This window comes from Gammaproteobacteria bacterium (assembly GCA_029882975.1).
GTDB lineage: Bacteria > Pseudomonadota > Gammaproteobacteria > SZUA-152 > SZUA-152 > JAJDNG01.
The window spans coordinates 1-115,343 of record JAOUJW010000008.1 but is presented as its reverse complement, the minus strand read 5'-3'; the positions used below and the strand labels follow the sequence as shown (position 1 = coordinate 115,343).

Below are 115,343 nucleotides of genomic sequence, written 5' to 3'. Positions count from 1 at the left end.
TGCAGAAACACCCACGGTTGCTTTGGAAATCACCGAAGAACAAAGCCGGCAACTTCAGATGGCACCAAGTACGCCCGTGGTGGAAGATGACATTGATGAAGAAATTCTGGAAATTTTCATCGAGGAAGCCGACGAAGTCGTGGTTGTTATGCGCATTAACCTGGATAACTGGCGCCAAAACAATGACAGTGACGCCTTGGCCACCTTACGTCGCTCCTACCACACAATCAAAGGTAGCGGCAGGCTCGCCGGCGCTATGGAAATTGGCGAATTCGCCTGGGCTATTGAAAGCATGCTCAATCAGGTCATTGAGGGACAATTGGAACCCAGTCCCGTTATGTTTGAACTATTGGATAACAGCCAAATCGCACTGGACTGTTTGATCTCTAAATTGAAAGGTGAGGTCAACAGTGTTCCCAGCGTTCAAGGTCTGGTGGATACGGCCAATGCCTTAGCAGTAGGTAAACCGGTAGCCGATGTACCACCGTACAGCGCAGACGGCACATCAAAAATTACCGACTCTACGGCAGCGCAAATTGCAGAATTGGAACAGGTCAGTCAGGAAATCGAGTCCGAGCTGAGTGAGGCTGAGCCAGATGAAACTCAGGACAATGTACTACAGGAAATCTTCCGCAAAGAAACCGAGACTCACCTGAAAGCCATCGGCAATTATCTGGATAATTTCAAACCCAGTAAAAAGTCTTTTCAAGACGGAAATTTAATGCGCGCCTTGCACACCCTGCACGGCAGTGCCCGCATGGCGGATGCCAAATACATTGCCAGTTTGGCTGAACGGCTGGACCGTCACTACAATACCCTGTCTGAATCCGGCCAGCCTGCTACCGCACATATGACGGATGTTCTGGAACAGGCGCATGCCATGCTAAGCGACATGGCCGAGCACACGGACGATCCCGAATACAAACCGGAAGGTTACAGTGACCTGATTCACCAGGCCGAAAACATGGCCTTGGATCACGGCGTAAAACCGGATTTTGAAACTGAGAATTTTCTCCAGGAGGAAGATTCCTTTCAAGGGCTTACTCCCCTGGATATCAATGACATACAACCGGAGACAGAAGAAATTCAATTGTCCGACCCCCTTGGTGACTTTGCCATGGAGTCCATTGAACTGCAGGAACCTACCCTGCAGCTGGATTTGGATGACGGTGATCTTTCTCTAAACGATCTTATCGAGTCTTCAACGAATGAAGAGCTGCGAGACAACACCCTGGAGTTGTCCATCGAAACGGTTGCACCCGACGCAACTCAACAATTAGCACGCCCAGGCGAGGACCAGCTATTCAGCATGGATGACCATGTGGATGAAGAGCTGTTGGAGATTTTCCTGGAGGAAGCACAGGACATTTTGGCCAATATTGAGGACAGTTTGTCACGCTGGAGTTCCGACCTCAACAGTGAAGATATTATTGCTGAGTTACAACGCTCCCTGCACACCCTGAAAGGGGGCGCACGGATGGCGGACATCAACCCCTTGGCAGATATTGCCCATGGTATAGAAAGCCTGCTTGAACAAATCATCGAAGGCAACCGTGTTGCCGATGCCGCCTTGGAATCTTTGGTTAGAGATTGTATGGACTGGCTGGCTCAAACTGTCGACAAAATAAAACAACGAGGTTCTTTTTCCACATCCGGTGCACTATTGGCGCGGATCGAAGCGTTTACCCATGGCACAGCCTCAGATGAGGCAATTGGAGTCGATCCCATAGTCGAAGAAAGCGACTCGGGCACCATGGATATCGTCATCGAGGAAGCCAAAACCATTGAGATGAAAGCACCTCAATTTCCCGAAGACGATTTCGGTCCCATCGCACCGGAAAATGAACTACTGAATTTGTTCCTGGAAGAAGCCAACGAAATTCAACAACAGAATGCAGATATTCTGTCGCAACTTCAGGAGAACCCGCAAGAACGGAACCATTTAAGTAAGTTGCACCAGTCCTATGTCCGTCTTGAAGACGGAGCTCACTCTGCCCATTTGCACACCGTGGTTAATTTAGCACAAGCTATTGAGCACGCTTTGATCAGCCTGGATCACAACGGCACCGATTTGCGCTCCATTGATGTACAACTTTTCCGCCGTTGCCACGAGTGGTTGAATTCAGCCTTGGTGCGTTTACGCAATTTTCAGGAGTTGCAACAGCCACAAGCTCTCTTGGATGAATTACAGCAGCTGAGTTCACCACAGGAAGCTATGGATGATTATGGCATAGACTCCGAAGCGATTTCCCTGACGGCGGATGAGGACGAACCCGAAGAAATTACGCTGCAATCCCTTGATGGTTTGGACGACATGGACTTTTCCATATCCGAACCGGTAGCAACACTGGATTTGAGTGACGATGTTTACAGCGATGACGAAATAGACGAGGAATTGGTAGACATCTTCATTGAAGAGGCTGAAGAAATTCAGGAAACCAATGACCGCATTTTGTCGGAATGGGAACAAAACATTGGAAATCGTGAGCTCATATTAGAGTTGCAACGGTCTCTACACACCCTGAAAGGCGGTGCGCGCATGGCCGGCTTGTCTTCCATTGGTGATTTAAGTCACGCCATTGAGTCTTTGCTGGAAGGGGTCACCGAGTCCGGACTTACGCCTACCGCGGATTTTCCCAAGATCATCCATGCCTGCCAGGACTGGTTGAGTAAAGCGATTGAGCAGGTTAAAAAAGGACAAACAACAGGACATGCGGCGCACCTTATCCACCAGTTGGAGAACCTGTTAGCTCAAAAACCCTTAGAGCCGCTAACACAGGAAATAGCCATTGACATCGCTGCGGCTGAACCAGAACCAGAATTGATAATGGAGTCGGAATTGGAACCGATCCCGGATCCTGAGCCGGTGACAGCAAAAACAATGACCTTACCGGCCGTTGACGCGCCTATGGGTGAGCTGATCCAATTACCCGGCCTGGAAAAAGGCCAGTTCGATCCCAATGATCGGCGCCAGGGCTCTCGAAATGTAGAAGAACAAATTCGTGTTCGTGCCGACCTCATCGACAATTTGGTGAACTACGCCGGTGAAGCCAATATCTTTAACTCTCGTATCGGACAACAATTAAACGCTTGGCGCTTCAACCTGGCAGAGCTCAATCAAACGGTCAATCGTCTGGAAGGGCAGTTGCGTAAGTTTGAAATAGAAACCGAAGCTCAAATTATGTATCGCCATGCTGACATTACCACCGAAACGGAAGAGGACGACGAAGATTTCGATCCGCTGGAACTGGACCGTTTCTCATACATGCAACAGCTCTCCCGCGGTATGGTGGAGAGTTTGGGCGATTTGACCAGTATCCAAAATTTACTTGAGAATATTTCCGGTGATACGGACGTATTATTGCTGCAACAATCTCGCATTCACACCGACTTGCAGGAAGGTTTAATGCGAACCCGGTTGACCCCGTTCTCCAGCGTCCTGGCCCGCTTGCGCCGTATTGTTCGGCAAACCTGTCAGGAGACCAATAGAGAAGCCGGTTTAACCGTCACCGGTGCCGAAGGGGAAATGGACCGCACGCAACTCAACCGCATTGTGCCGGCATTGGAACATATATTACGTAACGCCATCGCCCACGGTATTGAAAGCGAAACCGAACGCAAAAAGGCCGGCAAACCGGCTGCGGGTACTATAGAAATTCAATTTTCCCGAGAAGGCTCAGAGGTTGTACTAAAAATCGTTGATGATGGTGCCGGTATGAATATCCAGGCCCTGCGCAATAAAGCAATTGAGCGCGGCCTGATTACGAAAAAGGCCAAACTCAGCGACCAGGAAATTATGGAGTTTATTCTCCAATCCGGGTTCAGTACTGCCACGGAAATCACTCAGATTTCCGGTCGTGGTGTGGGGATGGACGTCGTTAATACGGAAATCAAACAGCTTAACGGCTCCTTACACATTGACTCCAATTACGGCAGCGGCACTACTTTCACCGTTCGGCTGCCACTGACCGTATTGATCAACCAAGCACTGATGGTGACTGCCAACGAATGCAACTACGCCATTCAAATGTCCAATGTGGAACACGTGGTGCGAATTCGAGGCGACGAGCTAAACCGCCTGTTGTCCGGTCAACAGGAGCATTACGACTACGCGGGACAACAATATGAACCCCTGAGCTTGAATCAGATTTTACACAATCTCAAAGCCGATATTTTAGAAAACAAAACCACGTATCCGGTGCTATTGGCACGCAGTGGTGACCATCGTATCGCGATCCATGTGGATCAATTGATCGGTCGCCAGGAAATCGTAATCAAGTCCTTAGGGCCCCAACTTAGTTCGGTTGACAATATCTCCGGCGCTACTATACTGCCCAACGGTGAGATTGCTCTGATTTTGGACATCAGCACCTTGATTCGAAGCAATCTCGCCTTGCAACAAGCTGACGAGCCGGTGGAATTCCTCGAAGCTCCTCAAAAAGTTACCAAACCGGTGGTTATGGTGGTGGACGACTCCATTACCGTGCGCAAAGTCACGCAACGATTGCTGACTCGAAACGATATGGACTCAATCACTGCCAAAGATGGCGTGGACGCGCTGACGGTTCTTATGGAACAAATACCCGATGTTATGTTGTTGGACATTGAAATGCCTAGAATGGACGGTTATGAATTGGCGACTGCGATCCGAAATGACCCACGCCTGAAACATATACCCATTATCATGATTACCTCACGAGCAGGTGATAAACACCGTGATCGTGCCATGTCAATTGGGGTAAACATGTATATGAGTAAACCGTTCCAGGAAACCGACTTGTTAAACAATATTCGAACTCTAATTGATCAGTAATGTTGGATCTCATGCAATCGACGAAAGTGGCCGTATTTGCTTCATCCAACCGGCAAAGACAGCACTTACAAACCCTGCTGGAGAAGTCGGACAAACATATACAAGTCGTACTTAGCGAAGCGGAAAGCGGTACCTTTTTAGAAAAAATCGCCGATACCGATGCCGATGTGGTGTTGATTGACTTCGGTGACGACGATGAGCAAGTGGATGACGTCCTGGATGTGATGATGGACCAATCCGATATACCGGTTTTGTTCAATGACAGCGGCACTGAAGGGGCTACCGGCAGCGATGCTTGGGCTCGGAAACTAGCGGCCAAGTTAGTCGCCATGGCCCATGGTCAAACTATAAGCAATCCTTCAGAGACCCAAGAAACCCCGGTCAATCAGAACCAAGATCTTACTCCCGCCAGTGAGTTGAATGTTTGGGTGCTGGGAGCATCGCTGGGAGGGCCTCAGGCAGTAAGACAATTCTTATCCAGTATTGACGATGATTTACCCGTGGTTTTTATTTTGGCGCAACACATTGGTGCCAACCACATCAACTTACTGGCAGAGCAACTGAACCGTGTCACCGGATTTACCGTCCTACCTGGAAAAAACGGCCACAAATTAAGCCATGGACAGGTTATTCTCACACCGGCGGATAAATTAATCAGTTTTACGTCGGACGGGTATATTGCTTTAAAACCGGCACCCCCTGCCGCCGTTTATTCACCCAGCATTGATTTGGTAATGGCGGAAGTGGCTCGTTGTTTCAAACAAAACGCCGGCACCATCGTCTTTAGCGGCATGGGAGATGATGGCTCCAAAGGCTGTGAAGCAGTGGCCGAACATGGGGGAATCGTATGGGCTCAGGATGTTGCCAGTTGTGTCGTGAGCAGTATGCCGGATAAAGCACGAAAAACCGGTAAAGTGAGCTTAAGTGCCAGACCCGACCAATTGGCTGAAAAATTGTACGAACATTTTAGTATGATTCATTAACCGAGAAGCGCGATGCCTGAAGAGAAAAAACTGGTTGTACGCAGTCAGCTCATCCCCCTGAACAATATGCGACTGGTATTGCCCAACACCGCTATCGCCGAGGTTATTTCCTTGTTGAAACCCCAGCCGGTGGACTCCAGTGTTCCCTGGTTATTAGGTATGGCTTCCTGGCGCGGCCTGCTTATCCCCATCATTTCATTTGAAACGGCCAGCAAAGGCGAGCCGGCTAAAATGGACAAACGCTGCCGTGTCATTGTGCTCAATTCCCTAGGTGCACGAGACACTCTGCCGTTTTACGGGCTTATCGCCCAGGGGATACCACGCTTAATGTCTTTGGATTCCAGCAGCGTGGTGGATTCCCCTGCAGAAGATGTGTTGCCGTTTGCATTGCGCCATGTCAGTTTGGATGGCAATCCAGCTATCATCCCTAACCAAACCGAGCTGGAAACTCAGCTGCTCCAATCCGGCGTACGGGTCACCGAAGAAGTTTGATCTCAGTTTTTGGTAGCGAGATTTATACCCTCCCAGGCTACTTCTACCATTTTCACTAATTGTTTCGGTGTGGCTATGTAAGGTGGCATAAAGTACACCACGTTACCCAAGGGCCTGAGTAACACACCGTGTTCCAAAGCGTAACGATAAACCTGCAAGCCCCGGCGCTCCTGCCAATCATAGGGTTGGCGGCTGCTTTTCTCCGCTACCATTTCCACCGCCGCTATCATTCCGGTCTGACGCACATCGCCAATATGGGGATGGTCAACAAAATCCGCACAAGCCTCTTCCAACACATTGGCGAGCACTCGGTTATTTTCCAAAACATTATCGGATTCAAATATATCCAGGGTTGCCAACGCCGCCGCACAGGCCAGTGCATTTCCCGTGTAGCTATGCGAATGTAAGAAAGCTCGTAAACTGGTGTAATCTGCGTAAAAGGCGTCATACATCTTGTCCGTGGTCAACACCACCGAAAGGGGCAAATAGCCGCCGGTGAGTCCTTTGGATAGACACATAAAATCCGGACTGATATTCGCCTGTTCGCAAGCGAATAGGGTCCCGGTGCGACCAAACCCGACAGCGATTTCGTCGGCGATTAAATGGACATCGTAACGATCACACGCTTGCCTCAATAGGCTTAAATAGATGGAATCATACATGCGCATACTGCCTGCGCACTGGACCAATGGCTCCACTATAACAGCACACACTTCGCCGGCGTGCTGTTGTAGCATGTGCTCCATGTCCTGGAACTTACGTCGACTGTAATCTTCCCAGGACTCACCCGGTTCACAGTAATAACAATCGGGTGATTCCACGGTATAAGTATCAAATAGCAAAGCATCATAGGTTTGCTTATATAAAGCCACATCACCGACGGATAGTGCTCCCAAAGTTTCACCGTGGTAGCTATTGCTCAGTGTGATAAACTTTCGCCGCTGAGTTTGACCCTGGTTTTGCCAATAGTGGAAACTCATTTTCAAAGCCACTTCCACAGCAGAAGAACCATTGTCGGCATAAAAACATCGAGTCAATCCTTCAGGAGTGAGTGCGACCAACCGTTCTGACAGACTGACCACGGATTCATGGGTAAATCCGGCCAGGATGACATGCTCCAACTGATCCATTTGCTGTTTCACAGCGTTATTGATCCGAGGATTGGAATGACCAAACAAGTTAACCCACCAGGAACTGATGGCATCCATATAGCGATTGCCGTCAAAATCACTGAGCCATATACCTTCTCCGTGTTTAATGGGGATTAAAGGTAATGTTTCATGGTCTTTCATTTGAGTACAAGGATGCCATAAGACAGACAAATCCCTACATACAATATCTTTATTACCCATGAGCTTTATGGTAAAGTCCGTTCATACAGCGTTAAAGTATCATATATTCATATAGTTATAGAATGGCCGCGTTCTAGTATAGTTGAGATAAGTGGTTTTTGCTGTAAATATAAAAACTATTGAACCACAAACACTTAAAGGAATGTAAGTAAAACAACAAGGGATGAAAAGGAAATCGACAAGCAGGGAGGAGGTTGTCATGGGCGTACGAGCCTTCAGCGGAAGCTTAAACGGGGAGTTCAAAGCTTTGGTGGGACAAAAAAGCCTCAATAACGCTAAATTTTGAGAATAAAAAAGCGGTCTTGGGGAAAGACCGCTAATAAGCCGCCACTGTATGAGGGAGGAGTACAATGGCGGCCTTCTTACATTTTTAGACCTGCGCTGATTAATAGTCAAGTGACTCAGTAGGAAATAGTACAGTATTCAGCATTAGGGATACATAGACTACACTCCATGTAGGGAATAGCTTACACGCCTGCATCTCAACGATGCTTAAACATTCCCATATTGCAACTGCTCTCCCAGCCAACGTTTGATTAGTTTTTCTACAATTTCCGGTCGCTGCCGATAAATCTCCGCAGCCAGTTGGCTCACTTGGGGCAATAACGCCTGGTCTCTTTGCAAGTCCACAATGCGATATTGCATTATACCGGTTTGGCGGGTTCCCAATACTTCTCCGGGACCCCGCAATTTCAAGTCCACTTGTGCTATTTCAAATCCGTCGTTGCAATCCCGCATGGTCGATAATCGTTTACGTGCATTATTGGACAAGGGCGCTTGGTACATCAACACACAAACACTATGCTGTTGGCCACGGCCGACCCGGCCCCGAAGCTGATGCAATTGGGATAAGCCCAATCGCTCGGCATTCTCAATGACCATCAAAGTAGCGTTAGGAACGTCCACACCCACTTCAATCACCGTGGTGGCAACGAGTAAATCGATCTCACCCTGTTTAAAACCAGCCATCACTTGGGTTTTGTCTTGTTCACTCATGCGCCCATGAATCAATCCAATTCGCAAACCGGAACATTCCTGACTTAACTGGGCAGCCGTGTCCTGGGCCGCCTGACATTGCAGTACGTCCGATTCCTCGATCAAGGTGCATACCCAATAGGTTTGTCGACCACCGGCACAGGCTTTGTACACACGCTCAATCACCTGCTCTCGGCGCTGGTTGGAAATGACCACCGTCTCCACCGCCTGGCGCCCGGGGGGTAGTTCATCAATAACCGAACAATCCAAATCCGCATAGGCGGTCATTGCCAAAGTACGCGGAATAGGGGTAGCCGTCATAATAATCTGGTGTGGGTAGGTATTGTTCCCGGAAGCACCTTTGTTACGTAATGCTAAGCGTTGATGTACTCCGAAACGGTGTTGCTCATCAATAATCACCAGACCAAGAGAATGGAATTGAACGTCTTCCTGAAACAGGGCATGAGTCCCCACAATTACCTGGGCCGTACCCTCTTGGAGATGGGTCAGGGTAAGCGTGCGGGATTTACCTTTGACTTTACCCGAGAGCCAAGCCATGGAGACATTCAGCGGTTGCAACCACTGCTCAAAATTGTCCCAATGCTGACCGGCCAAAATTTCGGTTGGTGCCATAATAACCACTTGATATCCACATTCCACGGCGCGTAATAAAGCCATGGCCGCAACTATCGTTTTGCCACAACCCACATCCCCTTGCACCAGGCGCTGCGCGGGATGATCCTGTTCCAGATCCTGGTTCAATTGAGCAACAACACGCTGCTGTGCTCCAGTCAATTGGAAGGGTAGGTTTTGCAACAGCTGTTTTGCCAAACGATCTTCCGCTCTCAAGGATGGTGCTTTCAGTGTGGTTTGTTTTAAACGCAAATTGCGTAAACTTAGATAGTGCGCTAATAACTCTTCAAAAGCCAAACGCTGTTGGCACGGATGTAGGCCTTGTTCCAACAAGGCGGTATCCGCATCCGGCGGCGGCTTGTGCACATAGGCCAAAGCTTGAGCCAAGGGTGGAAATTTAAACTCGGCCAACCACTGTTGTGGCAGGTAGTCTGAAATAGCAAACCGTAGATGGTCACTGTCGATAATGCACTGGTCCATCAACCCCCGTATTGTGGCCTGACCCAAGCCTTCGGTTACCGGGTATACCGCCGTCATGTATTCCTCGACGCTACTGAGATCCGTCACTTGACGATACTCCGGATGGACCATTTCCAGCCCTTGTTGATAGCGGCGTACTTCGCCGAAACAACGTAAGGACAATCCGTTCGACAGGGCGGCCTGTTGCGATGCTGAAAAGTGAAAAAAGCGCAAGTCGATCTGGCCCGAAGCATCGCGAAGGCGCACCAACCAACTTCGACGACGACCATAGTGGATTTTACTGTGTACCACCTCGCCCTGAACCACGGCTTCCATACCCACGCGTAAAGAGCTGATCGGGACAACCCGGGTGCGGTCTTGATAACGTGATGGCAAATGAAACAGCAGATCCTGAACGCGCACTATACCCAGCTTGGCCAAATTCTGAGCTACGCGGGGTCCCACCCGTTTTAAGGCGGTGACCAAACTGGTTTCGGTAAAACGCTTGGCTTTTAAACTCTTTCCGAAATCCTTTTTTCCTAAATCAGTCTTTGACCCCATTTCAATTGCCACAGGAATTATTCCAGGTGGAGCACGCCATCCATTTCAACCGCTACGCCTTTGGGTAATGCCGCAACACCAATAGCCGCTCGGGCCGGGTAGGGTTGTTGGAAGTATTGCGCCATGATTTCATTTACCAGGGCAAAATGCGCCAGGTCAGTAAGAAAAATATTCAGTTTCACCATATGGTTCAATGAACCCCCGGCTGCTTGGGCTACGGCGGCTAAGTTATCGAACACCCGCTTGATTTGCTCGCTCATATCCCCTTGTACCACTTCCATGGTGTGCGGGTCTAAAGGTATTTGCCCGGATAAATATACGGTAGCCCCCACTTTCACTGCTTGGGAATAAGTCCCAATAGCTTGGGGTGCTTTATCGGTCTGGATAATTTCTTTTTCGGCCATACGGTCTCCTTACATAGCTGAGCAGGTCAAGATTCGACTTAGATCGGTTTATTTGTTTCTGTTTATTTTTAAGACATTATCAATAACGCGCACGTTGCGAATTATATCCGCCAAGTGTTTTCTGCCTTTGACACTGATAGTAAAGTTCATGGAAGAATAGCGCCCGTCCCGCTCTTCAATCGTTACATTTTCGATGTTGGCGGAATGCTCGGCGATAACCGCGGCGATTGTCGCCAGCACCCCCTTGCGATTGGCGGTGTCCACGCGCACATCCACTGGGAATACCCCTTCGACGTCAGGCTCCCATAACACATCCACCCACTTATCCGGTCGATTCTTGTAGTCTTTGATATTCTTACAGCCTTGGACGTGAATAACGATGCCGCGACCGGCACTGATGAAACCTAAAATAGGATCTCCCGGTATGGGTTTGCAGCATTTGGCATAGGTGACCACGGTTCCTTCCGTACCCCTTATTGCCAGCGGTTTTTCATCACCACGACGACGCCAAGGAGTATAGCGATCAAGCACGTTGCGCAGGGTAGATCGGGAACCGTCTTCCTCGGCCAATTGCCGTGCAACCAACATAGCCACGCGGTTCCCCAGGCTGATTTGCTCCAGCAAGTCGTTAAGACTTTTAAGTTTATACTTCTCCAGCATGGTTTGAATCCGTATTTGGGGAATCGTCTCCAAAGAGCTGGAATAGGAAACCAGTGCTTTTTCCAGCATACGGCGCCCCAATTCCACCGCTTCTTCACGTTTAAGCTGTTTTAAAAAGCTGCGAATGTTGGATCTGGCCTTGGCTGAGACCACAAAATCCAGCCATAAGGGGTTCGGGCGTGCACCGGGAGCGGAAATTATTTCCACGGTTTGTCCGTTCAATAATTCTGTACGCAAAGGCGCTAACCGCCGATCGATTTTTCCGGCCACGCAGGAGTTACCCAAATCACTGTGGACCGCATAGGCGAAATCCACAATGGTGGAACCCCGAGGCAGAGTCATGATGTCTCCCTGTGGCGTGAATACATAAACCTCATCCGGGAACAGATCAATTTTTACATTTTCCAGAAATTCCTGAGAGTTACCCGCATTTTGCTGCATTTCCAGTAAGGTTCGCACCCATTTTTGCGCCGGGCTGTGACCCGTGGCTTGCGATTCACCGGATTTATAGAGCCAATGAGCCGCCACACCCACATTAGCCACTTTATCCATGTCTTCGGTACGAATCTGCACCTCGATGTGAACACCGTAGGGTCCAAACAAAACCGTATGTATGGATTGGTAACCATTGGTTTTGGGAATAGCAATATAGTCTTTAAACTTACCCGGTACCGGTTTGTACAGGTTGTGTACCATGCCCAAAACCCGATAACAGGTGTCGGGACGATCAACAATAATCCGAAAGGCGTAAACATCAAACACTTCTGCGAAGGTTAAATGTTTGCTGCGCATTTTCTCGTAAATACTGTATAAGTGCTTTTCACGACCGTACACCGGTACATCAATATTCTCATGATGCAGGCGCTCTTTGATGGTATTGCGAATTTTTTCCAGAACCTCCTTACGATGCCCCCGGGCTTTTTTCACCGCATTATCCAAAATACGATAGCGTAAAGGATATAAGGATTTAAATCCCAGATCTTCCAACTCCAGACGGAGCGTATTCATACCCAAGCGATGCGCTATGGGCACATATATTTCCAAGGTTTCGTGGGAAATGCGGCGGCGTTTATCGGCTCGCATAACCCCCAGGGTACGCATATTGTGCAAGCGATCCGCCAGCTTTATTAGAATGACGCGGATATCCTGCGCCATAGCCAGCATCATTTTTCGGAAATTCTCCGCCTGTGCTTCTGCCTTACTTTCGAACTTAACCTGGGTCAGCTTGCTGACGCCATCCACCAAATCGGCCACTTCCTGGTTAAACTCGTTGGCCAGTTGGTCTTTGGCGGTGGGAGTATCCTCGATAACGTCATGGAGCAGGGCAGCGATAATGCTATTCGTATCCATGCGCATTTCCGCAAGAATACGTGCCACTGCGAGAGGGTGGTAGATGTAGGGTTCGCCACTGAGACGCTTTTGACCCTCGTGAGCCTCAGCACTGAAAACATAGGCCCGATAGACCTCTTTTACCTGATCAGCCTCTATGTATGTATCTAATAAACTACATAAATCACTGATTAGAAACACGGGACCTCGTCAAGCTTGCAGCGCCGTGGAATGTGTCACGCCACATTCCGCAGCAAAGATTATTCCATGGCTGCCGGTAAATCGTCCTCAGAATCGGTGTTTTGCGCATTCACTTTATTAATGAATTCATAAGTGATCCGACCTTCCGCTATTTCGCGCAAAGCCACTACTGTGGGTTTGTCATTTTCAATGGGAACCAGCGCATCCTTACCGCGGGAAATCTGGCGCGCTCGCTTGCTGGCCAGCAATACCAGCTCAAAACGGTTATCTACAAAATCCAAACAATCTTCTACGGTAATTCGTGCCATATAAAGAACCTCAAGGTGAATGCAAACCGGCGGGTTATTCTACCCAAAACACGGGTTTATTACTATAAACTGCTTTGATTAGTTTAACAGGTTTTGGATTAATTGCCCCTGTTTCAAACGCTGCTTTTCGGTCAACAGACGATGTGACAAAACGATGGACCGCAGCTCTTCCAAAGCCTGGTTAAAATGATCATTGATTACCACATAGTCAAATTCACCAAAATGAGACATTTCGCTCACCGCCTCGTCCATTCGTTGTTGTATGACCTCAGCACTGTCCTGGCCTCGCTCCTGCAACCGGGAACGTAGCGCATCTTGGCTGGGTGGTAAAATAAAAACACCCACGGTATCGGGGAAAATTTGGCTGACTTGACGCGCCCCTTGCCAATCAATCTCTAAAATCACGTCCGTTCCCTGTTGCAGCATGTCCTCCACAACCCGGCGGGAGGTACCGTAATAATTGCTGAAAACTTTGGCGTGTTCCAGAAATTCATCATTTTGCTGCATTTGAAGGAAGGCCATTTCATTTACAAAATGATAGTGCACACCGTTTTGTTCTCCGGGGCGCTGGGAACGCGTGGTATGGGATACGGAAACTTTTATCCCCGCTGTTGTTTCTAACAAAGATTTCACCAAACTGGTTTTACCGGCGCCGGACGGCGCTGAAAATACATAGAGCGATCCTGCCACTGTTTGCTGCATTCCTAACCCTCTTTATTCTATATTTTGAATTTGTTCCCGCATTTGCTCAATTAAAACTTTAAGTTCTATGGATGCCTTGGTTAATTCCGTATCAATAGATTTGGACCCCAAAGTATTGGCTTCCCGGTTCATCTCCTGCATAAGAAAATCCAGACGCCTGCCTGCCGGAGACCCCTGCTGTATCACCCGGCGCACTTCTGAGATATGGGCAGTGAGTCTGTCCATCTCCTCGGACACATCCGCCTTATTGGCCAGCAAGACCATTTCTTGCTCCAGGCGACTGTCATCCAACTGGCTGCGCAATTCCTCCAATTTTTCCGTAAGTCGCTGGCGCATGGACTGTAATGCCACTGGCATTCTTTGTACCACAGCAGCAGTATGTTGCTCCATTGCCTGGCAACGCTCCAGAATCATGGCTTTTAGTTTTTCCCCTTCGCGGGCACGACTTTCCAATAATTCAGATAAGGCGGTTTCCAGCATTGCCAATACCCAGGATTGGGTTTTCTCCATATCCTGTTGCGGTGTTTCAATCACTCCCGGCCATTTGAGATAATCAAAGCCTTTCGCCGGCCGGGTTTCCGTCAAAGTATCGATTTCCGCATTGGCTCGGCTTAAAGCAAGGATTAAACTCTTATTTAAATTCAATGAGTTACCCTGAATCAGAGGAGCTTGATACTTAAAATTACAGTCCACCTTGCCGCGTTTGACACTGGCACCTATGGCATCACGGATTTTCTGCTCCAGAAAACGCAAATCCTCAGGGATTCGTAAACTTACTTCAGAAAATCTATGGTTGACCGATTTTATTTCTATAGTGAGTTGTCCCAATTCGCCATCGGCGGATTGGCGAGCAAATGCCGTCATGCTGTAAATCATACTACCCTCTGTGGAAGTAACGGTATTCCGGTGCTTTAAGCCAAAAACCAAGTGCATAAAGCAAGTATTTTATATTGATTGGCGTCGATTATCCGCAAAATGAGCGAAAAACCTCACAGTCTGCCCCCAGGTACCACACTAGCGCCATTTGTAGTGGAAAAAACCCTTAGCGCAGGTGGTTTCAGTATAGTGTATTTGGCTATCAATCAGGACAATAAAGAGCGCGTGGTCATTAAGGAGTATTTACCGCAAAAAATGGCCCGTCGTGACACCGATGGTAGTGTTATTCTTAACGGGGCTGAATTTACCGATGCCTACGCCGAGGGACGCAAGCTGTTCCACCATGAGGCCAATGCTTTACGCAAACTCCATCATCCCAATATCGTTCATGTCACGCATTTTTTCGAAGCTAACGGCACTTTATATATGGTCATGGACTACAAGCCGGGGACCAATCTACAAAATTTTATCAAAAAAGGCGGCGGCGGTTTAAGCCAAAAAGTGATTTTAACCTTATTCCCACCCTTGCTGGATGGTTTACGAGTGGTCCATGAGGCCCACATGCTGCACCTGGATATCAAACCCGGTAACATCCACGTGCAACCGGGAGGCGCCCCTTTGCTACTGGATTTCGGCGCAGTGCATCGCACCCAAATGAGTCGACAGTTTCAACCTCGTTCCGTCATCACCGATGGTTTCTCGCCCCCGGAACAATACAAAAAGAACGGCTACATTGGTCCGTGGACGGATATTTATGCCGTGGGCGCCACCATTCGCGCCTGCATGGATGGTTGTCCGCCACCCAGCGCCAATCTGCGCAAGGAAAAAGACACTTTGAAACCGGCCGCTCAAGCCTATGCGAAGAAGTACTCAGCTTCGCTCTTGCAGGCGGTGGACTGGGCCATGGAGTTGGATGCCTTGTTGCGACCTCAATCCATAGACGAATATATGGAATTGTTTGAAAAAGCGGCAATTGAAACCACGCCGGAACCCAAAAAAGGAATGCTCAACCGTTTATTTGGCCGGAAAACCGGGTGAGGCTATGGACTATATTATCGGCACCACTTCATTATTAGGAAACCGCAAAGCAAACCAAGATCGGGTTGGTATTGCCGAAAAACCCGAAGCCGTTTTACTGGTATTGGCCGATGGCATGAGCGGTCATGCCGGGGGTAAACTGGCTGCGGACACATTTGTGGACAGCGTGATTCAATCCTTTCACAACTGTAAGTTCCCAGTTGGTAACCCGCGAAAATTTATGCGCGATGTGATTACCATCGCCAACCAGGATGTTATAGAAGCCGGTGCCCGTCACAACCCACCACAACAGCCGCGTACCACCTGTGTAATGGCTTTAATCCAAAACGGGCAGGCCTGTTGGGCCCATGTGGGCGACAGTCGTTTTTACATATTTCGCCACGGCTACACCCATGTGCGCACGGTGGATCACTCCAAAGTGGCCGAATTACGGCAACAAGGCAAAATCACCGAAGCACAAATGTTGAAACATCCGGAACGGCACATCATTACTCGTTGTATTGGCACCCCAAAATTGCGCATTTTACCCAGTGTTTCCGAAACCGAAGAATTGGAACATGATGATGTTTTACTGTTATGTACAGACGGGCTCTGGGGTGCAGTCAGTGAGGAAACTGTGAGGCAGTACATGGAAGAACCCCATTTGGAGGAGTCTTTGGAACAGTTGGCCACCCAAGCGGAGACGGCCTCCTATCCCAATGCCGACAACGTCAGCGCAGTCGCTCTCAAGTGGAATTCTAAAAAAGGCAAAAAATTCATTCGCGAAGAAGCTTCCGAGCAGGAGTTTGACGATTTATCCGAAGGGCTGGACGCCATCGACCTGGTATTAAAGCAATTGGAGCAGAATAAATAGTAACGGCTTCCTGGGACAAAAACTATAAAAAGCCCCGTTCCGCGAAAGAAACCGCTTCCCCATCTCCAATCACAAAATGGTCCAGCACGCGAATGTCCACCAGCTCCAGCGCCTGCACCAAACGCGTAGTAATGCGATGATCCGCTTCGCTGGGTTCGGCAACGCCGGAAGGATGATTGTGGGCGAAAATCACCGAAGCACTATTCAAACTCAAGGCTCGTTTAACCACTTCTCGGGGATGTACCGAGGCGCCATTAATGGTTCCACGAAACATCTCTTCAAATTGAATCACCCGATGTCGATTGTCCAGAAACAAACAGGCGAACACTTCATGAGGATAATCCCGTAAGTGCGCGACTAAATATTCGCGTGTATCCAAGGGACTGCTGAGTGCCTGGCCCCGCTGCAAGGTTTCTTGCAAATGACGCCGGGACATTTCCAATACGGCCTGAAGCTGCACATACTTGGCCTGCCCCAATCCGGGATGACGACAAAACGCGTTTTGGTCAGCCGTCAACAAGGCTCGCAAGCTGCCAAATCGCTGCAGCAATTCCCGGGATAAATCCACAGCACTTTTTCCTTTTACGCCAGTGCGTAAAAATATGGCCAGCAACTCCGCGTCAGACAAAGCGGCAGCTCCACGCTGCAACATTTTCTCCCGCGGACGCTCCTGCAAGGGCCAGTCCGAAATCGCCATATCCCCCCCTTATTCGTAAAGTTTTTAAATAGGGAACCTCTGATTAACTCCGCGAAGGGCATTTATGAGGACTCAATTGGTTTGTTGAAAAACTTGAAAATATTCCCGATATTCCCTGCGTTTTTCGCCTCGCACATGCCGATTTAGTCCTCATCTCTGCTCATCAAGGAATTAATCAGAGGTTCCTTAGTTATCGTTTGTATTGGTAATGGTTTGTTTTTGCTAATATTTACTGTTTTGTTTGTAGAACAAATTCGGTTTTTATTTGTGGCCCGCCCAACCCGGACGTACAATGAGCGAGTTTTCTGAGCAAAATACCAATGTAATGAGCACATTATCCAACAAAAACATTATCCTGGGCGTCACCGGCAGCATTGCCGCTTATAAAGCCGCGGAACTGCTGCGTCTGTTACAGGCGGCAGGTGCCACAGTTCGTGTGGTTATGACTCCGGCGGCTACCGAGTTTGTAGCCCCGTTGACGTTTCAAGCCTTAAGCGGTTTTCCCGTACATCAACATTTGTTGGATGAAGAGGCGGAAGCCGGCATGGGACATATTGAGCTGGCGCGCTGGGGCGACGCATTGGTAATCGCCCCGGCTAGCGCAAACAGCATTGCCGGGTTGGCACAGGGTTCTGCGGATACTCTATTATCCGCGCTCAGCCTGGCAACAACAGCCCCGGTTGCCGTAGCTCCCGCCATGAATCAGCATATGTGGATCAACTCAGTAACTCAAGATAATATTGCCACGCTGAAAAAGCGACAAATTACCATTTTGGGACCGGATGAAGGTGAGCAAGCCTGCGGCGATATAGGCCCTGGAAGGATGCTGCAACCTCAGGCCATCTGCCAAGCCATTGAACAACTGTTTCGACCTGGCTCACTCAACGGTGTGCGGGTATTGGTATCAGCCGGCCCCACTCGCGAAGCGTTGGACCCGGTCCGTTATCTCAGCAATCGCAGTTCAGGGAAAATGGGGTTTGCATTGGCGCGTGCCGCCGTGGAAGCCGGTGCTCACTGCACCCTGGTAAGCGGCCCGGTGTTTTTGCAAACCCCCGAACCCAACAAAGTGAAGCGCATTGATGTGGTGTCTGCCGCACAAATGCATGAGGCCGTGTTGCAACAGGCGCCGCAACACCATATTTTTATCAGCGCGGCTGCGGTGGCGGACTATCGACCAGTGTCGACTCAAACACAGAAAATGAAAAAGTCCTCTGAGACGCTTACCCTGGAACTGCAACGCAATCCGGACATTCTTAGCGACGTGGCACAACAATTTCCCCAGGTGTTCACCGTGGGTTTTGCTGCCGAGACCCAGGATCTGGAACAATATGCCCAAGACAAATTACACCGGAAAAACCTGAATATGATCGCCGCCAATCTGGTCGGTGAGAAACAGGGTTTTGATGCCGAAGACAATGCCCTGAACGTATACTGGATCCAGGGTGAGGAGAAGCGTTATGAGGCCATTGCACCTGCCAACAAATCCCTGGTAGCTCGGCAGTTAATCGCCTTGATTGCCGCGATTTACAAACCTTAAGATTTATCCCATTGCGTGGCTAACTCTGCAACACAGGCTTTGAGCCCTTGTTCAAAGTTAGGATACCGCAGTTCTATGTCCAGTTCCTGCAACAACTTGGTATTGTTGAGCCGTCGCGATTCCTGCAAATAAGATAGCATACCGGCACTCATGACCTCTCGGGCTGTATCCATGTTCACTTCCGGTGGTGGCGCTAAATCCATAGCTCTAGCAATATCTTTAAAATAGCGTGACATGGTACCGGGATGTCCATCGCTCACATTAAAGTACCCGGAGACATTTTGCTGTGCTGCTGCCAGGCAGATAGCAGCCAGATCGTCTTCGTGAATTCGGTTGGTATAGGGTGACTGAGATTCCAACAAAATGGGCAACCCTTGGCGCAAGCGATCCAGAGGCAGTCGCTTGGGACCGTAAATTCCCCCAACACGCAGAATTACCAGGGGTATGGCATATTGTTGGGTCCAGCGCAGCATTTGTTGTTCCGCATCCAGGCGCCGTTGGCCTCGAGCCGTTTGCGGCTGTACTATTGCTGTTTCGTCTATCCACTGGCCGCCGCAATCACCGTATACTGCGGTGGTGCTGATGAGTACAACTTTTTTGGGTTGTTGGTCGGGTTGTCGGTTCAGTGCCGCAACCAAGTTAGTCATACGGGAATCACTGCAGCCTGATACCGGTGGTGGTGCGAAATAAAACAGGACTTTCTCCTGTAACGGCAGATCCCGCAAACTGTCGGGGTCATCCAAATCCGCCGTGACTGCTGTCACTTCTTGGGAACATTTCCCGGGCTGCCGGCTGATAGCACCGACATCATAGCCCTGCTGTCGGCACAAACGGGCTACCCGGCAACCTATATCGCCGAAGCCTATAATAAACACATTCATGCCGGGTTGTTTCTCCTGCTCGAATTGGCTCATAATTGCGCACCTGGTGCCATTCTATTAACGAATATCAGTGGTTAGAGGACGAAGCTAACATATACTGTCCGTTAAATCAGCATTGGGCACAATACCTTCAAAAGTACGATTAAGAGTTTTGACATGAGTTTCCAAATACAACTGCAACCCGGCGAGCACCAATTTTCAATTAGCGAGCAAGAAAGTGTGCTGGATGCAGCCTTGCGACAGGGTCTGAATTTCCCCTACGGTTGCCGCAGCGGTTATTGTGGTGCCTGTAAATGCCGTCTGCTCAATGGCCGGGTGGATTATGCTACCCCCCCAGAAGCTTTATCTGTGGAAGAAATGGACCAGAATATTGTATTAAGCTGCCAGGCCCGCGCCCAAACCGATTTGGAGCTGCAGGTGAATCTGTTGGATGCCAATTCCAAACTGCAGGTGAAGAAACTGCCTTGCCGAGTGGCCGGCAAACAAAAACTGACTCACGATGTGATGGAACTGGGATTGAAGTTACCTGCGACCGAGCGTCTGCAATTTTTTGCCGGACAGTACATTGATTTTCTACTGGCCGACGGCCGTCGCCGCAGTTTCTCTATTGCCAATGCTCCCCACGATGATGAGCTCATCATGTTACATATTCGCCATGTGGAAGGTGGAGATTTTACCGGCCATGTATTTAACCATATCAAGGAAAAAGACATCTTACGGATAGAGGGACCATTGGGAGGGTTTGTATTGCAGGAATCGGATCGACCCCTACTGTTCATGGCCGGGGGTACCGGCTTCGCGCCCGTCAAGAGTATGATCGAACACTTGATTGCGGAGCAAGCCGGCCGGTCGATCCATTTGTATTGGGGCGCCAGAGCGAAACACGACTTATATATGCATGATCTGGCCATTCACTGGGCCACGCAGCATGATCACATATTGTATACACCGGTTCTGTCTGCTCCGGCTGTCACCGACGATTGGACCGGTCACAAAGGTCTGGTCCATGAAGCTATCGCGGCGGAATATCCGGATCTCAGCGGGTTTGACATCTATGCCAGCGGCCCACCCGCCATGGTGCAAGCAGGACAATCGGCATTTTTAAAACAGGGAATGCTACGGGAACGCTATTTCTCTGACGCCTTTGAGTTCCAGACTCCTAAGGAATCCTGATTTTCCCGTCGATTGTTAACCGGATGACCGGTTAGTTTCCGGGTGGCGACAAGCGCGGCTTATGTTCCACCTCGTGCGCCGACAGGTTTTGGGCAATACCATAATGACAGCCCGGTGAATATTCTAACCCTTTGCGATAGCATTTGATGGCCTTGTCCATTTCTCCCAGTTTCTCCAGCAAATGCCCCAGTTCGTGGTAAGCCTCAGCCAAAGAGCCGGCGCCTATGCTGGCTTCAAAATAATCTCGCGCCTTACCCCACAAGCGATTGCGTAAACTTAAGCGCCCCAGGGTGAGTAAAACCGTGGCATTGTTTTCATGGCTGGATAACCAGGACTCGGCGGTTTGTAACTGCCGCTTGGGCTCCGGCGCATCCACAATGCCATACAAGCGTACCAATGATTCACTCCAATTTTTTTTCAGCGCATTACGCAACAAAGGTTCTGCAACATTGCTGTTGCCGGTCTCCAGCAAAAAATTCACGTACTGGCACAAAATAGCTTCTTTCTCCTGCAGTGGCTGGGGAATGCGATACCACACATCCTGCAGACTGAGGCGCTCATCGGTAACGGCCATATCCAATAACCGCATAAAAGCCTGTTCTTCCATTTCGCTGATACGCTCGGGACTGAAGACCTTGCGTTTCCGCAAGATAGGAATCAATTCCACCAGATGGTTCCAATCGCCCAGATCCCTATACAATTTTGCCAAATTCTTCAGTACACGCTTATGCTTGGGGGCCAGTTGCTGCAGCCTTCGCAGCGTGGCCAGAGCCTGTTCCAATTGATTTTGGTCCAGTTGCAGTTCTGCCTGAGTCAACCCAACCGCAATGTCCGCTGATGGCGTGCTCTGATGTGCACTGCGTAAATAAGTATCACGGCGTTCATACGCGCCCTGTTCCTGAGCTGCACGCGCCGCAGCCAGATAGTTGAGTAAGGAGGCAGGTTGTTGATTCGCGTATTTCACCACATTTTTTTCCGCATCGGACCAATTGCCCTCACTGAGTTCAATCAATCCTTTAATAAGAGTTTCATTGGCCTTGCTGGAATTCTGGCGACTGCGCCATAGTTTATAACCCCGCGGTACATATTTTATATTGGCGTAAAAACGCAGGGTAAAGTATAGCGCCGTAAACAGCAGTGCCATCAACACCACTAAAAAAAGCAAGGAGGTTTCCGCCGTGTAGCCGTAGGCATTGATCAGCACATAACCGGAATCGTCTTTTACTGCCAAGCCTAAGAGTACGGATAGGGCCAGCGTGATAATAACCAATAACAGCAGTTTCATGGTCTATTCCTTTGGCCCCTCGGTGGCAACCTCAGGTTCGGTGGTTTTGGATTCTGCTCGAGCATTCCTTTTGGCGTCAGTCTTGGCTGCAGGAGCGCCACTACGGCGTTTGTGGTGCTGATCTACCCAAGCCTTCAGTTTGCGTAGTGAACCACTAATATCGGGCAACTCGGGTTTCAACTCCGTGGACTGAAACTCAGCCATGGTTTTCAATACATCAACCACCGCAGGTGACTCCTTGTCAAAATAGCGCCCCACCCATTGCTCCGTATCCTTTAAGTGGGTCTGAAATACGGCCGTATCCCGGCGTAGCAATGCCATGCGTGATTCTTCCAGTTTTAAACCCAGATTCTGTGCCAGATAGTGTTGCTCTTCGGGGGGAAGCAAAGGCTCTATTACTTCATCGTTGCGACGCAAGGACACCACCCCTTTTAAATCGCCTAGAATTTTTTGCATCAGGCCATCCCAACCGGAAAGGGTTTCCTCCGTTACCGCCTTAGCTGTCTGCGGCCGCAGCCGACTTTGTAAAGGCAGTTTCTCAATGCCTTCGGCCAAAACACTCAAGCGCACAGCCATACCGCTCACGTCGGGAATGGAAACCGATCTTAGTGCCAGCAGCTCTGCGGCAATTTGTTTGCGAATGGGAATTAAAGCCGGATCACCAATGCTATCCAGAAGTTTATCCGCATCTTGTAAGGCGACAATAGCTGTGCCCACATCCCGTTCCAGTAATATGCGATGATTGGCAATAGCCAATAAATATTCGATTTCGGCAAACTGCCACAAAATGGGATCCCGACCCTTGTCCCTTACTTCTTCGGTCAGGCGTTTAAGGGAATCTTTAATGAGAGTTTGCTCCGTACCCTGATCTTGTGCAGTTCTATCCAGTGTTTGGGTGGTATCGGTTAAGCGGCTTAGGGATTGCTCCAAAACACTGAATTGCTGTTTCAATTGATCGTTCTGCTGTTGCAAACTTTCGTTGTTGCTATGGGCGGTAACAATGGATTGAAAGTTCATATAAGTGGCAACGGCAAGTGCCCCTAATGGCAACAGTACAAAGGCGGTCACCATAATTTTGATGCTATTGCTTTTGATGGCGCCGCTTTTAACGCGACCGCCGGCTGTTTCTTTTGTTGCGGCGGGTTTACCCTCGGGCATGTCGGGTTTTACCGTAGCTTCATTATCTTTCGCCGGCGTTTTTGAATCTGGGATAGATGCCTCTGGTTTCGCTGGTTCTGGTTTCGCTGGTTCTGGTTTCGATGATTCTGCAGTTGAAGGTTCTGGAATCGAAGGTTCTCGTTTGGGATTATTGTCGTTCGTACTCATGATTCATCCAACGATTGTGTTGTAGCCCAATTAATCAAGGTAGAGTGTATGGCGGTATCATCCGCTTTATCCGCCACCAACAAGGGACCCTGGCAACCCAGCTGTTGCGCCAAGGTTCGAGCACGCTCACTCACCAGCAGCAACGTGGTTTGCCGCAGAAAAGGCCGTCCTGTTTCACCCACCATGTCATATAAGTTCTGCAAGCCCTCGTTACTGGTAATGACTATGGCATCCAATTGCTTTTTTTTCCATAAATCCAACAATGCCGTAGCAGGCGTTTGAGGCTTGTCGCGCCGATACACTTCTGCATAGACCACGTTTGCACCGCGTTGTTGCAGTGTTTGCGCTAATAATTCTCTACCGCCTTGGCCCCGGAATATGACGATATTTTTACCGCTCACATTTTGTAATGGTGCCAATTGCAGCAGCGCCTCACTGTTGTAGACATCCTTGGGAAAAATGTCCACATTCACTCCCTGTTCCTGCAATGCCCGAGCACTGGCTTGGCCTACGGCTGCCACTTTTAGTGAAGCGGGGAAGCGGGGAATATGTTTGCAGGCATACCGCACCGCATTTGCACTGATGAATATGGCCAGATCAAAACCCGTCAGTTGCTCCAACGTATGTTGAAAACCGGTAACCTCTGTGGCCACGATGGTCATGACGGGAAACTCCAGCACTGACGCGCCGGATCGTCGTAATCGATCGCATAAAGCTTGAGACTGGCCTGCCGGCCGGGTGACCACTATGGTGTGCTGATCAAGAACCGCCACGATACACTTCATCCAGAATTTTGCGTGCTCCCCTGGATAGTAAATCATCTGCCAAATCCCGGCCCAATTGTTCCGCCTGTTCTGCGGTTCCCTGCACTTGTCCTTTAATCATAACACTGCCATCCGGTTGTCCCACCAGACCACGTAAACGCAACTCACCCTGGTTCAATTCCGCAAAACCACCAATGGGAACCTGGCAACCTCCTTCCAAACGTTCATTCAAGGCCCGCTCCGCGGAAACACAAATCCGGGTGAGTTCATGATTCAGGGGTTCAATATAAGCCAGTACCCGCTCGTCGTTATTGCGGCACTCAATTCCCACAGCCCCCTGTCCAATGGCGGGTAAGCTGGTGTCAGTGTCAATAAAAGCCTTAATGCGATCTTCAAATCCCAAGCGAATCAAACCGGCACTGGCCAGGATAATAGCGTCATATTCCCCTGCATCCAATTTGGCCAAGCGGGTGTTCACATTGCCGCGCAAATCTTTGATCACCAAATCCGGTCTAACATGCCGCAACTGGCATTGGCGTCGTAAGCTGGAGGTTCCAACCACCGAACCTTGGGGTAACTCATCCAAACTGGCGATACGATTGGACACAAATGCATCACGCGGATCTTCGCGCTCGCAAATCACCGCCAGATGCAAACCTTCGGGGAAGGCCACCGGCACATCTTTCATCGAATGAACCGCAATGTCCGCTTCACCTCGCAACATGCCCTGTTCCAGCTCTTTGACAAACAATCCCTTCCCACCCACTTTGGCCAAAGGCGTATCCAGGATTTTGTCCCCTTGAGTCACCAGTTTAACCAGTTCTACTTGGAGATTGGGGTGTAATTCCAACAAACGGCTTTTAACGTATTCGGCTTGCCATAAAGCCAAGGGACTTTTGCGTGTTGCAATGCGAAGGGTGTCTGTCATGAGTCGGTCCAAAAAATAAAAAGCCTAATGCTACGGACAGAACCTGCCCGTGGCAACTCTAAATCCCTATTTAAACAGGTTTCATGCTTACTAAATGAACAACAGTCTGCTAAAATCGGGCGCCTTTGACGATTGAATAAAAGCGTAATTAATGTAAGGAAATAGGCATGCATACAGGTGAAACCATTACACAATTTATCAGCGAAGAACAACGTCGAGTGGGAGGCCGGGCCACCGGTGAATTTACCGCCCTGCTTAACGATGTGGTCACCGCTTGTAAATATATCTCAAATGCTGTGAACCAAGGAGCCCTGGTTGGGGTGCTGGGTACCGCCAGCAGTGAGAACATCCAAGGGGAAACGCAGAAAAAGTTGGATATTATTTCCAATGATATTTTTCTCAAATCCAACGAATGGGCCGGACACTTGGCTGGTATGGCATCCGAAGAAATGGACGACATTTACCCCATTCCCAGCCAGTACCCCAAAGGCAAATATTTAATGCTGTTCGATCCACTGGATGGATCATCCAATATTGACGTCAATCTTTCCGTGGGTAGTATATTCTCCATACTCCGTTGTCCGGAAGGTGTGACCGATCCCACAGCCGAGGACTTTTTACAAGCGGGTACTCAGCAAGTCTGCGGTGGATTTGCCTTATACGGTCCTTCCACCATGCTGGTACTGACCACCGGTAACGGTGTTAGCGGCTTTACCTTGGATCAAAACGTTGGAGAATTCATTCTAACCCATCCCAATATGACTATTCCGGAAGATACCAGTGAATTTGCTATCAATATGTCCAATATGCGTTACTGGGAAGAACCTGTAAAACGTTATGTGGACGAATGTCTGGCTGGAAAAACCGGAACCCGTGATAAGAACTTTAACATGCGTTGGGTAGCATCCATGGTTGCCGAGGTTTATCGCATTCTTACTCGCGGCGGAATTTTCATGTATCCAAAAGATAATAAGGATCCCGGTAAAGCGGGTAAGCTGCGTCTCATGTATGAAGCCAATCCTATGGGTTTTATTGTGGAACAAGCCGGTGGCGTTTGCTCAACCGGGCGTGAACGCATTATGGAAATTCAACCTTCGGATTTACATCAAAGAGTACCGGTCATTTTGGGCTCTAAAAATGAAGTAGAACGCGTGGTGTCATATCATATCGAATGATATTAATATCATGTATATAGAATAAGGGAACCTTTTCGTTCCCTTTATTTCTTCTTTTGAAACCAAAAAGGGGCTAAATGCCCCCTTTTGTTCTGAATTACTTTCTTTTTAAATATCCAGATTGGCAACATCCAATGCGTTACTTTCAATGAACTCTCTGCGTGGTTCAACTTGATCGCCCATTAACGTTGTGAAGATTTCATCCGCTGCCACGGCATCTTCAATTTGCACTTGCAGCAAGCGGCGATTATTCATATCCAAAGTTGTTTCCCAAAGTTGTTCCGGGTTCATTTCTCCGAGACCTTTATACCGTTGAATATTGAGTCCGCGTCGGGCTTCATCCATTAGCCAATTCAATGCCTCTTTAAAACTGCTCACAGGGGTCTTGCGTTCGCCACGTTGAACGTAAGCACCGGTGTTGATAAAACCATCCAACTGCTTACCCAATTCGACGAAACTGCGGTACTCAGCCGATTGGAAAAAATCCGCTGCAATAGGTCGTGAGTTCCCCACACCGTGTTGTATTGCCCCAACTGTCGCCAGCAATTGGTTCGTATCGTCCTTACCTACCTTAACGTCATATTTAATAGTCCCGCTTTCATTGAGCCGGTTAACCAAGTCTTCAAACCAGGGTTGCATAACTTCCTGCTTACCACTATCACTCGGGTCCACTGCCGGCATGTAAATCATCTTTTCCAGCAGTTCCCCATGGTAGCGTTTGGAAAGCCGATTGATGGTTGCTATGACAGCCAAGTATTGTTTGGCTAATGTTTCCAACGCAATGTCTTTTATGGCGGGTGTGCCTTCTTCCGTAAACAAAAGAGCGTTCTCAATGGCCAGTTGTAATATGTAAGCATTGAGTTGTGCATCGTCTTTGACATAACGTTCTTGCTTGCCTTTTTTAACTTTATACAATGGAGGCTGCGCAATATAGATGTGTCCTTCTTCAATGAGTTCTGGCATTTGTCGATAGAAGAAAGTGAGTAGCAAAGTACGTATGTGAGAACCGTCCACATCTGCATCAGTCATTATGATGATGCGATGATAACGGAGTTTTCCCAGATTAAATTCTTCCCGACCAATACCGCAACCCAAGGCGGTGATCAAAGTTCCCACTTCAGCGGAAGACAACATTTTATCGAAGCGGGCCTTTTCCACATTGAGAATTTTGCCTTTGAGCGGCAGGATAGCCTGAAACTTGCGATCTCTTCCCTGCTTGGCTGAACCCCCTGCGGAATCTCCCTCCACCAGGAACAATTCAGATAAGGCAGGATCCTTCTCCTGGCAATCCGCCAACTTCCCAGGCAATCCGGCAATATCCAATACGCCTTTACGTCGAGTCATTTCCCTGGCTTTACGAGCTGCTTCCCGAGCTCTGGCAGCATCAATGATTTTGCTCACTACCGCTTTTGCGTCCGAAGGGTTTTCCAATAAAAACTCCGTGCACTTTTCTACCATAGCCGATTCCACCACCCCTTTGACTTCTGATGAAACCAGCTTATCTTTTGTTTGAGAGGAAAACTTAGGATCAGGCACTTTCACCGACAGTACCGCTGTAAGACCTTCGCGACAGTCATCCCCGGAGGTTTGTATCTTGGCTTTTTTAGCAGAGCCCTCGTTATCAATGTATTGATTTAGGGTGCGCGTTAGTGCGCTTCGAAAACCGGCCAGATGCGTACCGCCATCCCGTTGTGGAATATTATTGGTGAAGCAAAAAATGTTCTCTTGATAGGAATCGTTCCACTGCATAGCGATTTCCACTTCCGTACCGTCTTTTGTAGAAATAAAATGAAACACAGTGGGGTGCAGTGGTGTTTTGTTTCGATTTAAATGTTCCACAAAGGCTCTTATTCCACCTTTGTATTCGAAGGTGTCATTCTTTCCTGTTCTTTCGTCAATCAAACTGATTCGAACACCGGAATTGAGAAAGGACAATTCTCTTAAACGTTTGGCCAATATATCGTAGTGAAATTCCGTATCTGAAAAAATTTCGGTGGAAGGTTTAAACCGAATTTTGGTGCCGGTTTTGTCTGTATCCCCAACTTCTTTCAATGGTTCTTGAGGATCACCCATTTTGTATTCTTGGGAATGGACTCTACCATCACGATATATTGTGAGCGTGAGCCATTCGGACAGCGCATTAACCACGGATACGCCCACGCCATGTAAACCGCCGGCCACTTTATAAGTATTGTCATCAAACTTTCCACCGGCATGGAGTACCGTCATAATCACTTCAGCGGCAGATCGACCTTCATCCTTGTGAATATCGACAGGAATCCCCCTACCGTTGTCACTGATGGAAACAGACCCATCACTATGAATAATTACTTTCGATTCGGTGCAATACCCTGCCAAAGCTTCATCAATAGCATTATCCACTGCTTCAAACACCATGTGATGTAAACCTGTGCCATCATCCGTATCGCCTATGTACATACCTGGACGTTTGCGAACAGCATCCAAACCTTTCAGTACTTTTATACGACTGGAATCGTAATCATCACTCATATTTTTCTCCGATCAGATGGGATTGGGTATTATACCACTTCTTTTACTAAGCCGTGTTCCACGTGGAACATCGTGGAACCGGGTAAACAAAGTAAGGGTTCTAGTTTGTCAGTTTCGGTAGCTGTTACGAATAACTGGCAATGGGTAGTTTGCAATAGCTCTATAATGGCGTGTGTAAAAGTCTGATCCAGTTCTGAGGCCAGATCATCCATCAACAAGACAATAGGTCGGTTTTCACTTTGGACGAACAATTTCACCTGGGCTAATTTCAACAGAATGGCAATAACTTTTTGCTGTCCCCGAGAAACCACATCTTTGGCTCTATAGGAACCCAGCTTAAGAATAAGGTCAGAGCGGTGTGGACCCAAGCGCGTAAATCCGGAATCCAAATCCTGATCCCACGACTGGTGCAACGATTCCTCATACGTTTGATCCTTCGGCCATCCGGAATAATAAGCCATATTAGGAACGGGTACGTGGAACAATTGCGCATATTGCTTAAATATTTCCTCCAAACGTATAGAGTAGGCTTTTTTAATGTCATCAATCTGACTGACCACTTGGATCAACTCCGCATCCCAATGCTTAACCAAAGAATAGTCCCAACGTTTTTTTAGAGCCGCATTACGTTGTTTGAGTAAAGCGTGGAACCGCTTCCACAATGTTCCATAGGAATGTTCCACGTGGAACACTCCCCAATCCAAAAACTTTCTACGATAACGCGGCGTGTCCTCCAACAAGCGATGGACATCAGGGTTAATGACTTGAATGGGTAAAAGGCGAGCCAGTACAGAAGAGTTTCTTACTGACTCTCCATCGTATTTAATTTTGTGCTCTTGTTTTGATTTTTCCACGCCCAATGGACAACTGCGTTCATGGTCTTGTATTTGAGCCCACAAATTAAATCGATCGTGTTGATGGTTAATCAAGTGATGTCCGTAAACGGTTCGAAAGGATCGCCCATGTCCCAGGTAATAAATGGCTTCCAACACACTGGTTTTTCCACTGCCATTTTTTCCTGCTAGAACATTTACAGAGCTGGGGGATAATTGTGTATCCACTAAATTGCGAAATTGGGAAATCTTAATGTGATTTAAAATCACCGCAGTTTCCAAACCATCACGCTGTGGGTTCGAAAGATTACAGCACACCCTTCGCCTATCCTTCGGCTAAGGGTGTGGGAGTAAGAGAGTTGCTTAGTGAGCGGAGTTAGCTCAGTAGTAGAAAGTGGGCAAGAATTCATAAGAACCGAACTACGGCAAAACACCACTTATAAACGCATAGGCATCACAACGTATTTACAGTTGAAATCGTCCTCGTCCAAAGTGATTAAACAACTGCTGTTGGCATCGCTAAATCCCAAGCGTACTTTTTCCGAAGGTAGGATCGATACCGCGTCCAATAAGTATCCTACATTGAAACCGATGGACAGTTCAGCACCGTCATACTCAACATCCAATTCCTCTTCAGCCTCTTCCATTTCCGGGTTGTGAGCTTGTACCTGAATGAGATTGGGCTGAATACTCATGCGAATCCCTTTGAACTTTTCGTTGCTAAGGATGGACGCCCTGGCCAAGGCGTCTCTCAACTCTTCTTTGTCCGCAGTTAATAGTTTGTCACATTGGCTCGGTATGACCCTTTCATAATCAGGAAACTTTCCGTCGATAAGCTTGGTAGTGAAACGCCAATTTTCATTACTAATTCTGGCGTGATTTTCACTGATGTCGACGTTCAGCTTTTTATCTGACTCTTCCAGCATTTTAGCCAATTCACTAATACCTTTGCGTGGCAGAATCACTTGGATTTTTTTATCCGGGTTTACATCAGCGTCATATTCACAAAAAGCCAACCGATGTCCGTCGGTGGCAACACAACGAACTTGACCCGCATCCACTTCAAGCAACAATCCGTTGAGATAATAACGAACATCCTGTTGCGCCATAGCAAACTGAGTTTTGTCGATGAGGTTCTTCAAACTTTTCTGACTGATGCTGAAAGACTGGAGCGAATCGATTTTCTCTACTGCAGGAAACCCTTCAGCTGACAAAGTGGCAAGATTAAAACGACTCTTACCGGATCGAATCAGCGCTCTTTCTTTTTCTGGTGAAACACTCAGTTCGATTTGAGCTTGCTCGGGTAAGGCTCTACAAATTTCATAGAGCTTTCTCGCCGGTAACGTGGTTTTGCCCGGTTCGCTTACATCCAGGTCAGTTTGAACCACCATTTCGATTTCCAAATCTGTGGCCGTAATAACTAACTGCTGGTTTTTTGCTTCCAATAGAAAATTGGAAAGAATAGCCATAGTCTGCCTTCTTTCCACAACGCCAACGATGTATTGCAATGGTTTGAATAAATTTTCTCTTGAAATGGTAAATCGCATGATGTGGTCCGTTTTGTCTGCTCTTATTTAATATATTATATAAAAACCTATTACTATAATTACTATAGTGCATGATATCTGTTAGTAACTACATATTTACTTTTTAAATCAATAACTTACAAAGATGATACTTTATGTACAACCGGTCTTTTATCCGGTGAGTAGCTTGTGGATAAAATGGTGATAAAGTTTGTTCGTCGATTTATCCACAGGTTACGACAAGCTTGTTAAGTGGTTAGAGTCCGTAATAAATTGGAATAGTCCTCTTTCACTCTTACTTCACTAATTCTAAGGTCAGCGATTTTTCGGCAAGCATGTAATACGGTGGTGTGATCGCGACCGCCAAAGGCATCACCAATTTCCGGTAGGCTGTGATTGGTTAATTCTTTGGATAAAGTCATTGCCAGTTGTCTTGGTCTGGCAACGGAGCGATTACGCTTTTTGGATAGCAATTCCGAAACTCGGATTTTGTAATACTCGGCTACCGTCTTTTGAATATTTTCAATCGTGACCAGTTTGTCCTGTAAAGCCAACAAATCTTTCAATGCTTCTTTGGCAAATTCCAAGGTAATCGGGTGACCCGTAAATTTGGCATTGGCGGCCACTCGTCGCAGGGCACCTTCCAGTTCTCGAATATTGGATTGAATGCGTTTGGCGATGAAGAAAGCCACTTCCTGAGGTATACCCACACCCATTTGATTGGCTTTGCTCATGAGAATGGCTACCCGGGTTTCCAGTTCAGGGGGTTCGATGGCAACGGTTAATCCCCATCCAAACCGCGACTTGAGACGTTCTTCCAAACCCGTCACTTCTTTTGGATAGCGGTCACAAGTCAGAACGATGTGATGCTGTCCTTCCAACAGGGCATTGAAGGTATGGAAAAATTCTTCCTGAGAACGCTCCTTACCGGCAAAAAACTGGATGTCATCAATCAACAAAGCATCGACAGAGCGATAATAACGTTTAAATTCATTGATGGCGTTGTGTTGCAGGGCCTTGACCATATCTTGTACAAAACGCTCGGAATGCAAGTAAACCACATGAGCGTTATGGTTTTGAGCCAGAATCGCATTTCCAATGGCATGCATTAAATGGGTTTTTCCCAAACCCACTCCACCTTGAATAAATAGCGGATTGTAAGATTGGCCTGCATTGACAGCAACCTGGTGAGCTGCTGCGCGAGCCAGTTGATTGGATTTGCCTTCTACAAAATTTTCAAAGGTGCTTTCCGGGTTCAAATTGCTGTTGTGTTTCACATCAGCGGTGCGACGGGGAGTGGCTACCGCCGGACTGACTCTGGGTGCAATAGGTTCCGCCGGAGCGGTTCCACCAATTTCCAAAATAACATCCAAGCTATCATGGTTATTGCATTCCTTTACGGTCTGCTGAATTAATTCCATAAAACGACTATTGACCCAATCCAATACAAAACGGTTAGGAGCCATTAATTTGAGAGATTGCTCGGTTTCCATAACTTGTAGTGGACGTATCCACGTGTTGAATTGCTGAGCAGACAACTCCCCTTCAAGGCGGTCTAAGCATTTTTGCCAAATGTCCACCTATTCTCCCCTTAGTATCAGATATTTTTGCGAAGAAAAGACCCATGAGTCTATACCCGAACGCTCGAGTTATCCACATGCAATTGAAAAAAAATAAGTGGGTATTTCCTTGACTGGAGGCGGTTATTCACAGTATTCTACGCCGCTTTTATATAGAATAGTTGCTAAACCAACAAAGCGGAAACTGTCATGAAAAGAACTTTCAATCCCAGTAATTTACGTAGAAAACGCACTCACGGTTTTCGAGCTCGAATGGCTACCAAAGGTGGGCGTGCGGTAATCAACGCCAGACGTGCCAAAGGCCGCAAAAGACTAAGTGCTTAAAGTGTTGTTTGGTTTTTGAGCTTCACTTTTTTTGGGCTTGGCAAATTTGAGCTTAGCAAATTTTGAGCCTCACAAAAGTAAAGCTTCACAAAGGGCGTAAGCGTATACGTCTCTTATGATATCCGACAAACGGTTCCCACGTCAGGTAAGGCTTTTACACAGCAGCGACTACAACAAAGTGTTCAAGGAAACACGTTGCAAATCCAGCGATAAGTACTTAACGTTGCTGGCTTGTCCCAATGACAAAACCTTTCCTCGTCTAGGTTTAGCCATAAGTAAAAAACAACTGAAATCAGCGGTTGTACGGCACAGGGTGAAACGTATAATTCGAGAGAGTTTTCGTCACCATAAAATCGGGCTGGGAAGTTTGGACATAGTCGTTTTGGGACGAAACGCAGCAGATGTAGATAAAAAAATCCTGAGTCGCAGCTTGCAACGACACTGGGAGGTTTTAGCAAAAAAATGCAAAGATTAGTGTTGCTGTTTATTAAGGCGTACCGTTATGGCATTAGTCCCATGATGGCGAGCCACTGCCGCTACTACCCTACTTGTTCCTGTTATGCCGAAACGGCGGTAGAGCGATACGGTTTCACTAAAGGTGTATTTATGGCAACAAAACGCTTATTGCGTTGTCATCCCTGGCATCCGGGGGGGTATGATCCGGTTCCTGATAAGACTGATAAAAACTAATGGAAAATCAAAGATTATTTTTATTTATAGCACTATCAATTGTTGTTATGCTTTTATACGATGCATGGCAAGTCAAGTACGGTCCCAAGCCAACACCTGTTGCTACATTAGAACAACCGCAAGCGACCGGTGGAGTTCCCGTAGAACCCAGCAATATGCCTCGGACAACAACTGAGGAATTGCCTTCTCAGGTACCACAAACCGCTTCGGAAGGATCAGCCCAAGCAGCTACCGTGTTAAAGTCCGGAACCCGAGTTCGCGTGATCACGGATGTGTTGGATGTGGAAATCGACACTATGGGTGGTGATTTGCGTTATGGCGCCTTACTCAAATATCCCGTAGAAGTCATTCATCCGGATAAACCCGTGGTTTTATTTAACGACAAAATGCCCCAACTCATGGTGGCTCAAGCCGGTTTATTGGGCAGTGACAAACAGTCCGCCGATATCAATACGCTGTACAGCGCGCCGCAGGAATTGTACTCCCTGCCGGAGGGGTCTGACGCTGTGGTGGTACCTCTGACCTGGCAAAGTGAGTCGGGTGTAAAGGTTCTGAAAACGTATACTTTCCACCGCAGTAGTTATTTAGTGGATGTGGATTTTGAAGTGAGTAACGGCAGCGCGACACCGTGGGCCGGGCGTATGTATCGACAGCTGCAACGAACCAAGAGTGAACAAAGCTCAGCATTTATATACACCTATACCGGTGGTATTGTATCAACGCCGGAGAACGTCTACGAAAAAGTGGACTTTGATGACATGAGCAGTTGGAAGCCGGAACAAACCTACAACACGGGCGGTTGGGTGGCGATGATCCAGCATTACTTTTTCGGTGCCTGGATTCCCGTACAAACGGAGCAAAATCATTTTTATACCAAAGCGCTCGAAAAGATCGATGGCAGCCGCTATATCATTGGACTGACCAGTACAGAAAAACAAGTGGCGCCGGGTCAAAATGGCCAATTTACCAGCAAGCTCTATCTGGGACCCAAAGAACAGAAAATCATAGAAACCATTGCTCCGAATTTGGAGTTAACCGTCGATTACGGGGTGTTAACACTGTTGGCCAAACCGGTGTATTGGTTGCTTGATACCATCCACACCTGGGTTGGCAACTGGGGTTGGGCCATTATTTTCGTCACCATCATTATTAAGGCCATATTCTACAAGCTATCTGAAAAAGCTTACAAGTCCATGGCCAACATGAGAAAGTTTCAACCAAAGATACAGGCACTGCGCGAGCGCTACGGTAATGATAAGCAACGCATGAGCCAGGCAATGATGGATCTTTACAAGAAAGAGAAAATTAATCCCTTGGGTGGATGTTTACCCATGCTGGTGCAAATTCCGGTATTTATTGCCTTGTACTGGGTGTTACTGGAAAGTGTGGAATTGCGCCAGGCCGATTTCATTTTCTGGTTAAACGATTTGTCCAGCAAAGATCCATTCTATGTGCTGCCCATTTTGATGGGCGTGAGTATGTATATTCAGCAAAAACTCAATCCGGCTCCCATGGATCCGGTACAGCAAAAAGTGCTGATGGCATTGCCTTGGATCTTTACCTTGTTTTTCGCCTTCTTCCCATCGGGATTGGTGTTGTACTGGGTGGTTAATAATGTTCTTTCCATTATTCAACAATGGGTCATTACCCGGAAAATTGAGGCTCAGGCGTAACCGCGGAAAACCCGAGGTGACGTGGGCTGATGCCAAACAGCTTTCGGTATGTCCGTGAACAAAGACACTTCTTTGCCAACGGGTACCGACATGGATACGGTGATGGAGACGGATACCATCACCGCAATCGCCACACCACCGGGACGCGGGGGTGTGGGTATCGTTCGAATATCCGGTCCTTTATGTTTTCGGATCGGCCAAGCTCTATTACCTCAAGTACCCAGTCCCCGAAAAGCCGAATACCTCCCCTTTAAGGACGCTTTAGGTAAAACCATTGATGAAGGCATTGTGCTTTTTTTTAAAAGCCCACATTCTTTTACCGGCGAAGATGTTTTAGAACTACAGGGTCACGGCGGTCCTGTGGTGTTGGATATGTTACTGCGAGCTGTTGTGTCCATGGGTGCTCGTTTGGCTCGGCCCGGTGAATTCTCAGAAAGGGCTTTTCTAAATGACAAACTGGATTTGGCGCAGGCCGAAGCTATTGCAGATTTAATAGACAGTGCCTCGGAACAAGCTGCGCGTTCGGCGCTTCGGTCTCTGCAGGGAGAGTTTTCACGCCAAATTCACGCACAGGTGGAAGCCCTTATTCGGCTGCGTATGTTGGTAGAAGCGGCAATTGATTTTCCAGAAGAGGAAGTGGATTTTCTACAGGATGAACAATTGTTTCAAGGCCTGGATCAGGCGGAGTTAGGTACCCAGTCCCTATTGGCGGACGCCAAACAGGGTTGTCTGCTAAAAGAGGGCATGCAAGTGGTGATTGCCGGATCACCCAATGTAGGAAAATCTACCTTAATCAACGCACTGACCGGAAAAAACACGTCTATCGTTACCCCCATTGCCGGTACCACCCGAGATGTGATGCGGGAGCATGTGTTATTGGACGGATTACCTATACAGTTTATTGATACAGCCGGTTTACGCCACAGTGATGACCCGGTGGAACAGGAAGGAATTCGTCGGGCATGGCAGGAGATTGAACAGGCGGATCGTATTTTGTATATGACTGAGGGTGAGCAACACGATTCATCTTCTCTTCAACGTTTACGTCAGGCAGGACCTGGTTTAACCTTTATACATAATAAAATAGATTTAAGTGGTGAGGCCCCGCGGCTCGAGCCGAACCAAAACGAGTGCCACTTATATATGTCAGCTAAAACCGGAGCCGGTTTGGAGTATTTGCGAAAACATTTAAAACAATGCGCCGGTTATCAATTAGCCGGTGAAGGTCAGTTTAGCGCTCGACGACGCCACGTACAGGCATTGGAGCAGGCACTGAAACATATTCAGGAAAGTAAAGTTCAATTGTTGCAGTATAAAGCGGGTGAACTTGTCGCCGAAGAATTACGTCTGGCACAAGATGAGATGAATCAAATTACCGGCGAATTCAGTTCCGACGACTTGTTGGGACGTATTTTCTCAAGTTTTTGTATAGGAAAATAAAGGCTTGGTGTTGAACTTAGCAAGGAAAACGGTCGCCATTTCAATGGCGTGCTTTTGCTGTGCGGCGCAGGCACAAAACCCTATTGGCGCTGAAGATGACCTGTGGCAGCACTGCAGTACACCGTTTATGCCTCCCAATTACGTATCCAGGCCCACTCAGAGCATAGGGGAAGAAACTCGAATTTCTGCGGATAGTGCATTGGTGCGTCAGCAAGAGTATTTTCAGCTGGAAGGTCGAGTGGAATTGCAAAAACAAGATTATTTTCTTAGCGCAGATAAAGCCAGTTACCATCGCACGGATGACCAAGTGGAAGCCAGTGGGTCGGTTCACTTCGAGACAGAAAATTTTGTTATCAATGGTGATCAGGCTTCTTTGAACATGGCAAAAAATCTGGGAACTATTAATACCAGTCGCTTTTGGCTGCCCGGAAACCATTTGCGCGGTGAGGCGGATAACATTCATTTGCAGGATAAGGATGCCATCTCGATGGACAAGGCTGTATTTACCAGCTGCAATGAAGATGATGAAGTGTGGAAACTGCGGGCAGGTAGGCTCAGTATAAACCGGGCGAAAAATGAAGCCATTGTCCACCATGCCAGATTAGAGTTGTTTCAGATTCCCGTGCTCTATTTTCCGTATTTGAATCTACCCATTGAAGGTCGTAAAACCGGTTTGCTCATACCCAATATGGGTTATTCCAACGAGTCCGGAAACGAATTTGCCCAACCGTTTTATTGGAATATTGCACCGGAAAGGGATGCCACATTTACCGGACACTATTTTAGTAACAGAGGTACACAGGCAAAAACAGAATTCCGTTTTTTGAATGAATCCGGCGGAGGTCAGGTAAATCTCGAATATCTTCCCGGTGATCGTATATACGGTGATGACCGACGTTATGTGGCTTTTAACCAGCGATGGTTGCGGGGTGACCCTCAATCCAATTGGTCCGCAGATGTTCAATATCAGAGCGCATCCGACGAGGACTATTTAAAGGATTTTGGTGGTGCGCTGGATTTATCCAGTTTGTCTTATTTGGAAAGAATTGCCACCGTGAGCTTGCAGCACCAGGGTTGGCGAGCACAAGCGATGGCGCAGCATTTTCAAATCATGGATGCTGTTATTGCGGAGCAGGATAAACCCATGCAGCGCTTACCCCAAATTCAGTTGGATACTCCCCTGTATACCTTGTCTGGTATGAATGCGGGATTGCAATCCGAGTGGGTTCGATTTGATCGAGATAGCGGCTTAAAAGGTATGCGCAGCCACATTAAGGCGGGACTCGATCTGCCGATCACGAACAGTTACGGATTTCTCAAACCGGGTGTCACATGGCGCTACACTTATTATGAGCTGGAAAACAATCAAAGCGGCAGTGATTCTGAACCCAGCATTAGTGTGCCGGCGTACACTTTGGACAGTGGTTTGTTTTTTGAACGAACGACCAAATTCGGAAAACAGGCATTTGTACAAACCCTCGAGCCCCGCTTGTTTTATTTGCATGTTCCTTACCGGGAACAAAGTGGATTATTGGTGGATCAACTCGGGCAGGAACAGGTATTTGACAGTAGCGCCACTCGGCTGGATTTTGCACAATTATTCCGTGATAATCGTTATATGGGTCTGGATCGTATGGGAGACACCAAGCAATTGAGCTTGGCTCTCACCACCCGATTGATGTCCCCAACCGGCAAAGAGGTTTTTTCGGCTGCATTGGGGCAAATCCGCTATTTTTCTGATCGTAAAGTGACCCTGCCGGGAGAGACTGTGCAAACCCAGCGCTGGTCTGATACCTTGGTTGCCGTATCGACACAGTTTGGCGCTTCCCGACTCAGTTCCGAATTCGCCTGGAATAAAGATCGCTCTGCGACCATACGCAGCTCGGTTAAATACCGGTATACCCCCAAGAATGATACGGCATTGGGGGTTGCCTACCGATATGATGGCGGCGTCATGGAGCAGGCGGATTTCAGTCTCTTGTTGCCGATGGACCAACAATGGAAGTTCGTGACTTTCTGGAACTATTCCCTTAAGGACGATCTTACTTTGGAGAGCTTTCAAGGCTTAGAATACAATAGCTGCTGCTGGGCCCTGCGACTGCTACGTCGTGAAACCATAGAAGACCTGATTGGTGAAAGCTATGATGAGAGTTTTTTACTGCAGTTTGAACTTAAAGGATTGGCCAGTGTGGGCGGCAAGACTTCAGAATATTTTGATAAAGGGTATTGGAAAGAGCGTGATTAATTACAAGTTTTTAAACGTGAGCGTCGCCTTGGGTGTCATTTTGCTTTGTAGCAGTACCGTGGTAGGTGCGAAGCAAACGTTTCAAACCTTAGATGAAATTGTGGCTGTGGTGAACGAAGACGTTATTACTCGGCTGGAGCTTGAGTCTGAAGTGAACACCATTAAACAGCAGATTCGCAGTCAGGGCATGCAATTACCCGCCCATGCCGATCTGGTCAAGCAAGTGTTGGAACGTATGGTTGTGGTGAAATTGCAACTGCAAATTGCTCAGAGACGAAACATCCGCGTGGACGATGACGCTGTGAACCGTCGCATCGAAGAAGTGGCTCAGTCCAATAAAATGGATTTGATCGCCTTTAGTCAGGCAGTGCGCGGGCAAGGTTTGGATTTTGATGTGTATCGTAAGAATATTCGTGATGATTTGATCATAACTCGCTTACAACGAATGGCAGTACGCGACAGAATCGCCGTAACCGATGATGAGATTGATAATTTTTTGGCAAATGAAAATATCCAGGGTAGCGACAAGGATGAGTTTCATTTAGGCCACATATTGGTGGCCATTCCGGAAGCGGCCACATCCGCTCAAATCAAAAAAGCCAAAGCCAAAGCCGAGGATATTAAAGCACAATTGGATTCAGGTACGGATTTTTCCAAACTGGCCATCAGTAAGTCGGATGGGCAGCAGGCGTTGGAAGGGGGAGATATTGGTTGGCGTAAGCTGAATCAGTTGCCAACATTATTTTCCGACAAAGTGGTTGCGATGAAACAAGGCCAGGTCAGTGAATTGATAAAAAGTCCCAGCGGTTTTCATCTCATTAAACTAATGGGCAAACGTCGCAATGAGAAACAGCACATTGTACAACAAACCAAGGTCCGGCATATTTTGGTAAAACCCAATTTGTTTTTGAACAGCAAGGAAGCCCGGTTACGGGCGGCTCAATTAAAACAACGTATTGAAGGAGGCGAGTTGTTCCAGGATTTGGCCCGCGCCAATTCCGATGACAAAGCATCCGCTGCCGATGGTGGTAACCTGGGGTGGGTTAATCCAGGTGTCATGGTGAAGCCCTTCGAAAATGCGATGAACCAGCTTAAAGAAGGTGAAATCAGTGATCCGGTCCGTACCGCCTTCGGTTGGCATATACTTCAAGTCCAAGGACGTCGTTCTCAGGATAATACCGAGGAGTTTCAACGCGGTCAGGCCAGAGCCGCCATTCAACAAAGGAAATGGCAACCGGCTTTAGTAAATTGGATCCGGCGGATTCGTGACGAGGCTTTTGTGGAAGTGCGCATTTAGCCAATAATGCCACACACATGATGACTCATTCGTGTACGCCCCCGCCCGTCACCCGTATAGCCATTACTCCGGGTGAACCTGCTGGTATAGGGCCGGATTTGTGCGTACTGTTGGCGCAACAAGCTCATGACGCCCAACTGGTTGCCGTATGTGATCCGCAACTTTTGCTGGATCGGGCTGCGCAGTTGGGTTTGCCCTTGCAACTGCACGTCTTCTCGCCTCAGGATCTGCCACAATCCCAAGCGGCAGGGTCACTATCGGTTTTACCCGTGAAGTTACCACAAGCGGTGTGCCCGGGTGAGCTCAATCCGGACAATGCACCTTATGTGCTGCAGTGTTTGTCTGTTGCTGCGGAGGCCTGTTTGCAAAAAACGTTTGCGGCTTTGGTGACCGGTCCTTTGCATAAAGGGGTCATCAATCAAAAAGGTATCGCATTTACCGGACACACCGAGTTTTTGGCCGAAAAAACCGGGGCGTCTCGACCCGTTATGATGTTGCTGACCGAAGGTTTACGGGTGGCGCTAGCGACCACCCACCTACCATTGGCCCAGGTCAGCCAGGCGATTACCCAAGCCTCACTCCAGGAAGTCATAGAGATCTTACATCGAGAACTTAAGCAGCACATGGGAATTGATCAACCGGTGATTCATGTTTGCGGACTTAACCCCCATGCCGGAGAGCAAGGCCACCTGGGCCGGGAAGAAATCGATATTATTATTCCGGTTTTGGAAACTTTGCGCGCCCAGGGCTATGACTTGGTCGGACCTGTACCGGCAGATACAGCTTTTGTTGCTGCCAGATTGAAACAGCTGGATGTGGTTCTGGCCATGTACCATGATCAGGGATTGCCGGTACTAAAACATATGGGGTTTGGCGAGGCGGTGAATGTGACTTTGGGTCTTCCCATAATTCGAACTTCCGTGGATCACGGCACAGCCTTGGATTTGGCAGGCAGTGGTCGCATTGATGTGAGCAGTTTTGAAAAAGCTTTGGATTTGGCTCTGCAGATGGCTCATTGTGAGCAATCCCCATGAGCCAGTCACATCGGGCTCGCAAACGTTTCGGCCAGCATTTTCTTACGGACGGCCACACGGTAGCTGCCATTGTACATGCGATTCATGCTAAAGCATCGGATCATATAGTGGAAATCGGTCCAGGTCTCGGTGCCCTAACGCAAGAATTGCTGCCTTTGGTACAGCGTATGGATGCGGTGGAGTTGGATCGGGATGTGATTCCCAAACTGAAACAACTGTGTTTACCACTGGGTAAGTTGACTATCCATAGCGCGGATGCTCTGCAGTTTGATTTCTGTCAATTGCAAACAAACGCTAAACTTCGGGTGGTGGGTAATCTGCCCTACAATATTTCCACCCCCTTGATCTTCCGATTGGTTGAACAGTCCCACTGTGTGGAAGATATGCATTTTATGCTGCAAAAAGAAGTGGTGGATAGAATGGCCGCCGCACCCGCATGCAGTGACTACGGTAAACTGAGTGTCATGTTGCAGTATTTCTGTGAGGTGGAATCACTCTTTGAGGTCCCACCCAGCGCTTTTTCACCACCTCCGAAAGTCAATTCCGCCGTGGTCCGACTGCGTCCATTCGCATCGCCGCCTTTGGCGCTGGGTGATGTGGCTTTGTTCGAACGGGTGGTGACTCAGGCTTTTTCACAACGGCGTAAGACTTTGCGAAATACCCTGAAATCGTTAATAGGAGAACAGGAACTGCAGTTACTGGAAATTGATCCCGTGCGCCGCGCTGAGACTTTAACCTTAGAAGAGTTCGCTGTCATTAGCCGATACTTGGAACAGAATTCAAGGTAAGATTGGCGCCGAAATGGAACTGGGTTTACTGAAATTTTTGCAAAACATCCTAACTCCACCTACCTGTTTCATCTTGTCGGCATTGCTTGGGGTTGTTCTTTACCGTTTCCGACCCCTGTGGTCTATCCGTTTGTTGTTATTAAGCAGTGGCTTATTGTATTTATTTAGTTTGCCCGTGACGGCTGTGTTTCTCGCCGGTTTGTTAGAACCCCCGGCTTTGCCACCCTCGCAACTGCATCAAACCCCAGCGCAGGCGATTGTGGTGCTGTCTGCCAGTCGCTACGAGAACAACCCGGAATATGGTGCTGATGTCAGTAATGGCGTCGCGGCACAGCGCTTGCGTTACACGGCCTGGTTACAAAGACAAACCGGGTTACCGGTACTGATCAGCGGTGGTAAAGTTAATGCGAACCATCGCGAATCCGAAGCCCGGTTAATGCAACAAATGCTGGAGCAGGAATTTGGGGTGGCCGTGCAGATTATCGAGGAACGCAGTCGCACGACTTACGAGAATGCTCGTTACTCATCAGAGTTACTTTTGGCAAAAAAGTACCGGCATATATTGCTGGTAAGTCATGCACTGCATCTACCACGGGCCAGGGTTGCATTTGAACACTTCGGTATTGGGGTGACACCAGCTCCCACTTTATTGCATTCACGTGAGCGACCACGCAATGTCTCCCATTATTTGCTGCCGAAGATTCGAGCATTGCAGATAACGGAGTATTTTTTCCATGAATGGCTGGGGGGAATTTGGTATCGATTGCGTTACTATTGAGACCACTATTAACCGCTTTAACGTAATCCCATCTTCAGGCGGTTCACGCAGCTAAATCAACTCTTCTATTTTTCGTAATAAAGCATCTTTGTTTAAAGGCTTATGGAAATATCCCTGAATTCCTATATTTGCTGCCTGTTGCGGGCTGAGAGAATTGCTGAAACCGGTACATAAAAGGATAGGAATCTCGGGGCGGATAGATAACATGGCTTCGGCCATTTCACCGCCGGTCAAATCCGGCATGGTTTGGTCGGTGATCACTAAATCAAATTCGTCAGGTTTTTCTTCGAAACAGCGAAAGGCCTCACTACTGCTGGTAAATATGCTGACATTGTAACCCAGCCCCTTGAGTAATTCGCCTTCGAACAAAGCCACCGGAGCCTCGTCATCCACCACCAAGATGTGTTTTGCGTCAATGTGACCCGACACCTTGTTAACGTTGGAACCTTCTTCTATGCTGACAACTTCATTTTTAGGGAACAGAAGCCTGAAGCGAGTGCCTTTTTCCGCTTCGCTCTCCACCAATATGTGCCCATTGTGTTTGTGAATAATGCCGTGAACCATAGCCAAACCCATGCCGGAGCCTTTACCGATTTCTTTGGTGGTGAAAAAGGGCTCAAAAACTTTACCTAATATATCCGGGCTCAAACCCTTACCCGTATCACCAATACTCAATTCTACAAAGTCACCGGAAAAAACATGATGACAGGATGAGCACTCTTGTCGTTTCAGGTTGGTGTTTTTCGTTTCGATACGAATGGTACCCTTATTGTTCATGGCATCGCGGGCATTAATACACAGATTTAGGACAACTTGATTCAGTTGTACCGAATCGGCCATGATTTTAGGTATACCTTCTTGATTGTCTTGAGTGATTTCCACAGTGGATGGCAGAGTGGATTGGAGCATGTTGATGGATTCCTGCAACAAAGGCAGCAGTGATGTGGATTTCAATTCTGTCTCTGTTCCACGGCTGAAGGCTAACATTTGTTTCACCAAATCCCTGGCCCGTTCACTGGCTTTCATTACCTGTTGTAGATAGCTGTTGAGTTTTTCATTGGAGTCCCGGGTAATAAAATCCATCACCAGGGTGGTGTAGCCCATGATGGATGCGAGAATATTATTGAAATCGTGGGCAATACCACCGGTCAATTGACCGATAGATTCCATTTTTTGGGCATGCTGCAATTGGGTTTGCAGGTTCAATTTCTCCTGTTCTGCCTGCTTGGAATCGGTCAGATCACGACCCACACCCGTGATACCAATGATGTTTTGATTTTCGTCCATGGTGGGAGATCCGCTGAATTGGTAAGGTATCAGGGTGCCATCCTTGGTTTTTAGCGAGGCTTCCACCTCTGTGTATCCTAAGTCGAAACAGCGCTGTATGGCATCGCTGACGAGTAGGCGTTGTTCTTCTGGGAAAAAATTCAAAGCATCCATGTTTTCCAGCTCCGCGTGGCTGTAGCCGGAGACCAGGGAAAAGCGCTGATTCCAAAAAACCAATTTGCCTTGGGGACTAATTTGATAAACAACATCCTGAACACTGTCCATGATGCTGGCCCGCTGCAATATGGCCAGGTCCAGCTCACTTTTTGCGCTCTGCGCTGAAATGCCAAAGGAGACATCATCAGCCAATTCTTCCAATAAATTAAGTTCTTCGGCATCGAATGCACTGGGTTTGTCTGCGTAGATGTTTAAACAACCAAACACAATACCTTCTTTGTATAAAGGTAGGGTGACTGAAGAGGCAAAACCGCTTTTGGCAGCATTTTCTTTCCAAGGAGAGATGGCAGCGTCTTTAAGCAGATTTTCGGATACACAAGTGTTACCGCTGCGTATGGCGGTTTCGATAGGATTGTCGCACTTTCTATTCTTGTTATTCCTAAGCTGTTCCAGATAACCGTTTTCCGTACCTGCCTGAACCAGTGGCTGCACGCAGGTTTGGGACTCATCCAGTATTCCAACCCAGGCAAACCGATAGCCGCCGGTATTAATCAAAACCTCACAAATCCCCTGTAGTAATTGCCGCTCGTTATCTGAGCGAATAATCACATGACGGGTTTCTATAAAAGTGGTCAAGGTACGATTGAGGCGACGTAAATAGGACTCGGAGGTCAATTGTTGGCTGATATCTTTTATAAACAGAAGATTTGCAAACCCGGTGGGAGGTGTTTTTTTAACGCCAAAGACTTTAGCGGTAAAAATTGAACCATTTTTTCGTTTGAATTCGATCTGAAACTGCGAAACGTGTTCGGTATTCTCCAGGGAGAAGTGCATCACCTTGTTGGTATTACATAAACATTGGAGGTTTTGTCCGGTAATTTCGCTTTGTGTATAACCGAACATTTTTTCAGCGGATGGATTCAACATAACAATAGACTGCTGGTGGTCGGTCAAAATAATGGCATCCGGTAAGCTGGTAAAAATGGATTCCAAAATGTGATTTTGTTGTTCAAGCTGTTCTTCTGACTGTTGGAGTTGCTCAGTAAGCTGCCGATAACGGTTCTTTTCTTGATGTATGAGAGAGTGAGACAGTTTCAGTTTTCGGTAATTAAACAGAATGACAATCGTTAACAACAAAATGCCAATAAGAACCGATAAAAATAACAGGGTGTGGTATTCCTGTTGGGTATAGCCGGTGAGGACGCGACTACCGAACCATTTATCATAGATAACGTTGTACTCACCGCTGGATTTTACCTGCGCCAAACCGAAGTTCAATTGCTGTAATAACACCGCGTTACCTTCGCGTACTACCATGGACCAGGTTAAAATACGCAGGGGGTGGGATACGTAGTCGATCTGATCTTCCAGCCGTAACTGAAAGGCCAGATGACGAGTAACTTGTGCCGGGTACACGAAGGCATCCACATATCCGGCTACCAAATCACTCAATGCTTGCGCAGGTGTACCAACCAGATGGCACTGGATTCCAGGAAGTGTTTTTAAATATTGGTGGCTGATGTGTTCATTTACGCAGGCGACCTTTTTACCCTGGAGAGAGTCCAGGTCTTGGATATCACGGCGGCCTTTTCTAACAATGATGATTTCCGGCATTTCCAGTATAGGGTCGCTGAAATCCAGAGTTTTATCCCTTTCACTGGTATAGCCGGCGTCATGGAGAAAGTCCGCATCACCGTTTTGCAGCCACTGTAAAACTTCTGTCCATTGGTCACTGTGTTTATAAGTAACGGATATTCCTGCGGCCTTGGCCACCGCCGTGGACAGTTCTTTGCCGAAACCGCTTAATTTACCGTCGACATTGATAAAATTCACGGGTGGAAAATTATTGGAGGAGGCAATGACGTAGGTTTTTGTTTGCGCTTTTGCCTCCACGGAACAGCAGGCACAGAGCAACAGCGCCACTCGCGAATAATTTTGCAATCTTGGATTCATTACCACCCGATTTTTGTCCTTGGTTTTCGCTGCGAGTATCGCCCATTGCCGGTTTAACTATTTGAAAAACATAGATCAACTTACGGTTTTATACCAGGGTTGGGGCAAAAAAGGATGGATGCAATAATTATGCTCAGCCTGAGCTGCCTTGGGTAAAGACACAATTTGGGTTTTGCGAGGCGGATAGCTCAGTGAAATTCAAGCCGTGTAATTGACCATGCCTTCGATTTCAAGGAGCAAATCGTTACGACAAATATCACCCTGTAGAAAAAGTAGTGGTGTTTCAGATCCAAAAAAGTGGCGTACGGTTTGTTTAAGGTGTTCCGATAGAAAGCTTTGTTCCCGTAAATATATCTTAATCAGTGGAAATAGAGGCGGTTTGTAATGGTATTCCCGGATTTTATCGTGATTTAATAAATTGCTGATATTGTTGAGTGTTTCTTGCAGCTGTTTGTCGGCATCACCCGGATGTAGACTTTCATGCCCAACCACGCTGGCGGTACCGGATAAAAACAGAGTATGCGGATCGACGGATTGAAACAGTGTTGCGCGAGCAAAGGAAGGGCTACAGGGTCCATATTGAGCCGGGTAGTGGTAGGCTGCGACTTGGCGTGGATTTTCCAGGTAAATACCCGGCTCTACAGTGGCTATGAAATACACAGAGACTCCGCCGGAATAGGTGCCGATAGCGCTGGCCGCAGGAATCTGCTGCTGGAATTTTTCTCCATAAAATCGCTGAAAGGCCGCGAAACGACCCACACAGAATTCCTGGTAGCGCTCCAATTCCTTACCGGTTTCATTAATGCCGGGGAAGTGGTTCCAAATGCGTAATATATGCGGGGTTTGTTGCTGTTTTAAGAACTCGAAAATGGACAAATAGATTTCTTCGGTCAAGCTTTTCAGGTCGTTTCCCGCCACATCAATGCAGCCGAAGAGCAGTTGCTCATTGCGTGAGTAACGGATGTTGCCGCAATGACCCCTTTGAACGACTTCGTTGCTGTACCAAAGTTCTGCAACCGGATGCTCGCAATAGGCCAGATCAACATTAATATGGGTGAGTTCAGGGGCTATGTTTTGGCTGGTATGCTGGGAACCAAAGGTAACAACCCCGAGCAGGTTTTCATCCTGTTGCGGGACTTGGTCTGTTGGAACAAGGGCACAACTTACCGAAGCACGGTTTTTGTTTGCTTTTGGGGCTAATTCAGCTTTTGTCATCCGTAGAAACCAATATCTAAAGTGCTTTAAAAATAATTGTCGATTTTATTAAGTCAAACCATTAAAAAAACGTGCCATATTAACCATGGATTCACTCTCAGATTCTAAAGTGTAACTCGCTGTTTAGTATAGCTTATCATTGGATATTGGTCGCAATATATACAGTATAAGAATCAACATCGAAAGCAACATTATACAGTAGATTAGAGTGTTGAAAAATAAATGTGAGGTTTTCCATACCTTTGTGAATCGGCAATCTGTATAATTCGCAGCACTGACAAGCAAAAGGTTCAGAAGCTAAACTCTTTGTCAGAAAAGACATAGATCCTAACCACTATTTTACTGAGAGTATTCTCGAATTATGGAATCCCAAGCCCACAGAGACAAGTCTGAATTAATTCCTCACCCGCCGTTGCAGCAGTACTATGCAGACGAACAACATAGACGGGGGTTCGTTTCATGGTTATTTGATGAAACGGCGTGCCACTACGATTGGATTATTCGCGCCATGTCGTTTGGATCGGGGAATTGGTATCGACACAAAGCTTTGTTACGGGCTGGATTGAAACAAGATGACGCCATGTTGGATATTGCCACGGGAACCGGACCGGTGGCTAAAGCCGCCCTACGCATTGTGGGTCCCGGTGGTTCTGTGACAGGTTTGGATCGAAGCGCCAATATGATGTTGGAAGCCAAAAAAACTGTGCAGATTCCTTTTATTCAATCCGATGCCGCGCACTTACCGTTTCCCGACAATTCTTTCGATTTTCTTAGTATGGGTTATGCTTTGCGCCATGTGGATGATCTTCACGCCACTTTTGACGAATACTTGCGAGTTTTAAAACCGGGCGGCACGGTATTGGTTATGGAATTGACTCGGCACAAGTCTGCCTTCGTTAACCGATTCCTCAAGTTTTATATGCGCCGCATTGTTCCCAAAATAGCCCGCATTGGCTCGGGTACCAAAGACGCGGAAACGTTGATGACCTACTTTTGGGATACCATCGAAAATTGCGTACCACCCGATGATATAATGAAAGCCATGGCAAACAGTGGCTTTTTGGATAATCGACGTTATTGTGATATGGGGATATTCAGCGAGTATGTCGGTGTAAAGCCCGAATAAGAAAACGGAATATAGAGTTTTTTAAGATAATTCAGCTGCCTCAGCGTCTTTAAGAGGCATGCGCTCCATAAGGTAACAAAGACAATCTTTTCGGATGATATCTTCCTGGGTGGTTAACATGGAAGGCATGATAGGACCGGTGGTGAGCAGTTCGCCATTGCGCTGGCGGAAATAGCGATGGACCACATCCTCACCGGTTTCACTCATTACCGTCAGCACCGGGTCTGCATCATCTGGAACATTGACTTTTCCCCAGCGCGTACCGGTTTTTAATTCACTGAAGTTCATCAGGTCAAGGCGGGACTCGAACAACAAATCAACGCTCTCCTCACTAAAACTAAATCGAATATGCGGCGCAACTTTTACGGTGGCTACTGTGTGAAATAGGTCCATATCCTGGGTATGGACAGGGTGTGTTGGTAGTTCAGACAGATCCAGGCAGGCCTGCAAATATTCCAACGCATGCTCTATACCGTGGTGGTTTTCGGTTTGGCCGCATTCCACAGTCACTGCCGGACACAATTCGGCAAACGCCTGGGACTGAACTCCCTTGGGACGCACAAAATAGATTACTGTGCGGCTGAATAACGTAGCTAGATGATAAAAGGCATTATCCAGCCGATTAATACAGGCATAGTGTGGATTGAGTCCGGTATTGTTGTGTATGTCCACACTGAGAAAAACATCACGTTGTTGCATTTCTTGAACAACCTGTCCCATCATATTACATTCCACTGAATCATGACTGAAGCCTCTGTGGGGCCAGACGCGGTTGTAATCCACTTGGCCATTGAGGCGGCGTTCGGCGGTCCGTGCTGCGGTAACATTACCCACAAACAGAGATAGTGAGCGCGGTAGAGCTTGATGGGAATATTTTTGTAACAGTTTTTGCACTGCGTAAAACCCGGTGGTTTCGTTGCCGTGTAAGAGAACCGAGACAAACAAAGGTTGTTGGCGTCTACCTTGCAAGTGTATCAGGGTCGGTCCGGACAGAATATTGTGTAGCTCCTGTGGTCCGGTCTGCAAAAAACCCTCGGGTAATTGGTCTGTTATATGAAGCATATGATTCCTATGTCAGCGATTGATACCCCAGTTGTGTACCGGCAGCCCGGATTCTTGATTTTCAATGTAGCTGGTGGTGAGTTTTTCCATATCGGGGCCGTAGCGGCAGACAAATGCCCGTTGCCATTCGGCGCCGGTGCAGTTATTCACGGTTCTGGATTCAATAATTGTCAAATAGCGATCAATGTCCGTTTGGTCTACTTGAAGTCGTTGTAGACCTTTGGCGGCCAAAGGCAGTAGTGTTTTGAGAATCAAGGTTTGAATTTTGATTTTTTTACCATCCAGCCACACAATGTTGGTATCCAGGCCATATTGAGCGGCTCGGTAGAAATTGTCCCGCGCCAACTCAAACGGCAGTTGGGTTTCCGGCGCAGGTTGTTGTTGTGCCAGGGCGTAAACCAGGCCGTAATAAAAGGCCGCATTGGCCAGATTGTCCTCCAGCGTGGGGCCGGCCGGTACGACACGATGTTCGATACGAATATGAGGTAATTTATCCCCCAAGCCGATCAGAGGGCGGTTCCAGCGCCATAGGGTGCCATTGTGGAGGCGCACATTGGCAAAATGTTCTAAAGGCTCTTGCTGCAACATAGGTAGTAAAACGGGGAAGTGTTGGTAATTTTCTTCGAAAATTTCCATCAAAGATTCACGGGCATAACCGGAACCAAAAGACACGCGCCGCATGGGACCTTGGGACGCATCACCGTATCCACCCACTTCCACCGATTGTTCAAACAGGGGGATACGCGTTTCTGACCACAAGTTCTTTCCAAATAAATAGGGCGAGTTGGCTGCGACAGCGACCACGGGGGCCGATAGTATGATGGATGCATTATAGGCGCGCAGAGCCTTGGAGATGGGTACTTGCAGGTGAATTTGAAAAGATGTGGTTGCCGATTCCAGCATGACATCCTCATGGCTTAAACGCAGGATCTCATTACCGTGTATATCCAACCGCAGTGGTCGACCATTGCGCATACGTAATACTTGTTCGTTAAGAGCCGCATAGCGTTTCATTGACGATACATTGGCCATGGTCAAGTCAGTGCTTTTCACCGTGGGCAAAATTCCGATCATCGCCAATTGGCTATCGAGGTTTTTCGCAGTGGCACTGCCGTGTCGCCACAGCTGCATCATCTCCTCCCGGTGGTGGGTGAATGCGCTGTTTTTTAGGGTTTCGGCGCCAAAATTGAATTCGATATTGAAAGCGGCCAGTTCCTGGGTGACCATGGGATTTGCCATGGTTTGGATCAGTTTTTCGTTAATGGGCTGGGGTTTGGCGTTCCGGTCCACAATCCAGACTTCCAACTCGAAGCCGGAAGCAAATCGGTCATCACAAAAGCGATTTTCCGCAAACCATTGGGACAATAACCGGGTTTCTTCGGCTAAGCGGTTTTCGAACCGGTCGAAATGACGTTGTTCAAACTGGATCCGGGAGATTTCCTGTCCCATGGGTCCGCCTCTTCAAGGTGCATGTTTTTATTCTAGCTCATACAACAGCTTACGCAGGTTTCATGAAAACAAATCGGCACATTGATGGAAAAGCTTTAAATTTCTGTGGCTGTAATCGCAGGGACGGTTTTCAGCAAGCAAATCCGCGGGTTATACTTAGCGCCCTTTGCAATAATAATTCCGGAAAACACTATGTCTGCATCAAACAAATCCATATCCAGCTTTCAGGACCTGATTTTAGCCTTGCAGGAGTACTGGGCAGAACAAGGCTGTGTGGTTTTACAGCCTTATGATATGGAAGTCGGCGCCGGTACTTTCCATCCGGCCACTTTTTTGCGTGCCATTGGTCCCGAACCTTGGAGTGCAGCCTATGTGCAACCCTCGCGTCGACCCACAGACGGTCGTTATGGCGACAATCCCAATCGACTGCAACACTATTACCAGTTTCAAGTGGTGATAAAACCTTCACCGAAAAACATTCAGGAATTGTACATTGGTTCCCTAAGAATGTTGGGGTTTGATCCCCTGGAACACGATATCCGCTTTGTTGAGGATAACTGGGAGTCTCCCACCTTGGGTGCCTGGGGTTTGGGCTGGGAGGTTTGGCTCAACGGTATGGAGGTCACCCAATTCACCTATTTTCAACAAGTGGGAGGTTTGGACTGCAACCCAGTGACGGGTGAAATCACTTATGGTCTGGAGCGTATAGCCATGTATTTGCAAGGGGTTCAAAGTATTTACGACATAGTGTGGACCGATGGACCTCTGGGGAAAATCACATATGGTGATGTATTCCATCAGAACGAAGTGGAAATGTCCGCATACAATTTTGAGCACGCCGATGTGGCCAATTTATTTGCTCAATTTGATGCTTGTGAGGCCCAAAGCAATTATTTAATCGGCCAGGGTTTACCCTTGCCGGCCTATGAAATGGTGCTAAAAGCTTCCCATTATTTCAATTTGCTGGATGCCCGTCACGCCATCAGTGTCACTGAACGGCAACGCTATATATTGCGAGTACGTGCCTTGTCTCGTGCCGTGGCTCAAGCCTACTTCGATGCTCGGGAAGTGTTGGGTTTTCCCATGTTGCTTTCACCCGAATTAAGGGAGAGCAACTAGATGAGCGTTAAAGACGACTTATTAATTGAAATCGGTACTGAAGAGTTACCACCGAAGTCCTTGCGGCAGTTATCCGCTGCGTTTTCCCAGGGTATCAGTGATGGCTTAAAAAAACTGGGTTTGTCCTATGAGCAATTGCACTCCTATGCAACGCCCAGGCGTTTGGCGGTTTTGGTGAGCCAGTTGGACGCTGCGCAACAGGACAAAATAGTAGAGCGTAGAGGTCCTGCGGTCACGGCAGCCTTTGGCGATGACGGTTGTCCCACGCCGGCAGCCGCCGGGTTTGCTAAATCTTGCGGTGTTCAAGTGGAAGATTTGCAAACCAGCAAAACCGATAAAGGCGCCTGGTTGGTGTATCACAGCGAGGAAAAAGGGCAACCTACCACGGATTTGATTGCTGATGTAGTCAACGCCAGCCTGGACAAACTGCCCATACCCAAACGTATGCGTTGGGGCGATTCTCAGTCTCAGTTTGTGCGACCGGTGCACTGGGTGGTTTTGCTATTCGGTGACCAAGTTATAGAAGCACAGATTATGGGCTTGACCAGCGGCCGGGTCACTCGGGGTCACCGTTTTCACCATCCGGAAACTCTGTATTTGGGCGAGCCCAACGCATATTCTCCATTGTTGGAAACCCAAGGCTTGGTGGTGGCGGATTTTGACACCCGCAAAGAAGCTGTCAGGGCGCAGGTTTTGGAGGCGGCTGCACAACTGGGTGGAACAGCAGTCATCGATAATGATCTGCTGGATGAAGTGACGGCCATGGTGGAATGGCCCATGGCTATCAGTGGTAATTTCGATACCCGCTTTCTGCAAGTACCCACCGAAGCTTTAATAACCACCATGAAAAGCAATCAAAAGTATTTTCATGTGGTGGATGCCACAGGTGCTTTATTGCCCTATTTCATAACCGTTAGCAACATCGCCAGTCTCAAGCCGGAAGTGGTTCGTGCCGGTAACGAACGGGTGATTCGACCGCGCCTGGCGGATGCAGAGTTTTTCTGGAACCAAGACCGGAAACATTCACTGGAGTCGCGTCAGGAACGTTTACAAACCATTCTGTTCCAGAAAAAACTGGGAACTTTATACGATAAATCCCAACGCGTTGCTGCACTGGCGGCGGCTGTTGCCGCTGCGATGGGAGCTGATGCAGAGCAAGCCAAACGCGCAGCCTGGTTGTCCAAGTGTGATTTAATGACGGAAATGGTTTACGAGTTTCCGGAATTACAGGGCATTATGGGTCGTTACTATTGTGCTCACGATGGTGAAGCTGCCGATGTTTGCAGTGCCATGGAAGAGCAATACATGCCGCGTTTTGCCGGTGATTCCCTGCCCAAAACACAGGCAGGTCAGGCACTGGCTATTGCCGATAAACTGGATACCATCGTCGGTATTTTTGGCATTGGCCAAGCTCCCACGGGAAACAAAGACCCTTTTGCCTTGCGTCGGGCGGCATTGGGATTGTTGCGCACCATCATCGAATGCGAGTTGAACCTGGACATTGACCAATTGTTGGATCAAGCCATTGAGTTATTGGGCTCACGTTTGGAAGATAAGGACACCAAAACGAAAGTCTATGATTTTATGATGGATCGTTTGCGGGCTTACTACCAGGAACGCAAAGTGCCGGTGGAGTTGTTTGAAGCGGTGTTGGCCAGACGGCCTGTGCAGCCTTTGGACTTTGACCGCCGTGTGCTTGCGGTAACGGAGTTTCGGCAAATGGAAGCAGCTGAAAGTCTGGCACAGGCCAATAAGCGCAGTTCCAATATTTTGCGTCAAGCTCGGGAAAAAGGCATTGTACTCTCCACAGAGGTGGATCCATCCTTGTTAGAGGATGATGCGGAAAAAGCGTTGTATTCTGCTATCGCGAATCTAACCGGGGAAGTGGCGCCTTTGTTTGCAGCGCACGACTACAGTACCGCACTGACCCGGTTGGCGTCCCTGCAAGCACCGGTCGATCAGTTTTTTCTGGACGTCATGGTGATGGTGGAGGCTGAGTCTTTGCGTAACAACCGCCTGGCCTTAATGGCACAGATGCGGGACTTGTTCCTGCAGGTGGCGGATTTATCCCGATTATGAGCGAGGCTGATATGAATAAAGACTCTTACGATGTGATGCTTGAGCAGGTGCAACAGTTTCACGATAAACACGATTTCAAAAATACCGGAGGAGAAGATCTGGTGTATCGTGTGGCTTTAATGGCGGAAGAGCTGGGTGAAATCTCCGCATGTGTCACTAAGGGTAAAAGCAAGGAGGACTTACAGGAAGAGTGTGCTGATTTGATGATACTTTTAGTGGGAACCGCCATTTCCGCAGAATTCGATTTAAAGCAGGCGTTTTGGGACAAAATGGAAAAACTCAATAAGCGCAATTCCAAGATGATCGATGGTCGCATTCGAGTGTCGGATTTTCGAAATTGCTGAATGATTACTAAAACACGGCTGTAAAGATGAAAACCATCATTTTGGATCGAGATGGCGTCATTAATGCGGACTCGGATAGCTATATCAAGTCGCCGGAAGAGTTTGTCCCAATCCCCGGTAGTTTAGAGGCCATTGCCCGGCTCAATCGTGCCGGCTACCGGGTTTTGGTTGCTACGAATCAATCCGGTATTGCCAGGGGATATTTTGACGAGGCGATATTGGCGCAGATGCACGATAAACTGCGTCGGGGCTTGCAAGCGTTGGGCGGAGAGGTGGCACGTATCGTTTTTTGTCCTCACGGCCCCGACGATGGCTGTTCTTGTCGCAAACCCAAGCCCGGTATGCTGCTGGAGTTGATACAAATCTATGGCTTAAATAGCGCGGATATACCTGTGGTGGGGGATTCCTTAAGGGATCTGGAGGCGGCGGTGGCCGTTGGTGCCAACCCCGTGCTGGTGAAAACAGGCAAAGGTGAAAGAACCTTGGCAAAAATCCGAGACGATTCGGATCCTCTCTGGCAGGATTTACCCGTGTACGATAACCTTGCCGCTGCGGTGGATGATATATTACTTAAAAACGGGGATTAGCCGTGTTATTTATTCGATCCATGTTATTCAATATTTTAATGGTAGTAACCGTGCCGTTTGTTTTGATTCCAGGCCTGTTCACGCTCCCCTTTTCATTTAAGGTTCGTTACAGGGTTTACAGTTCCTGGTCTCTGGGCATGATGTGGTTGGTGGAAAAACTGTGTGGTCTGGGCTATGAAGTGCAAGGTGCGGAAAACATTCCTGCCGGTGCTTGCATTATTTACAGTAAACATCAGTCCACATGGGAAACCATCGCTTTACAAAAGATTTTTCCGCCCCAAGTCTGGGTTTTGAAACGGGAGCTATTGTGGGTACCTTTTTTTGGCTGGGCCCTGGCGATGTTGGGCGTAGTGGCCATTAATCGAAGCTCCGGTCGCAAGGCCGTTAAACAAATTGCGGAACTGGGTAAGCAGCGACTGGAACAAGGAAAGTGTGTGGTCATTTTCCCGGAGGGAACCCGTGTGGCACCCGGTGTGGAAAAGCGTTTCGGCGTCGGCGGTGCTATTCTGGCGCAACATAGCCAGTATCCGCTGGTTCCCGTTTGTCACAATGCGGGCGAGTATTGGCCCCGCCGTGGCATCATTAAGAAACCTGGAACCATTAAGGTGGTTATCGGTAAGCCTATTGATCCTACGGGTAGAAAAGCTGAGGATATGAATGCGGAGATAAAGCAATGGATGGAAGCTGTCTATAAGGAAATTACCACCATGGAGTTTGATTCCGAATCCGGAGCACCCGCCGGTGTATCCTAGTTTAAAAGGGAACTAAGTTAGTGCTTGCAGTGATGACCGCAACGCCGAATAAATAAGGATGTAAAAAAATAAACGCCACATAGGCTGTGGCACCTGCCGCAAGCACGATGAAATCATTTTTTAAGGGAAATTTTTCCTTGGCTTTCCGGGCGCCGCGTAGATTGGCAGAGAACATAGCGATTAGAGCATAAATCCCGAAACTGCCACACAAAATCAATACGTCCCACTCAGAGTTGGATAACATGTGTCCAACGGCCCACAGGAATACCCCCCACAACATGGGATGGCGTGTGTAACGTTTCACGTTGGTTTTCATGTTGGCTGCCGCCATCAAGGTGATAGCAAGTAACATTAGAGCGGCGTTGAGTGATGGCCCCCAAGCGGGAGGTGTCCATGCATGAGCATTGTTGCTATAAATCATACCAACGACAATGAGAATGAGGCCGGTTAAAGAGCTTAAGGCGAATAAAGCCTGGTATTTGCTTGGTCCAAAGGATTCAATCAACGCCGAACGCAGTGAACTGAATGTGGGCAGCAAATGAATTCCCAGAAACACAGTCAGTCCAAGAATTAGCCAAACCATGTTGCGCCTCCCTTTGCATACTGGTTAAGATTACTAACAACTCAATTGACGGAATAATAGCATGGCGTTGTTACGGGAGCTATAATTCAGTGACGGCCTCCTGCAGGACTCGTTTTACATTTCTGTATAATTGGTCAACATCGATAGGCTTGGTGACATAGGCCGCAAAGCCTGCCGCAGCACCTTTGGCTATGTCTTTATCCATGGCATTGGCGCTGACAGCAACGACTTTAATATCTTTGGTACCCGGATTTGACTGTAGGCGTTTTTTTACTTCGTAACCGTCCATTTCCGGTAAGTTGATATCCAGAAGGATCAAATCCGGCCGTTGCGCTTGCGCCAACTCCAAACCCTGCGATGGTGTGTTTGCACACAACAAATGTATGTTTTTTTGAATTCTAAATATTTCCTGCATTAAGATTACATTGCTGGGATTGTCTTCGATGTACAAAATGGTCTTTGGTGAATCAAACAGTTCCCGATTGAGGGGAAACGGTTGCGTGTCTTTGTTGCTTTGGCTGCTGATTTTGGCGGCTTTGGGTATATCTACCCAAAAAGTCGAACCTTTGCCCGGTTCGCTGCTGAAGTCAATACTCCCTTTCATACTCTCAGTCAGTCGTTTACTAATGACCAGACCAATGCCGGTACCTTCCACAGCAGCGGAACTTGGTGATAAGCGATCAAAGGGTTGAAAAATACGGTCCCTAAGTTCGGCTGCGATTCCGATGCCATTGTCAGAAATAAGAATTCGCCAAAAACCATTGATCACTTCAAAATCAATACGGATATAACCGTAAGGACTGTTGTATTTAACCGCATTGGACAAAAGATTCAGGGTGACTTGCTTTAAGCGTACCCGATCGGCGTAAACCGCAAGGTTGTTGCTGTCCGGGTAGTTGGCAACAAACTCAATGTGTTGCTTCTTTGCGGCGGGATTGAGTAAGGTCAAGCATTCTTCAACAATGGGTTTCCAGTCTACCGCTTCCATAGTGAGTCTAAAATTGCCGGATTCTATTTTTGCCAGATCAAGAACTTCATTGATGAGATTAAGTAGATGTTTTCCGGCACTGAGAATTTCCTGGGAATAAAGCTGTGCATTGGCACCTTTCGTGGATTCCAGTTCAATGAGTTGGGCGAATCCCAGTATGGCATTCATAGGAGTACGTAATTCATGGCTCATGCTGGAAAGAAACTCCGATTTGGCCCGATTGGCTCTTTCGGCTTCCTGTTTTGCACTGGCCAGCAGGCGTTGGGTGGACTCTCGTTCAAGAATTTCGTTCTGGAGTTCTTCGGTACGTTCCGCTACCCGCTGTTCCAGTTCGTTGCGGGCGTTGGCCAACTGTTCAGAGACGAGCTTATGCTGAGTAACATCGTGAGCCGCTGCATAAATCGTTTTGTTGTCGGGTGAGCGTATTGCATTCCAGGTTATCCAGCGGTAAGAGCCATCTTTACAGCGATAACGGTTTTGAAAACCGATGGTCTTATGAATAGGGTTGTTCAGGGCAGCCAGTTCGCGGGTGGTATCAGCGACATCGTCGGGGTGTACAAAGGACATAAAGGGTTGGGATTTCAGTTCCTCCAGCGTATATCCCAGTGCTTTCTCCCAAGACGGATTCAGGTCCAGGAAATACCCTTCGCAGCTGGCAATACACAACATATCCAATGATAAGCTGAAATAGTTATCACGTTCTTCGGTGGACTTTTGCAACTGCTGTAAAGTGGCTTCCAGGGCGTCCTTGGTCTGGGTCAGTTTACGATCACGGAATAAGAGTATGACCAGCAAAGCGCTGATAACGGAAACAATAATGGTGGTGACAACAATATAACTCAACTCCTTTTGGGAATAGCCGGATAAGATTCGAGTTCCGTACCACTTATCATAAATTCGCTGGTACTCGCCGCTTTGTTTTATATTGGCCAGGCCTTTGTTGACGATGCCGATGATTTGTCGATCACCTTTTGTTGCAGCCATAGACCAATCCAATTGGCGTACCGCTTCGGGTAGAATTTTTATCTTGTTGACCAGTTTCTGTCTCTGTAAAAAATACAAAGCAATCTCCCGAGGATAGACGAATGCATCCGCTTCACCCGATAAGAGAGCTGTAAGGCCATCAATCGGGCGTTTTACGATGTGGCATTGAATCTGGGGAAATTGCTGCAAATACAAATGACTGATGTGTTTATCCACACATGCAACGGTTTTACCTTGCAAGGATTGAAAATTGTGGATGTCGATGCGGTCCACAGTGGTAAAGATGACTTCAGGCATGGTAATTATTGGCTCGGAAAACTCTAAAAATTCGGTTCTTGCTTCGGAATAGGCCGCATCGTGGATCAGGTCAATTTGTCCGGTTTTCAACCAGTCCAGTACCTCTGTCCACACATCCGAGTGTTTTCTGTTGATGCCGACACCCAAAGATGCCATTGCGGCATCGGAAACATCTCTCCCGAATCCGGCCAGGTGTTTGTTATTATCTAAAAAATTGATAGGTGGAAAATTATTGGTGGAGCCAATGTTAAGATTAAAATTGCAACGGTTCAGGTCTATACAGGTTTCGGGCGTGTCCGCTTGCACGGTTTGGCTACACAGAGTGTATCCAAAGCAGGCCAGTCCCAGTAAGGTGCCTATGGACGTCGGTTGCATAATCCCTTCAATTGAAGTTTTATACCAAATTGGTCAAAGGTACCGAATTATGTGTAAATTGGGAACCGCATTTGCCCGGAAACCGATTGTTTTTTACAGTTTAGGCAAAATTGGGTTTTTTGCCTAATCACTGTCATCTTGTGTTTCATAAATCTGCGATTGGTAAGTAATTCTGAAATCATTCAGCATTTGACTTAATACGGTGTGGTCTATCCCGGAGTGGTCCAATGCCATGCGGGCCAATTCCAGGCTGGCTTCAATGTTTTCCGAAACTATTCCGGAGGCGCCCAAAGCGTGTAGTTGGCGGCATTGTTCCAGGCTGTGTCCACGAGCATAAATGAGTACATCCGGGTAGGTTTTTCGTAGAGCGGCCACCACTTCAAGGGTCGCAACCGGATCATTTAAGGTGACAATAATCAATTTGGCTTGAGCCGCTCCCACCGCCTTGAGTAACTCCGGTTGAACCACGTTGCCGAAAAATACCGGATGTCCTGCCGCGCGGGCTGTCGCCACCAGTGCGGCATCAGAGTCCAGGGCTACAAAAGGTTGTTCGGCAATTTTTAGAATCTCACCGATTCGGTGCCCAACACGGCCATAACCGGCTAATACCATTGGTGTATCCAGTGTGGGTTCGGGTTGTAGAGGACTGCCCTGGTTTTTAACTAGGCGTAAAGCCATATTGGCCAGTGCCGGCGTGATCAACATGCTACTTAAAACCAGCAACAACAAATATTGATATTGGATCTGATCCAGAATGTTGGCTTGAAACGCCAGCGAAAAAACCACTAAAGCGAATTCCCCGCTTTGGGCGAGAATGAGAGAAACGGCCCAACCGGTTCGCCCTTTTTGGCCAAATAAGTAACATAAGGGAAACAATATCAGGATTTTAAGCGCGACTAACCCTGCCAGCATGGCCAAAGCGTTGAGAGGATGGTTGAATAACAATTGCAGATTAAAGGACATGCCCATGGACATAAAAAAAAGTCCCAGCAGCAAACCGCGAAAGGGTTGTATTTCTGCTTTTACTTGGTGACGGTAAAAGGAATCGGAAATGAGCAAACCGGCCAGGAATGCACCCATCGCCATGGACAAACCGGCTCTTTCGGTGAGTAAGGCAATGCCCAGAACAATTAATACTGCAGAGGCGGTGAACACTTCGGGATTTCCCGACAAGGCTACCCGGTGCAGCACCGGGTGCAGTAAATAGCGACCGCTGATGATGACTAGCAAAACTATCACTATGGATTCCAATATGGCCAGACCGATCTCAGCACCCATATTGATTTGAGGCGCCGCTACCAGGGGGATAAGTACCAGCAGTGGTACAACCGCCAGATCCTGCAGTAATAGAATCGCCAGGGAAGTGCGACCGTAGGTGCTGGGTAGAGTTTTCTGTGCAGTCAGTATTTGCAATACAAAGGCAGTGGAGGACAGGGCCAGTGCCGGTCCCACCAACACGGCAGCGCCCAATGGCAGTTCAAACAGCAGGTAGGCCAAGCCCCCCAAAACGGATCCGGTGATCAGTACTTGCAGGGATCCCAGTCCGAACACCATAGTTCGCATTTGCCATAATAGGGAGGGTTTTAACTCGATACCGATAACAAATAATAACAATACCACGCCAATCTCGGCTAAATGTCCAATCTCGTTGATGTTGCTAATGAGCCCTAAACCGGATGGCCCCACAGCAATTCCAGCCAATAAAAACCCGGGCACGGCACCCAGACGGGCCGTTTGTGAGGCTGGAACCGCTATGACAGCAGCGATGAGGAGAATAATTATGTCAACTAAATAAGTAGACATCCAAGTCTCTTGTTATGGATTTTCTTAAAGTCTAGCAAAGATTCGCGTTCTAAACGTGTCGTCGTTTCTGATTTACTCTCCGGGAGGAAGACGTTTACCCTTTTTAGGCTGGGTACGTCCCCGGATTATCAGATCACGGCGTTATCTTAGATTCCCTAAGACACGCCTTAATGTGGTTTCATCTAAATAAGCCTGTGTGGAATCGGGTGCGTATGGGATCCGGCCCAGCAAGGGGCAGTCCAGGTGTTGGCACAGATACTCAATGTTTTCTGCGCTATAGTCGGTGTCGTTTTGGGGGTGGTTGGCGATCCAGGCGGCACAGGACAGATGGTCCGCGCGAATGGCACGTGCTGTGAGTAAACTATGGTTCAAACAACCGAGGCGAATTCCACTGACCATCACCACCGGTAAATTGAGTGCTTGTGCCAAATCTGCGGTGGTATGAGTCGGACTGATGGGTACAGACCAACCACCTACCCCTTCGACGATAACCACATCCGCTTCTGTGGCGATATGTTGAAACCGCTCCAGGATCACAGGTATCTGAATTTCCTTGGCGGCTTTTTGTGCAGCGATGTGGGGAGCAATAGGTTCGAGATAAGCATAGGGGTTGACGGTTTCATAGGGGATATCCACGTTCGCGCAGGTCATCAAAGCTACCGCATCCTCATTACGCAACCCTTTTGCGGTGGTTTCGCAGCCTGAAGCGATGGGTTTCATGGCAGCCACCCGGTATCCCATTTGAATTAATTGGCCTATGATCAGTTGAGACGCGGTGGTTTTGCCAATTCCTGTATCCGTTCCTGTGATAAATAATCCCCGGCTCATACGCGCGCCACCTAACATTGGTTCAACTTACAACATATCATATCAAATCCACCTTGATGGCCGGATTGTTCCGTGCATTATCCCCGGGAGCCACCCAGGCATTGCCGTAGATTACCTCATAGCTTGCGGGCAATACTCCATTACAGCGATACTTCTCGTAGTGTTGCAGCATGGTTTGAAAGCCACGCTTACCTTGCAACGCGGTATTGCGATCCGGTGCAGCATTGCGGGCACCAATGGTTTTAAGATCCCGCATCAGCGTGAGTGCGTCGTGATAGGTCATGGTAAGGCATTCCATATCCATTACAGGGTCGGCAAAGCCGCAACGCAGCAGGGCGTCTCCAATGTCGTGCATATCGATAAATGGATGTACATGGGTGCGGACATCGGCCTGACGCCAGCTGTCGCGCAACTCTTTCAAAGTGTCCGGCCCCAAAGTGGAAAACAGCAAAGTACCGCCGGGACGCAAGATACGTTTGAATTCGGCAAAGGTTTTATCCAGATCGCCGCACCATTGAATGGCCAAGTTAGAGAAAACCAGATCAACACTGTTCGAGGCCAGGGGCAAGGATTCGGCGTCACCGCAAATATAAAACTGGTGCCCCAGACGATGTTTTTGCAGCCAGCCCGTTTTTGCTCGACCTACCAGCAGCATGGAATGAGCAATGTCCAGGTGGATACTTCTGGACTTTTTAAAGTGCCGGCACAATTTCAAGGTAGTCTCACTGGTGCCGGAACCCACATCTACAAAGGTTTGGGGTTGGATGCGCATATACTGCAGTCTTTCCAACAGACGCTGCCCCACTTCGTGTTGCAGCAGAGCGGTGGCATCATAACGAGGGGCCGATTGGTCAAAGGAACGGCGAAAAACCTGTTTAATCAATTTGGGTAAGGCTTTATTCATAAATAAATGCTTCAATTTGTTCAGCAAACTCATCCAGGTGAGATAAAAATGGTCCATGACTGGTGCCTTTGACGCAATGCAATCGCGCATTGGGGATTAACTCCTGCATGGCCTGCGATGCGGCTAAGGGGGCCAAACGGTCTCTTTCTCCGGCAATAATCAGCGTGGGACAGTGGATCTGGGTTAAGTGAGCACGCAGGTTTTCAGTTTGTAGTAAATACAGACCTTGCTCCAGTGCGTGGTGGCAAGGCTCCCCATCTCTGAACACCCTCTGTCTCAAGGTACGGATTTCGTCTCGTGCACTTTCGCTGCCAATGGCTTGCACTGCCAGAAACTGCAGTACCGTATCTCGATATGCCAGTTTTAAGTCGGTACCGAATTTATCCAGGGTTTGCTTTTCCATGGCATGGGGCCAATCCGGTCCGCTAAAAAACTGGGGTGAAGTGGCGGTGAGTATGAGCTTTTTGATTTTTTCCGGGTATTGTAGTGCCAATTGCATAGCTACCATGCCGCCCAGCGACCAACCGAGAACGTTACAGGAAGGTTCCAGTAAGGGCGCCAGAGATGTCGCCAGGTTTTCCAGCGTATAGCGTTGTTGTAGGGTGTTGGGACTGCGGCCATAACCGGGCAAGTCCACCCAGGTGACCGTGCAGTGGGCTTGGAGTTTCTCCTGCACATTTTCCCATATGTTGCCACCAATACCCCAACCATGCAGTAACAGCAATGGTGCTCCGGAGCCGCGACTGTCGCTGTACAGGCTCATGGCTTGCTGAGTCCGCTCATGGCTGTTTCCAGTGCTGCCAGCAGTTGCTCCACATGCTGTTCTTCATGGGCGGCGCTAAAGGTAATGCGTAAGCGGGCACTGCCTTTGGGTACGGTAGGAGGCCGTATGGCACTGATCCAGATGTTTTGTTGCATCAATGCCTCGCTGAGCTGCATGGCTCTGGCGTTGTCACCGACGATCAGTGCCTGAATAGGGGTGTGTGAATCGGTTAACTCAAACCCCAATTGTTGTGCCCCGCTTCGAAAACGTAGCACCAGGGATTGCAGTTTTTCCCGGCGCCAATCGTCACTGATCGAAAGTCTGAGTGCCGCTCGGGTGGCTTCGGCAACTGCTGCGGGCATGGCTGTGGTGTAGGTGTAACTGCGGCTGGTTTGAATCAAAGTTTCGATTAATTCTTCACTACCGGCAATAAAAGCACCAAAACTGCCCAGGCTCTTGCCCAGGGTTCCCATGAATATGGGAATTTGTGCTTCGGAATAGCCATCGCAGCTGCCCTTGCCGTGTGTGCCGCATACCCCCAGGCCATGGGCATCATCCACCATAAGCCAGGCCTGGTGTTGTTGTGCCAACTGCACCAATTGCGGTAGCGGTGCTGTGTGTCCATCCATGCTGAACACCCCGTCAGTGGCAATAAGCTTGTCGCCGGTGGAACTTGTTTTCAACAACAGCCGCTCTAAGGCTTGCGTATCGCGATGGGGGTAACGCTGCAGTTTCGCATCACTTAAACGTCCGGCATCGATTAACGAGGCGTGATTGAGCTTGTCTTGGAATACAACATCCTCTTTATCGGTTAAAGCACAAATGGCTCCTAAATTGGCCATGTATCCGGTAGAAAACAATAAGGCACGGGATCGACCTGTGAACTGGGCCAGTTCCAGCTCCAGTTGGTGGTGGGCCCGGGTGTGGCCGCAAATTAAATGAGAGGCACCGCTGCCGCTGCCGTAAATATCGGCTCCCCGTTGCAGTGCTTTCACTACCTCGGGGTGGTTAGCCAGGCCCAGGTAGTCATTGCTGCAAAAATTAAGGGTTCGGCCCTGCTCCAGCTCCAGCCAGGGTCCTTGGGGTCCCAGTACCAAACGGCGCTGCCGATACAGGTGTTGTTCCCGGCGTTGTTGCAGTTGTTTTTGTAACCGCAATTGTAACTTTCGCTGTAGTTTTTGTTGCAACAACGCCGATGTTTGAGTGGATGCGGGCAATGACTACAGCGTCTTTTGTTGGTCACGTCGCTGTTGGGTATCGCCTCTGGGGCGTAAATTTTGATCCCGTAACATTTGCAAATCGTCTTCCACCTGCCTGCCTTTGGTGGTGAGGTAGTCTCCGATCATGACACCGGATGCGCCGGCCATGAAAATCATGGCTTGCAAATCTCCCAGAAACTGGCGACCGCCGGCGATACGAATTTCGGCTTTGGGCAGCATATAGCGATAAACTGCGATGCATTTGAGAATTTCCATGGGTTCCATGGGTTGCTGTGTCGCCATGGGAGTGCCTGCTTGCGGATTGAGAAAATTCAGCGGCACGGATTCTACTCCTAACTGGCGCAAGGTATGGGCTAATTCAATGCGTTGTTCCAGGCTTTCACCCATACCTAAAATGCCACCGGCACAAACCCGAAGCCCCGCATCACGGGCATGTTGGATGGTGTCAATGTTTTCCTGATAAGTGTGGGTGGTGCACACATTATCAAAGTAACTCTCGGCACATTCCAGATTGTGGTGATAATTTTCCAAGCCTGCATCTTTTAAGAACTGGGCACTTTCCCGGTCCAGTACACCCAGGCTGGCACAACGGCCGATGTCGCTGTCCTGCTCCAAGGTTTGGAAGTATCGACTTAACTGATTTTTTTCCTTCTGCGAGCGTACGCCCCAGCCTTTGGAGACCACACCAAAGTCACTGGCTCCCCATTGGCGCGCCTGCTTGGCTTGAGCGCTTAGGGTATGGGTGTCTATATAGTTGTATACTGGTGCACTGGTTTGATAATGACCGCTTTGAGAGCAAAAAGAGCAGTTTTCGGAGCAGTTACCGGAACGTACGTTAGAAATGGCACAGACTTCCACTTCATTGCCGCGGAAGGTTTTGCGTAAACGATCGGCACCGGCCATGAGCCAGGGCAGATAATCGCTATCCAGGCCGATCATCCAGTGGGCTTCTTCCAGTGTCATTTCGCCACCGTCCAAAATGCGATGTGTGATAGCATCAATGCGGTCGAATTGAGTTTGGTCCATGACTTTGGCTCCGATGATGAATAAGAGCATGAATCTTAGCCGGAAAACCGCGACTGTCAATGTTTAGTCGGGATTTTATGAACAACTGGATAATAACTGACCATATATTGCGCGGAACGTGTTTGTTGTGTGAGGCACCGGGTTTGCCAGGCCGGGATTTGTGTGCGCCTTGCTACGCGGAGTTGCCCATTTCTGCGCATCGTTGTCCCGTATGTGCCTTGCCCTTACCAGGCCTCTCCAATACCTTATGTGGCCATTGTATTAAGACAAAACCGGCATTTGATCAATGTGTTACGGTGTTTGACTATGGTCATCCGCTGGATTTTCTGATTCGGCGCTTTAAATATCACCAGAACCTGGCCTGCGGTCGCTTATTGGCACAATTGTTTCTGGCGGCCGTCCACCGTAAAAACTCACAGTTTCTTTGCCCACCGCCACAGCTCATTGTACCGGTTCCCTTACATCCGCAACGGTTGCGACAACGGGGCTTCAATCAAGCTTTGGAACTTGGGCGCGTGCTGTCCCGGTCTTTGGGTATTCCGTTGCAGCAACACATCGTTGAGCGAGTCTTGCACACCGAGCCACAATCTTCCATGTCAGCAATAAAAAGAAAAACCAATTTAAAACAAGCATTTAGAGTTAGATCAACATTATTGCAGCAGTTGCCTAAGCAACACATTGCCATAGTGGATGATGTGCTCACCACTGGCTCTACCGCCAATGCGCTGGCTCATTCTTTGAAAAATCATGGGGTTACACAGGTCAGTGTTTGGGTGCTGGCGCGCGCACCGTAAGTCCGGAAAGTCAAGATTTTGTCCCTTTTGGGCCGATTTTTATTTCAAGCCTCCAAAATTTAGGATTAAAGGCCCGTTTCTCAGGATGAGTGGGGCCCTTCCTTGTTTATATTTGTTCGTTACAAGTGGTAGTATCTTTATACGGTTTAAAGATATTTTGTTGTAGGTGGTGGTTTATGAAGTTTTCCAAGCAGTCTTCCGGTTTTACCTTGATCGAACTCCTCGTTGCCTTGGCCATTGTGGCCATTGTGGCCAGCCAAGCGGTTCCCAATTTTCGAGTGATGATACAAAACAATAAGTTAATCGCTCAAAAGAACGAATTTATAACCACAATCAACCTGGCTCGAAGCGAAGCGGTGAAGCGCGGTAACCGCATTACCGTCTGTGCCAGTTCAAATCAAAGCAGTTGCAATAGCACCGATTGGTCCCAAGGTTGGATTGTATTTTCCGATATAGATGCCGATACCGTATTGGATAGCGGAACAGGAGCTTGTCTGGACACGGAAGACTGTTTGTTGCGTGTGGGCAGCGGTACGGCTGACATTAAATTATTATCCAGCGGTTTTGCACACAACGGCTACATCCAGTATTTGTCCAGAGGGACTGTTGATTCTGCCGGTACTTTTACGTTCTGCGACTCTCGCGGTAACAGCAGTGCCAGGGCTACCAACATCAACAGTATGGGTCGAATTATCAGCGCCCAGGATGCCAATGATGACGGTATCGTGGATGATCTTGCCGGGAACAATGTGGTGTGTACACTGTAAAATCAAACAAAATCAGATCGGATAGAGTGATGGGATTCCGTCCAACTTCCAACATGGCCCAGGCAAAGGGTGCAACCATGGTAGAGGTTCTGGTATCCCTGCTAATCCTTTCTTTAGGGCTCTTGGGGGTCGCGGGCTTACAAACCACCGGCCTGCGCAGTAACCAGAGTGCCTATTTGCGCTCTCAGGCTACCCACATTGCTTCGGATATGGCCGATCGAATGCGGGCTAATTTGCCCGCGGTAGATGCGGGTAATTACGACAATGTTAATTCCAACTCTGTCCCAGCCGATCCCGGATGTATTAAGTCAGCTACCGGTTGCACATCTACTCAACTGGCGCAGCATGATATTCGGGAGTGGTCTTTAACCAGTAAAAATGCCTTGCCTCTGTTCGTGGGTACAGTCAGTAAGGACGGGATGAGCACGGCAGAAGCCAGTGATGACGTTTATGTCATTACCGTGCGTTGGAACGATGTGGCGGATAAAAATTTACCCACTAAAAGTCTGATCATTCGCGTGCGAATGTAGGGTAACGAGGGGCATATGATGCAATCATTCCGACAACAGGGCTTGACTTTGGTAGAGCTAATGGTGGCTGCAACCCTTGGTTTGGTCATCATGGCCGGGGTTATTCAGCTTTTCATCAGCAGTAAAGAAACCTACCGTATCAACAGTTTTATTTCCCAGATTCAGGAAAGCGGCCGTTTTGCCATTGAGGCCGTGGCTCACGATCTGCGTATGGCCGGGTATCAGGGTTGTGCTGATCCCAAGGCGGTACCTCCGGTTAATTTAGTACTGAATTCGGCACCGGTTACCCATTTTAAGGAGACTTCCATTATTGGGGGTGAGGGCGGTGCCTCTTCCGATGAGCTACTGATTCGTTATGCGTCGCCGCAGTTTACCCCGTTAATGGAGCCTTCCGATCCGGTTAATGCCACATTGGCGATTGAACAAAACACGCAAAACTTCACTAATGGGGATGTGATCATGGTGGCCGATTGCGCTTCAGCGCATTTAGTTCGTCTGACTAATGTGGCCCTGTCAACAACAACCAACGCCAGCGGAGTTGTCACCACCAAATACATTCTCAGCTATGCCGATACCGAAAACGACTTAACAAAACTGTTGAAAACTTATGCCAAAGATACTACCCGGTTGATGCATTTGAGCTCTGTTCGTTATCGCATTTTAGATACCGGCCGTACCAATTCTGCCGGTATGGCTATTAAAGCCTTGTATCGCAAAGACTTGAAAGACGCACAACCCGTGGAACTGGTGGAAGGCGTGGAAAACATGCAGCTTCTGTTTGGAGAACGCCTGGCAGACGGAAACTTGCGTTATGCCGCAGCTAACGACGCCACGCTCGACATGGCACGGGTCAGCAGTGTGCGATTGGGCATGTTGTTGGAAACCACAGAGTTGACGGGGAACCGCTTGGATAAACAGAGTTATGTTCTTGCAGGTACCAGGGTAGGTCCCAATGACGGATCCACGTTAGGGGTGACGCATGAGGCGGATCGTCGCTACCGGCGCGCTTTTAATATCACTGTATTTTTGAGAAACCGTGAATAGTCCCGGTAATTGGTGCAAAGCGATGAATCACAATTCACATTTTCCATACTTTCCACGACAACAAGGCGCTGTACTCATGGTGAGCCTGGTCATGTTGCTGTTAATGACCATTTTGGGTTTAACCGCTATGAGCAGTGCCACCATGGAACAAAAAATGGCGGCAAATTCGCAGGATATCAACACCACCTTACAAGCTTCTGAAAGTGCCACTCGTGCGGTACTCACGGATTTAAATGTACTGGGTTCCGCCATTAACAGTAATGCCCCCGTGTCTGCGGACGTCCGGTTAGATAGTGGCTTCAATTTGGCGAATCAACCGGTTAAAAGCCAGGCTGCGGTGACGTATTTGGGAGAAAGCCCCGTTGACGGATTTTCGTTAGGTGTGTCCAACAAAGCCTTTGCGGCACACCATTTTCAAATCGCTGGCAAAGGTACGATGTCAGGCAATGTAACGACCGAAACTGTACAGGGAATATACCGTGTTGGTGCCAGCAACCTGAAATAAAAGTTGTGGAGTAATTGTTATGAAACTGGGTAAGACGCTTAAGTTTATTTTAGCCCTGAACGCACTCCTTCTTGCGGGGTTTACGCGTATGGCACCGAAAAAAAGTGCTGTTGCCGCCTTTTGCGTTATGCTGTTCTGCGGCTTTCCGGTTTTGGCGGATGATATCGAAGTGTTTTTCGGCAGCGGTACCAGCGCCGGTGTGACCACCAATCCTGCCGCTCCGAATGTATTGTTTATTTTGGATACTTCGGGTTCTATGCGCACTGAGGTAGGTACCAGCAATCTGACCCGTATGCAGCATATGAAAGCCGCATTACATCAAATTCTGGATACCGCTACCGGTATCAACGTGGGCTTAATGCGATTTAACGATCCCGGCGGTCCCATTTTGTTTCCGACTGCCTATATTGATTCGGATATTACTGCTGTGACCTCCGGTACTGTACCCATGGTGGAATCACGTATCTCATCCGGTACCGATGATGCCGAAGAAACCGGGGGCGTAGTGGACCTGGCCAGTGCCCGCCTGGATGTGGTGTATTATGGCGGATCAGTAGGTACCTATATGCGCCGTGTGGATTTCGATACAGATGATGCTGAAGAGACTGCCGGTGGTGTATTGTCGCGTCGCAGCAACAGCATCAATATTATACCCGGTCAGATTAACGGGTTTCGATTTCGCAATACAGGTATCCCAAAAGGTGCGACCATTCAGGCGGCAGCCATGCAATTGTATGCCAATGCCGATTCAGCCGATGCTATGGTTTTGCAGTTTCAAGGCGAGCTGAGCAACGATGCGCTGCAATTTAATAGTGCTAACAAAATTTCCCCGCGAACCCGCACCAGTGCAATCAGTTCCTGGGTGCCGGATGCCTGGACGGCGGGCTTACCCTATATTACGCCCGATATTGCTCCTTTGATTCAGGAAATTGTCAACCAGCCCGGTTGGCTGGAAGATGATCTGGTTATTATCCAAACTGCGAGTTCAGCGGGCGCCGCCACCCCAGGTTCACGAGAGGTCGTTCCCTTTGATAGAAACCCAGCTCAGGCGGCCGGCTTGCAGGTGGTGTGGACCCTGGGTTCGCCGGCAACGCAAACCATGGGCTTGCGGTTCCAAAACATTGGTATTCCCCAGGGTGCGACGATTACCAGTGCCGTAGTGGAATTTACCGTGGCGCAAAGTAACACCACGCCTTACACCAGTGATTTGACCATTGCGGGATTCAACACCGGCGATGCCCCTACGTTTTCTGCGGCAGCAAACGACATCACCGCCAGAACCTTGACGACCAACACCGTAGCGTGGCAACCGGGAACATGGACCAATCCCGATGTAGTTCAAACCCCGGATTTGAAAACCGTGGTTCAGGAAATCGTGAATCGCAGCGACTGGTGTGGTAACAACTCCATGGGCTTTAGTATTGCAGGGACCGACACGGTAAACCGCATTGCCCACAGTTACGATGGGAACCCCCAGTTTGCCCCGGTGCTGAAGGTGACTTATACCGAACCGGCCAGTGGCGGTTGTTTTAATCAAACATTGGTGTACCGGGTCAATGGCTCGGAAAATGACGCCGAACAATTGAGTAATACTTCGGTGGATTTGACGGGGAATGTTATCAATCTTTCCACCAGCCAAACCAACGGTTTGCGTTTTAGCAATATTCTGATCAACCAAGGTACGACTATATTAGAGGCTGATTTAACCTTTGTAGCCAGTGCCGACGACACGGTTGCATCCAATGTCTTTATTCAAGGTGAGGCGGCGGATAATTCCCTGGCCTTTGTCAGTAACAACAACAATATTACTGACCGTGCCCTCACTACGGCCTCAGTGAATTGGGTGCCGGGTAATTGGATCGCCGGTGAAAGTTACACCTCAGTGGACATCAAGTCTGTTGTGCAAGAGATTGTGAACCGTACCGGTTGGGCTCCGGGTAACAATTTAACCTTGATCCAAACCGCCGATAACGGCAGTCGTCGAGCACGATCCTTTAATAACCAACCGGCGGATGCAGCCCTGCTGCGTATTAAAGTGCAAAACAGCGGTGTGGCCGCAGCTCCGCCAAAATTGGTACGTACTCGCCTGAAGGAATTGGTGGACGACTTTACACCTTCCGGATACACGCCCATTGTGGATACTCTGTATGAGGCGGCGTCCTACTATGGTGGTGCGTCGGTGTTATACGGTAAGAACCGCGGTGCACAAACCACTTTTGGTCGCCTCAGTCATGTGGATTCTTATACCGGTGGAAATGTACAACGTTCAGCAGGCTGTACCGATACGACGTTGAACTCCACGGCTTGCGCTGATGAACGAATCACCGGCAACCCCGTATATACCACACCCATATTGGATTCCTGCCAAACCAGCCACATTGTTTTGTTAACCGATGGTGAGGCCAATCATAACAATTCGATCTCGCTAATTAAATCCCGAACCGGTAGAACCGGTTGTAGCCCCAATACGGGCGGGGAGGCCTGTGGTCGTGAACTGGTGAGCTGGTTGGCCAGCACAGACCAGAATACCACGCTGGCTTCCGACCAGAATGTGAAAACCTATACCATTGGTTTCAATCTGGATGAAGGTGGTCAGGCTAATGCGATTACTTTCTTACAAGATCTGGCTGCCAGAGGTGGCGGTAATTACTACTCTGCCAGTACCTCGGATCAGTTGGTTTCCGCTTTTCAAAAGATTATTCGTTCTATTTTGAACACCGATACCACTTTCGTATCCCCGGGTGCTACGGTGAATCAGTTCAACCGCCTGACCCACTTAAACGATATTTATTTTTCCGTGTTTAAACCGGCTGCCCGACCCACGTGGCCCGGCAACTTGAAACGCTACGAGCTGCAAGGGAATCCGGCTGTGGTGGTGGATTCGCAAAATGCTCCGGCAGTGGATCCGGCTACGGGATTCTTTGCGGCCACATCGCAGAGTTTCTGGACCGATACTAACGTCGTGGATGGCAATAAAGTGGAGCTGGGTGGTGCCGCCGGACGTATCAGTCTGACGGGCCGCAAAGTGTACACGTATACAGGGACAAGCCAGGATTTGAGTCACAACACCAACAACCTGCATGAAACCAATGCCGATCTTACCAATACCCTGTTAGGAATCGGTACAGCCACAGCGGCGTATCGTGAAGGACTGTTGCAATGGGCTCGTGGTGTGGATGTTAACGATGAGGATGAAGATGGCTTGACCACAGACGTTCGTGCTCATATGGGCGCCCCCTTGCATTCTCAGGCGGTGGTCATCACCTATGGTGGGACGGCCACCAGCCAGGATAACACGGTTTACCTGGGTACCAATGAAGGTTACTTACACGCTATCGACAGTGATACGGGGGACGAGGTTTTTGCGTTCGTACCACAGGAGCTGTTGCCCAATTTGGATAAGTTTTATGCCAATACTGTGGGTTCGGCGCTGCCTTATGGTTTGGATGGCGCTATCAGCTTTAAAAAAGTGGACGTGAATCGCGACAATACCATCGATCCTGCCGCCGGCGATTCCGTTTATATCTACGCGGGAATGCGCCGCGGCGGACGCAATTATTACGCCCTGGATGTATCCAACCGCGCCGCACCGCAGTTGAAGTGGACCCTGAGCGGGGGCAGTGGCGATTTTACAGAGCTGGGCCAAACCTGGTCCACGCCCATACTGGCGACGGTTCGAGTCGGTGGCGCGAACAAAGAAGTACTGATTTTTGCCGGGGGTTACGATCCTGCCCAGGACGATAAGGTGACTCGTTCCGCAGATACTCAAGGGCGCGCCATTTTTATGGTGGATGCAGAAACAGGCGCATTGGTGTGGTCCGGCGGTCATGCTGCGGGTACATTCTCCCAGACTTTTACGGATATGAACTACAGCATCCCCTCGGATATTACTGTGATTGATATGAACATGGACGGCTTGGTTGATCAAATGTATGTGGGGGACATGGGCGGCCAGTTGTGGCGTTTTGACATCAACAACGGTGCGGCGGTAGATGCGCTGGTATCCGGTGGCGTGATTGCCGATTTTGCCCTGAACAATACCAGTCCAGCTGTAAACGATGCGGCCAACAACCGCCGCTTCTATTACGCGCCGGATGTGGCCAAAATTACCAGCGGTGCCAACACCTTCCTGTCGATTTCCATCGGTTCGGGTTACCGCGCCCATCCGCTGAACACCACGGTCCAGGATCGTTTCTATATGCTGCGTTCCACCGATATCTATCAAAAGCCGGCGACCTACACTAAAGTCACCGATGCGGATATGTATAATGCCACTCAAAATCTTATCGGTGAAAGCACCGGCACCGCATTGACCACCGAAGTGGCAGCCCTGGGTGCCGCAAAAGGCTGGTATATCGATATGGAAAACAGCGGTGAGAAAGTATTGGCGCAGAGTGTTACGGTGAATAATCAGGTCTTGTTCACCACTTTTGAGCCCTCCGTGAACACCTCTGCTTGTAGCACCGGAAACGGTACCGGTCGACTTTATGTGGTCAATGTGGTGGATGCTACGCCGACCATTAATACCACCGGTGATGCTACCCTGGTGAAAGCGGATCGGGTGACCGGGCTGGCCAGAAACGGTATTCCGCCTTCGCCATCAGTGCTGTTCCCCAGCGATGGCTATACCTCCAACCCGGTATTGTGTATAGGTGCGGAGTGTAATACCAATTTGGATTTTGGTGCCATTCTTAAGAAAACCTTCTGGCGAGAAGATACGCGGAATTAATGCGATAACGCCCCGCATTCCGTTTGGAGTGTGGGGTGTTCTAATTAAGATCTAAAAGCCTACTTTCATACCGAACATCAGCGATTCATCAACGCTTTGGGAACCTTGGTCAAAATCCGCGTGGATATGATGATAACCCAGGTAGATATCTGCGGTGGGTAATAACTCATAATTGGCATAAATACCAAACTCATAAACGTCCTTGGCATCACCAAAGGAAACGATACCGGGTGCGTAAAACACTTTTGCGGAAACAAAGTAACGGGGTAAATTCCGCATTTTGTAGCGCATTTGTCCGCCCAGAGCAATGGAGAATGCGGTGCCCAGGTTGCTGTCGATGTAATAGGCTTTCGGGCCCACCCCCAGCTCCAGCCCCGGAGTTTTGCTGCCGGCCACATCGATCACCAGTAATGCGGTATCCAGCACATATCGTTCCTCATCGTGGTATAAGAATCCCAGTGCTATTTCCGAGCGACCTAACGTGGTTCCACCCACCGGCATCTGGGTTTTGAATTGGGCGCTTTCATCGCTCAAAGCAATATCAAACGATGCGGCGTATAGATCAGAGGTAAAAAACAAGCTGATAATGATGAGCAGGCGTTTCAACATCATGGACTCCCGACATGAGGTGCTCTGGAAAACGGACATTCTTACCGGTATGGAAAGAAGTTTCAAGGATTACCGCGGGTTCGATACTTCCGGTGGCAATGAATTCGTAACACAAAAGCCCGGTAGAACCGGGCTTTTGTGTTACGAATATAGAAAGAATTTGTAGAAAGTAGCTAAAAACGCAGCTATTTAATTTTAGCTTCTTTGTACATTACGTGTTTGCGCACCACAGGATCAAACTTTTTCATTTCCATTTTTTCAGGCATGGTACGTTTGTTCTTGGTGGTGGTGTAAAAGTGACCGGTACCGGCACTGGAAACCAATTTGATTTTGTCTCTCATTGTTCGTCCTCCGGTTACACTTTTTCGCCACGGGCGCGCATATCTTGCAGCACCGAGTCGATACCCAATTTATCAATAATGCGCATGCCCTTGGTAGAAACGCGAAGCCTTACCCAGCGGTTTTCTTTTTCAACCCAAAAACGATGCTGATGCAAGTTGGGCAAAAACCGGCGCTTGGTTTTATTGTTCGCGTGGGACACATTATTGCCGGTTGCCGGTCGTTTCCCCGTAACCTGACACACTCTAGCCATGATTCTTCTCCAAATCCAAAACAGTTAACTTGTACGCGTTGACGCGGAACTGCGCTTTATACCAAAAACTCACCCCCATGTCCAATTCGGCATCCAAATTTGAGGCCATTGTTAATGCTGTCCCGGGGTCGCTCTGGGTGGGCAAGGCAAGCTATAATCTTGATTTTTCGATAAACAGATAAGGAGTGCCCGCAAATGCGACCCAGTGGCCGTAGTCCCGACCAGCTCAGGCAGATTCGCTTTACCCGTCACTATACCAAGCATGCCGAAGGCTCGGTTTTGGTGGAATTTGGGGACACCAAGGTTATTTGTACCGCCAGTGTGGAAAACCGCACCCCAAGATGGTTGAAAGGTACTGGCAAAGGCTGGGTCACGGCCGAATACGGTATGCTGCCGCGCTCCACAGGTGAGCGTATGGGTCGGGAAGCCTCCAAAGGCAAACAAGGGGGCCGTACCATGGAGATCCAGCGCCTAATCGCCCGATCACTGCGGGCGGTGGTGGATCTGGAGGCTCTGGGAGAGCGGTTGATCACCGTGGATTGCGATGTGATCCAGGCTGACGGTGGTACGCGCACCGCGTCTATAACCGGCGGTTATGTCGCTATGGTGGATGCTATCCGTCACCTGTTACGTCAAGGCGAGCTGGAAAAAGATCCCTTGTACGGCCAGGTGGCTTCCGTGTCCGTGGGTGTGTACCAGGGAGTCCCCGTATTGGATCTGGACTATGCTGAAGACTCCAATGCCGAAACGGACATGAACGTGGTGATGAACGACTCCGGTGCTTTTGTGGAGGTACAGGGAACTGCCGAGGGACACGCCTTTCGTCGCGATGAGCTCAACACCATGCTGGATCTGGCGGCCAAAGGTATAGAACTCCTGGTGGCTGAACAAGCTGCCGTGCTGACCGATTGAGGGGGCTGACAATGAGCTCGGAACCTACATTGGAACCAAAACAAGTGGTTTTAGCCAGCGGCAACCAAGGAAAGCTGCGAGAAATCAATGAGTTATTAAGTGGAGTGCAGATTCATGCGGTAGCTCAGACCCAACTCGGGGTGACGGATGTGGAGGAGACAGGGTTAAGCTTTGTGGAGAATGCCCTGATCAAGGCACGCCATGCCGCCCAGCTCACCGGCTTGCCTGCGATTGCGGATGATTCCGGTATCGAGGTAGATGCTTTAAACGGTGCTCCCGGCATTTACTCCGCCCGTTTCAGCGGGCCTAATGCCAGTGATGCGGACAACCTGAATTTATTGCTGCAGCAACTTAAGGACGTCCCCGATGCGCAACGCAGTGCCCGGTTTCAGTGTTTGATGGTGTTTATGCGCCACGCCAAAGATCCCACGCCATTGATTTGCCAAGGAACCTGGGAAGGACGCATTCTGCATGAGCCTGTGGGAGCCAACGGATTTGGTTACGACCCGGTGTTCTATGTTCCAGGTGAAAATTGCTCCGCCGCCCAATTGTCTTCAGACATTAAAAATCGGCTCAGCCACCGCGGCCAGGCACTGAGTGCCTTGTTGCATGCTTTGGAATTGCGTCGCCGTTGAGACGTTGAAAAAGGCGATAAATCAAAGTAGTAACGCGAAAGATCGGGTAATTCCAGGGATTCTTAGTGGAATAGGCCCATTTGGTATAAAAACAACCCTACACTTACCACCGCCGATGCCAGCATCACGGTGACGATGAAAAGAGCCAGTAGGGGTTTGAGTGGCATGACAGATTCTCTTGCGTTTACAGTCGGGTCATTTTACAAAACTTCACTTTAGGTAGCGACCGTTTTTTTATTAATTTTTAAATCCTTTTTGAATTGGCAGGAACAAGGAGCACCATGCCCACTCAGGAACAGCAAACCGTCACTATTCAGCAAGGCGATAGCCACAGCGAGGCGGTATTGTATTGGCAACAATTTTCCAAACAAGATCGTCTCAAACGCGCTCTTGCCGCTTTGGCTATATGTTGGCTGGCAGCGGGCGTGACGCTGTTTATACCCATTTTGCACTTTATATTGGTACCCAGCCTGCTTCTCACCGGGCCTATACTGTTCTATGTTAAATTCAAACAGGAGGACTTAATGGAAAAGGTGGATGGGGTCTGTACTGACAGCGGGGAAGCGGTCACGATTGAATTGGAGTCCAATGCCAAATTACCCCTATGGACTTATTGCCCTGCGTGTAAAAAATCGATCCAGATTAAAAATCAAGCATCATGAACAAAACGAAACTTTTCAGTATCGCCACGGGTGTGGGTTTACTGGTGCTGTTGGTGCCTGTGATTTTTCTGCTGACATTTGATTTAAACCAATATAAATCCCTAATGATAGCTGTGGTAAAACAGCACACGGGACGGCAACTGCAATTAACAGGACCTATGGAAAAGTCCCTGTTTCCCTGGTTGGGCGTGAAAATTGGGCAGGCCGGTTTGGGCAATGCGCCGGGTTTTGAACAAGAGCAATTCGCCGCAATAGAAGAGGCACAGCTCAAAGTGAAATTTTGGCCCCTGGTTCAGGGCCGACTGGAGGTGGATACCGTATTGCTGAAAGGCTTTGAATTGCATTTGCGTCGCAATGTCCAGGGGGAGACTAATTTTCAAGATTTATTGCGAGCAGATACTTCGGCGGATAACACGGTGCCGGAAACGGAAACTGTGCGGGATCCGGCAACAGTACAGGAATCAGCAGAGACACTGAGTACTTTGCAGAACTTTCTTATTGGCGGCCTCAGCCTGGAGCAGGCCGGCATCAGCTGGCGCGATCACCAAACGGGCAGGCAGATTGAGGTCAGGCAAATAAACCTGCATTTATCCCAATTAGAGCCTAATAAGCCGGTGGCGTTTGATCTGGGTTTGCAAGTACAAGCCAGGCAATACGTTCCTGGAAGGCCAGAAACCAAACCGTTGCAAAGGCTAGGTGCAAGCTTGCACATGGACGGTCGCGTATTGGCCGATTTAGCGACGATGCGGCTCAGTGTGAAAGATCTGAGTCTGGTGATGGGTTTCGACAAAGGCAGTCTACCGCTGGACCTAAATCCAGTTACCTTGAAAACCCAGGCAGAGGTGGATCTGGAAAAGCAGGCCCTGACTCTGGAACCCTTATCCATTAGCACGATGGGTTTGCAATTAACAGGCGGCATCAGAGCCGCAGAAGCGGTTGCCGTGGATTTCACCCTGAGTGTTGTGGATGCAGCCCGGTTGAAAGCCGGCTTGCAGCCGTTGGCAGGGGACAGGGAATTATTGGCAAGTGGTTTGGCGGACCTGCGACTGAAGACCCGGATTCACTTTAATCCAAAGCAAGATGTACTGGACTTTCCCTTGACCGTAGAATTGGAACCGTTGCAATTGCAATCACAATTACAGGTTTCCAGATTACAGACCGCACCAGGTGTGAAGGGTCGCTTGGAAGTTGCAAGTTTCAGTCCCAGAGCACTGTTACGCAAACTGCTGCAAAATCCAGCGGTGGCCTCGGTGCAGGATGAAAAAGCCTTACAAGCCCTGAGCTTGCAGTTGACTTACTCCGGTGGGCTGGATGCGCTGGATGTATCTGCCTTGGAGTTGCAACTGGACGAGACAAGGCTCAAAGCCAAACTCAGTGCTAAGACGCAAGGGCCACAGCTGCAAGCGCAAATAAATATTAATGAACTGAATCTGGATCGCTATCGACCATCACCGGCACCGCAACCCAAAACGGAAGCTGAACCGGCAGCGGTTCCACAGACCGAACCTCAGTTACCCCTGAAGTTAATGCGCGAGCTGAGCCTGGACGTTCAGGCGGAGCTGGGCCATTTGGTGGCCAATGGTATTACCATGCGTAACATTAAAACGGCCATTAAAAGTGATAAAGGGCTTTACCGGCTTAAACCAATGTCTCTGCAGTTGTATCAAGGCCGTATTGAGGCGGCTGCGCAATTGGACGTGCGTGAGAGTACGCCAGTGTGGAGTTTTGAAGAAACGTTAAAACAAGTACACTTCGGTGAATTACTTAAAGATGCCGGCGGCGAGGATCTGTTGTCCGGTGCTGCGGATATTCAATTGAGCTTGAGCGGTCAAGGCGTGTCACCACAAACTAACCGAGACAAACTCAACGGTAAGCTGAACTTCCACCTGCGTAAAGGCGAAGCTAAATATCTTAATTTACTGGATATGTTATCAGGGGACTACGCCAAATATTTAAAAAAAGCGGTACCGGAGAACGAACCGGACAATGTCACCGTGTTTAATGAGCTTAAGGGCAGTATGAGTATAGTCAATGGTGTGGCCACCAATAAGGATTTGTGGCTGAGTTCCTCGCCTATTGAGGTGAACGGGAGAGGGCAAGTGGATTTGGTGCAGGAAAAGATCGACTTTGTTTTGGACACGACTATTGTTAAGCCTACCAAGGGCATGAAAGCGATTAAACTGGATGAATTGCAGGGGGAACCTATTCCGATAAAAATTTACGGTCCTTTATTCGCGCCTGAACACAAAATCGATTTTGGTGCTGTATTGAAGCGCAAAGCCAACCGCGCCGTGGATCGGAAAAAAACCCAACTTAAAGACAAAGCCAAGCGATCCGTAGAGAAGCGCAAGGACAAAGCGCAAGAGCAGGCCAAGGACAAGCTCAAAGAAAAATCTCAGGACGCTCTGGATAAGCTAAAAAATAAATTCAAGTTTTAGGGATAGTTGAACAAACGTATGACACCAAAGCAGTTCAGTAAGCGGGTTTTGCGGTGGTTTGAGCAGTACGGTCGTAAGGATCTGCCCTGGCAGAAGCAACGCACACCCTACCGGGTCTGGGTCTCGGAGATCATGTTGCAACAGACACAGGTGGCCACTGTAATACCTTATTATCAACGTTTTATGCGAAGATTTCCTCGTCTGCGAGATCTGGCTGCGGCACCCCAGGATGAGGTTTTGGCACTATGGTCCGGCTTGGGGTATTACGCACGCGCCCGAAACCTGCATGCAGCCGCCCAGCAGGTGCAGATCCAATACGGTGCACGTTTTCCCCGCACCCTGGAGCAGGTGATGGCTTTACCCGGTATTGGGCGTTCGACGGCAGGGGCGATTTTGTCACTGTCCTGCAATCAGCATCACCCTATATTGGACGGTAATGTCAAACGGGTCCTCTGCCGCTTTTATGCTGTTGCGGGGTGGCCTGGAAATGGTGCGGTCCAACAGGTCCTGTGGCAGCATGCAGAACGATTAACCCCGCAGCAAGGGGTGGCGGATTACAATCAAGCCATGATGGATTTGGGGGCTACGGTATGTACCCGTTCACGCCCTCGTTGTGACGATTGTCCCTTGCAAGCAGGCTGTGTGGCGGTGCAACAGCATCGTCAGTCGGACTATCCACAGAAAAAATCGGCTTCGAAGAAACCCTTAAAACAAGTATTGATGCCCATGATTCTCAATCGCCAAAATCAGGTGCTATTATTCAAACGACCACCCAGTGGTATTTGGGGCGGTTTGCTGAGTTTTCCGGAATTAACTCCCGGCGATGATATTGGCCACTGGTGCCGTGAGCATCTGCAACTCACGGTGTTGCGACAACAAGAATGGCCTGTACGCAGGCACAGCTTTAGCCATTATCACTTGGATATGTTGCCCACCGTGGTTTGGGTGTCGGGGCAAATGTCCACGGTGATGGATTCCAAGCAATGGGTTTGGTATAACAGTACAGGTAAACCTGCCAACGCGGGTATTGCTGCTCCGGTGCAACGACTATTGCAAGAATTGCAAGAATTGCAAGAACTGGGCGTATCGAAACCACTAAGGGTACGGGATGAATTGGGCCAGTGTTAGTAGTTCAGCGAGTAGTTCAGCGAACACAGTAAGCGGAATAACATCAATTAGCGGACGAGGGGAACATATGAGTCGAACAGTTCAATGTGCTAAATTGGGTAAGGAAATGCCAGGTTTGGTTCGGGCGCCTTTCCCCGGTGAGTTGGGACAAAGAATTTTTGATCACGTGTCCCAAGAGGCATGGAATTTATGGATGGCACAGCAAACCATGCTGATCAATGAGCACCGCTTGTCCGTCATAGACCCTCAGGCACGGCAATTTCTTGAAGAAAAAATGATTCAGTTTTTGTTCGAAGGCTCTGATGAAAAACCGGAAGGCTATACCCCACAGGCATAACCGGTTTGTAGCCTCCCGCGTTTAAGCGGGATTGTTCTCGTATTTTTTCAACAAAACCCCTTCAGAGCCGCAACAAGCCGCCGCACATCGTTTAACCTGGTGCAGATTCACGGCATCCTCCGCCAGGAAGGTGTGTACGGGTAAATTGGTTTCGGCACAATCACAACCTTTGTCATCGTAGACAAAGCTGTTTCTCAGCCCCATTCGTTGCGCCTGTCCATGAGCGGCCCATAAGGTCTCGCTTGGGGTGGCATTAATATGCGATAGTTTATAGGCGGGAAAGAAACGGGTGATATGCCAGGGCGCATCGGCTCCGAGGTTTTTCTGTATCCAGGCTGCAATGGCGCCAAGCTCTTCCATGCTATCGTTTTTACCGGGAATCACGTTGGTGCGTACTTCGACATGGATGCCCAATTCCTGTGCTGTCTTAATGCACTCCAAGACCTGATCGACTGCGGCCACCGGACATATCTCTTTGTAGAAGGCATCGTTCAGGCTTTTAATGTCCGAGCACAGCACATCGATATGAGGTGCCATCAGTTCCAAGGCTTCACGCGTAACGAAGCTATTGGAGACATAAACCGTGTACAGCCCGGCTTTCCGCGCCAGGTGCGAAACCTCCAGTACATACTCCAGCCATACCGCCGGTTCCGAATAGGTGAAGGCAATGCCTTGCACCGAATGACGTAATGCGGCGTCTACGATTTGTTGCGGTGTGGCAAAGGCTGCAGTGGATTCGCCTTTGGCCAGGTCGTCCAATGCGGTTACGCCCCAGGAGATATCCAGATTGTGACATCCGCCGCAACGGAAATTACAACCGTAACTGCCGATCGACATAACTTGAGTGCCCGGTTGAAACAAGCGCACAGGCTTGTCCTCTATGGGGCCCACATCAATAGCCGACAAAATACCGTAGGACAAATTATAAAGGGTTCCATGTCGGTTGACGTGAGCCTGACAAAAACCTCGTTGGCCATGAGAGAGTTTGCAGCGCCAAGAGCATAACAAACAACGGCTGCTGCCGTTACTGAGAGGTTCCTGTAAGCGTGTGGGTATTAATTGATATTGCTCGTGGGAGGGCACGTTTCATCCTGTCTATGCAAATGTCGATGTGGAGAGCAAGTATAACCTAAAGACACGTGGAAAGGCAGCCAAGGACGGACTTAGCACCTAAGGGAAAAGGTTACAATTCTGTGGTTTTTTTAACTAAAACCCCAAGTTTCATGTTTTTTTTTCAGCAAAGGCCGATTTGTAGGATGAATACTCTTTGGAATTGTAGAGTCCATGAAAATATTGTGCGTGGAACCCACTGCTCTATACCAGCAATTGTTAGGGCACTTGTTCACAGAGCTCGGCGTGTCGGCGACGTTTATGGACAAAGCTCAGCCGGCACTGGAGCTTTTTGCAAAACAACCGTTTGATTTGTTGTGTACGGCCTACCAATTGCATTGCATGACCGGAGTACAACTAATCGAATCAGCGAGAGAAAACGGATTTAAAGAGGGTCCTGCCGTTTTACTCAGTGCCGATACTTCAGCGGAATTCGTCAGCGAATGTCTGCATCGTGGGGTTACGGAGGTGTTGGGTAAGCAGGATTTTCAAGGGGTGGAACGAACCTTGCGTAACATCATCTCCCGCTATACTCAAAAACGCAGCGGTAAAGTACTGGTGGTTGAAGATGACGCATCGATCGCAGGCTTTATGGTGAAGTTGTTAAGTGATAAAGGCTATGAGGTGCCGCGATGCGAATCCGGAGAGGAAGCGATCGCATTATTGGAATCCAATACTGTTGATCTGGTGATTACGGATATGGTCCTCAGTGGGAAAATTACCGGTATGGGATTGCTTAACTGGGTACGCGCAAATAAAGGGGGTAAAGAATCTTTGCCCGTCTTGGCCGTATCGGCCGGTAGTGACAAATCCAGAAAAGTGGAGATGCTGTATCAGGGCGCCAATGATTATGTAGAGAAACCCTTTGTCCCGGAAGAACTTGTAGCCCGTGTGTCCAACTTGATGAGTACCAAACAGTTGTTCGATCGAGTGCGTTTACAGCAGGAAGAAATGATTGTGATGGCGACCACAGACCAACTTACCGGATTGTCCAATCGTCACAGTATTTTGGATATTGCAGACAAATATTTGTGCGAAGCCGAGCGTAAGTCCTATCCCCTGAGTTTGTTAGTGGTGGATTTGGATCATTTCAAATCCATTAATGATACATATGGGCATAGCGCCGGTGATGCAGTGTTGTCGGAGACAGGTAGAGCGATGCAGGCGTTGTTTCGCGGTGAAGATGTGGTAGCCAGATTTGGCGGCGAGGAATTTGCGATCTTGATGCATAGGTGCAATCTGCAGGATGCCCAATTAAAAGCGCAAACTTTGTGTTCGCACATAGAAGGATTGAAGCCCGGAGGTTTGAGTGTTACGGCCAGCATTGGAGTGGCGGAATTGTCTCTTCTGCGTGAAAAAAGTTTCGACGGTTTATTTCAAGCCGCGGATGAAGCGGTGTATACGGCTAAGCGTGAGGGGCGTAATCGGGTTTGTATCCATGATGGAACCCAAATGGTGGCGGCCTGATATGCCGCACGAAAATTTCACAGAGTTTTCAAAGTCTGGCCTGAATACCAGACGATAAAGCTAGAGAATGAAGTGTCAGCAATTTCAGGAACGTTGAGTGATTATGGGAAAAACGGCATATTTAACATTTGACAATCCAAAGCTCAAGCAAACGGTTGAGCAATGGAAGGTGGAGAGCCCCCATGGGGCTTGTTTCGCCATGGTGGCGGAAGCGGACAAACACAATGTACCTACATTGCAATCACTGTTCAATGACCAGGGATACCCTTTGATCGGTGCGATGTTTCCGGAGTTAATTGTTAACGCCCGGTTCGAGCGCAATGGTGTGATATTGCTGCACCTGGAAAACAAGCCTTACTACAACATAGTTTCAATGTCATCCAATGAGCATATTGACAAGGCGATAAGTGAGTGGAGCAATGCTATATTGCAGAATTTGCCCCCTCGAGGCCAGGAAAACTCTTTGTTCTTGGTGATGGATTCCATGATACCGAATGTGGCGACCATATTGGATCGAATCTACTTGCAACTGAGTAACAAAGTCCAATATTTCGGGGTAAATGCAGGCAGTGAAACTTTTCAACCGGCAAGTTGTATTTTTGATAACCACCAGTGGGTGGGTAACAGTTTTCTATCCGTACTGTTCGATCAACACCCCGGCGGTGTTCTATCCCACAATTACCGCGAGCCGGCGGAACAGATTACAGCCACGTCCACTCAAGGCAACTTAATCAGCAGCATAGAGTGGCGCCCGGCTTTTGAAGTTTACCAGGAATTGGTAAAGAAACAGTATGGCGTTGCAATTACTAAAGATAATTTTTATGAATACGGCGTACACTTCCCCTTTGGCATCAGTCGCATGGATGGTGAACCGTTGGTGCGCATTCCAGTCGCTTTGCAGGAGGACGGATCTCTATATTGTGTGGGAGAAGTTCCGCCCAATACCCTATTGACCCTGTTGGACGCCATTCACCCCGGCTCCTTAGAAACGGTGGACTGTTTGGCCAGGAATATGGACCACTCTGACAACTCCCTGTGTTTTTACTGTGCAGGCAGGCGTATGCATCTGGGTGATATGGCGAACGGTGAACTTTCATCCCTTGGTCAGCGTCTGCAGGGACAAATCGTGGGCGCGCTGTCTTTAGGCGAAATAGGGAGCTCTTCTTCGGGAGGCTACCCTTTGTTTCACAATGCGGCTCTGGTCATGTCGCCTTTACAATAGCGATGGCAGTTTAGCACCTTGGTTGGACTGGCATCAGCGCAAACATGAAAAAGCAAGCGCAGTACTATTCATTATTATACGATCTGGCTCTAGCCACCAGTGGTGAGAATCGGGTTTTGCCTTTGTTGACCAAGGCCGTACAACGGTTCATGTACCACACCGGGTTTCCCTGCGGCATGTTTGTCCAGCGTGTCAATAAAATTTTCGATGACTCAAAGAGCACCCAGTTGTGTTTCATTGAGTTGATGGTATGCAAAAGTGATGAGTTTCCCGGCCAGGGAGACTACGCGGATCTGGAAAATGACTTTTTTAAAGCGGAAATCGGTTTAGTTAATCCCAAAACAATTTTTGGGTTAGAGACGGGGTTTGAGGCGGCATTGCGCATACCCACTAAGGGAGACGGAGTGTTTATTTTGTTAACCAACGCTCCGGTCAACAACATGCCCTATGCGCAACTGTTTCAACCGATAATCGATAATTTCAGCAACAATCTGCGCTTATGTCGTGCCAGTGAGGCGGACACGAAGCAGTTACGCAAAGAGTTACTGAATTCCAAACTCACTGAGGCCAAGTTGCGACTGGCGGACCGGGTCGTTAACTACAGTAACCAGGCGATACTGGTTATAGGGGCAGACAACGAAATTTTACAAGTCAATCCTGCCTTTTCAGAAATTACCGGGTATGAAGCGGAAAGCATGCTGGGAAAGAGTCCGGCATCCCTGCTGTCTCAGTGCCACAACAAAGCCTTTTTTAAGAATATGTTAAGGACCCTGCTAAGAACCGGTTCTTGGCAAGGAGAGCTGTTTTGTTTACATAAACGCGGACGTCTATACGCAACCTGGCAGAATATTAGTGTAGTGAGAAACGAAAAGGGAAAAATCATTCAATGGATTAGTATGTTTAGTGATATCTCGGATCAAAAACGGGCAGAGGACCGGATCAAACGCTTGGCCCATTACGATCAACTTACCGGCTTGCCGAACAGGCTTTTGTTTGTAGATCGACTGGAGCATGCTATTACCCGCGCTAGGCGTTCCGGCAATAAAGTGGGTCTCATGTTCATTGATTTGGACCAATTTAAAAGCGTCAACGACACCCTGGGTCATCAAGCCGGAGACGAACTGCTCAAAATAGCCTCCAAACGTCTGGCGGGTTGTGTTCGAGCGCAGGATACCGTGTCCCGTTTGGGAGGAGATGAATTTACCGTTATATTGGAAGATTTAAACGATGAGCAGGGGGCGATGGTTGTTGCTGACAAAATTATAGCGGTGTTGTCACAGACACTGCGGGTTTTGGATTGCGATGTTAAAGTGGGTGCCAGCATTGGTATAACCTTGTATCCGGATGATGGCATGACGGTTGACGCTATGATCAAAAACTCCGATCTGGCCATGTACCAGGCCAAAGCCAATGGTCGTAGTTGCTATCAATTTTACAGCTTGGATTATACTCGTGCCGCAGAAAAACGCTTTCGTATGGAAACGGAATTACAGCGAGCCATCGATAAGCACGAATTGGTGCTGCACTACCAACCTCAAATCAATATGGCTACACAAAGTGTCGAGGGATGTGAGGCCTTGGTTCGTTGGGAGCACCCCACGGATGGACTGATTTTTCCGGATGAGTTCATACCCTTTGCAGAGGAGCGTGGCTTAATCGGGGCCCTGGACGCTTGGGTGCTGCGGGCTGCCTGTGAGCAGGCGGCGAGTTGGCAAAGTAGTTTTGGCTTTCCTATCCGCGTTTCGGTGAATTTGTCTGCCAGACACATTACCGAATTCGGGATTGTCGAATTGGTGCGTAACACGCTGGAGCAAACCGGGTTGGAACCCGGTAATCTGGAGCTTGAGGTGACAGAAGGATTTGTACTGCGGGATATCGATAAAGGCATCCATAATCTGAGACAGCTGCGCAAAATGGGCGTACAGATTGCTTTGGATGATTTTGGTACCGGCTATTCCTCCCTGCGATACTTAAAGTCTCTACCTGTGGATCGGTTGAAAATTGATCGAAGCTTTATTGCCGATGTGTTGGATAACCGTGATGATGCCGCACTGGTTAAAGCGATTGTTAACCTGGCGGCCCAGTTTGGTCTATCCACCATTGCGGAAGGTGTAGAAAGTGAGGAGCACGTGGATTTTCTACTGCAATACGGTTGCCTATATGCTCAAGGATATTTTTACAGTAAACCCCTGGGTGCTGAACAATTTATCGAATACGTACAATCGACACCACCCGCGCAAGCACCGGATCTGAAACTGGCATCGCAATGGGCTTGATTCCACTTTAGTTGGTTTTACATCGGTTGCAATCAGTCAAAATCGTCCGCCCTAAAAGAACCAAAATCAAACTCCAGATTGGCATTGGGCTCCTGAATAAAAAATCCCTGAAAGTAGCGAATACCCATAGACCAAAGTGTGGATAGTACTGCCGGGTTTTCGATAGATCCGGCAATGATTTTAACTTCATATTTCGTCGCGTGCAGAATTAAGCTGCGTAATTGTTGCATTTTATCCGACGTATCCAGTATGCCGTCCAACACCGATCCTCGAAAGACTACATAATTGGGGCGTAGTTTGGAAAGTAATTGTGCTGAGTTGTTGGTGATGCCGAAATGGTCGATAGCAATACCGCACTGTAGCGCTTTAATGTTGCGGTTAAAGCGTTCGCTATAATCCCCATGCAGAAGCCAGTCTTTCTCGTTAACCGCAAAGATAACGCGACGTTCACCGGATACATGGCTTTGGGTTAGGGAATTACTTATCCAGGGGATGAGCATGGACTCGGTCAAAGTCTTGCCTGTGAGTTTAATGAATAAATCGGTATTGGAGCGTATATGGCTGTTTGCAGACATATTGGTGATAGCATGTTCTATAACCCAGCGGTCGATTTTTGTAGTTTGTCCGCTTTTCGCTGCGGTTGCGAAAAACTGCTGGGGTGGAACCAGGCGCGAGTCTGGAGTGCGCATTCGTAATAGAACCTCGTATTGCTCAAAGTTTCTGTTCTCAATATTGATGATGGGCTGGTAAACCAGTTCAAACAAGTTCTGAGCCAGTGCAGTATCAATACATTTCTTTATGTCATATTGTATCGGTGTGTCCTGAACTTCAGGCTTGGAGACGACTGTATTGTTGCCTCCCTTGGTTTGTATGTTCTTACAGGATTGTTGTGCTTGAAATAGCAGTTCCTCCACGCCCGATGAGTTCTTGTCCAAGGGGGTTAAGCTGATACTGCAACAAATATTAATATCGTGATCACTCAAGTGAATGACATTGCTGGAAAATTTCTTATTCAGGCTGTTAGACCAGGAAGGTAAATCATCGCGACGGCGATTTTTTAGCAATACCAAAAAAATTCCGTCAGAGAATTCCGTGGCAATGTCATCTCGGTTCAAGCTGGATCGCAATAGAGTGTACAGTTGCTGTTTTACATTGCTTTGATGATAGATGTCCACTCGTTCTTTTATGGTTTCATAGTTGTCCACAGCTACAAAAGCCAGGGCCACAGCCTTGTCTCCGGGAGCGAGTGGGGCGGCGGCCAGTTCCAGTTGCTGCAGAAAATAGCGGTGATTGTGCAAACCAGAGACCGGGTCGTGTTGGCTGATTTTGTGTTTCATTTGCTGAATCGACGCGGAGGAGCGCATCAAGCGACGTACTGATCCGATCAGCTCATCAGTACCTATGGGTTTGATCAGGAAATCATTGACTCCAAGACCAATCGCGGTTTCACGCAGGTCTGCGTCATTGTCTGCGGTCAGAAACAGAACCGGGGTCTCGGCATATTGCTGTGTTTGTTGCATGACTTTGATAAGGTCGAACCCGTTGTACTTGGGCATGTGATAATCCATTATCACCAGTTCCGGTGAAAAGTTTTCCATGTCTTTGAGCATATGGGCAGGATCATTGACAATTTCCACCTCAAAGCCCACGTTGTCCAAATGCTGAGCGTAGTAACAGCTCAATTCCACATCGTCATCCACGATAAGAACGCGTTGTCTGGGCATGGATTGAGATAATAGTTTTTCTATGCCATCGTGCAATTGCTCTATATCCACAGGTTTGGTGAAGTAGGCATTGCCCCCGCTGCGTACCGACTGAACTCGAGACTCCAGATCAGAGCGGGCCGACATGAAAATAAAGGGAACGTTTTTTCCGATGACTTCGCGAAACTGTAACACCGAATCAAACCCGGTTTTGTTCTGGAACATGATATCCATGATTACCAAATCCGGTTGAGACTTTTCTACATAAGCCAAGGCAGCGGAAGGGTCATCAAAGTTTCGCGTGGTGTATCCCAGACCGGACAACAGGGTTCCCAAATAGATTCCCAGCTGATGGTCATCGTCCACGATATAGATGGTGTGTTGTTTGTCCGATGTTGGTAACGGCTCTTTAGGTTCCGGTGCCGCTTGCTGGATGCGCTCACACAGATCCGGGTCAAGGGGATTTGCCGTGCGCACCAGAACCCGTACCAATGCATTGATGTGTAAACGTTGGGACTCATCCGGGCGTCGCTGTGTCGTACTGATGTGGGTCAGCAAGTCACTGAGCTGGCGGGCTGCATTGCTCAATTCTTCCAGGCCAAAAGTACCTGCGCTTCCTGCCAGTGAATGAACTTTGATATGGAACTGGGAGAATTCACCATCGTCCCAGGCGCAATGCACCAGTTCCGACCATAGTTGTTCCACGCCGGCGATTTTTTCGGGTAATTCACGCAAGTAGTCTTCGCGGATGCGGTCCAGCTTACGTTGATTTTGTTCATCAGGTAATATAGAGGCCATAGATTATGCTCAGTTGAAATATCGTTCCAACTCCTTTAAGTCATCTTTCAATGACAGTGGAAGTACGCAGGACAACATATGTAGAAGTACCACCGCGTTTCTTGAAGCGTCACCACCGGGTATATCTCCAATGCGTTTGGCAATGTGCTCGTTCACCGTCTGCAGATTCGCATAGACAGCCAGCAAGCGGTCAATATTAAAATGGTCGCTTCCTCTGAAATACTCAGAGATAAAATACGTACCCGCCACTCGGAATATGGACTCCTCTTTGGTGGACAAGGGCAAATGAAACTGTGCCATGGGTTTAAAGAATGCCGTGTGTGGACAATCACTGGTCCCGATCACTAAACCAAAAAACGAACAAAGCGCTTTTTGGGCCGTTGTTGCCGCATTGTATGTGCGCTGTGGAGTTTGTACTTCAAGTTCCAGAGCGTCATACGAGGCCAATTGGGCGCAGTCTGTTACGGCGTGAAAAATATTCCGAGCCACTGGGCACCATGGCGTTTGCTTCGGGGTCAGAGTGCAGTGATGGCATTGACGATAATCCAATTGTACCCATTGTGGATAAGCCTCTGTGGCGAGATCATTTGCTCCGCTGCCCAGTTGTACAACTTGTTCAATGGACAAACCGCCGTTTGCAACAAAACGGTAACGAATCTCCATAATTACCCCAAAGAACGATCTCAAATGAACACAAACTATTCAACATACAACTACAGATACTAATTCGGTCCAAACGCGGTGCAGGTGTAGCCCTTCCATGCGAAATTACACAATTGCAACAAATGCTTATCGGGTTTATAAAACACAGATCCGTGATATGCTTATTCACAAAGCAACTTAAGAGACGGCGTTGAAAAAGATCAGCATCCCCTCAGCCGGGTCCTACGACAAACTGCGGTTCATCCAGGTACCGGACCCCCAACCTGCTCAGGAGGAAGTGCTGATTAGCGTTAAGGCCATCGGGGTTAACTTTGCGGATGTGTGTGTGCGCTTGGGGGTGTATCAATCCGCCAAAGAATATGTTGGTTGGCCCATTACCCCCGGTTTCGAAGCTGCGGGGTTGGTGGAATCGGTGGGGCCGGGAGTGAGCCGGTTTAAACCGGGCGACACGGTCGTGGGATTCAGCTTGTTTAATGCCTATGCTGATAAAATCTGTATCCGCGAAAACCACGTGCTTCCATTGCCCCAAGGCTTTACCCTGGAGCAGGCAGCCGGTTTTCCTGCCGTGTTTTTTACCGCTTACCATGCCTTGTTTCAAAATGTGGTGTTACCGCCCAAAGCAAAAGTATTGATTCACTCCGCCGCCGGCGGTGTTGGCACCGCTTTGGTTCAGCTGTGCCAAGCCGCCGGGTATTTTACGGTGGCCGTCATTGGTGCCGCTCACAAACACCAATACCTGCAGTCCTTTGGGCCTGAGGTAATCATCGACAAATCCCAACAAGACCTCTGGCAAAGCGCCGAACAGGCTTGCCCGGGAGGCTATGACGCCATTTTCGACGCCAACGGTTACACCACATTGAAACAGTCTTACCGCCACCTGCGACCCACCGGCAAATTGGTGGCCTACGGCACCCACGCGCTGTTTAGCAGACAAGGCGGCAAACTCAATTACATTAAAGCGGCTTTGGCACTGTTACGAACCCCGCGGTTTGCACCCCTGGATCTGATCAGCCACAACCGTAGCGTCACCGGATTTAATCTCAGTTTTCTTTTCGGTCGTGAAGATCTTATCGATGGATGCATACAGGGACTGACTGACAGGCTGCAAGCGGGACAAATCCGACCCATTCCCGTCACGACCTTTGATTTTGAACAAGTGGCTGAAGCACATCGCCTGTTGGAAAGTGGTAACTCGGTAGGGAAAATAGTATTGACAGTGCAGTAGTTGCAAAAATGCTCTAAACAGGTTTCAACTGTGGAGCAGATTCATTACGGTCGCAATAATCTGTGCCAGCTGTTCTTTAGGCACGCCCGCCTTGGACATTACGCTGATGCCTTGCAACATCATATTAATGGTGGCGGCAATTGCCGCGGTATCCAAATGGGGGGGAAGCTCCTGTTTTTTTACCCCCTGTTCCAGCAGGGTACGAAAAATGGTTTCCATTTCCGTCCAAGCGTTGCGAACTTGCTCGGCAAATTGGGGGTAGTGGGGTCCCAGTTCCACTGCAGTGTTGTTAAGGAAACAACCGAAATGGCACTCATTATCATGATGTGTGCTGTTTAAGGTATAGAAGTAGTTTTGTAACCGCTGCACTACCGTGCCGGGGTGGTGCAAGAGTAGCTCACGGCTTTGCGTCAGCGATTGTTCTATGTAGCGTTGCAGGGTCTGTTGATACAGCTGGGTTTTGTTACCGAAAGTGTCGTATAAGCTGGCCCGGTTGATCCCCATACCTTTGACCAAATCCTGGACTGACGTTAATTCATAACCCTGGCGCCAAAACACCTCCAAGGCTTTTGCCAGCACTGTATCCGTATCAAATTGTTTTTGGGGACCTGCCATTGAGTCCGAAACCTCGTCGAATATTTTCTCATTATAAGCCAGTACCACCCAAATTGGCTTGGCCTTTATTGTCTCTTGACACAGTGTACACATTCTGGAATGATCAGTCCAAGTTGGAACGTACGTTCCAACTTGGACTTAACTTAAAGGAGAAGAACATGGGTTTAAAAAAAATGACATTGGGTGGTTTATTAATCAGTTCCGTAGCCACATCGGTATTGGCCGGCCCGTCCACCGATGTGGTCGGTCTGGTGGCTCAGGCGATGGGGGGTGCGCAACATATTAATAACGCAACAAATCAGAGGGTTACGGCAAAAATCGCCGGGTTTGCACCGTTGCAGGCTCCAATGCCGGGGGGGGAGCCGGAAAAATTTGATCGCCTGCAATACACGCTTACCCGCGCTTTGGATGGTCATCGATACCAAAGTCAGTGGCAAGTGGATTTGGATTTCCCCTTACAAGCGTCTTATAACTTTGCGGAAATCATAAACGCCGATACCGGGGCGGTCATTGGTGTTGACAGTATTTTGCAACTGCCTCAAGCACCCATGCAGGCTATTCGGTTGGCGGCGCGCAAGGTGAATTTTTTAGTCACATCGCCGGTGGAACTACTTAAAGCCATGCTGGCCACACCCCAGGATGTGGTCTACCACGGTAGCCACGATTCTCGCCGAGCTCCTGTTACGGTTCTGGGTTTAAAGCGCTACGGCAAAGAGATTTTGCTGTGGGTAGACAAGGCAAGCTATTTACCCCTGAAAGCCACGTATTGGGACTCCAACCCGGCCAAAGGCGACACCTTAATCGAAACACGTTACAGTGATTGGCAGGAAGCCGACGGAATCAAGGTGCCCATGCGCGTGACCCAGAAGGACGAAACCGACCTTCTTATTCAAATCGAACGGCAATCGGTCAGTTTCAATAATGTCTTTGCACAAGACCCTTTTGAGGTGCCGCCACAGTTGCGCGTACCCCTGGACCACGCTGCGTTTGAAATCGGATTGAAATATGCGCAACTGTTTCATCGCTATGTGCTGGTGGGCATTCCATTCGACTTGAATCAATTCAGCGCCGAGTCGGTATTTTTACAGCCGGTGGCAGACCGAGTCTTTTATTTGCGTGGCTTCACTCACCATTCACTCATTATTGAAATGGCGGACTATCTCATTTTGTTTGACCCCGTGTTATTGGAAGAGCGGACTCAAGTGGCCCTATCTTTAATCAAGCAACACTGGCCCAACAAAAAAATCAAATATGTCGTTCCCACTCACTTTCACGTGGACCACAGCGCCGGTGCACGGGGCTATGTGGCAGACGGTGCCAAGCTGGTGACCATTGAACCCAATAAGCGCTTCTTCAAAAACATGCTCAAAGCCAAGCATGTGATCTATCCGGATTTGTTGTCGCTGCTGCACAAAGACTTCCGCTTGCTGGAAATTGAGGACGAACCTTTCGTGTTTGACGATGGTGAGCGGCGGGTACAACTATTACAAATCGACAATCGTCATGCACCGGGATTGCTGGTTCCTTACATTGAAGACCAAAAAATGATTTTTGTATCGGACCTGTATAACCCCGGCGCTTTCCCGGTACCATTGCCGCCGCAGTTTTCCTACTGGGGTCTGGATTTGTATAAGGATCTGCAACCGCGGGGTCTGGATATCCAAACCATTGTCGGCGCCCATGGCGATGTGGGCAGTTATGCGGACTTTGTTCGTGCCATCAGTGTCACGTTTGGAATAAATCAGTAAATGGTGCGCGCGCCAGGGAAGCGCGCATCACAAAATCGTCGGGAATGATTTTGGACGCCGCGTATCGCGGCGCCCCGAAGGGGTGCGAGCCAAGGAAGCGCGCATCACAAAATCGTCGGGAATGATTTTGGACGCCGCGTATCGCGGCGCCCCGGAGGGGTGCGCGCCAGGGAAGGCGCGCATCACAAAATCGTCGGGAATGATTTTGGACGCCGCGTATCGCGGCGCCCCGGAGGGGTGCGCGCCAGGGAAGCGCGCATCACAAAATCGTCGGGAATGATTTTGGACGCCGCGTATCGCGGCGCCCCGGAGGGGTGCGCGCCAGGGAAGCGCGGATCACAAAATCGTCGGGAATGATTTTGGACGCCGCGTATCGCGGCGCCCCGGAGGGGTGCGCGCCAGGGAAGGCGCGCATCAACCCCGACACGGAAATAAAGAGTGTTCGATTCCGCACTAATAACAGCGCCTTGGCGAAACACAAGCAAAAGAATTTGGATAAAAATCAGAAGGTGGTGCCCAGGGGCGGAATCGAACCACCGACACGGGGATTTTCAGTCCTATTTTAAGAGATATACAGAAATTAACGAACCTTAACCATCCTTAATTCCTTTTATTATACAGTTAGTTATTTGTTATCTCGGCTTAATTAGGCTAAACTACTTTTAACGTATCTTGTAGCATCAGCGTAGCATTGGATTTTCTACCTGGAGATTGCCATGCCGAAAACTGTCGTTAATTTCACTCAGAAAGTGCTTGAAGCCATTCCTACTCCCCAGAAAGCCACTTACTACTATGACAAGAAGGTCAACGGCCTCTTACTGTGCGTCACCGCGAATGGTGTGAAATCTTACCAGGTGTACGCAAGGCCCAAGGGTAAAAACCCGGTGAGAGTGACGCTGGGCCGGTTTCCCAATATGAAAATCGAGCAGGCTCGGAAACGGGCTAAAGCCGAGCTGGCGACCCTCGCGGAGGGAGTGAACCCCAATTCATTACGAAAAGCGGAAAGGACGAAGTTAATCACTTTGCAGCAAGTTTTTGAAGATTATTTAACCACCAGAAAAGCCCTTAAGCCTGGCACTATCAAGGACTACCGGCGGGTATTAGATGAATCATTCGATGACTGGAAAACCAAACCCTTAGCCAAGATTACCCGGGACATGGTGGAGAAACGCCATACAAAGCGTGGTAAGCAGTCGGAAGCAAGAGCAAACAATGCAATGCGAGTGCTTCGGGCTCTGTTTAATTTCGCCCAGGAGAAATACGAGAATGAGAACGGAGACCCTATTTTCACCGATAACCCGGTAAAACGCCTTTCCCACACAAAGGCATGGTTCAGGGTGGATCGCAGGCGCAGAGACATTAAGGCGCATCAATTGAAGCAATGGTTTGCTGCTGTGAACAGTCTTGGCGAAAAGGAAAAGGACGAAAAAGAAGATTTTTTCGAAAATCGTCTAGTGTTCCGAAAAACCGTCAGAGACTATTTGGTTTTCCTTTTGCTGACAGGTCTCAGGCGTGGGGAAGCTGCCAGACTAAAATGGGAAAATGTGGATTTTGTTGGGAAGACGTTCACTGTCCTTGACACCAAAAACCAAGACCCGCTGTGTTTGCCCCTGACAGATCATTTATTGGAAATGCTACAAACACGCCAGAAGGAATCAGAGAGTCAATATGTGTTCCCCAGCGAGCAAAGCAAAACAGGGCATATCATCAATGCGGTAAAACAACTCAATAAAGTTAAAACCAGGTCTGGTATTGAGTTTTCTGCTCACGATTTGCGTAGAACCTTTGCCACCATTGCGGAGAACCGGGATATTTCCGCTTATGCTTTGAAAAGGCTCCTTAATCACAAGATGAAGCATGATGTGACTGCTGGTTATATCAATATCGACGTTGAACGACTTAGAAAACCCATGCAGCAAATTACTGACTACATCCTGATTTCCGCCGAGATTAAGCCAAAGGCGGAAGTGGTGGAGTTGAAACAACAGACTATCTAATCAGATATACCAAGCCTAGGGTAGCTCCCGAAAAGTTGGCAACCTTCACCGATCTGGCTTGGTTTTCCATGAAGGCACACTAAAGAAGGGGTGTGCGATGAAGTTTCCTGCCTGGGCTCCAGCGCATTTGGTTTCGTTTCTAGAGAGAAAAATTAATTTAGTTCAGGACATGCATAAGCTTGGGTATCCTGGTAGGGAGTGGATGAAGGTAGAGGAAGAAAGATCTGTAAATGCTTTTGGACAACTTACACTAGGCCAAACTATTGAATACTTAAAAAAACTATTGACTGATCCAGAAATGGAGCAGGTGTGGTCTAGGCTTTCTAAGCAGGTAAGAAATATAAGTCAGTATGAGAAATTCTGGGAAGTTTGTGAGACAGGAATAGCTAGTTTTGAGCGTAAAGAGTTTTTCAGGGAGCTATCTCCAGTAAAAAATGAAAAGTTTTTCACGGATATATACGATCGAGCAATCGAACTGAGGGAAATGATAGTAAAAAATAGGGAGTTTCATAATAACCATGAAGCAAGGGACGCTTTAGAGGAAATCGCTATTAATGCATCAAAATATGTAGAAATAGAAGCACCAAAGGTAAACAATCCAGGATCAGGCAGTGCCAACATACGAATCTTTGTTCGACAGCTATCAGCATTTATGAGATCGGAATTTGGAGCACCTATGAACCTTGCAGTGGCTACTACAGCTAGTGTCATATTTGGTACGGAAATAACTGAAGAATACGTTAAAAAAACAATCAGATCCAAAGAAGCCGTCTAAGTTAGGGGGACAAACGGAAATCTTTTAGATCACTTTTGTCCCTGGTAGATAAGAATACCTGCAATTATATTTCTCTTAACGTAATTAGACGTGAGGAGAAATAAATGTCTCAAAACCTACTAAGCCCAAGAGAAGTATCTCAGAAGTTACAAGTTACCACCGGAACCCTAAGTGTCTGGCGTTCCACAGGTCGGTATGAGCTTCCTTTCGTGAAAGTGGGTAGCAAAGTAATGTATACCCATGAGGCCGTTCAAGCTTTTATTGACGGCCGCACTCTTTCACAAACCGCGTGAAACTATTTCCATGAACACAAACAAAAAGGCCCCGCAAAAATGCGAGGCCAAACATAACTTGATTTCAACCAACCATTCAAGTGTGCCACCACTCGAATGGAGTAACACTAAGGACTATAAACATGAATTCTATCAGACAATATAAATTATGCAAATGCGCACTATGCCGTGAAGCAATCAAAGGCCAACCGTACAGGGCTGATCACCTAAAAATTTGTCAGCCTTGCAATAACTGGATTCAAACAGCCCCCATAGCATTCGTATTAGAACGGATGGAGGCTTTTCGATGAACTCTATGATAGTCGGAAAACAAATATTTTTCCAAAGAGATGGGCAACCATGCAAGACATGAGCCTAGCCCAACTAAACACTACAACCGAAGATCCATGGCTCGACCCAGAGCCGTTGCCACAGGGCTTACCTCCGGTCAACGAGTTGGATCCAGATATAATTCCAGATGCTTTGCGTCCTCGTATTTTGGATATTTCGGATCGACTTCAAATTCCACCGGACTTTTCTGCGGCAGCAATAAATGTATTGCTCGGTTCAATTATCGGTCGCCAAGTCTCCATGCAACCCAAAGCTCTGGATCACGAGTGGCTAGTTACCCCGAATTTGTGGGGGGCCATCGTTGGTAGACCATCTGTGATGAAATCACCTTCAATCACCGAAGTAATGAAACCACTCAACAAATTAGTGACAGAGGCAATTTCAGAGCACGAAAAAGCCTTAGGAACATATAAAGTGGAGCTGGAAATCTATCAGGCGCGCCAATCTGCCCAAAAGGACCAAATCAAGAGAGCAGTGAAAAATGACGAAGATCTTAGTCATTTTCGTAACAAGACTATTGAAACGGCCGATAAACCAGTTCTGAGGCGCTATAAAAGCGAAGATCCGACAGTGGAAAAGTTAGGAGAACTTCTCCTTGAAAATCCGAACGGGCTTCTAGTGTATAGGGATGAATTGACTGGCTGGCTCAACAGCCTTGAAAAGCAAGGTCGGGAAGGTGATCGCTCCTTTTACCTTGAATCGTGGAATGGGACTGGGAGTTTTACAGTAGACAGAATCGGGCGAGGAACTTTGCATGTTCCCTCTTTATGCATTTCTCTGTTAGGAAGCATTCAGCCAGGCCCACTGGGAGATTATATAAGGCGTGCCCACAATGGCGGTACCGGTGATGATGGTTTAATTCAACGGTTTCAAATGTTAGTCTGGCCGGACTCTTCCAACACTTGGAAAAACGTAGACAGGATACCGGACAACAACGAACTCCAGAAAACATACGAAATCTTCAAACGATTAGATAATATCAATCCGATGGAAATTGGGGCTGTTTCCCATTTCTCAGATTCTATCCCAACTCTAAAGTTTTCTCCGGAGTCACAGGAGATATTCAATACATGGCGACAGAAGCTTGAAAAAAGACTGCGCGATGGAACAATTTCATCTAGCGCGTTAGAAGCCCATCTAGCGAAGTATCGTTCCCTAATGCCCTCCTTGGCTATGATTTTCCATTTAGTCGAGTTTGTGAGTGGAAATACAACCGAAACAAATGTTGGTGAAAATAGCACAATAAAGGCTGCTGCGTGGTGCGAATACTTGGAGAGCCATGCTAACCGGCTCTACTCATCAATAGCAGATCCTTCGATGGAATCCGCAAGAGAGCTGTTGAAGCGTATCAAAAAACATGAAGTGGCTAATCAATTTACGGCACGGGACATATATCGAAACGGTTGGACTAAATTAAGTCGGTCCGCAGATGTGGCAGCTGCATTGGAGGTTCTGGAGGATTTTGGTTGGGTTAGATCTGAGGTTATCCCAACAACCGGACGAAGTCAGAATGTATTCTATATTCACCCGAGCCTATGCCATGTTTGAGAATTCACTAGACGACGAACTGACAAAACCGCCAAAAGGGGGTTCTGTCAGTTCTGTCAGTGGGTCAGATAAGGAATCTGAAAAATTAACGTGGCTAACACGATTGAAGTTACACAACAAAAAATCTCAAAAAGCGCTATGTGAAGGACTGACAAAACCGACAGAAGTCGAGCTTAGGGAAAACATACGGGAAGCAGTTGAAGAAAGAGCGGCAATCTTGGAGTTTGAGGCAAACATCCCGAGAAAGGATGCGGAGAAACAAGCCAGATTAGCTATCAAGGTCTATGAGTACCGTCTAAATACAAGCCCCGAGACTTGGCTGAAAATGGTAGCACCTGGCTGTAACCTTGAGGATGCAAGGCAATTCTGTTTCAACACCTTTGGGAATGAATTGCTCGAGATTAGAGTATGCAGCTAAGTTTGCAATTGACCAAATCCATAGATCTCAAACCTGATCGCCATTTGCGGGGGCAGGCGGGCAACCAGATATTCTACATCATACCGGCAACCACGAGAGCCAGTTACTACATTAACGTAATCCAAGAGATCTCGGACGGTTACATTGTGGAAGGCACCACAGTACCCGTTAAGAAATCCAATGTACTAAAGGAGCTATCGCGCTTTAATGTGGACGTGGAGTGGAAACAGGTACCAGGCGGCAAATGGGCGAGGAACTATTGGTTGAGTGTTATTTAGTAGGCGCTTGCCTAATGTTTATAGCTGCAATTAAGAATTTATGGTGAATATTAGGCAGCAATTTTCACTGTGACTTTATTTATAAATAATTCAATGAGATAGGATATTTGCATGTTTAACAGGTGTGCTGAGTAACATGGAGGTGTACTATAAGTTATTGAATTTACAGGGAAGTGCGTGTAATCACCATTATGTTAAATAGATCGCTAAGTCATTGAATATAACGCTAAGTGATAGATTATTATAAGGCAAAGCAGAGGCCGGGGGCCACCCCCTAGGGCCTTAGGCGTACACGCAGTCACCCACCATATATCCAGCCGATTTTCACTAATTCACTAAATTTTTCCGCCGGGAAATTATGTAAAGCTTCCTGAATTATTAATAACTCGCAGGTTCACCATGTTCACCTTATCTTGTCTTGGAGAGTTCCTTAGATTTTTGTTCGTGCTTCAAGTTTATTCAGCTATCCGTTAATCTCTGTTAAGAAGGGTTAATGTAACACATTGTTTATATTGGTAATTTGTATAATATTGCGCTAAACTTTTTCCGATGCTTAGTAATTTTAAAAGGCTGAGAAATGGACGAAGAAAAACCGCTGACCACACTTGAGGAATTCTGGGAAACCGTTGGGGAGAAACCATTCGGTTGCACAGAACGACAAGTGGCCTATGTGAAAGCCGTGATGGATGGTGTAGCCCCCGCGTGGGCTGCTTGTAGAGCCGCAGGTTATGCCGGAACAAAGAAGTCACTGGCTGTACAAGGCACTACTCTAAAACGTCACCAGGGCGTTCAGCGTCTTCTCAAAGCCGCTCAGGAAGCGCAAGAACTGGAGGAAAACTACATTGTAACTCCCGATGAGCTAATAAAAATGTGGTCCAATGAAGCGAAGTTCGGGCAAACACCTTCCAGCCGCCAAAAAGCTCAAGAGTTTTTAGCGCGGTATTACGCATTGTTCCAAGAGCAAGCAACGAAACAGGAAACTACGGGTGCAGAAGGAAATTTCCGTCGCATTAGGTAAATCGGTAGAATCTTTGAGGAGTAACTGAATGGCAAGTCTATTTGGATCCGGCGATAAACCCAAACCATTTGTGCCGAAAGGGTTCTCCTCTGGTGGCTTGAATGTCACCATGAACAATGGTTCGGCCAACGTCCAAAGAACACAGCAACTCACGGATTTATTGGGAAGCTTGAAGTCTGCATCGGATCTTAATGTCTCGGAACTGGGGAGCATCAGGGGTCAACTCAAACCGGGGTTCGGGCGTTTAACTGAAACCGGCGTCCAATCCATTCGAAACCGCAGACGCCAAGCCATTGGGAACATAAGAGAGAATCTGTCTCGACGCAGAGTGTTGGGCTCTTCGTTTGCCCAGGATGCACTTTCGCGTGGTGAAGCGGAGTTCTCACAGCAGGAAGCGGATTTCAGAGCAAAAACCACGCTGCAAGAACTTAACATTGAACTGGCTTTGATCGACGCCCAGCACAAAACCCGACAATCTTACTATAACACCATGCTGGCTCAGAGTAACTTTGAATCCAATATAGGGGCCAACGTACAAGCGGGACTGAATAACGCGCTCGAAGCCGCTCAACGTTTTGAGGCTCAACTGGCCGCAGAGGAAGCGAAAGGGAAAGGCCAAGCCGTGGGGATGGTTGTAGGTACTATCATTGGTGCCTACTTCGGGGGTAAAGAAGGCGCGCAACTCGGTGCATTAGCCGGCGCAAAAGCCGGGGGCGAATTGTAGTCTAATGTTGGTTGCAAACTCTTGAGTATTCGAAAAACTTTTCAGCAGGATTTAAGCCTGGAACTTGGAGAGCTTGTAGTCCGAACAGAGAAAGCCTGCAAACGGATGGTATATGGGTTTGTTGCATATAGTAGCTTGTGTTTGTTAGTAGTCGCTGGGGTCTTTATATATTCAAACGGATTGTTGGATTTACAAGCAATAGTCCTGTCGATGGTAGCCTGTACCGTAATGCTATCAACAGTGATCGGATATGGAATAGTTGCCCAATACAAATTAATGGCGTATCACTCGGGACTTACCGAGCTGTTGGGATTGGAAGCTACCATCAGTAAAAGCGAAATTCGCAATTCAGATCCGGATCAACAAGCTCCGAAAAACCCAAAATAAGCAACAAAATTACAACATTCATATTCGCAGTTCCAGGTAGACTTGCTATCGGAATGTAGTTTGTATAGATTGCAAGCGGGAGGGACAATATGGGCTATAAACTCATCGTTAGTATAGCGTTGTCGAGTATTTTACTGGGGTGCGCTCCGGCAAGATTGACTGTTTCATCCTCACCAGTGGCCGATTTAAAAACAATAGCCCTGTACCCGAATCGCGGACTACTGGGCGACGCAATCGGGTTGGAGCTTGTTAAGTATGGTTTTGACGTGTTCGACACAGCACAAGTCTCCAGTATGATGATCCGTTTGAATCTAACCGAAATTGAGATATTGGAACCTAGAAATATCCGGAAGCTAAAAGAAGAAGGGATTGATGGCCTACTTCAAGTCCGAACGGTCTCAGGATACGACAGACACCCTCAAAGCATATCCGTTAAAGTAATTTCCTCAGACACCGGGAAAATCATCATTGGTGCAACATGGCAAAACGGTTTTGGCGGAGCCAGTGGGTCAATAGCCGATAGAGTTGTTCGGTCAGATGTTACAGATGCTGCCGAAGATATCGCAAAGGGGATCTATCGACACGATTGATTGGGAACACAGGGCAAAGCGGTCTCAGTAGACCCACTGACAGGGTACAGCATTCAAACAACGCTCGCCTTACTTTTGATAGTAATGCCGGATACGCTACGTACAGGAGGCGGAAAGTGGGGTTAAAATCAATTCTCGTGTCCCGCCAGAAATTTCAACTTCTGCAATCTGGGTCATAATGTATTTTAACGTTGGTATCATCCACATAGACAGGGGTCGTTTTGCATACGTCGTTACTGTCTTTAACGGAATATGTTGGGTTCGTATTTGCGATTTTCTTTAATTGTACAAAGTGCCGCATATTATTGGAGCAAGTGAAAGTAATAATTTTATTTTCCTGCCCCACTGCTATATCATCAGTATTTGTATTTATATTTTTTATACTATGGTCAATTCGAAATTTCTCTCTCCTGTCATGCGTTGTTGAATCTCTCTTTTCGGCGGTGTTGGTGTCGGCAATATAGTCTGAATATTTCTTTACCCAACAATTTATTTTTGAATAAAGGTAATCGTAACTACATTCATCGGAAAGAGATGTCGTCTCAACGCCGAGTTTGTCAGCGGTTCTTTGTATGGTTTTGTGAAGTTTTGAGTAGTGGTACTCAATGTATTTAATTACTTCAGATCGATTTTTCTCAATTAACGCTTCTATCCACCAATCAAAATATGGCACTCCCATGCTTCGATCCCGGCTCCTGATGAATTCAGGTAAAAGTTCTGATCGTTGTATTACATTTATAAAGTTGTCTAATTTATCTAACTTTTTGTACTCGCTAGCAGTTAGCCCAAGATGTTGTTCTTGTGTTTCTAGGTTGTTTCTACGCATTAATATATTTTCGATCTCCCGTTTGTACGAGTCATCATGCAATAGCCATAATCTAACGTCGGCAACTGATTCACTCCATACATTTTGATGTATTTGCGAATAGTGGTTCATAAGCGCGTCGTATCGTTGGGCTTTGTTAACTCTATACAAACCCCAAGTGACTAAAATAGTGAATATAACGTATAATATCTCTATATACGACTCAACAGGAGGTACGTTAGAGAATATTTTAGAATAACTAGACTCAGGAGATGAGCTGTTCTTTTGGCTGGTTACGACACTGTCAGTGCCAGAATTCATCTCAGACTCAATATTTTTAATTGTTGCAGATTTTCCTTTCGACTCACCAATTTCTGAGGCACCGGTAGTAAGTCCTGCATAAAACATTGAGACAACTACCACTACGACGATTCTTGATGTCATAATCCTCTCCCAAAAGTTGGTTTGGTTTATCACTTCCTACAACCACTGCAAAATTATCCTTATACCACAAAAATGCCAGCTCAATGAAAATCATGGCTAGCCATCTAGTGTCGAAGGAAATACGTCATTGAATGGGCGAAACTTTTCGTTATTCTCAACTAACAAAACTTACACTTGACTCGTGCTGTGGGAGTGCTAGGATTGTATTAGCTGGCTATATCCAGCCGGGATTAGCACCCCGAAACCAGTAGGCTCAACGTGCCTTGAGCGCGTTTTTTTGTGCCTGTAGTTTTTGGCGAGCTGTACAGGCCTCGAAAGGGGGCCGTATCCTATTGGGCGGTAGTGCTAACCTGTACGGCTTGCCACCTTATCAATTTAGCACTTGATGGGTGGCAGAAATAAAACAATAGGAGACTCACCATGGATAATTTCAATGAAGTTATACAAAGCATAAAACGCAGAGACCGTATAGCAATAACCACCCACACTCTTTCATGGATTACCGCAGTACTGATCCTGGTCAACCTGGCTATTTTTAGTCTCAGGGGGTGCGGCATGAGCAAAGAATGGGATCTTAAAGACGCAACCAGCAATATCGACCATGATTTGTCGGAAGCACACTCGCTCTTGCGACAAGCGTTATCTAACAAAGTCAATAATTTGACCTTTGAGATTGTTGACTGCATTAACGCGGCAATGACCCTCATTTTTAATTCCTCCGGCGAACTTCGATACGCAGTTGGTGAGTATCTGAAGCAAAGGGAAGCCGAACTGAATGGGGGTGCAAAATGAGCATTGAAACCGCCCGAAAATTCGAATCTCAGTTTCGAGACGCAATATCTCCACTAAAGGCTATGTGCTACTGGGTATCACATGTAGACCCGGACAACCAGGAGGCACAAAGTGTAGCTAACGCTATGTTGGCACATATCGATAAAGCCGAGGAAGCATTTTGTGAAATACAGGGACTAGTTTCCGAGTGTGCGGAAATCAAAAAGTGACTAAAGCATCAACCCCGGCCAAGTGCCGGGGTTGATGTTTGTGTCGTTACTGCCCTAAATAACTAAATCGCGATCAGTGGAGTTGTGGAATGGATAAAATCTTAAGTCAAAAGTTTTAAATATTTTTTGCGCACACACAGATCATGTTATTGTGTAAATGACGTTTTGTCCCGCAACCAAACATATCGGTATTCTTTATGGTTTTCTCGCCGCTAGCAGGGAGTCCTCCGATACATGCAGCACCAAAGCGACCACAGAAATCATTACAAATAGCTGAACCGTTGTTCCCAGCCTTTAGAAAGATTGAGGAAGATCCAGGGGGGCCTGCAGCACCTTGCGGTCCGGCAACACCCTGCGGCCCAGGGAGGCCCTTTTCACCCTTTACAAGCTGGATAAATTTTGGGTCGTTCTTTAACTTCCCAGCCAAAATGTCAGAATGTTTGTTGACTATTTCATTTGCAGCTTCGCTTACTTGAGTGCTGTCAAGAGATTTCTTGAATAAACCTACTGTGTTTGCTGTTAACAATAGCAATATCGTTGCAACTACAGAGCCAGCAGCACCAACACCGATATCGCGAACTGTTTGCTTTTCCATATATGCCTCCTCTTGATAAAGTTGATTATTAGCTCAATCAGCATTCTGAAATCCAAAGATTGTATTCTTCCTTCCTCCGGCGCCGTTTTCAATTTTCTTGTTAACGGCTTTCAGCGTTATCCCTGAAATCTCGCAAAACTTCTCTTTTCTAATCCATTGGATGGGCAGGCAATTCATGAGCCTACGCTCTTTTGTCTGTCATACCATTGGTCGATTTCGACAATATTAAGCCTCAACTGGCGCTTTTTGCCAACCTTGACATATTTGTAGTGTTTACCCTCGGTAAAAAGGTTTTCGCACATCCAGTACATTTGATCATCGGTGCAACCGTGGAGTTCTTTAAATCGCTTGGTCCGCACCCACACCATCGGATAATTGTTTTCAGTCATAAGTTACCTCTCAGATTCTCTGTTTTGAATGCCACTGTTTCAATTAACCGCTACAGATCGGATTTCCTATATAGCTTTTTCTTACCGAAATTGCCGTTGCAGACCCCGTATTCGTGAACTAACTCTCCTTGAACTTCGTGGCACCAACGCAGCAATATTCGGCAGTTTCTTTTTCAGTGAAATAGTCTCTCGGGATCAACTCTCGGTCTCTTTCTGATTTAATGGATCAATCTCATCCGCTTTTTCACTCGCCCATTCAACCCATTGTTTTAGATCGTTGTTTACAGCCCCGTTCAATTTGGCTTGATTATATAGTGCGTCAACATACTGCCGAATGTTGCATGCAGTTATCCAAGCATCGGTTTCGGCAATCAGGGCATCTAACCTTTCCTGCTCTTCTTTTTGGCGCCTTCGTTCCGCTTCTCTATCAAGCCGTTCTCTCTCCCATTCTTGTTCTTGCTGCTTCCGTTTCTTTTCTGCCTCCTTTATATTTTCGGCACCCTTTTGAAAGGCATAAATGATGGGGGCAATTTGGTCTTCAACGGTAGTGTTTGGAGTATCAGACCAACTCTTTCGAACATTTCCCACCCAGTAACTATCGATAGAGAATGTGAAAACACCGGTCGATACATACTTATATTTGTCAGAGTCTCGGGCGATAATACGGGACGCCACTCTACGTTCGTATTCTTCTTCTGTTAAGAGTTGCTGTTTAGATTTTTCCACTAGTGAATATGAAACAAAGCTTCCGTTTACCACAAAACCTGAAGTGGATGCCTCGTTCTTTTCAGTCTTATGCTTATGACCCAAGTTACTCATAGATTTGATTAGGGCGTCTAGAAAGCGTAGTGCTCTATCAACTGATTTAGGATGAACACTAAATTTGACACCGAATCTTGCGCATATTCTTCCATATCTATCAGGCTTTAATTGCGTTGAGTATTTCTGGGCCTTTTTAATTATCGGAACCGCAAAGTCAGTTTCAGTAATAGGGGCAACAAAAGGTATTATTCCACTAAGTACGTCTTCCTTCGGTAGGTCCGCGGGAAAACTTGTCTCGTTTGGGGTAAAGTGGAAATACTCGTAATACTCTTCTGGACACTCAGGTAAAGGTTTTTTTTCTAAGTCATATCCAGCTTGTTCTTTAGCCCAAAAGCCACGACCAGGCAACGGAATGTGTGCTCTTTCACAAGCTTTCCCTAGACCTCTATCAGATATCCCGAAGTGTTTCGCCAAAACGGTTAAAGGAAATGACCATACAAGTTCATATAGTAGGTCCCTACTTATTTCATGCCGTTTGTTTTGTTTGGAATAGGTGTCGGGTATTTCAGATATAGTTTTATTCATGCGGCTTATTTTAAATAACCAAATTCTTTGAGAGTCTCATTGACTAGCTTATTTCCCGTGGGAGCAATCTTGATCTCATCATCCACAAATACGTAGCACATAGAGCCGATGAACCTTCCGTCAAGCTGTCCATTTCGCACCCATTTCTTAACGGTGTTCGGGCTGGGTTTTTTAGTACCCGCAAAGGCCAGGTCAACATATTCTTTGTAATAAAGCATTCTTCGCATTACATAATCCCCTGGATGTTATTATCCACCAACTCTACCCACCATAAATGTCGGCTGCGCGACATACTTTATCAAAGGAATGCATTAGAAAGATCTAAATCAATCGGATGTTGAGGCGTAGGCCAAATTGACCCCGCCGGTTATTATCCAGGCAACAGTCTAGGAAAGAGGATGTTAAATCTAACAAAGGAGGAAATTTTCGATCTGACACGCGCAAAGCGAAACTCAACTCAAATCAGACGATTGCGGGAAATGGGATTTACCGTTATTAGTCGAGCAGACGGATCTCCAGTGGTCAGTAGAGCAAACTTCTTGATTGTCACAGGTGGAGTAGAGCAAAACAACGCAACCAAAAGCCCAATCGAACCCGACTATGATGCGCTATAGATTCGAGTATGAGAAATGAGTGACTACCTTACACAAGAAGGTATACAGGAAATCACTGGGTACAAAATACCGAGCAAACAGATTCAGCAACTTACTAGGCTAGGGACAACTCACATAATCCGCCCTGATGGGTACCCGAGGGTGCTGAAAGCAGAGAGGGGCCGCGTGATGATGGAGCATCATGGAATTTTAATCTGGTGCCGTCCAAGTATGTACTGGGAAATCTGGCTAAGAGCTGTCAGATAATGGCCGGCCTGTGAAAGTCGGTGAAAAAAGGTATTGTGATGAAAACGTCAAGTTCATACCTCTCAGAGATAACGGTGACAGCTACTTAACTCCGCGAGAGCGAAAAATTCTGTATAGCGCTTAACCGTGTAACGGATTTTTTGATCTAACCTAAATAGCGAAGTAAATAGGTACTATGTAGCCCCGGTTTGGTCCAGGGCGTTATACAGTCTTAACGCATTGTCAGTCTATAAACATTCACACTCCCAAACTTTCCTGATCTACCGATGCCACACTCATAGTCGCCATTGTGCAGCGATGAATCACTGTGCTTTGATGCCATAGCTGTCACCCACAGTCTACATTGCTCCACGGAACCTAACCCGAATTTTGATTTATGGATAAAAAGGTCCGATCGGTCTAGATAAAAAAGGCGTCCACGTCTTCCCAGGGGGCAGTAGAATCAGAGTAGAAAAAGTTGGTGAAGTCATTTTTCGGACTCCCAAAAATGAGCTAAATCAAAACAACTAGAATCGCTATTACTCGAATTGTCATAAGATGTGGTCAGTTTGAAATTAAATGGCTACTTTTTATATACACTACGTACTGAATTGCCTTTATTGTTATGACCTGGTAATTAAAACTTTCTTTTTCCAAAGTTGTTAGGTTAGTCTACCAAAAAGTGGGAAGTATTACCCAAAGTAGTCTTATGTCGGCCAGATGACAAATTTTGTATACGGTCTGGTAAGTTGTAGGGAGCACAATTAACTGTATATTTTCGTTTTCACGGTTGGGGTCAGGGAGGGGAAAATGTCAAATATTGATATAGTTAACATAGAAATTGAAGAAGCTTACAATAGCGTTTCGCACCAACATCAGCAGATAAAATTTTACCTGCAATACTATATGGTTGCTTTAATTGGCTTATTTACACTGACCGGCTACCTTACTCAAAGCAATAACGAAAAGACCGAAGATAGTCCTCATATAGAGTTCCATTTTGCAATGTTTCCACTAAACTCAGTGCAAAATCAGCTAAGCGAAAAAACAGACGAATCAAAAGTAATAAAAAACGAAATGAGTCCATCTGCAAAGCTAGGTATTACTTTTGTCGTGACGGTGTTCTTATTGGGTTGGGCGTTCATAGCCATTTTGGCGCATAAAATATCATTTCTTGTTTTGTTGTATAAACACATAGCTTTCTTTCGGTACGAACGGCTGGAATTAGGAGGGTCTGAGAGTATGAAAGCAGGGTATGTGTTACCCAATAATAAGAGTCATATAAAGTTACCTAGCCTAGTAATTTATTTGCCATATGTTTTTTTCGTTTTTAACTATTTAATACTTATTGGCGGCTTATCGTACTATCTGATTTTGTCTCTTGATTGGGTGCAAACTATAGCTGTTGTAAGTTTTGTTTCAATTGTGTTCGGGATCTATTATCCGATTGTATGCCTTACTTTTAACAAGCATTATAGGGCTGCTCGCAAAGCTCCTAATATGGCAGGTAAGCTCAAATTGATAATGGCATGGAACCAGCTAGTGAAAGGAAACAGTACCGGAGATAAAGAGGACAAAGCGGAGGAAGAAAAGATTAGAGAGTTGCTTAATAAAAGAGGCAAAGCAATCGCCCTTGCAATTTTTACATCTGTGTCAGGCGTTTTGGCAATGGGTAGCTTTTATGTAAAAGGACCTGATAATATCTTTGAAGTAGTAGATAACGAGACTCTTTATGCTGTCGTCGTTTTAGTGTTTACTGCTATTTACTGCGTTATTCGGTTCTTTATGGAGCATCGAGAGATAAAACTGAATAGGAAATATATAAAAGCAAAGAAAATCTAATATTTAGGGCCTAGTGACATATGTCAGATACAAACGCTAATAAAGTAGACCCTCTATTCGAGATAGTTTTTGGTGATGGTGAAGGGGAATCCACGAAATTTTGGGATTTGCAGGAAATGGAAGATTGGGTCACCGAACAACGTTTGTGCTGGGAGTGGCTCAACAAAGCAAAGCGAGATATGCGAGCTTTACCAAGCAATGTGTAGGGACATATTTAACCAGCGATACGGTGCACATAGTAAACTGCTTGTTTCCGGTAGTCCAAAAGTAAATTTCGTCGAAAGTTGGCACGATAGAAATCCCAAAGTAGCGATTTTTGTTCTCTTACATTTTCTTGGTTATGGTGTCTATGAAGATATTTCAGATTCTACAAAAGGGGCCTTCGAGGCTCTTTGTTTTGAAGCTGGGATCAAAGGAGCAGAATCAGAATCTTAAAAGATGATGGATTGAATCCTGGAATGATCGAAGCTCTAATGAAGAAGGTTAGGTAAGTAAGTAATAGCTATACGGCTTGTTTAATTAAATTGTCTTTCCAATATTTACTACTGTAGGTATAGAACTGATTATGATCTATAATTTTAATCCATTCGGTACAGATTTTGATTCTTTGGTGGCTAGCCAACTTGAAGTTTTAAGGGAGGTAAAAGAAGGTTGGTATATGGACTACAAGTCGGATTTGATCGCCATCAAAAAAATTGCTAAATCTATTTCGTCGTTCGCAAATCAGTATGGCGGCTGGTTAGTGTTTGGGGTTAGGGAATCGGATGAAAAGTGTGCTGGAGAGTTCGTGGGCATTGAAAAAACCAAAGTCAATGAACTGTCGGAGCGTATTAGAGAAGCGGTCAGAGCGCATGTTAATCCTGCTCCATTCTATTTAGAAAAAGTGTTTGCCGGCCCCGTAAAAGAGCTAGGTTTGATCAATGGTAGGTCAATATTATTGCTATATATTCCAGAAGGGGTAAATCCACCGTATATACATTCGAGCGGAGTTATATATAGACGAATTGCTGATCAGTCTGACCCAAAACCTGAAGCTGATAGAGGTGTCCTAGATGGCTTGTGGAATAAGGCGCAGACAAGTAAAAATTTACTAAAAAAATTCCTACGCAGTTATTCAAAACCAGTTGATACCAACTCGCCAGTTGCGTTTATATATTTGGTGACAAATCCAAGGTTCGATAAAGTATTCGGTAAAATAGATTTCAGAGACTTTTTGGACATTATGAGTGGAAAGAAATCAAATTCTATAGCGATGCCAATGAAGACTGTCCATTCGGTATCGGGTGGATATGTCGCTAGGCACACTCATTTTAACGAGCCGCAAAGAGCACTACCATCTATTCAGTGGTGGCATTCTGGAAATGCATTAATAACACTTCCAATCAGTACTTATGATGGCGTTAATGAAAGTCTGGAAAATTTAGGGCCTTTTTTCGAGGAGCTAAAATCTCAAAGGTTTAGTAATCCAGTAGTTTCTGATTTTACGGAGTTCTATTTTTCACTTGCTGCAATGTACAATCAATTAATACAAGTCAAAGAGTCTACAAAAAATAGGGAGGATGTTTATGTATACACCGTATTGGAAAATACGCGGAGACTTATTCCCTATATCGATGACCCAAAGTATATTGAGAAAGTTAAAAAGTTGGGCGTGCCAATGGTGGAGACTAGTACCGTTACTGTTCCAGATCAGTATGGGGGTTCGGACACTTTGTTATATAAGCTTGTACCACATAAAGATGAAAACCCGTTAGTTAATGTTCTTCGTGAAATATCCTTACCATTTACAGGAGTGCTTGGGTCAGTAGGCATATTGAACGGGAAAAATGATATTCGTGATTATAAGGTTTTGTATGATATAGATAGATTGCAGAAAACTCGAGGATAAAAAGGTTATGCTATCTCGCTAACCTGAATATTCTTGCTAATAAGGTGTTTGCCTATGAAACTACGTACCCGCTTGTATGTTGCATAAATCCAATGGTTACTGTTACCTAATGCAATTATGACGCTGTTGTTTTGGGGGATTTGTAATACCATTTCATCTAACGATACTGAGATCGAGTACCTAGTAGTCCTTGTTTATACTGTAATTGTTTTTGCTTCAGGAAGTGTATGTTTCGAAGCATTAAAACAATCTGAAATGCGCGTTATAAACAATCACAAAAATTAACTGGTTACATCAAAATTTCTCTGGTATGCATGCGAGAGAAGGCGAAATAGCAAACTATGTAACCCCTTCACAGGAGCAATCGCAATATGGAGCGTACATGGCAATGCGGTTAACACCTTGGGAAAAACCACGTAACCGTTTCACTGGTTTAGTAGACACTCTGGATTGCGGGTTGGTATATTGCCAAATATTGAACGGCGAGTGGCTGTCTAAAAACTCTGCGGGTGTAAACACAATGGTATTTCCTGGGAGTCTGCATATTCCGGCCAAAATGAACACTCATTCCGGTAACATGAACACCGATTCCGGAATACCCGGTAAAAGTGTTCATTTTGAACCGGAATGAGTGTTCAAGTTGAACCGGAATGAGTGTTCACGTTAAAACGGAATGAGTGTTCATCTTGAATCGGAATTGATGTTCATGTTCGGCCGGAATATGCAGAGTCACTATGGACAAGGAATTATTGGGGGCTGAGGATCAATCGGGGTTATCTTTAGGTAAGCGATCAATTATGAACATTCTTGCGGCGTAATCCTCAAATCATATCATGGAGGCCTACCAACTTGAAGGAGGTCTTTATGAAAACGAAGCATGACAAATTAACAGAAAAACAACGCGCCTGGTTAAAACACATTGAGGCAGCCCGAGAACAAAATATACCGTTGTCACGGTATGCAAAAGAAAACAAGCTGTCACTTATTTCTCTGTATGGGTGGAACAAAACACTAAAAAGCAAAGGCGTCATAGGTGGTGGCAAAGCACGTGACAATCCGTTTGTTCGTGCGGTACCGCAACACACTAGCGGGATGCATACAGCCACAATAAGTTTTGCGAATCATACGCAGGTGGAAGTCACTGTGGATCCATCGTCTTTAATGAACTTGCTATCAATGGTCAAAGCACTATGATGCGCTTTGTAGAGGAACTGCCGGTTTATTTACATCGGGAACCGGTAGACTTTCGAAAAGCCATCAACGGACTATCGGTCATTGTACAAGAGAGTATGCAGTTAGATCCCTTCGGCTGTGCCTGCTATGTTTTCACAAACCGCTATCGCAACCGCCTGAAGATACTGTATTGGGATAAAAACGGATTTTGCTTGTGGCTAAAACGCCTGGAGAAAGACAAGTTTGCCTGGCCCAGGACTCGCAATGAAGACTGTGTGATCCTGAGCATAAAAGAGTTGCATTGGTTGCTGGAGGGATTTGATATTTGGCGCCAACCGCCTCACCAAAGATTATACTTCGACTCTGTCATATAAGGATAGAAACTCAATATCCATAGCGTTATAATAGACGCTATGGATATTGATGCGCTGGACAAACTACCCACCGATGTAAAAGAGCTGCAACGTCTTGCGCGTCAATTGCAGCAACAGATTCAAACGAAAGAACGCGAGATCACGGAACAAGAACGTGAACTCACAAAGCAAGAACGTGAACTCAACAAGAAAGAACGTAAAATTGCAAAGCAACAAAACAAACTCGCATCACTGCACCGGATCATCGAAAAACTGTTTGAAGAACGACGCCTGGATCGCGCACGGCGCTTTGCCGCCAACAGCGAAAAGGGTGCGCTCCAATACTGCCTGTTTGATGAGGCGGAACAGCTTGTCGAAACCGAGGAAGGCAAACCAAGCGAAGATCCCGACAGCGGAATCGAGGTTAAAGCACACAAACGCCGGGGTGGGCGTAAACCCTTACCTAAAGATCTACCCCGTACCCGCATCGTTCACGAATTAAGCGAAGAAGAAAAACGCTGCGCCTGCGGTTGCCAAATGCAAAAGATCGACGAAGTGAGCAGCGAGCAACTGGACATCATCCCGGCGCAAATCACCGTTATAGAACACGTGCGTTACAAATACGCCTGTCAACACTGTGATGAAGCACCCAAAACGGCTCCGATGCCGGCTCAGCCTATCCCCAAGAGCCGGGCCAGCGCAGGCTTTCTGGCCTATGTAGCCACCAGCAAATACGCCGATGGCATCCCCTTGTATCGTCAGTGCCATGTGCTGGGGCGTTTGGGTATAGAACAGGAGCGCCACACCCTGGCGCATCAAATGATTAAGGCGGGCGAACTGACTCAACCCTTGATTAACCTGCTCAATGAAAATGCCTTGGACCACCCCGTTGTGCAAATGGATGAAACTCGAACCCAAGTGTTGCAGGAACCGGGCAAAGCGGCCAGTAGCCAGTCCTACATGTGGGTCATGCGGGGCGGTCCACCGGATCAACCGGTGGTGCTATTTAATTATGACCCCAGCCGCAGTCAGACGGTGCCTGAACGTTTGTTATTCGGATACCAAGGCTATCTGCAAACCGACGGCTACGCCGGTTATAATAAAGTTCTGGAAACCGAAGGTATTACCGGTTTAGGTTGTTGGCAGCATGCACGTCGCAAATTCACCGATGCCCAAAAAGCAATAAAGCGCTCTGATCGAATGCCCCATACCCGGGTACAACAAGCCCTGCGCTTCATCGGTCGATTGTATGCCATAGAGAAAAGCGCGAAGAAGAAAGAACCCGAAGAACGTTACCGCATTCGCCAACAAAAGAGCGTACCGGTACTTGAAGAATTTAAAAAATGGCTGGACCACATCAACACCAACCCCAGCGGAAAGTTAGGTGAAGCCATCACCTATCTGCGCAATCAATGGGAACGTTTGCTTGTATACTGTGAAGACGGTCGACTGGAAATCGACAACAACTGGATCGAAAACAAAATCAGACCCTTTGCTATCGGGCGCAAGAACTGGTTGTTCTCTGCAAGCCAAAAGGGAGCGACAGCCAGTGCCAGCCTATATAGCTTGATCGAAACAGCCAAAGCGAACCACTTGAATGAATATGCTTATCTGAAATATATCTTCACAGAATTACCTAAAGCCACTTGTCTGGAGGATTATGAACGACTGCTACCATGGAATGTGGAACTGTCCGTATTACAAGGAATGCTCAAGGCCTCAGCCACTAACGCAGTTGAGTAGTTTGTGCAATACTGACCGTCTTTGATCGCTTAC

Annotated in this window: 101 protein-coding genes (1 of these 101 running past the window's edge); 60 read left to right on the top strand and 41 right to left on the bottom strand. The window is 47.7% G+C overall.

The window, feature by feature from the left end:
• The 3 genes in view from OEY58_08120 to OEY58_08110 are tightly spaced (at most 12 nt apart) and all read left to right on the top strand, a layout consistent with a single transcriptional unit that may run on beyond the window.
• A protein-coding gene (locus OEY58_08120; protein ID MDH5325412.1) for an Hpt domain-containing protein crosses the window boundary here: on the top strand, nt 1-4,813 show its 3' portion. It extends 2,435 nt beyond the left edge of the window; 4,813 of the gene's 7,248 nt are visible here — the last part of the coding sequence; the start codon falls outside the window, past its left edge; its stop codon occupies nt 4,811-4,813.
• Nucleotides 4,814-4,824: 11 nt separating this feature from the next.
• Entirely contained in the window at nt 4,825-5,796 is a 972-nt protein-coding gene (locus tag OEY58_08115; GenBank protein MDH5325411.1) for a chemotaxis protein CheB, read from the top strand.
• 12 nt (nt 5,797-5,808) lie between these two features.
• Nucleotides 5,809-6,288 (top strand): chemotaxis protein CheW, encoded by a 480-nt coding sequence (locus OEY58_08110; protein MDH5325410.1) that lies wholly within the window; start codon nt 5,809-5,811, stop codon nt 6,286-6,288.
• A gap of 2 nt (nt 6,289-6,290) precedes the next feature.
• On the opposite strand, the gene OEY58_08105 is transcribed toward OEY58_08110, so the two are convergent.
• From OEY58_08105 to OEY58_08075, 7 genes are all read right to left on the bottom strand, one after another.
• Nucleotides 6,291-7,640, bottom strand: coding sequence for an adenosylmethionine--8-amino-7-oxononanoate transaminase (locus OEY58_08105; GenBank protein ID MDH5325409.1), 1,350 nt, complete (start codon nt 7,638-7,640; stop codon nt 6,291-6,293).
• Nucleotides 7,641-8,132: 492 nt separating this feature from the next.
• Nucleotides 8,133-10,268, bottom strand: coding sequence for an ATP-dependent DNA helicase RecG (recG, locus tag OEY58_08100; GenBank protein MDH5325408.1), 2,136 nt, complete (start codon nt 10,266-10,268; stop codon nt 8,133-8,135).
• A gap of 17 nt (nt 10,269-10,285) precedes the next feature.
• The gene (locus tag OEY58_08095) at nt 10,286-10,672 is read right to left on the bottom strand and encodes a RidA family protein (GenBank protein MDH5325407.1); all 387 of its coding nucleotides are present in this window, start codon (nt 10,670-10,672) and stop codon (nt 10,286-10,288) included.
• Nucleotides 10,673-10,720: 48 nt separating this feature from the next.
• Entirely contained in the window at nt 10,721-12,862 is a 2,142-nt protein-coding gene (spoT, locus tag OEY58_08090) for a bifunctional GTP diphosphokinase/guanosine-3',5'-bis pyrophosphate 3'-pyrophosphohydrolase (GenBank protein ID MDH5325406.1), read from the bottom strand.
• 59 nt (nt 12,863-12,921) lie between these two features.
• On the bottom strand, nt 12,922-13,170 hold the full coding sequence (gene rpoZ, locus OEY58_08085) for a DNA-directed RNA polymerase subunit omega (GenBank protein ID MDH5325405.1): 249 nt from the start codon (nt 13,168-13,170) through the stop codon (nt 12,922-12,924).
• Between the two features lie 78 nt (nt 13,171-13,248).
• A complete protein-coding gene (gene gmk, locus OEY58_08080) occupies nt 13,249-13,872 on the bottom strand; it encodes a guanylate kinase (protein MDH5325404.1) in 624 nt (207 codons plus the stop codon).
• A gap of 12 nt (nt 13,873-13,884) precedes the next feature.
• Nucleotides 13,885-14,748 (bottom strand): YicC family protein, encoded by an 864-nt coding sequence (locus OEY58_08075; protein MDH5325403.1) that lies wholly within the window; start codon nt 14,746-14,748, stop codon nt 13,885-13,887.
• 99 nt (nt 14,749-14,847) lie between these two features.
• Here OEY58_08075 and OEY58_08070 point away from each other — a divergent pair, with 99 nt between their 5' ends.
• Nucleotides 14,848-15,786, top strand: a complete 939-nt coding sequence (locus OEY58_08070; protein ID MDH5325402.1) for a serine/threonine protein kinase — start codon at nt 14,848-14,850, stop codon at nt 15,784-15,786.
• 4 nt (nt 15,787-15,790) lie between these two features.
• Nucleotides 15,791-16,639 (top strand): protein phosphatase 2C domain-containing protein, encoded by an 849-nt coding sequence (locus OEY58_08065; protein ID MDH5325401.1) that lies wholly within the window; start codon nt 15,791-15,793, stop codon nt 16,637-16,639.
• A gap of 22 nt (nt 16,640-16,661) precedes the next feature.
• Here the strand turns inward: OEY58_08065 and radC are convergent, their stop codons facing one another.
• Nucleotides 16,662-17,336 (bottom strand): DNA repair protein RadC, encoded by a 675-nt coding sequence (gene radC / locus OEY58_08060; protein MDH5325400.1) that lies wholly within the window; start codon nt 17,334-17,336, stop codon nt 16,662-16,664.
• Between the two features lie 292 nt (nt 17,337-17,628).
• Between radC and coaBC the strand changes: the two genes are divergently transcribed.
• Nucleotides 17,629-18,873 carry a bifunctional phosphopantothenoylcysteine decarboxylase/phosphopantothenate--cysteine ligase CoaBC gene (coaBC, locus tag OEY58_08055; protein ID MDH5325399.1) on the top strand — a complete coding sequence of 415 codons (1,245 nt, stop codon included), beginning with the start codon at nt 17,629-17,631 and terminating at the stop codon, nt 18,871-18,873.
• Here the strand turns inward: coaBC and OEY58_08050 are convergent.
• The gene (locus OEY58_08050; GenBank protein MDH5325398.1) at nt 18,870-19,787 is read right to left on the bottom strand and encodes an SDR family oxidoreductase; all 918 of its coding nucleotides are present in this window, start codon (nt 19,785-19,787) and stop codon (nt 18,870-18,872) included. The two genes, coaBC and OEY58_08050, sit on opposite strands and share 4 nt — an antisense overlap.
• Nucleotides 19,788-19,910: 123 nt before the next feature.
• Between OEY58_08050 and OEY58_08045 the strand changes: the two genes are divergently transcribed.
• Nucleotides 19,911-20,927: a CDP-6-deoxy-delta-3,4-glucoseen reductase gene (locus OEY58_08045; protein ID MDH5325397.1), complete on the top strand. Its 1,017-nt coding sequence runs from the start codon at nt 19,911-19,913 to the stop codon at nt 20,925-20,927.
• Nucleotides 20,928-20,958: 31 nt separating this feature from the next.
• On the opposite strand, the gene OEY58_08040 is transcribed toward OEY58_08045, so the two are convergent.
• Genes OEY58_08040 through hemC form a run of 4 tightly spaced genes read right to left on the bottom strand, consistent with a single transcriptional unit; the run spans nt 20,959 to nt 25,230 of the window.
• A complete protein-coding gene (locus OEY58_08040) occupies nt 20,959-22,212 on the bottom strand; it encodes a heme biosynthesis protein HemY (protein MDH5325396.1) in 1,254 nt (417 codons plus the stop codon).
• Between the two features lie 3 nt (nt 22,213-22,215).
• Nucleotides 22,216-23,538 carry a uroporphyrinogen-III C-methyltransferase gene (locus OEY58_08035; GenBank protein ID MDH5325395.1) on the bottom strand — a complete coding sequence of 441 codons (1,323 nt, stop codon included), beginning with the start codon at nt 23,536-23,538 and terminating at the stop codon, nt 22,216-22,218.
• Nucleotides 23,535-24,311: a uroporphyrinogen-III synthase gene (locus tag OEY58_08030; GenBank protein MDH5325394.1), complete on the bottom strand. Its 777-nt coding sequence runs from the start codon at nt 24,309-24,311 to the stop codon at nt 23,535-23,537. The genes OEY58_08035 and OEY58_08030 overlap by 4 nt, the downstream gene beginning before the upstream one ends.
• Nucleotides 24,298-25,230, bottom strand: coding sequence for a hydroxymethylbilane synthase (gene hemC, locus OEY58_08025; protein ID MDH5325393.1), 933 nt, complete (start codon nt 25,228-25,230; stop codon nt 24,298-24,300). The genes OEY58_08030 and hemC overlap by 14 nt, the downstream gene beginning before the upstream one ends.
• Nucleotides 25,231-25,397: 167 nt before the next feature.
• Between hemC and OEY58_08020 the strand changes: the two genes are divergently transcribed.
• Nucleotides 25,398-26,405 carry a class 1 fructose-bisphosphatase gene (locus tag OEY58_08020; protein ID MDH5325392.1) on the top strand — a complete coding sequence of 336 codons (1,008 nt, stop codon included), beginning with the start codon at nt 25,398-25,400 and terminating at the stop codon, nt 26,403-26,405.
• Between the two features lie 108 nt (nt 26,406-26,513).
• Here the strand turns inward: OEY58_08020 and gyrB are convergent, their stop codons facing one another.
• The 4 genes from gyrB to dnaA all read right to left on the bottom strand — a co-directional run bounded on the left by gyrB (nt 26,514) and on the right by dnaA (nt 32,855).
• Nucleotides 26,514-28,916 (bottom strand): DNA topoisomerase (ATP-hydrolyzing) subunit B, encoded by a 2,403-nt coding sequence (gyrB, locus tag OEY58_08015; GenBank protein ID MDH5325391.1) that lies wholly within the window; start codon nt 28,914-28,916, stop codon nt 26,514-26,516.
• A 29-nt stretch (nt 28,917-28,945) separates the two neighbouring features.
• Nucleotides 28,946-30,067: a DNA replication/repair protein RecF gene (gene recF, locus OEY58_08010; protein ID MDH5325390.1), complete on the bottom strand. Its 1,122-nt coding sequence runs from the start codon at nt 30,065-30,067 to the stop codon at nt 28,946-28,948.
• Nucleotides 30,068-30,186: 119 nt separating this feature from the next.
• Nucleotides 30,187-31,296 carry a DNA polymerase III subunit beta gene (gene dnaN / locus OEY58_08005; protein ID MDH5325389.1) on the bottom strand — a complete coding sequence of 370 codons (1,110 nt, stop codon included), beginning with the start codon at nt 31,294-31,296 and terminating at the stop codon, nt 30,187-30,189.
• Nucleotides 31,297-31,523: 227 nt separating this feature from the next.
• Nucleotides 31,524-32,855, bottom strand: a complete 1,332-nt coding sequence (dnaA, locus tag OEY58_08000; protein MDH5325388.1) for a chromosomal replication initiator protein DnaA — start codon at nt 32,853-32,855, stop codon at nt 31,524-31,526.
• Nucleotides 32,856-33,044: 189 nt separating this feature from the next.
• Between dnaA and rpmH the strand changes: the two genes are divergently transcribed.
• From rpmH to OEY58_07950, 10 genes are all read left to right on the top strand, one after another.
• A complete protein-coding gene (rpmH, locus tag OEY58_07995) occupies nt 33,045-33,179 on the top strand; it encodes a 50S ribosomal protein L34 (GenBank protein MDH5325387.1) in 135 nt (44 codons plus the stop codon).
• Nucleotides 33,180-33,294: 115 nt separating this feature from the next.
• A complete protein-coding gene (gene rnpA / locus OEY58_07990; protein MDH5325386.1) occupies nt 33,295-33,654 on the top strand; it encodes a ribonuclease P protein component in 360 nt (119 codons plus the stop codon).
• The gene (gene yidD, locus OEY58_07985; protein MDH5325385.1) at nt 33,642-33,869 is read left to right on the top strand and encodes a membrane protein insertion efficiency factor YidD; all 228 of its coding nucleotides are present in this window, start codon (nt 33,642-33,644) and stop codon (nt 33,867-33,869) included. The genes rnpA and yidD overlap by 13 nt, the downstream gene beginning before the upstream one ends.
• Nucleotides 33,869-35,542: a membrane protein insertase YidC gene (gene yidC, locus OEY58_07980; protein ID MDH5325384.1), complete on the top strand. Its 1,674-nt coding sequence runs from the start codon at nt 33,869-33,871 to the stop codon at nt 35,540-35,542. Before yidD ends, yidC begins: the two co-directional genes overlap by 1 nt.
• 99 nt (nt 35,543-35,641) lie before the next feature.
• Nucleotides 35,642-36,982 (top strand): tRNA uridine-5-carboxymethylaminomethyl(34) synthesis GTPase MnmE, encoded by a 1,341-nt coding sequence (mnmE, locus tag OEY58_07975; GenBank protein ID MDH5325383.1) that lies wholly within the window; start codon nt 35,642-35,644, stop codon nt 36,980-36,982.
• Nucleotides 36,983-37,025: 43 nt separating this feature from the next.
• Nucleotides 37,026-39,227 carry an LPS assembly protein LptD gene (gene lptD, locus OEY58_07970; protein MDH5325382.1) on the top strand — a complete coding sequence of 734 codons (2,202 nt, stop codon included), beginning with the start codon at nt 37,026-37,028 and terminating at the stop codon, nt 39,225-39,227.
• Nucleotides 39,220-40,524 carry a peptidylprolyl isomerase gene (locus OEY58_07965; GenBank protein MDH5325381.1) on the top strand — a complete coding sequence of 435 codons (1,305 nt, stop codon included), beginning with the start codon at nt 39,220-39,222 and terminating at the stop codon, nt 40,522-40,524. Before lptD ends, OEY58_07965 begins: the two co-directional genes overlap by 8 nt.
• Before the next feature lie 20 nt (nt 40,525-40,544).
• Complete coding sequence (pdxA, locus tag OEY58_07960) at nt 40,545-41,558, top strand: 4-hydroxythreonine-4-phosphate dehydrogenase PdxA (GenBank protein MDH5325380.1); 1,014 nt, start codon at nt 40,545-40,547, stop codon at nt 41,556-41,558.
• Complete coding sequence (rsmA, locus tag OEY58_07955) at nt 41,555-42,346, top strand: 16S rRNA (adenine(1518)-N(6)/adenine(1519)-N(6))-dimethyltransferase RsmA (GenBank protein MDH5325379.1); 792 nt, start codon at nt 41,555-41,557, stop codon at nt 42,344-42,346. The genes pdxA and rsmA overlap by 4 nt, the downstream gene beginning before the upstream one ends.
• Before the next feature lie 13 nt (nt 42,347-42,359).
• The gene (locus OEY58_07950) at nt 42,360-43,124 is read left to right on the top strand and encodes a YdcF family protein (protein MDH5325378.1); all 765 of its coding nucleotides are present in this window, start codon (nt 42,360-42,362) and stop codon (nt 43,122-43,124) included.
• 51 nt (nt 43,125-43,175) lie between these two features.
• Here the strand turns inward: OEY58_07950 and OEY58_07945 are convergent, their stop codons facing one another.
• Together OEY58_07945 and OEY58_07940 are read right to left on the bottom strand one after the other, a co-directional pair.
• Complete coding sequence (locus tag OEY58_07945; GenBank protein MDH5325377.1) at nt 43,176-46,520, bottom strand: transporter substrate-binding domain-containing protein; 3,345 nt, start codon at nt 46,518-46,520, stop codon at nt 43,176-43,178.
• 198 nt (nt 46,521-46,718) lie between these two features.
• The gene (locus OEY58_07940; GenBank protein MDH5325376.1) at nt 46,719-47,735 is read right to left on the bottom strand and encodes a hypothetical protein; all 1,017 of its coding nucleotides are present in this window, start codon (nt 47,733-47,735) and stop codon (nt 46,719-46,721) included.
• A gap of 361 nt (nt 47,736-48,096) precedes the next feature.
• Between OEY58_07940 and OEY58_07935 the strand changes: the two genes are divergently transcribed.
• On the top strand, nt 48,097-48,861 hold the full coding sequence (locus OEY58_07935; protein MDH5325375.1) for a class I SAM-dependent methyltransferase: 765 nt from the start codon (nt 48,097-48,099) through the stop codon (nt 48,859-48,861).
• Between the two features lie 21 nt (nt 48,862-48,882).
• On the opposite strand, the gene OEY58_07930 is transcribed toward OEY58_07935, so the two are convergent.
• Entirely contained in the window at nt 48,883-49,923 is a 1,041-nt protein-coding gene (locus OEY58_07930; protein ID MDH5325374.1) for a M14 family metallopeptidase, read from the bottom strand.
• Nucleotides 49,924-49,935: 12 nt separating this feature from the next.
• Nucleotides 49,936-51,372, bottom strand: a complete 1,437-nt coding sequence (locus OEY58_07925; protein MDH5325373.1) for a glutamate--cysteine ligase — start codon at nt 51,370-51,372, stop codon at nt 49,936-49,938.
• Nucleotides 51,373-51,564: 192 nt separating this feature from the next.
• On the opposite strand from OEY58_07925, the gene glyQ reads away from it, so the two are divergent.
• From glyQ to OEY58_07900, 5 genes are read left to right on the top strand one after another with little or no spacing between them, the layout of a single operon-like run.
• On the top strand, nt 51,565-52,491 hold the full coding sequence (gene glyQ / locus OEY58_07920) for a glycine--tRNA ligase subunit alpha (GenBank protein MDH5325372.1): 927 nt from the start codon (nt 51,565-51,567) through the stop codon (nt 52,489-52,491).
• Nucleotides 52,492-54,570 (top strand): glycine--tRNA ligase subunit beta, encoded by a 2,079-nt coding sequence (gene glyS / locus OEY58_07915; GenBank protein MDH5325371.1) that lies wholly within the window; start codon nt 52,492-52,494, stop codon nt 54,568-54,570. It begins immediately after the preceding gene.
• On the top strand, nt 54,567-54,914 hold the full coding sequence (locus OEY58_07910; protein MDH5325370.1) for a nucleoside triphosphate pyrophosphohydrolase family protein: 348 nt from the start codon (nt 54,567-54,569) through the stop codon (nt 54,912-54,914). The genes glyS and OEY58_07910 overlap by 4 nt, the downstream gene beginning before the upstream one ends.
• Before the next feature lie 26 nt (nt 54,915-54,940).
• Entirely contained in the window at nt 54,941-55,501 is a 561-nt protein-coding gene (gene gmhB, locus OEY58_07905) for a D-glycero-beta-D-manno-heptose 1,7-bisphosphate 7-phosphatase (GenBank protein MDH5325369.1), read from the top strand.
• Between the two features lie 2 nt (nt 55,502-55,503).
• Nucleotides 55,504-56,253, top strand: a complete 750-nt coding sequence (locus OEY58_07900; GenBank protein MDH5325368.1) for a 1-acyl-sn-glycerol-3-phosphate acyltransferase — start codon at nt 55,504-55,506, stop codon at nt 56,251-56,253.
• A 1-nt stretch (nt 56,254) separates the two neighbouring features.
• Here the strand turns inward: OEY58_07900 and OEY58_07895 are convergent, their stop codons facing one another.
• From OEY58_07895 to bioB, 8 genes are all read right to left on the bottom strand, one after another.
• On the bottom strand, nt 56,255-56,836 hold the full coding sequence (locus OEY58_07895; protein ID MDH5325367.1) for an NnrU family protein: 582 nt from the start codon (nt 56,834-56,836) through the stop codon (nt 56,255-56,257).
• Between the two features lie 79 nt (nt 56,837-56,915).
• Nucleotides 56,916-59,480 (bottom strand): transporter substrate-binding domain-containing protein, encoded by a 2,565-nt coding sequence (locus OEY58_07890; protein ID MDH5325366.1) that lies wholly within the window; start codon nt 59,478-59,480, stop codon nt 56,916-56,918.
• Between the two features lie 123 nt (nt 59,481-59,603).
• The gene (locus tag OEY58_07885; protein MDH5325365.1) at nt 59,604-61,283 is read right to left on the bottom strand and encodes a monovalent cation:proton antiporter-2 (CPA2) family protein; all 1,680 of its coding nucleotides are present in this window, start codon (nt 61,281-61,283) and stop codon (nt 59,604-59,606) included.
• A 141-nt stretch (nt 61,284-61,424) separates the two neighbouring features.
• Nucleotides 61,425-62,111 (bottom strand): dethiobiotin synthase, encoded by a 687-nt coding sequence (gene bioD, locus OEY58_07880; protein MDH5325364.1) that lies wholly within the window; start codon nt 62,109-62,111, stop codon nt 61,425-61,427.
• A 37-nt stretch (nt 62,112-62,148) separates the two neighbouring features.
• Complete coding sequence (gene bioC, locus OEY58_07875; protein ID MDH5325363.1) at nt 62,149-63,015, bottom strand: malonyl-ACP O-methyltransferase BioC; 867 nt, start codon at nt 63,013-63,015, stop codon at nt 62,149-62,151.
• Nucleotides 63,008-63,778 carry a pimeloyl-ACP methyl ester esterase BioH gene (bioH, locus tag OEY58_07870; protein MDH5325362.1) on the bottom strand — a complete coding sequence of 257 codons (771 nt, stop codon included), beginning with the start codon at nt 63,776-63,778 and terminating at the stop codon, nt 63,008-63,010. Before bioH ends, bioC begins: the two co-directional genes overlap by 8 nt.
• A complete protein-coding gene (bioF, locus tag OEY58_07865) occupies nt 63,775-64,935 on the bottom strand; it encodes an 8-amino-7-oxononanoate synthase (GenBank protein ID MDH5325361.1) in 1,161 nt (386 codons plus the stop codon). The genes bioH and bioF overlap by 4 nt, the downstream gene beginning before the upstream one ends.
• Nucleotides 64,936-64,998: 63 nt before the next feature.
• Complete coding sequence (gene bioB / locus OEY58_07860; GenBank protein ID MDH5325360.1) at nt 64,999-66,024, bottom strand: biotin synthase BioB; 1,026 nt, start codon at nt 66,022-66,024, stop codon at nt 64,999-65,001.
• Nucleotides 66,025-66,101: 77 nt separating this feature from the next.
• Here bioB and OEY58_07855 point away from each other — a divergent pair, with 77 nt between their 5' ends.
• The 6 genes from OEY58_07855 (at nt 66,102) to OEY58_07830 (ending at nt 74,393) form a co-directional block, all read left to right on the top strand.
• A complete protein-coding gene (locus tag OEY58_07855) occupies nt 66,102-66,818 on the top strand; it encodes a ComF family protein (protein ID MDH5325359.1) in 717 nt (238 codons plus the stop codon).
• Between the two features lie 176 nt (nt 66,819-66,994).
• A complete protein-coding gene (locus OEY58_07850) occupies nt 66,995-67,585 on the top strand; it encodes a GspH/FimT family pseudopilin (GenBank protein MDH5325358.1) in 591 nt (196 codons plus the stop codon).
• Between the two features lie 29 nt (nt 67,586-67,614).
• On the top strand, nt 67,615-68,115 hold the full coding sequence (pilV, locus tag OEY58_07845; protein MDH5325357.1) for a type IV pilus modification protein PilV: 501 nt from the start codon (nt 67,615-67,617) through the stop codon (nt 68,113-68,115).
• A gap of 15 nt (nt 68,116-68,130) precedes the next feature.
• The gene (locus OEY58_07840; GenBank protein MDH5325356.1) at nt 68,131-69,159 is read left to right on the top strand and encodes a PilW family protein; all 1,029 of its coding nucleotides are present in this window, start codon (nt 68,131-68,133) and stop codon (nt 69,157-69,159) included.
• A 22-nt stretch (nt 69,160-69,181) separates the two neighbouring features.
• On the top strand, nt 69,182-69,664 hold the full coding sequence (locus tag OEY58_07835; GenBank protein ID MDH5325355.1) for a PilX N-terminal domain-containing pilus assembly protein: 483 nt from the start codon (nt 69,182-69,184) through the stop codon (nt 69,662-69,664).
• Between the two features lie 88 nt (nt 69,665-69,752).
• A complete protein-coding gene (locus tag OEY58_07830) occupies nt 69,753-74,393 on the top strand; it encodes a PilC/PilY family type IV pilus protein (GenBank protein ID MDH5325354.1) in 4,641 nt (1,546 codons plus the stop codon).
• A gap of 51 nt (nt 74,394-74,444) precedes the next feature.
• Here the strand turns inward: OEY58_07830 and OEY58_07825 are convergent, their stop codons facing one another.
• The 3 genes from OEY58_07825 to rpmB all read right to left on the bottom strand — a co-directional run bounded on the left by OEY58_07825 (nt 74,445) and on the right by rpmB (nt 75,594).
• Nucleotides 74,445-75,005, bottom strand: a complete 561-nt coding sequence (locus OEY58_07825; GenBank protein ID MDH5325353.1) for a YfaZ family outer membrane protein — start codon at nt 75,003-75,005, stop codon at nt 74,445-74,447.
• A gap of 182 nt (nt 75,006-75,187) precedes the next feature.
• Nucleotides 75,188-75,343, bottom strand: a complete 156-nt coding sequence (gene rpmG / locus OEY58_07820; GenBank protein ID MDH5325352.1) for a 50S ribosomal protein L33 — start codon at nt 75,341-75,343, stop codon at nt 75,188-75,190.
• Between the two features lie 14 nt (nt 75,344-75,357).
• Nucleotides 75,358-75,594: a 50S ribosomal protein L28 gene (gene rpmB, locus OEY58_07815; protein MDH5325351.1), complete on the bottom strand. Its 237-nt coding sequence runs from the start codon at nt 75,592-75,594 to the stop codon at nt 75,358-75,360.
• Between the two features lie 195 nt (nt 75,595-75,789).
• On the opposite strand from rpmB, the gene rph reads away from it, so the two are divergent.
• The 6 genes from rph (at nt 75,790) to OEY58_07785 (ending at nt 81,706) form a co-directional block, all read left to right on the top strand.
• Nucleotides 75,790-76,506 (top strand): ribonuclease PH, encoded by a 717-nt coding sequence (gene rph / locus OEY58_07810; GenBank protein ID MDH5325350.1) that lies wholly within the window; start codon nt 75,790-75,792, stop codon nt 76,504-76,506.
• Nucleotides 76,507-76,517: 11 nt separating this feature from the next.
• Nucleotides 76,518-77,141: an RdgB/HAM1 family non-canonical purine NTP pyrophosphatase gene (gene rdgB, locus OEY58_07805; protein MDH5325349.1), complete on the top strand. Its 624-nt coding sequence runs from the start codon at nt 76,518-76,520 to the stop codon at nt 77,139-77,141.
• A gap of 281 nt (nt 77,142-77,422) precedes the next feature.
• The gene (locus OEY58_07800; GenBank protein MDH5325348.1) at nt 77,423-77,803 is read left to right on the top strand and encodes a hypothetical protein; all 381 of its coding nucleotides are present in this window, start codon (nt 77,423-77,425) and stop codon (nt 77,801-77,803) included.
• A complete protein-coding gene (locus OEY58_07795; GenBank protein ID MDH5325347.1) occupies nt 77,800-80,241 on the top strand; it encodes an AsmA family protein in 2,442 nt (813 codons plus the stop codon). The genes OEY58_07800 and OEY58_07795 overlap by 4 nt, the downstream gene beginning before the upstream one ends.
• Before the next feature lie 18 nt (nt 80,242-80,259).
• The gene (gene mutY, locus OEY58_07790; GenBank protein ID MDH5325346.1) at nt 80,260-81,369 is read left to right on the top strand and encodes an A/G-specific adenine glycosylase; all 1,110 of its coding nucleotides are present in this window, start codon (nt 80,260-80,262) and stop codon (nt 81,367-81,369) included.
• Between the two features lie 67 nt (nt 81,370-81,436).
• On the top strand, nt 81,437-81,706 hold the full coding sequence (locus OEY58_07785; GenBank protein ID MDH5325345.1) for an oxidative damage protection protein: 270 nt from the start codon (nt 81,437-81,439) through the stop codon (nt 81,704-81,706).
• 21 nt (nt 81,707-81,727) lie between these two features.
• Here OEY58_07785 and amrS read toward each other — a convergent pair whose 3' ends face one another.
• Complete coding sequence (gene amrS / locus OEY58_07780) at nt 81,728-82,789, bottom strand: AmmeMemoRadiSam system radical SAM enzyme (GenBank protein MDH5325344.1); 1,062 nt, start codon at nt 82,787-82,789, stop codon at nt 81,728-81,730.
• 201 nt (nt 82,790-82,990) lie between these two features.
• On the opposite strand from amrS, the gene OEY58_07775 reads away from it, so the two are divergent.
• The 3 genes from OEY58_07775 (at nt 82,991) to OEY58_07765 (ending at nt 87,781) form a co-directional block, all read left to right on the top strand.
• Entirely contained in the window at nt 82,991-84,283 is a 1,293-nt protein-coding gene (locus OEY58_07775) for a diguanylate cyclase (protein ID MDH5325343.1), read from the top strand.
• 103 nt (nt 84,284-84,386) lie between these two features.
• Nucleotides 84,387-85,505: an FIST C-terminal domain-containing protein gene (locus OEY58_07770; protein MDH5325342.1), complete on the top strand. Its 1,119-nt coding sequence runs from the start codon at nt 84,387-84,389 to the stop codon at nt 85,503-85,505.
• A gap of 44 nt (nt 85,506-85,549) precedes the next feature.
• Nucleotides 85,550-87,781: an EAL domain-containing protein gene (locus OEY58_07765; protein MDH5325341.1), complete on the top strand. Its 2,232-nt coding sequence runs from the start codon at nt 85,550-85,552 to the stop codon at nt 87,779-87,781.
• A 32-nt stretch (nt 87,782-87,813) separates the two neighbouring features.
• Here OEY58_07765 and OEY58_07760 read toward each other — a convergent pair whose 3' ends face one another.
• Nucleotides 87,814-90,282 (bottom strand): EAL domain-containing protein, encoded by a 2,469-nt coding sequence (locus OEY58_07760; protein ID MDH5325340.1) that lies wholly within the window; start codon nt 90,280-90,282, stop codon nt 87,814-87,816.
• 9 nt (nt 90,283-90,291) lie between these two features.
• Nucleotides 90,292-90,945, bottom strand: coding sequence for a hypothetical protein (locus tag OEY58_07755; GenBank protein MDH5325339.1), 654 nt, complete (start codon nt 90,943-90,945; stop codon nt 90,292-90,294).
• A gap of 190 nt (nt 90,946-91,135) precedes the next feature.
• Here OEY58_07755 and OEY58_07750 point away from each other — a divergent pair, with 190 nt between their 5' ends.
• Nucleotides 91,136-92,170: a medium chain dehydrogenase/reductase family protein gene (locus OEY58_07750; GenBank protein MDH5325338.1), complete on the top strand. Its 1,035-nt coding sequence runs from the start codon at nt 91,136-91,138 to the stop codon at nt 92,168-92,170.
• Nucleotides 92,171-92,194: 24 nt separating this feature from the next.
• On the opposite strand, the gene OEY58_07745 is transcribed toward OEY58_07750, so the two are convergent.
• On the bottom strand, nt 92,195-92,785 hold the full coding sequence (locus OEY58_07745) for a TetR/AcrR family transcriptional regulator (GenBank protein ID MDH5325337.1): 591 nt from the start codon (nt 92,783-92,785) through the stop codon (nt 92,195-92,197).
• Nucleotides 92,786-92,943: 158 nt separating this feature from the next.
• On the opposite strand from OEY58_07745, the gene OEY58_07740 reads away from it, so the two are divergent.
• The 11 genes from OEY58_07740 (at nt 92,944) to OEY58_07690 (ending at nt 102,891) form a co-directional block, all read left to right on the top strand.
• Nucleotides 92,944-94,533: an MBL fold metallo-hydrolase gene (locus OEY58_07740; protein MDH5325336.1), complete on the top strand. Its 1,590-nt coding sequence runs from the start codon at nt 92,944-92,946 to the stop codon at nt 94,531-94,533.
• A 716-nt stretch (nt 94,534-95,249) separates the two neighbouring features.
• Nucleotides 95,250-96,530 carry a tyrosine-type recombinase/integrase gene (locus OEY58_07735; GenBank protein MDH5325335.1) on the top strand — a complete coding sequence of 427 codons (1,281 nt, stop codon included), beginning with the start codon at nt 95,250-95,252 and terminating at the stop codon, nt 96,528-96,530.
• A 97-nt stretch (nt 96,531-96,627) separates the two neighbouring features.
• The gene (locus OEY58_07730) at nt 96,628-97,305 is read left to right on the top strand and encodes a hypothetical protein (protein ID MDH5325334.1); all 678 of its coding nucleotides are present in this window, start codon (nt 96,628-96,630) and stop codon (nt 97,303-97,305) included.
• Nucleotides 97,306-97,409: 104 nt separating this feature from the next.
• On the top strand, nt 97,410-97,598 hold the full coding sequence (locus OEY58_07725) for a helix-turn-helix domain-containing protein (protein MDH5325333.1): 189 nt from the start codon (nt 97,410-97,412) through the stop codon (nt 97,596-97,598).
• A gap of 339 nt (nt 97,599-97,937) precedes the next feature.
• Entirely contained in the window at nt 97,938-99,476 is a 1,539-nt protein-coding gene (locus OEY58_07720) for a YfjI family protein (GenBank protein MDH5325332.1), read from the top strand.
• A complete protein-coding gene (locus OEY58_07715; protein ID MDH5325331.1) occupies nt 99,469-99,894 on the top strand; it encodes a hypothetical protein in 426 nt (141 codons plus the stop codon). The genes OEY58_07720 and OEY58_07715 overlap by 8 nt, the downstream gene beginning before the upstream one ends.
• A complete protein-coding gene (locus tag OEY58_07710; GenBank protein MDH5325330.1) occupies nt 99,885-100,172 on the top strand; it encodes a hypothetical protein in 288 nt (95 codons plus the stop codon). Before OEY58_07715 ends, OEY58_07710 begins: the two co-directional genes overlap by 10 nt.
• Nucleotides 100,173-100,749: 577 nt before the next feature.
• Nucleotides 100,750-101,190 (top strand): hypothetical protein, encoded by a 441-nt coding sequence (locus tag OEY58_07705; protein ID MDH5325329.1) that lies wholly within the window; start codon nt 100,750-100,752, stop codon nt 101,188-101,190.
• A 28-nt stretch (nt 101,191-101,218) separates the two neighbouring features.
• Entirely contained in the window at nt 101,219-101,914 is a 696-nt protein-coding gene (locus OEY58_07700; protein MDH5325328.1) for a hypothetical protein, read from the top strand.
• Between the two features lie 21 nt (nt 101,915-101,935).
• Nucleotides 101,936-102,301 carry a hypothetical protein gene (locus OEY58_07695; protein MDH5325327.1) on the top strand — a complete coding sequence of 122 codons (366 nt, stop codon included), beginning with the start codon at nt 101,936-101,938 and terminating at the stop codon, nt 102,299-102,301.
• An 89-nt stretch (nt 102,302-102,390) separates the two neighbouring features.
• Complete coding sequence (locus OEY58_07690) at nt 102,391-102,891, top strand: hypothetical protein (GenBank protein MDH5325326.1); 501 nt, start codon at nt 102,391-102,393, stop codon at nt 102,889-102,891.
• Nucleotides 102,892-103,045: 154 nt separating this feature from the next.
• Here the strand turns inward: OEY58_07690 and OEY58_07685 are convergent, their stop codons facing one another.
• The gene (locus OEY58_07685; protein ID MDH5325325.1) at nt 103,046-104,140 is read right to left on the bottom strand and encodes a hypothetical protein; all 1,095 of its coding nucleotides are present in this window, start codon (nt 104,138-104,140) and stop codon (nt 103,046-103,048) included.
• A 420-nt stretch (nt 104,141-104,560) separates the two neighbouring features.
• Here OEY58_07685 and OEY58_07680 point away from each other — a divergent pair, with 420 nt between their 5' ends.
• Entirely contained in the window at nt 104,561-104,932 is a 372-nt protein-coding gene (locus tag OEY58_07680; protein MDH5325324.1) for a hypothetical protein, read from the top strand.
• Entirely contained in the window at nt 104,929-105,141 is a 213-nt protein-coding gene (locus tag OEY58_07675; GenBank protein ID MDH5325323.1) for a hypothetical protein, read from the top strand. The genes OEY58_07680 and OEY58_07675 overlap by 4 nt, the downstream gene beginning before the upstream one ends.
• A gap of 115 nt (nt 105,142-105,256) precedes the next feature.
• Here OEY58_07675 and OEY58_07670 read toward each other — a convergent pair whose 3' ends face one another.
• The 4 genes from OEY58_07670 to OEY58_07655 form a co-directional block, all read right to left on the bottom strand.
• Entirely contained in the window at nt 105,257-105,736 is a 480-nt protein-coding gene (locus tag OEY58_07670; GenBank protein ID MDH5325322.1) for a collagen-like protein, read from the bottom strand.
• A 173-nt stretch (nt 105,737-105,909) separates the two neighbouring features.
• Nucleotides 105,910-106,125: a hypothetical protein gene (locus tag OEY58_07665; protein MDH5325321.1), complete on the bottom strand. Its 216-nt coding sequence runs from the start codon at nt 106,123-106,125 to the stop codon at nt 105,910-105,912.
• A gap of 195 nt (nt 106,126-106,320) precedes the next feature.
• Nucleotides 106,321-107,472 carry a hypothetical protein gene (locus tag OEY58_07660; GenBank protein ID MDH5325320.1) on the bottom strand — a complete coding sequence of 384 codons (1,152 nt, stop codon included), beginning with the start codon at nt 107,470-107,472 and terminating at the stop codon, nt 106,321-106,323.
• A 5-nt stretch (nt 107,473-107,477) separates the two neighbouring features.
• Entirely contained in the window at nt 107,478-107,699 is a 222-nt protein-coding gene (locus OEY58_07655) for a hypothetical protein (protein ID MDH5325319.1), read from the bottom strand.
• A 171-nt stretch (nt 107,700-107,870) separates the two neighbouring features.
• Between OEY58_07655 and OEY58_07650 the strand changes: the two genes are divergently transcribed.
• From OEY58_07650 to OEY58_07620, 7 genes are all read left to right on the top strand, one after another.
• Entirely contained in the window at nt 107,871-108,086 is a 216-nt protein-coding gene (locus OEY58_07650) for a DUF4224 domain-containing protein (GenBank protein ID MDH5325318.1), read from the top strand.
• A gap of 1,035 nt (nt 108,087-109,121) precedes the next feature.
• A complete protein-coding gene (locus tag OEY58_07645; GenBank protein MDH5325317.1) occupies nt 109,122-110,153 on the top strand; it encodes a hypothetical protein in 1,032 nt (343 codons plus the stop codon).
• Between the two features lie 20 nt (nt 110,154-110,173).
• On the top strand, nt 110,174-110,359 hold the full coding sequence (locus OEY58_07640; GenBank protein MDH5325316.1) for a hypothetical protein: 186 nt from the start codon (nt 110,174-110,176) through the stop codon (nt 110,357-110,359).
• A gap of 359 nt (nt 110,360-110,718) precedes the next feature.
• Nucleotides 110,719-112,041 (top strand): ATP-binding protein, encoded by a 1,323-nt coding sequence (locus OEY58_07635; protein ID MDH5325315.1) that lies wholly within the window; start codon nt 110,719-110,721, stop codon nt 112,039-112,041.
• 864 nt (nt 112,042-112,905) lie between these two features.
• The gene (locus tag OEY58_07630) at nt 112,906-113,235 is read left to right on the top strand and encodes a hypothetical protein (protein ID MDH5325314.1); all 330 of its coding nucleotides are present in this window, start codon (nt 112,906-112,908) and stop codon (nt 113,233-113,235) included.
• Entirely contained in the window at nt 113,232-113,588 is a 357-nt protein-coding gene (tnpB, locus tag OEY58_07625) for an IS66 family insertion sequence element accessory protein TnpB (GenBank protein ID MDH5325313.1), read from the top strand. The genes OEY58_07630 and tnpB overlap by 4 nt, the downstream gene beginning before the upstream one ends.
• A 39-nt stretch (nt 113,589-113,627) precedes the next feature.
• Nucleotides 113,628-115,310: an IS66 family transposase gene (locus tag OEY58_07620; GenBank protein ID MDH5325312.1), complete on the top strand. Its 1,683-nt coding sequence runs from the start codon at nt 113,628-113,630 to the stop codon at nt 115,308-115,310.
• Nucleotides 115,311-115,343: the final 33 nt, after the last annotated feature.

What these genes read in the sequence shown, in the direction of transcription:
- OEY58_08115 (MDH5325411.1), top strand. Translation starts at nt 4,825, where the DNA reads ATGCAATCGACGAAAGTGGCCGTATTTGCTTCATCCAACCGGCAAAGA.
- OEY58_08110 (MDH5325410.1), top strand. Translation starts at nt 5,809, where the DNA reads ATGCCTGAAGAGAAAAAACTGGTTGTACGCAGTCAGCTCATCCCCCTG.
- OEY58_08105 (MDH5325409.1), bottom strand. Translation starts at nt 7,640, where the DNA reads ATGGGTAATAAAGATATTGTATGTAGGGATTTGTCTGTCTTATGGCAT.
- recG (MDH5325408.1), bottom strand. Translation starts at nt 10,268, where the DNA reads ATGGGGTCAAAGACTGATTTAGGAAAAAAGGATTTCGGAAAGAGTTTA.
- OEY58_08095 (MDH5325407.1), bottom strand. Translation starts at nt 10,672, where the DNA reads ATGGCCGAAAAAGAAATTATCCAGACCGATAAAGCACCCCAAGCTATT.
- rpoZ (MDH5325405.1), bottom strand. Translation starts at nt 13,170, where the DNA reads ATGGCACGAATTACCGTAGAAGATTGTTTGGATTTTGTAGATAACCGT.
- gmk (MDH5325404.1), bottom strand. Translation starts at nt 13,872, where the DNA reads ATGCAGCAAACAGTGGCAGGATCGCTCTATGTATTTTCAGCGCCGTCC.
- OEY58_08075 (MDH5325403.1), bottom strand. Translation starts at nt 14,748, where the DNA reads ATGATTTACAGCATGACGGCATTTGCTCGCCAATCCGCCGATGGCGAA.
- OEY58_08070 (MDH5325402.1), top strand. Translation starts at nt 14,848, where the DNA reads ATGAGCGAAAAACCTCACAGTCTGCCCCCAGGTACCACACTAGCGCCA.
- OEY58_08065 (MDH5325401.1), top strand. Translation starts at nt 15,791, where the DNA reads ATGGACTATATTATCGGCACCACTTCATTATTAGGAAACCGCAAAGCA.
- radC (MDH5325400.1), bottom strand. Translation starts at nt 17,336, where the DNA reads ATGGCGATTTCGGACTGGCCCTTGCAGGAGCGTCCGCGGGAGAAAATG.
- coaBC (MDH5325399.1), top strand. Translation starts at nt 17,629, where the DNA reads ATGAGCGAGTTTTCTGAGCAAAATACCAATGTAATGAGCACATTATCC.
- OEY58_08050 (MDH5325398.1), bottom strand. Translation starts at nt 19,787, where the DNA reads ATGAGCCAATTCGAGCAGGAGAAACAACCCGGCATGAATGTGTTTATT.
- OEY58_08045 (MDH5325397.1), top strand. Translation starts at nt 19,911, where the DNA reads ATGAGTTTCCAAATACAACTGCAACCCGGCGAGCACCAATTTTCAATT.
- OEY58_08040 (MDH5325396.1), bottom strand. Translation starts at nt 22,212, where the DNA reads ATGAAACTGCTGTTATTGGTTATTATCACGCTGGCCCTATCCGTACTC.
- OEY58_08035 (MDH5325395.1), bottom strand. Translation starts at nt 23,538, where the DNA reads ATGAGTACGAACGACAATAATCCCAAACGAGAACCTTCGATTCCAGAA.
- hemC (MDH5325393.1), bottom strand. Translation starts at nt 25,230, where the DNA reads ATGACAGACACCCTTCGCATTGCAACACGCAAAAGTCCCTTGGCTTTA.
- OEY58_08020 (MDH5325392.1), top strand. Translation starts at nt 25,398, where the DNA reads ATGCATACAGGTGAAACCATTACACAATTTATCAGCGAAGAACAACGT.
- gyrB (MDH5325391.1), bottom strand. Translation starts at nt 28,916, where the DNA reads ATGAGTGATGATTACGATTCCAGTCGTATAAAAGTACTGAAAGGTTTG.
- dnaN (MDH5325389.1), bottom strand. Translation starts at nt 31,296, where the DNA reads ATGCGATTTACCATTTCAAGAGAAAATTTATTCAAACCATTGCAATAC.
- rpmH (MDH5325387.1), top strand. Translation starts at nt 33,045, where the DNA reads ATGAAAAGAACTTTCAATCCCAGTAATTTACGTAGAAAACGCACTCAC.
- rnpA (MDH5325386.1), top strand. Translation starts at nt 33,295, where the DNA reads ATGATATCCGACAAACGGTTCCCACGTCAGGTAAGGCTTTTACACAGC.
- yidD (MDH5325385.1), top strand. Translation starts at nt 33,642, where the DNA reads ATGCAAAGATTAGTGTTGCTGTTTATTAAGGCGTACCGTTATGGCATT.
- yidC (MDH5325384.1), top strand. Translation starts at nt 33,869, where the DNA reads ATGGAAAATCAAAGATTATTTTTATTTATAGCACTATCAATTGTTGTT.
- lptD (MDH5325382.1), top strand. Translation starts at nt 37,026, where the DNA reads ATGGCGTGCTTTTGCTGTGCGGCGCAGGCACAAAACCCTATTGGCGCT.
- pdxA (MDH5325380.1), top strand. Translation starts at nt 40,545, where the DNA reads ATGACTCATTCGTGTACGCCCCCGCCCGTCACCCGTATAGCCATTACT.
- rsmA (MDH5325379.1), top strand. Translation starts at nt 41,555, where the DNA reads ATGAGCCAGTCACATCGGGCTCGCAAACGTTTCGGCCAGCATTTTCTT.
- OEY58_07950 (MDH5325378.1), top strand. Translation starts at nt 42,360, where the DNA reads ATGGAACTGGGTTTACTGAAATTTTTGCAAAACATCCTAACTCCACCT.
- OEY58_07945 (MDH5325377.1), bottom strand. Translation starts at nt 46,520, where the DNA reads ATGAATCCAAGATTGCAAAATTATTCGCGAGTGGCGCTGTTGCTCTGT.
- OEY58_07940 (MDH5325376.1), bottom strand. Translation starts at nt 47,735, where the DNA reads ATGACAAAAGCTGAATTAGCCCCAAAAGCAAACAAAAACCGTGCTTCG.
- OEY58_07935 (MDH5325375.1), top strand. Translation starts at nt 48,097, where the DNA reads ATGGAATCCCAAGCCCACAGAGACAAGTCTGAATTAATTCCTCACCCG.
- OEY58_07930 (MDH5325374.1), bottom strand. Translation starts at nt 49,923, where the DNA reads ATGCTTCATATAACAGACCAATTACCCGAGGGTTTTTTGCAGACCGGA.
- OEY58_07925 (MDH5325373.1), bottom strand. Translation starts at nt 51,372, where the DNA reads ATGGGACAGGAAATCTCCCGGATCCAGTTTGAACAACGTCATTTCGAC.
- glyQ (MDH5325372.1), top strand. Translation starts at nt 51,565, where the DNA reads ATGTCTGCATCAAACAAATCCATATCCAGCTTTCAGGACCTGATTTTA.
- glyS (MDH5325371.1), top strand. Translation starts at nt 52,492, where the DNA reads ATGAGCGTTAAAGACGACTTATTAATTGAAATCGGTACTGAAGAGTTA.
- OEY58_07910 (MDH5325370.1), top strand. Translation starts at nt 54,567, where the DNA reads ATGAGCGAGGCTGATATGAATAAAGACTCTTACGATGTGATGCTTGAG.
- gmhB (MDH5325369.1), top strand. Translation starts at nt 54,941, where the DNA reads ATGAAAACCATCATTTTGGATCGAGATGGCGTCATTAATGCGGACTCG.
- OEY58_07895 (MDH5325367.1), bottom strand. Translation starts at nt 56,836, where the DNA reads ATGGTTTGGCTAATTCTTGGACTGACTGTGTTTCTGGGAATTCATTTG.
- OEY58_07890 (MDH5325366.1), bottom strand. Translation starts at nt 59,480, where the DNA reads ATGCAACCGACGTCCATAGGCACCTTACTGGGACTGGCCTGCTTTGGA.
- OEY58_07885 (MDH5325365.1), bottom strand. Translation starts at nt 61,283, where the DNA reads ATGTCTACTTATTTAGTTGACATAATTATTCTCCTCATCGCTGCTGTC.
- bioD (MDH5325364.1), bottom strand. Translation starts at nt 62,111, where the DNA reads ATGAGCCGGGGATTATTTATCACAGGAACGGATACAGGAATTGGCAAA.
- bioC (MDH5325363.1), bottom strand. Translation starts at nt 63,015, where the DNA reads ATGAATAAAGCCTTACCCAAATTGATTAAACAGGTTTTTCGCCGTTCC.
- bioH (MDH5325362.1), bottom strand. Translation starts at nt 63,778, where the DNA reads ATGAGCCTGTACAGCGACAGTCGCGGCTCCGGAGCACCATTGCTGTTA.
- bioB (MDH5325360.1), bottom strand. Translation starts at nt 66,024, where the DNA reads ATGGACCAAACTCAATTCGACCGCATTGATGCTATCACACATCGCATT.
- OEY58_07855 (MDH5325359.1), top strand. Translation starts at nt 66,102, where the DNA reads ATGAACAACTGGATAATAACTGACCATATATTGCGCGGAACGTGTTTG.
- OEY58_07850 (MDH5325358.1), top strand. Translation starts at nt 66,995, where the DNA reads ATGAAGTTTTCCAAGCAGTCTTCCGGTTTTACCTTGATCGAACTCCTC.
- pilV (MDH5325357.1), top strand. Translation starts at nt 67,615, where the DNA reads ATGGGATTCCGTCCAACTTCCAACATGGCCCAGGCAAAGGGTGCAACC.
- OEY58_07840 (MDH5325356.1), top strand. Translation starts at nt 68,131, where the DNA reads ATGATGCAATCATTCCGACAACAGGGCTTGACTTTGGTAGAGCTAATG.
- OEY58_07835 (MDH5325355.1), top strand. Translation starts at nt 69,182, where the DNA reads ATGAATCACAATTCACATTTTCCATACTTTCCACGACAACAAGGCGCT.
- OEY58_07830 (MDH5325354.1), top strand. Translation starts at nt 69,753, where the DNA reads ATGGCACCGAAAAAAAGTGCTGTTGCCGCCTTTTGCGTTATGCTGTTC.
- OEY58_07825 (MDH5325353.1), bottom strand. Translation starts at nt 75,005, where the DNA reads ATGATGTTGAAACGCCTGCTCATCATTATCAGCTTGTTTTTTACCTCT.
- rpmG (MDH5325352.1), bottom strand. Translation starts at nt 75,343, where the DNA reads ATGAGAGACAAAATCAAATTGGTTTCCAGTGCCGGTACCGGTCACTTT.
- rpmB (MDH5325351.1), bottom strand. Translation starts at nt 75,594, where the DNA reads ATGGCTAGAGTGTGTCAGGTTACGGGGAAACGACCGGCAACCGGCAAT.
- rph (MDH5325350.1), top strand. Translation starts at nt 75,790, where the DNA reads ATGCGACCCAGTGGCCGTAGTCCCGACCAGCTCAGGCAGATTCGCTTT.
- rdgB (MDH5325349.1), top strand. Translation starts at nt 76,518, where the DNA reads ATGAGCTCGGAACCTACATTGGAACCAAAACAAGTGGTTTTAGCCAGC.
- OEY58_07800 (MDH5325348.1), top strand. Translation starts at nt 77,423, where the DNA reads ATGCCCACTCAGGAACAGCAAACCGTCACTATTCAGCAAGGCGATAGC.
- OEY58_07795 (MDH5325347.1), top strand. Translation starts at nt 77,800, where the DNA reads ATGAACAAAACGAAACTTTTCAGTATCGCCACGGGTGTGGGTTTACTG.
- mutY (MDH5325346.1), top strand. Translation starts at nt 80,260, where the DNA reads ATGACACCAAAGCAGTTCAGTAAGCGGGTTTTGCGGTGGTTTGAGCAG.
- OEY58_07785 (MDH5325345.1), top strand. Translation starts at nt 81,437, where the DNA reads ATGAGTCGAACAGTTCAATGTGCTAAATTGGGTAAGGAAATGCCAGGT.
- OEY58_07775 (MDH5325343.1), top strand. Translation starts at nt 82,991, where the DNA reads ATGAAAATATTGTGCGTGGAACCCACTGCTCTATACCAGCAATTGTTA.
- OEY58_07770 (MDH5325342.1), top strand. Translation starts at nt 84,387, where the DNA reads ATGGGAAAAACGGCATATTTAACATTTGACAATCCAAAGCTCAAGCAA.
- OEY58_07765 (MDH5325341.1), top strand. Translation starts at nt 85,550, where the DNA reads ATGAAAAAGCAAGCGCAGTACTATTCATTATTATACGATCTGGCTCTA.
- OEY58_07760 (MDH5325340.1), bottom strand. Translation starts at nt 90,282, where the DNA reads ATGGCCTCTATATTACCTGATGAACAAAATCAACGTAAGCTGGACCGC.
- OEY58_07755 (MDH5325339.1), bottom strand. Translation starts at nt 90,945, where the DNA reads ATGGAGATTCGTTACCGTTTTGTTGCAAACGGCGGTTTGTCCATTGAA.
- OEY58_07745 (MDH5325337.1), bottom strand. Translation starts at nt 92,785, where the DNA reads ATGGCAGGTCCCCAAAAACAATTTGATACGGATACAGTGCTGGCAAAA.
- OEY58_07740 (MDH5325336.1), top strand. Translation starts at nt 92,944, where the DNA reads ATGGGTTTAAAAAAAATGACATTGGGTGGTTTATTAATCAGTTCCGTA.
- OEY58_07735 (MDH5325335.1), top strand. Translation starts at nt 95,250, where the DNA reads ATGCCGAAAACTGTCGTTAATTTCACTCAGAAAGTGCTTGAAGCCATT.
- OEY58_07730 (MDH5325334.1), top strand. Translation starts at nt 96,628, where the DNA reads ATGAAGTTTCCTGCCTGGGCTCCAGCGCATTTGGTTTCGTTTCTAGAG.
- OEY58_07725 (MDH5325333.1), top strand. Translation starts at nt 97,410, where the DNA reads ATGTCTCAAAACCTACTAAGCCCAAGAGAAGTATCTCAGAAGTTACAA.
- OEY58_07720 (MDH5325332.1), top strand. Translation starts at nt 97,938, where the DNA reads ATGCAAGACATGAGCCTAGCCCAACTAAACACTACAACCGAAGATCCA.
- OEY58_07715 (MDH5325331.1), top strand. Translation starts at nt 99,469, where the DNA reads ATGTTTGAGAATTCACTAGACGACGAACTGACAAAACCGCCAAAAGGG.
- OEY58_07710 (MDH5325330.1), top strand. Translation starts at nt 99,885, where the DNA reads ATGCAGCTAAGTTTGCAATTGACCAAATCCATAGATCTCAAACCTGAT.
- OEY58_07705 (MDH5325329.1), top strand. Translation starts at nt 100,750, where the DNA reads ATGGACGAAGAAAAACCGCTGACCACACTTGAGGAATTCTGGGAAACC.
- OEY58_07700 (MDH5325328.1), top strand. Translation starts at nt 101,219, where the DNA reads ATGGCAAGTCTATTTGGATCCGGCGATAAACCCAAACCATTTGTGCCG.
- OEY58_07690 (MDH5325326.1), top strand. Translation starts at nt 102,391, where the DNA reads ATGGGCTATAAACTCATCGTTAGTATAGCGTTGTCGAGTATTTTACTG.
- OEY58_07685 (MDH5325325.1), bottom strand. Translation starts at nt 104,140, where the DNA reads ATGACATCAAGAATCGTCGTAGTGGTAGTTGTCTCAATGTTTTATGCA.
- OEY58_07680 (MDH5325324.1), top strand. Translation starts at nt 104,561, where the DNA reads ATGGATAATTTCAATGAAGTTATACAAAGCATAAAACGCAGAGACCGT.
- OEY58_07675 (MDH5325323.1), top strand. Translation starts at nt 104,929, where the DNA reads ATGAGCATTGAAACCGCCCGAAAATTCGAATCTCAGTTTCGAGACGCA.
- OEY58_07670 (MDH5325322.1), bottom strand. Translation starts at nt 105,736, where the DNA reads ATGGAAAAGCAAACAGTTCGCGATATCGGTGTTGGTGCTGCTGGCTCT.
- OEY58_07665 (MDH5325321.1), bottom strand. Translation starts at nt 106,125, where the DNA reads ATGACTGAAAACAATTATCCGATGGTGTGGGTGCGGACCAAGCGATTT.
- OEY58_07660 (MDH5325320.1), bottom strand. Translation starts at nt 107,472, where the DNA reads ATGAATAAAACTATATCTGAAATACCCGACACCTATTCCAAACAAAAC.
- OEY58_07655 (MDH5325319.1), bottom strand. Translation starts at nt 107,699, where the DNA reads ATGCGAAGAATGCTTTATTACAAAGAATATGTTGACCTGGCCTTTGCG.
- OEY58_07650 (MDH5325318.1), top strand. Translation starts at nt 107,871, where the DNA reads ATGTTAAATCTAACAAAGGAGGAAATTTTCGATCTGACACGCGCAAAG.
- OEY58_07645 (MDH5325317.1), top strand. Translation starts at nt 109,122, where the DNA reads ATGTCAAATATTGATATAGTTAACATAGAAATTGAAGAAGCTTACAAT.
- OEY58_07640 (MDH5325316.1), top strand. Translation starts at nt 110,174, where the DNA reads ATGTCAGATACAAACGCTAATAAAGTAGACCCTCTATTCGAGATAGTT.
- OEY58_07635 (MDH5325315.1), top strand. Translation starts at nt 110,719, where the DNA reads ATGATCTATAATTTTAATCCATTCGGTACAGATTTTGATTCTTTGGTG.
- OEY58_07630 (MDH5325314.1), top strand. Translation starts at nt 112,906, where the DNA reads ATGAAAACGAAGCATGACAAATTAACAGAAAAACAACGCGCCTGGTTA.
- tnpB (MDH5325313.1), top strand. Translation starts at nt 113,232, where the DNA reads ATGATGCGCTTTGTAGAGGAACTGCCGGTTTATTTACATCGGGAACCG.
- OEY58_07620 (MDH5325312.1), top strand. Translation starts at nt 113,628, where the DNA reads ATGGATATTGATGCGCTGGACAAACTACCCACCGATGTAAAAGAGCTG.